Below are 87,700 nucleotides of genomic sequence, written 5' to 3'. Positions count from 1 at the left end.
AGATCCGAGGCGGGGGGCTCCCCCGCAGCCGGGGGGCCGGCCGGCGGGGCCGGCGGGGATGAGGGCGGGGTGGTCCGGGGCCGGTTGCCGGGGTCCGCGCCGGCGCAGGGGTCGGCGGGGTCGTCGGGCGGGGTCGCGGGGGCGTTCGGGATGCCGTCGGCCGGGTCGTAGGGGGGAACCGTCCTCGGGGACTTGTCCTGGGCGCCGTCGTCGCCCGCCTTGCGCTCGATCCAGGTGTTGTCGGCGATGTTGACGATGACCAGCCTCTTGATCACCTGGACGGTCGGCTCGATCACGATGACCTGGGTGGGCTGGTAGCCGTTCCACTGGTCGCCCTTGAGCACCGGGTTGCCCTTGGCGGAGCGCGGCGCGGCGAGGGGGTTGCCGCAGCCGCAGCGCACCCGGGGCATGCCGTGGTCGTCGACGAGTACGGCCGTCCCCGCCTGGAGCACCGACTGGTATCCCTCGGCCCGGCCGTCCCGGAAGCCGTGGTTGGTCACCCGGGTGTCGGCCCGCAGCACCACCGGCGTGAGGGCCCGCAGGAAGTCGGGGATCTTCTCCTGTTCGATCCCGGCTGCCTGGGCGAAGGAGCGGGACTTGGCGTCGTCGGAGGTGAGGGAGGCGACCTGGCGTTCCACGTCGCAGCTGCCGAGCCGGTTGGTCCCCCCGTACAGGCCGGGGGTGGCGGCGCCGACCGTACGGATGCCGCGGCCGCTCGCGTTGGGCAGCGGGGGCTGGACGGGGGCCGACTCGGCGGTGGCGGAGGAGGGGGTGAACGGGTCGGGTCCGGCTGCTCCGACGGGCTGGAGGGTGAGCTCCAGGCTCTCGGGGACCGGGCCCTTGGTCTGTTCGGGGGCGGCACCGGAGCAGCCCGCGGCGATCAGACCGAGGAGCGCCAAGAGGGCCGTACGGACGGGTACGTGACGGCGCGGTGTCTGACGGGGCGGTTCCTGACGGGATGTCGGTGCGGGCACGTCGTTCAGGTCGTTCACACTGCTCTCCCTTTTCGCCCCGGTTGCTCCCTCTTGTCTGACGCATGTCCCGCGGCACCGCAACCGGAGCGCCTCCACCTCGGTATTGAACATGTTCAACAGAACCCTTAGGGTCGGGACCGTTGGTTGAACACGTTCAAAGGAGCGGTCGTGACGGTACTCGTGAACCTGATCGTCACCCTCGGGATGGGCTGGGTCGTCCCCGTGGGCCTGCGCCTGATCGACCCGGCCGGTCTGCGGACCGCCGCCCGGCTGTGGCCCCTGGCCGCCGCTCCGGGGGCCCTGTGCCTGTGGCTGCCGCGCGGCCCGGCGGCCACCGTGCTCGCCGGGCTCTATGCCGCGGCCGCACTGGCCCTGGCCTGCCGGGGCGCCGCCCGGCTGCCGCGCACCCGCCCGCCGGCGCCCGCCGAGGCCGCCGCGTTCACCGCGCTGGCCTCGCCCTCGGTGGCGGCCTGCGCCCTGGTCGCCGAGCGCGCCGGGTACCGGCTGTTCGGCTTCGACCTGGACGTCCTGGCCCTGACCGTCCCGCACTTCCACTTCGCCGGGTTCACGGCCGCCCTGGTCGCCGGTCTGGTCTGCCGGGCGGCGACGGCCGGGCGCTGGGCGCGCTGGGCGGCGTACAGCGTCCCGGCGGGGACCCTGCTCGTCCTGCTCGGCTACTTCGTCGACGACTGGGCCGAGCTGCTGGGCGCGGTGGTGCTGACCGCCGGGATGTGGGCCGTGGCCCTGGTGACCTGGAGGGACGTCCGGCCCCGCGCACGCGACCGGGGCACGGGGGCACTGCTCGCCACCTCGGCCGCGGTGCTGGTGGCGACCATGCTGCTGGCCCTGTGGTGGGCGGCCGGCGAGGCCACCGGGATCGTCCACCCCACCCTGACCTGGATGGCCGCCACCCACGGCCTCGGCAACGCGCTCGGCTTCGCCCTGTGCTCGCTGCTGGCCTGGCGCCGTCTCACCCGGGACCGCACCGCCGCGCCCGCCCCGGACCGCCGGGGCCCGGCTCACGCCGGCCGCCCCCTGACCGCCACCCCGCGCGGCACGGATGACCGCCGCCCGCACCAGCCCGATCGGAGATCCCGCCATGACCCGTCTCATCAACGCCGCCCGGCCCGTCCTCAACTACCCCGACCGCGGCGCGACGCTGCGGCGGCCGCTGCCCGACGGCTACCACCACCTCCACTACCGCACCCGGATCGGGCACGGCCGCGCGGTGTTCGAGGCGGCCGGCGCGGCCGTCACCGCCTTCGGCGCGCACCGGGCGACCGGGGCGAGCGTCCGGGCGGACGGGCCGGCCGTCCCGGGCGCCCGGGTGGAGATCGGCCTCGGCGTCGGCCCGCTGCGGATCACCGTGCCGTGCGAGGTGATCTGGACCCCGGAGGGTCCCGACCGGGCCGGCTTCGCGTACGGGACCCTCACCGGGCATCCCGAATGCGGGGAGGAGTCCTTCCTGGTGGAACTCGCCGCCGACGGGACCGTGTGGTTCGAGGTCACCGCCTTCAGCCGCCCCACCGCCTGGTACACCCGCCTCGCGGGGCCGCTCGTCCCCGTGCTCCAGCGGGGCTACGCCCGGCTGCTCGGCCGCCACCTGCGCGCCCTGGCCGCCCGCGGCTGATACTGGAGGGGATGGACTGGTTCACAGCGCCCGGCTACTGGCTGGGCCGGCTGGTCTTCCAGCGGGCCCTGGCCGGTGTCTACGTCTTCGCCTTCGTCGGGGCCGCCCTGCAGTTCCGGGCCCTGATCGGGGCGCACGGCATGCTGCCCGTCCCGCGCTACGTGCGGTACGTGCCCTTCCGCCGCGCCCCGAGCCTGTTCCAGCTGCGCTACTCCGACCGGCTCTTCGCCTCCTGCGCCTGGGCCGGGGCGGCCGTGGCCGCGGCGCTGGCCGCCGGGGCGGGGGACCTGGTGCCGCTGGGTGCCGCCATGGGGATGTGGGCGCTGCTGTGGCTGCTGTACCTGTCCATCGTCAACGTCGGCCAGACCTGGTACTCCTTCGGCTGGGAGTCCCTGCTGCTGGAGGTCGGTTTCCTCGCCGTCTTCCTCGGCAACGCCCGGGCCGGGCCGCCCGTGCTGGTGCTGTGGCTGCTGCGGTGGGTGCTGTTCCGGGTGGAGTTCGGCGCCGGGCTGATCAAGATGCGGGGCGACGTCTGCTGGCGCCGGCTGACCTGCCTCTACCACCACCACGAGACGCAGCCGATGCCGAACCCGCTGAGCTGGTTCTTCCACCACCTGCCGAAGCGGCTGCACCGGGTGGAGTGCGCGGCGAACCACTTCACCCAACTGGTGGTGCCGGTACTGCTGTTCACCCCGCAGCCGGTGGCCTCGTACGCGGCCGGGATCATGGTGGCCACCCAGCTGTGGCTGGTGCTGTCCGGGAACTTCGCCTGGCTGAACTGGCTGACGATCACGCTCGCCCTCTCGGCGGTGGACTTCACGGGGATCGCCGGCCCGCCGCCCGCCGCCGCCTCGCGCGGGGCGCCCGTCTGGTACGCGGTCCTGGTGTGCGCGGTGACCGCGCTGGTGCTGGCGCTGAGCCGGCACCCGGTGGCCAACATGGTCTCGCGCCGCCAGGTGATGAACCGCTCCTTCGACTCCCTGCACCTGGTCAACACCTACGGGGCCTTCGGCACCGTCGGCCGGATCCGCGACGAGGTGGTGGTCGAGGGCACCGCCGACCGCGTCCCCCGCGAGGACGGGGACTGGCGCGAGTACGGCTTCAAGGGCAAGCCGGGCGAACTCCGCCGCATCCCCCGCCAGTTCGCCCCGTACCACCTCAGGCTCGACTGGCTGATGTGGTTCGCGGCCCTCTCCCCCGGCTACGCCCGGGACTGGTTCGGGCCGTTCGTGGAGCGGCTGCTGGCGGGCGACCGGGACACGCTGCGGCTGATCCGCCACAATCCGTTCCCGGACGCCCCGCCGCGCTTCGTACGGGCCAGGCTGTACCGCTACCGGTTCACCACGTGGCGGGAGTTGCGCGAGACGGGCGCCTGGTGGCACCGCCGGCTGCTGCGCGAGTACCTGCCGCCGACCCGCCTCACGGAGGCCGCCTCGTCAGAGCCCGAGTAGGGCCGCCTCCCGTTCCGCGGAGATCCCCTTCCGCGGGCGGTCGGGGCGCTGCGGGGCGACCCCGCCGATCGAGCGGAGCCAGGCCCAGGTGTCGGCGACGGTCTCCTCGACCGGCCGGCAGGTCAGGCCGGCCTCCAGGGCCTTGGTGACGTCACCGCCGAACATGTAGTCGTGCAGTTCGCCCTCGGGGAGCCAGACCGGCAGTTCCGTCCAGGGCTCGATCCCGGCCTCCTGGATCGCGGCCGCGCCGGTCCAGTGCAGCTCGGGCGTGCCGCCGGTGGCGGTGGCGCAGGCGTCCAGGAGGCTGCCCATGGTGGCGTGGCCGGTCGGGGAGACCAGGTTGTAGGCCCCGCCGAGCCCGGCCCCGGCGGCGTCCAGGGTCCAGTCCGCGAGGTCGCGCACGTCGATGTACTGGAGCGGCAGGTCGCGCGGGCCGGGGGCGAGCATCGGGCCGCCGCGGGCGGTGCGGTCCAGCCACCAGGGCAGCCGGCCGACGTTCTCGTAGGGGCCGAGGATCAGCCCGGCGCGCACGAGCAGGGCGCGGTCGCCGAAGGCGTCGAGGGCGGCGAGCTCGGCGCCCCGCTTGTCCTCGGCGTAGGCGGTCTCACCGGCGTCGGGCGAGCCCTCGACCACCGGGGCGTCCTCGGCGTGGCCGGCGGGCGCGGGGTAGGTGTACACCGAACAGCTGGAGATGTACGCGTAGTGCGGGGCCCGGCCCGCGAGCAGGCGGGCGGTGTCGCGCACGGCCGTGGGGGCGCCGCCCCAGGTGTCGACGACGAGGTCCCACTCCCCCTCGGCGAGGGCGGCGAGCCCGCCGGGGGCGGTGCGGTCCCCGTGCAGCGCGGCGGTTCCCGGCGGGGGCGCGTGGTGCCCCCGGTGGAAGACGGTCACTTCCCAGCCCCGGTCCAGGGCGTCCTCGGTGATCGCGCGCCCGACGAATTCGGTCCCACCCAGCATCAGGAGTCTCATGCCCCCGACCCTGCCGGGCACGGTCCGGCTGCGGAAGACGTGATCGCCCACAGCGATGACGCTGACGGCGTAGGTCCTTCGGGAACCGCGGCGGTGCGGTGCGCACGCGCCGCGCCCCCGTCGCCGTGGGGCGCGGGGGCGCGTTCTCGCCGTGGAGCCGGGGCCGGAGCCGGGGGCCGGTGTACGGCCGTCAGTCGATGCCGGGCAGGATGTGCGGCTCCGCCAGGTCATCCTCGTAGCCGGCCAGCCGGATGGGTGCGGAGCGCGCCCAGACCTCAAGGCTGCCGAGTTCGTCGGACCGCGTGGTCGCCCCCCGTCCCGGGAGCTCCAGAGTCGGGTCGGTCTTCTTGGTCTCAGTCACCGCGCACTCCCTTGTGTGGCGTAACCCGGCGGGCGGGACCGCGCGCCGGATAGGGGAATTCAGAGGTTCGTCCGGACGCGGTGGCGCCTTGGTGGAGCGGTGCCCGGGTGGGGCTCCTTGCGCCTTAGGGTACACATATGAGCGGGGGTCCGCTCGATGGAACGGTAAAATCCGCGCTGGACCGCTTGTTTTCGCCCCGAGTTCAGGAAGTCGTACGTCGGCGTGTCCGCCGGGGCTGATCTGCTCGTCGGCGGTGGCGCGTGCGCGCGGACGACGGAGGGAGCCGTTGTGGCTATGTCGGGGTTGCCCACGATCGACAGTGTCGACCAGCTGATGGAACTCCTGCACGCGCACCGGGGCGGCCCGGGGCTCCAGACGGCCGCCCTGCTCCGCCGCTCGCACCCCTTCGACAAGGAGCTCCAAGTGGCCGGGCTGGTCCACTTCCTGGGCCCGCTGCTGTCGGCCCAGGGGGGCGACGCGGCCGAGGCGGTCCGCCCCCTGCTGGGCGACCGGGTGGCCCGCCTGACGAGGCCCGACGGGCCGGACGCGGCCGGGGACGGGGCGGCAGAGGCGCTGCGCCAGGCGGTGCGGTCGGGCGGCACGTCGGGCCTGGACGCCGGGGTGGTGGAGGACTGGCGGCCGCTGCTGGAACTGGTCGCGGCGGGGGCCTGCGGAATCCACGGGACGGTTCGCCCGTACGAGTGAGGGGCCGGCCGTCCCGGCGGGACGGCCGGCCCCTCGTGGGCCGTTTACCAGTTGGCGGGGGCGTAGTCCTTCAGGAAGACCCCGTAGAGGTCCTCGCCCGCCTCGCCCCGGACGACCGGGTCGTAGACGCGGGCGGCGCCGTCGACCAGGTCGAGGGGGGCGTGGAAGCCCTCCTCGGCGAGGCGCAGCTTGTCGAAGTGCGGGCGCTCGTCGGTGATCCAGCCGGTGTCGACGGAGGTCATCAGGATGCGGTCGGTCTGGAACATCTCCTGGCCGCTGGTCCGCGTCACCATGTTCATCGCGGCCTTGGCCGCGTTGGTGTTCGGGTGCCCGGCGCCCTTGTAGCCGCGGCTGAAGACGCCCTCCATCGCCGAGACGTTGACGACGTACGCGCGCCCGCTGGCCGCCTTGCGGGCGGCGTCGGCCATGGCCGGCCGGAGCGCGCTGATCAGGATGAACGGCGACGTGTAGTTGCACAGCTGGGTTTCCAGCAGCTCGACCGGGGAGATCTGGTCGATGGTCTGCACCCAGGTGTTGCTGTCGACGACGTCGGGCAGCAGGCCGCCCGCGTCGATGGCGGTGCCGGCGAGGTGCCGCTCCAGGCTGGCGTTGCCCGCGACCAGGGCGAGGTCCGCGACCTTCTGGGCCTCCAGCCCGCTGACGCCGACGGGCAGCGCCGCCAGACCGTCGACCGCACCCGAGTTGAAGGCGCCGATGACGTGGTGGGCGGGGAGCTCGCCGGCCGGCAGCGGGGCGCTCTCCCCCTCGACGAGCGCGGCGTACGCGGTGGGGAGACGGCGCACGGTCTGCGTCGCGTTGTTGATCAGGATGTCGAGCGGACCGGCCGCGGCCACCTGGTCGGCGAGCGCCACGGACTGGGCCGGGTCGCGCAGGTCGATGCCGACGACCTCCAGGCGGTGCATCCAGTCCGCCGAGTCCTCCATCGCCTTGAAGCGGCGGATGGCGTCCTTGGGGAAGCGGGTGGTGATCGTGGTGTGCGCGCCGTCGCGCAGCAGCCGCAGCGCGATGTACATGCCGATCTTGGCCCGGCCGCCGGTGAGCAGCGCGCGCTTGCCGGAGAGGTCCGCGCGGGCCTCCCGCTTGGCTCGGTTCTCGGCGGCGCAGCCCGGGCAGAGCTGGTGGTAGAAGTAGTCGACCTCGACGTACCGCGTCTTGCAGACGTAGCAGGAGCGCGGGCGCTGGAGTATCCCGGCGATCCGGCCGGCCTCGGTGACGGAGGAGGGCAGGATGCCCTCGGTCTCGTCGTCGATGCGCTCGGCGGAGCCGGTCGCGGTCGCCTCGGTGACGGCCTTGTCGTTGGCGGTCTTGGCGGCGCGGCGCTCCTGGCGGCGGCGCTGCTTCACCGTGCGGTAGATGCCGGCGGTGGCGCGGCGTACGGTGATGGCGTCGGGGTGGTCGACGTCGATCTTGTCGAGCTCGTCGAGCACGCTGAGGCAGACGGCGAGGCGCTCGGGGTCGATGCCCGGCCCGTATGCGTGGTTGTCTTCGGTCACCGTCATGGCCGCTGCCGTTCCTTGTTCGCTCGTCCGCGTCCGCCTGCTGCGGAAGTCCCCAAAACGGAAACTGTACGGATCCGACACGCCCGGGACCAAACCCGTTGCCGCCCGATGCACGGACCGCGAGGGACCTGTCACGGTATGCAGGGGATCAAGGCCCTTCGTCCCCCTCGGGCGGCTTGCGCGTACTCCCGCTGGTGTATGCCAGGAGGATGACTCGGCCCGCGATCAAGGGGCCTGCGGGCGGATGAACGGCGCGCCCCTTTGGGGCATGGTGGATCTCATGAGTGCCCTGGCCCTGTCGGTTCTGCTCTGCCTGGTCTCCGCCGTCGCGTACGCGGGCGGCGCGATCGTCCAGGAACACGTGGCGGCGAGTTCGCCGGACCGCCCCTACGCGCCGCTGCGCCGCGCCGGCTGGTGGGCGGCGGTCGCGCTGAACGGCCTCGGGGCGCTGCTGCACGTGGTGGCGCTGGCGTTCGGGCCGCTGAGCCTGGTGCAGCCGCTGGGTGCGCTGACCATCGTCTTCGCGCTCCCGATGGCGGCCGTGTGCGTGGGGCGCCGGGCGGGCGCGGCCGCGTGGCGCGGGGCGCTGCTGGCGACGGCGGGCCTGGCCGGGCTGCTGGCCCTGACCGGCGGGGAAGGGGCGGGGCGGCAGGCCCTGGCGGGCGGTGAGCGGAGCCTGCTGCTGGCGGTGACGGCGGCCGGGGCGGCGGTGCTGGTCCTGGCGGCGGGGCGGATGCGCCGGGCGGTGCTGCGCAGCGTGCTGCTGGCCGCGGCGGCCGGTACGGCCTTCGGGATGGGCTCGGTGTTCACCAAGTCGGTGGCCGAGGGCTTCTCGCCGGGGGCGCTCGGCGCCCTGTGGCCGGACCTGGTGGCGATCGCCGTACTGGCGGCCGGCGGGCTGCTGCTGTCGCAGGCGGCCTACCGGGGCGCGGGCCTGACCGCGCCGCTGGCCACGGTGACCGTGGTCAACCCGGTGGTCGCGGCCGCGGTCGGGATCTCGCTGTTCGACGAGGGCTTCCGGTACGGGACCGCCGGGGCGGTGGCGGCGCTGGCGAGCGGCGCGCTGGCGGCGGCCGGCCTGGTCCTGCTCACGGCCGTGCCGCCGCACGTGCGGGGGTCAGATTCCGACGCCCTTGTTCCGGAGGTACTTCAGGGGGTCGATGTCGGAGCCGTAGCCGGGGGCGCTGCGCATCTCGAAGTGCAGGTGCGGGCCGCTGGAGTTGCCGGTCGAGCCGGAGCGGCCGATCCGCTGGCCGCCGGAGACCTGCTGGCCGGCCTTGACGCCGAGCGCGGACAGGTGGGCGTACTGGGAGTAGCGGCCGTCGGCGTGCTTGATGACGACCTGGTAGCCGTAGGCCCCGGCCCAGCCGGCCGACTCGATCGTGCCGGGTCCGACGGCCTTGACGCTGGTTCCGGTGGGCACCGGGAAGTCGACGCCGGTGTGGTAGCCGCTGGACCAGGAGGATCCCGCGACGCGGTAGGCGGTGCCGATGCCGGCGTCGACGGGGGCGGTGAAGGCACCGCCGCCCGAGGCGGGCTTCTGCTCCGCTGAGACGGGCTTGCCGGCGGGCTTGGCGGCCGGCTCGGGCTTGGGCTTCTCGGCGGGCTTGGACTGCTCGGGCTGGGGCTTCGGCTTCTCGGCCGGCTTGGACTGCTCCGGCTTGGGAGCGGCCGGTTCCACGGGCTTGACCGGCTCGGCGGTGCGCGGCGGCTTCTCGGGGTTCTGCGCGGGCGGTGCGGTGGTGATCCTGAGGGTGAGCCGCTGGCCCGGGAAGATCAGGTTCGGGTTGCCGCCGACGGTGGACCGGTTCGTCTCGTACAGGGCCTGCCAGCCGCCCTCCACGTGCTGCTCGGAGGCGATCGTCGAGAGGGAGTCCCCGGGGGCGACCACGTACGGGCTGGGCAGGACGGAGGTGCCGGTCGGGCGGGGCATGGTGACGGGCGTCGGGGTGGTGGCCTTGGTCGGCTGGATCAGGTCCTGGTGCGCCTGCCCCGAGGGCTTCGCGGCCGGTGCGGCCGACGGTTTGGCCGAGGGCTTGGCCGAGGGCTTGGCGGCGGGCGCGGCCGCCGGCTTCGCGGGGGCCTTGGCGTCGATGACGGGCGCCGGCCCGCTGCGGCTGAGTCCGGCCTGCGGGCCGCACGCGGGCCAGGCCCGGGGGCCCTGCCCCTTGAGCACCTTCTCGGCGACCGCGATCTGCTGGGCCTTGGTGGCGAGGTCGGCGCGCGGGGCGTAGGCGGTGCCGCCGAATTCGCGCCAGGTGCTCTGGCTGAACTGGAGGCCGCCGTAGTAGCCGTTGCCGTTGTTGATCTGCCAGTTGTTGGTGGATTCGCAGGCGGCGACCTTGTTCCAGGTGTCCACGGAGGCGGCCTGCGCGTCCGTGGCGCCGATGAGGGGGAGCGCGATCCCGGCGCCACCTGCGGTGACGACGAGCGAGGCCCGGTTGATGCTGCTCGGCTGGTACCGGCGGTGCCGGCCCCGTACACCCATGGGAGCCCCCTAAAAGACATCAGGAACCGCACAACCTAACGGCGGCCCGATGAGCTGACAAGGGCGACAACCAGCCGTAGGGCGGCGTGAGTTGACGATCGCACAGTCCTGCGTCCGGGGTCCGGCGAATCCGTGGATCCATGACGGTTTCCCCGTCCGTCACGTCCCCGCGCGCAGCGCCCACGGCACCGACGGGGCCTCGGGGTCACCGGGCGGTACGACGGCTCCCGCCGGTTCTCCGGCCTGCTGCGCACGATCGCCGGCCGGACCAAACACCCGGTCGCGGTGCCCGGCGCGGCCTACGGCGAGGGCATCGTGCTGCACGTCCGCGGCCGGCTGCCGAGGCGCTCGCCGACCTGGAGGCGGCGGTGGGGGCCGCGGACCGCTTCGCACACGAGGGCCACTCCCCGGCCCGGACCGTCCAGCACGACCCGCGCGTCTCGTGCCGTTCGTACGACGCCTCCCCTGGCTCGCCGGCGACGGGGCGACCGTCACCGAGCGGCGCCGGCAGCTGCTCCACCTGACCGCGTACGACAGCCGGCCCTCCGACCGCGCCTTCGCCCTCTACGTGGACGCGGTCCTGGTCGCCCGGGAGGGCGAGGTCGGCACCGCCCTGGCCTGCGGCGGCGAGGGCGCGCGGCCCGCTGCGCCTCCCGGAGGGCCGGGCCCTGACGCACTCGGGCCGCGAGGCGGAGGCATCGCCTGATGCGGTCCGCCCCGGCCCCCCTGCGCCCGCCCCGGACCCGTCTCCGGCTCCCGCCGCACCCGGGGGTGCCGAAGCAGGCCCAGCACCACGCGGGTCTGCGGGAGGAGGCCCGGAGCACGCTGCGCGAGATGCCGGCCGTCGTCGAGCACCGCCGCGAGAGCACGCCTGTCTGAGCCCGGCGCTGCCGTCGGCGCGGCTGCTGCGCGAGCTGCTGGACCGAGGCGCGGCGGCGGTCAGCTCAGCGGCCCCGGCTGCGGGATCGGCGCGGGCCCGGGCGGCGGGGGCACCGGGTCGGGCTCGGGGAAGGGCCCCGGCACCGGGGGCACCGGGCGCGGCACGGGGCCGGGTTCCGGCAGCGGCGGGAACGGATCGGGAGCCGGCCCGGGGTCGGGTACGGGCGGCTGAGTCTGCTCAAGGTTTCGCACCATACCGCCCACCTTCCCCCGATCTCAGCCGGTACGCCCCCCGGCGAGCGCGGCGGCCAGCCCCAGGGCCGGGCTGGCCAGCACGGGCACCCGGGTCCGCGCGAGCCCGACGGCCCCGGCCATGGAGACCTGGGCCAGGACGATGACGTCGGCGTCCGTGACGGCGTCCACCGCCTCGGCCACCACGGCCGAATGGCCGTCGAGGTCACCGGCCGCGAAGCGGTCCCAGGCCCCGGGCACGAGGTGCGCACGGACGGACAGGGGCCGCTCGCCGGCCTCCTCGGCCAGCAGCGCCCCGGTCGGGCCGAAGGTCGACTCCACGGTCGCCAGTACGGCGACCCGCGGACCCGTACGGACGGCCTCGGCCGCCATCGGCCGGTCCACCCGGAGCACCGGGAACGGGAGCTCCGGGGCCAGGTCCTCCGCGACCGCCCCGATGCTGGAGCAGGTGACCAGCACGGGGCCGCCGGCCTCCCGAAGCAGCCCGAGCAGCTCCGGCACCACGGCCTCCGGCCCCAGGGCCCGGGCCCGCTCCAGCAGCTCCGGGACCACCAGGTGGCGCAGTACGACCCCCGGATGCCCCGCGTCCCTCAGGGCGTCGAAGACCGGCACGTGCGCCGCGGAGGTGTGCAGCAGCGTCAGCCCGCTCACCACAGCTCGGCGTCCTGCTCCAGCTGCGCCCGCGCGGCCGCGACCACGTCGCCCGGCGCCTCGGGCGCCAGCTCGGGATGCCTCGTCGCCCAGGCGGCGGCATAAGGACAGAGCGGCACCACGGCCACCCCCTCGTCCCCGGCCATCGCGTAGAACCGTTTCACGAGCTCCCCGCCGATCCCCCGCCCCTCTTGCCCGGGCTCGACGACGGTGTGCACCGCCACCAGGGCGTGGGGCTCCGCGGCGAGCACGAAGTACGCGATGAACCCGACCACCCTGCGGTCCTCGACGGCCAGCAGCCGTCCGGCCTTCCGCTCGTCCACCAGCTCGATCGCCACGGCCACTCCCTCAGCTCAGACAGCCACCGAATGCGGGCTGCGCTCCTGGTCCGTACCCGGCACCGGCGCGGAAGGATCCGCCCCCAGCTCCACGATCCGGTTGTCCCCGTCCACGTGAACCACCCGCGGCTTCAGCGCGCGCGCCTCGGCATCCTCGACCTGCGCGTAGCTGATGAGAATGACCAGGTCCCCGGGATGCACGAGGTGCGCGGCGGCACCGTTGATCCCGATCACCCCGGACCCGCGCTCCCCCTCGATGACGTACGTCTCGAGCCGGGCCCCGTTGGTGATGTCCACGATGTGGACGAGCTCCCCGGGCAGCAGATCGGCGGCGTCGAGCAGGTCGGCATCGATGGTCACGGACCCGACGTAGTGGAGGTCGGCCTGCGTCACGGTGGCCCGGTGGATCTTGGACTTGAACATGGTGCGAAGCATGGAATAACTCCCGGAATGTCTGCTCCCTGCCTGCATTCCGCAGGTCAAGGGCGGTCCCAGTAGCCTACAACGATTCGCATCTTCGGTCAGCTGTCCCCAGGTCTTCCAGGACTCATGCTGACCCGTTGCTGACTTCCCTGAGGCGCCGTCAGGTTGGATCGGAGGGGCCTCACGGTCTCCGAGGCACCGTCGTTACCCGCTGTACCAGGTGAGAACGACTCCGTATGGCTTGAGCAGCCGGTGAGCTCCACCGCCTACGAAGGTCGCGGGCCGTGCTCTGCCGCTTCTGCTGCTGTCGTGGCCTGTGCATCCTGCCGGGAAGTGAGCAGAGCCAGTACCCCGAGCACGATCAGCCCGGGCGCGCCGGATACGGGGTAGAGGATCTGCAGCGGTACGCCAGTGGCGAGCAGGTACCAGCCCAGTTGTGCCGGGAGTCTGCCGGTGTCGCGGACGATGCGCCGGCTCAGGGTGCCTAGGGCAAGCAGGCCGAACCCGGCGAGAAAGAACCACATCTCGTATTCGCGCTGCGGCTTGCCGGGAACGGCGTTCCAGAATCCGTCGGCGGCCAGGTCGTCGAAGGTGCTCGATGCGATCAGGGCGACCGCGAAGTGCGCCGCGGCCAGGCCCATGACGAGCCGGGGAATCAACCGGGTCACTGCTGACCTCGTCTCTTTGTGGATGGTGATGGCGATGGTGGCAGCGGCGGCGGGCAGGCGGCATGGGCCGCGGTCGAGCAGGCGGCCGCCGGCCCTGCGCGCTCTAACCGCCTACGATTCGCTGAACTTCGTGGATTCGATCAGCTAGCGGACCGCCAGACGGTGCCGCGTCGTTCGTACTCGAGCACGGTCTCGGCGAACACCGCACTCTGCGGGCCGAAGAAGCGCTCGACGAGCCAGAGCCCCAGGTCGATTCCTGAGGTGACTCCGCCGCAGGTGACCAGATCACCGTCGTCGACGACCCGGCCGTCGACCACCTTCCCGCCCTACGCCAGCAGGTCCTGCTGGGCGACGTGGCGGGTCGTGCAGGGCCGTCCTGCGGTGATCCCGGCGGCGGACAGCAGCATGGTCCCGGAGCAGACTCCCGCCAGGGTCAGGCCGGGCCTACGGGCGGCGGCCAGTGCCTTGGGCAGGACGCCCCGCCGGATCTGTTCGTCGAGTCCCGAGCCCTCGCCGTAGCCGCCGCCGGGTACGACGAGCAGGTCGGCCGAGCGCGGGGACCAAGGGGCGCGTATCACGATCTCCATGCCGGCCGAGGTGGTCACGGTGCGCGGGCCCTGGGCGGTGACGAAGGTCTGCTCGATCCGGCCGTCGTGGCCGAGGATGCCGAAGACCTCGACCGGGCCGGCGAAGTCCTGCTCCTCCACGCCGTCGTAGAGGACGGTGTGGACCCGCAGCGGTTTGCGGCTGGGTGCGGCGGGCATATCGCCGTACCCCCCCCATCAGAGTCTACGGGCGTGCCCCAGGTAGGTGACGGCCGGTCGGCTGTCAGGCGCGAGGACGAAGTCGACGAGCGGTGCGATCTCCTCGTCGGTGATCTGACCGCGCCGGCGGGCGAGGACAGCCTTGACGAGGTTGCGCGGGTCCTTGGGTCTGAAGTCGCAGATGTCTTCGTTGATCAGGCCATTGCGCTCCAGCATCTCGGCAAGTGCGCGCGGGGTCCGCAGCCGTGCCGCCGCATACCGTCCCGGAGGCATGATCCGGGTCATGGGCAGCGCCTGGAACGCGCCGAGGTAGACCAGCCGGGACAGCAAGGTGCGGTTGACGGTGTCATAGACGAGGATGCCACCAGGCTTGAGCACCCGGGCGGCCTCTCCCAGCACCCACCGAAGGCGCGGAGTGATCTCGAAGGTATCGGCGTAGTATGCGAGGTCGAACTCCGCGTCCTCGAAGCCCAGTTCCTCGGCCGCCGCGGTCTTGTACGTGATGCCGGGCCCCTCGCACCTGTCCGCCTCTTGAGCCATCGCAGTCGCGCTGGGGGACGGATCGACGGCGACGACGTCGAACCCCAGGCGCCCCAGGCCCCGCGCCAGCAGCCCGCGGCCGCTCCCCACAACCAGAGCCCGCCTGCCGCCCGCAGCGGTCAGGCTGTGTCTCTCCAGAGCACCCGTCAGATATTCCATACGTACGCCTTGGAAGGCAACGGCCCTGATCTGGCGGCCATCGACCGCCTCGGGGGACGGTGAGTCGAGCGCGATATGCTGAGCAACCACCAGTTTCTCCCTCCTCCGCTCACCAGAACTGCGACTCGATTTCCCTCAAGGAACGTACCGGGTACAAGTTCCCTTGAGGCGTGGGGCTACGGAGCAGGCCGCGACGCTGCTCCCTTGCGGTGGATCTTGCGCGGCCGCCATGGTTCGTCGGTGTACATGCCGGGGGCGAAGCGCTGGACCGCGGCGACGATGAGGTCGTGGTGCTCACGCCGCCGCCGGGGCCGGAGACCGTTCCCCAGGGCGTAGTAGGGCACGGGCATGGGCCGGTTCAACACGCGGCCCTTCCCCGGAAGAGCGGCACCTGCACGCATGCGTAGCACCAGGACACCCCGGTTCGGCGTGAACTGGACCGCGTCGAGGTCCGCCCAGGAAGTGGTCTCGACGCCGTACCGGTGCACCGTGCTGATGCCTGCCGCGTCAATCCTCAGTGCGGGCTGTCGCCACGCGCCGATGAACACCGGCTACCCCCAGCCGCGTCGCAAGCGCACAGGCAAAGAGCCGGGCTCAGTCACGAACTCCTTCAGCGCGACAGGAAGGTGAAGCCGCAGAGGTGCGACGTGGCACTGCTGTACGTGTCCCGCAACGCCACGGTCCTCGACGTCGACCCGGACCGGCCGGTGCTCCACGGCGGCAGCGCCGGTGGCGGACTGGCCGCCGGGACGGCGCCGCTCGCCCGCGACCGCGGCGGCTCACACCTCGCGCTCCATGCTCCCTACGCGATGCTCGACGACCGGAACACGACCGCGTCCAGCCATGAGATCACCGATACCGGCATCTGGGACTGTGCCGCCAACCTCCGTGACAGGCGGCCCCTGTCGGGCGAGGGCGTCGGCACGGGCCGTCCTGATGTGATCTGCGGCCTCGGCGGGCGGCGACACCGTCAGCGCGCGGCGGCGATGACGCCGTGTACGCGAGTTCCGACGACGACAGGGTCGACGGCCGACCCGGGAAGGACGCATTGAACGGCGGCAGCGGTTCGGACACGCTGAACGGCGGACCCGGCACCGACACCTGCACCACCGTCCGGGGCCACCCCATCCGCAATTGCCCGTGGGGGAGGGTCCGAGGGCCGTGCCACTTCCCGGGCGGGGGCTGCCTGCCGACTCCCGGTGGGCAGCCCCCGAGACATTTCACGCTATGCGGTCACCACTTGTAGGTCCAGACGATGTCGTTGTACGCGTCGGAGCTGTTCACGTGGATCCGGATGCGGGCGGTGTCGTCTTGGAATGTCTGGCCGGGTTTCCAGGTCTGCATGTCCAGCGCGGTGCAGTTCCCGGTGGGTGCGGAGGCTTTCGGGTTGCTCACCACGCGGACCGGCCCGCTGCCGCTGGCAGCCGAGGTGTCGACCTTGTAGATCAGTACGCCGGTGGTGCAGGCGTTGGAGTCGTTGTTGGCGGCCTTGCGGGACTCGGCGACGTAGGCCGTGGTGGCGCTGGTCTTGATCACCGCCAGCTTGTAGCCGCTGCCCCCGTATTCCACCCCGTTCAGGTTGGTGGAGTACGTGCCGTTCGTGGACAGGCAGGAGACCTGGCTGTCGGTGATCCATCCGAGCTTCCACGCGTGCCAGCCGAGGAACTGCGGGGCCGAGCCGCTCACCTTGCCCATGACGTCCCAGCCGCCGACGTACTGGTGCTGTTCGCCGTTGAAGGCGTAGAGGTCGGGCAGACCGAAGGTGTGACCGGTCTCGTGGTCGGCGACCTTGTAGCCCCAGTGCCACATGTCCTGTCCGAAGGTCACCGCCCACTTGATCATCACCCAGGCGTTCGTCGCCTTGTTCCAGACCCAGGTCGGGTTGGCGGGGTCCTGGACCCAGGTGGGGGTGTGGGTGATCGCGGCCGCGGTGCTGGTCGGCACGATGTAGAACATGTCGTAGTTGGCGAGGTTGACGCCTGCGGCGGCGGCACCGGCGAGCGCGTCCTTCAGATATACCCGGTGTGTGTCCCAGGAGAACCCGCGCGCCCAGTTGTAGTCGGTGGAGTTCTTCGGCATGCGCACCCAGTTGCCGTATGGGGCTCGCATGTCCAGCCAGACCTTGCCGTTGGATGCCTTCCACATCCAGTCGGCGGCGCCGGATATTTGGTTGTAGTAACGATCGAGAGGCGTGGTGGTCCCGACGGCGTCGGGGAAGTCCACGTAGATCACGCCCACGCGCTTGGTGCCCTCCGGTTTCTGGAACCGGTTGTAGTCGGTTTGCTGGCCCTCGTCGGTGTAGCCGGTCGTCCCCTGGAGCGCACACGCCGAGGTGCTTCCGTTGGCGGTGCCGGCGGGCACGATGACCAGGGCGAGCAGGGTGAGCAGGGCGGACAGGACGAGTACGGGCGCCGCGACGCGCCGGCGTCGCGACGTGAGTGAGGATCTCATGGTGTGCCTCTGTGCGGAGAGGTACGCCTCGTGGGGAGAGGCGAGCCTCTGTGGGGGAAGCCCGCTTTGGGTGACGCGGACATGACATTCTGTTGCCTGCCGATGAATATGGTTGGGGACAGGATGCGGATGCGGCGGCGGCACCAAAAGCTACTGGATCCCCCGAGCATCCGGCGACCAGGTCCGGGCATCCCCACCAGCTCACTCACACACCGTCAATGACCCTGAACCCAAAGCGTTTGGGATCAATAGTGGCGTGCCGTCAGGTTCTGTCCGGCGGATCTTGTAACTGCCTTCTTGCCTGGTCGTTGGGTCCGGCGTGGGGCGGGGCGATCTGACGAATGCGGAGTGGGTACGGCTGGAACCGCGCCTGCCTGCGGCCAGGCTGCGCGGTGGACGCTGGAGCGATCACCTGCAGGTGGTCAACGGGATCCCGTTCCGGGTGCGGACCGGGATTCCATGGCGAGACCTGCCGGATCGGTACGGCAGCTGGAAGACCGTCTACGAGCGTCACCGGCGCTGGTCGGCCGACGGCACCTGGGATCGGATCTTGCATGCGGTACAGGCCGAAGCCGACCTGGCGGGCAAGCTCGACTGGACCACGGTCGGCGTCGACTCCACCACTTGCCGCGCCCACCAGCACGCCGCCGACGCCCGCAAGACCACTCCGCGAGTCCCGAAAAAAGGACCACGCCTCGGAACCACCGTCCCGACGAGGGGCTCGGCCGGTCCCGGGGCGGCCTGACCTGCAAGATCCACCTCGGCGGCGAGGGCGGCTGCCGCCCCCTGGCCCTGCTGGTCACGCCGGGCCAGTGGGGCGACGCACCCCAGTTCACCGAAGTCCTCGCACGGATCCGCGTCGCCCGGGCCGGCGGCGGGCGCCCCCGCACCCGCCCGGACCACGTCAGCGGCGACAAGACATACAGCTCACGCCGCAACCGCGAACACCTGAGAAGACGGCAGATCAAGCACACGATCCCCGAACCGAAGGATCAGCGAGCCAACCGCAGGCGCCGTGGCAGCAAGGGCGGCCGTCCCACCGGCTTCGACAGCGATCTCTGCAAGCGCCGCAACGAGGTCGAGCGGACGATCGACCGGCTCAAACACCACCGGGCCGTCGCTACCCGTCACGACAAGCGCGCCTATGTCTTCCACGGCACCGTCACACCGCCGCCATCCGACTCTGGCTCCGTGAATGATCCGCCGGGCGAGGGGGGGTTGCCACCCGCCGACGGAGAACGTAGTGCGGAGCGGGTGCGGACGCTGTGCGTGTGCCCTCTCCATCCACAGACAGGGGGGCACACGTCACAGGCATGAAGCCTCAGCTGCTGCTGCAGGTGGCAGCGGGAGCCAGTACCCCAGCCAAACCGGTGCAGAGGTTGCCGTTGTTGGCGAGGTTGAGGAGGCCGTTCTGATTCTGCATGTTGCTCTTCCAACTCCAACTCCATTCGCCCGGAGCGGGACTTTCGTCGGCCATGGCTGGCGTGGCGAGTGAGACGGCGGCTCCGACGAGGAGGACGGCAGTGAAAGCGCGCTTCGCGATGTTCATGTTGTGAGCAACGACGCCGACTCTACGAAGACACCTTGATCCGTCGGACAGGCCCTAACCGGAGCTTGCTGCAGGCATCCGTCCCCGCAGCCTGGAGACCTGCAGGTGATCCAATCACGCGGCGTCGCGACACGCTGCGGATCCTCGACCAGTCTCCGTTCAACCGGCTTCAGCGCAGGCTCGGTCGACACCCCGCCAGGAGAGACGGGAGGCACGATCAGGCGTGGGGGCGGCGGTGGCTCGTCAGGACCTTGCGCCGTCTGAAACGGCAGAATGGTCTCGCAGTTCGGTCACTGCGAAGCCGGGGCCGCCCACGGCAAGGCTGCCGTCGGGTGCGGCCGTCGGGTCCGATGCTGACCGTTTGCTGACCTAATCCCGGCCACCATGCCGCTGAACTGCGGAAATGCCCAGATGCTAGTGCCGGATCAGGCAACGTTTGCCCTGTTGATCGTGTGCCGTGACGCCTGAGCGGGGGTGACAGCGCTCAGGCGTCGGCGGTGTGGAAGGCTGGGCCGGTGACTGCGACCCTCCGTCCTCTGGACGCCGAACACTTCCCTGCCTGGCTCGAACGTAGTCGAGCCGAGTACGCCAAGGAGCTCGTTGCTCTGGGGCAGACGTCCGAGGACGCCTACCGGCAGGCGGACGAGACCATGGCGCTCTCCTTTCCGTCCGGGCCACCGACCCCGGATCACGCGGTCTTCGATGTGGTCGACGATGCCGGGGTAGCCGTCGGCTACCTCTGGATCGGACCGGACAGGAGTGACGACGCCGGTGCCTGGTGGGTCTGGGACATTGTGATCGACGCCGACAAGCGTGGTCAGGGCCTGGGCCGAATGGCCATGCTCCTCGGCGAGGAATACGCCCGGGCGCGGGGCGCTCATACTCTGGGTCTCAGCGTCGCCGGGTTCAACACCGGCGCACATGGCCTTTACGAGTCGCTCGGCTACGAGACGACCTCGGTGAAGATGCGCAAGAAAATCGGCTGAGCCTCAGGCGACGTTTGCCCTGCCGACGACGGCGCGTAGGCGCCAGTCGTCGGCGTGACGGTTCCGCCAGATGATGTAGCGGCGGATCATGCTGCCCTGTTCCTTGTGGTCGGCGTGGTCGGTGCCGTCGAGGGTGAAGTAGCGCAGGGCCGTGAACTGGGCCTCGATGCGGTTAAGCCAGGAGCTGTTGGTCGGGGTGCAGGCCATCTCGACGTTGTTCGCCTCCGCCCAGGTGCCGACGCGCTGGCACTTCTTCGTGGTCAGGTGCGGGGAGAAGTTGTCACTGACGATCGCGATCCGGACCTCGGGCGTTAGAGGCTGCGCAGGTAGCGGCAGAACTCCAGGAACTGGGTCCGCCTCTTGATCGGCTTGATGTGGCCGTAGAGCTTGTCCTTGGCCAGGTCCAGGGCGGCGAACAGGTGCCGCACTCCGCCGTAGCGGTTGTAGGTCGCCCGGCGCCGTCGGCGGGGTTCACGGTCGGGGTCCCTGTGCTTGCCGCCGCGTTCGGCCCACTGGCGGCCCGGGTGGGGCACCAGGTTGAGGGGACCGAACTCGTCCATGCAGAAGATGACTTCGGGCTCGCCGTCCTCGGGTATTGACCTCGCCGTCGGCGATCGCGTAGAGGTGCTCGACGCGGGCCTTCTTGGCCGCGTAGTCCGGATCACGGGAGGTCTTCCAGGTGTTCAGCCGTTGAAAGGAGACGCCTTCCTCGCGGAGCAGGATGCGCAGGCCCTCGTGGCTGATGTCGTCGACCACCCCCTCGGCGACCAGGAAGTCCGCCAGCTTGGTCAGACTCCAGGTCGAGAACGGCAGGTCATGCTCGGTGGGCTTGGACTTTGCGATCTTCTTGATCTCGCGGCGTTCGGGCAGCGTGAAGGTCCTGGGCCGGCCGCCCTTGTACTTCGGATACAGCGAGTCGAAGCCGCCGGTGTTGAAGTTGTGGATCACATCCCGGACCCGGTCGCCGCTGGTGAACGACACCTCGGCGATCCTGGCCACGGGCATGCCCTGCGCGGACAGCAGCACCATCTGGGCCCGCCTCCAGGTCACCACCGACCCGGTGCCCCGACGGATGATCCGCAGCAGCAGCCGCCCCTCGGCGTCATCGATCTCACGGACCTGCACTCGTATCGCCACCCGGACAGGGTGACCGTCGCCCGCCGCCCGGCACAGCACCCGGACGGCGCGTCACATCACGACAGGGCAAACGTTGCCTGACGCGGCACTAGGTATCGGACTTGAACATGGTGCGAAGCATGAAATAACTCCCGGTTTGTCTGCTCCCTGCCTGCTTACCGCAGGTCAAGGGCGTGCTCCGGAGCCTACAACGATTCGCATCTTCGGTCAGCTCTCCCCAGGTCTTTCAGGACTCATGCTGACCGTTTGCCGACTTTTCCGACGCGCCGTCAGGCCGGTAGGGTAGCTCTCCAGCACCCTCCGACCCGCTGCCGAACGACGACCAGTCGAGACACTCGCGGCTGCGCGCCGAGTCCGAGATCCTCTCCTTCCTCGACGCCCTCCTCGGACGCCTGCACGAGACCTTCGCCATGGACTCCGCGACGCTCCTGGAACGCAGCACATATCCTCGTCGGCGCCCAGGCGGCAATCGTGCGCGCCAACCTGGACCGGGCCGACTGGCGGGATGCCGGATCGGTGGGGGCGGGGGTCGCGATCACAGCGGCCGCCGCGCTCACGGCCAGCAAGCTCGGCCGGTTGACAGAGCGGTGCACGGCCGACGCTCCGGGGCCGACCGGGGCCCGGCCTGCCATGGGCATACCCGACGGGGAACGCCTCGCCTGACTCGAACCACTGGCTCGACCTGACCGCCGCACTCGCCGGCCTGATCGCCGCAGCCGCCGCACTGGCAGCGGCGGTCGGCCTCACCGGCGCGCAATGGGCACACTGATCGCCCCCTTCGCGCTCCTCTCCGTCCTGACCATGGGCCGCTCCGCCGGGCTCGAGGCGGCACGCACCTTGCCGACGGCAGCGCTCGACTAAGGCGATCCGCGCGGCAGCGCCGTACCGCGCAATGTCGTGGTCGGATATCTGCGGCGGGTGCGCGCCGCCGCCGCGGATCCGGAACGGATCGTGATCTACTCCGGCTACGCGAAGGGCCTCGGCCGCAGCCTCGACGGGCCTGTCCGCGATCCCCGTGCCCGTAGACGTGCCACCAGGACCGCAGCTGCAAGGCTCCTTGGCGTGGCGAAATGTGAATTGCCTGTACGTGGCAGGGGTGACTCGGCGCCATTCGCGAAGGAGGTTTTCCCGACAGCGAATGGCGGGCCAGAGGATCACGGATCCCCCCTCGCCACCCGACAGGCAGGTGACGTACGACGACGCCAATGCCGTGCCTGCGGAGGCGTCCTTGCTCCATGGCACGCACGGGCCTCGAGGTGGCGGAGGCCGGATCTGGGAGCCATGAGCAGCAAGCTGCTGGATGCAGTCGATTCCATCCATTTTCAGTGCGTGTCACGGCGGTGATCGATCAACTATGGGTCCAGATCGATCAACGGAGCTTTTCGCTCCAGTCAAGGCCACCTGGCGTACCCGAACTGACTATGCTCGCCCCGCGTGTTGCGCTGCACTCACCGCGAGTCGAACGTCGCATTGCGCGCAGACTAAGCCTGGCCGCAGAGAGGCGTGACCACCGATGCGATCTCGAACCGGCCCGTCGGGCACACCCATTGGAACATCTTTGCCCGGCCGAGCGAAGTCCCGACCGTTCTTGTCGTCGCACCGCATCACGCCCAGTCCACTAATTCCAGACTGTTTAGGGACCCTTCGATGGTTCGTGCAGGTTCAACCCCTAGAGCGCTGCCACGTGCAACTGCTCCAGCATGGCTAATCCCCCCTGGTGTCCTGGCTGGGGCCTGCGTCGTGGTGCTGATCTGTGTTTCCGCGCAGATACGCACGCCGGTTGCCTGGTGCGGCCTCGTCGCGGTCGTCCTGACGGCCATCACTTCAACTGAGACGACGCGCCGGACGCGCTCGGCAGAGGCGGCCCGCTACGCGCGGGCGAATGCCGAGGTACAGCGGTACTACGCGCAACGCGAGACCGTGCTGCTCGCGCGCTTGTCCGATCAGCGGGCCACCACTGTATGGCTCGCCGAAGAGCTCCTCCCCGCGGCTGTCGCCCGCCTGCAGCAGGGTGAGCCCGTTTCGGAGATCCTTCAGTCCGTCCCGTTCGGGGAACATCTCGACAGCGAGTTCGCCGAAGCGCTCCGGGCAGCTCTGCGGACGCTCCTGGAAGCCGTGGATGCCGAGGAACGCACACGGGACTCGTCGCAGCGGGCACTGGTGGCGATCGCCCGGCGGGTCCAGGCGATCGTGCATCAGCTCGCCAAGGACCTGCGCGACATGCAGATCCTGCATGGTACGGATGTAGTGGTCTCCCATGGCCTGCAGGACATCGACCATCGCAATGCCCTGATCGGGCGCCTTGCGGCCAGCATCGCGGTACTGGGTGACGCCCGGCCCGGTCGTCAGTGGTCGAAGGCGATCCCGCTGTACGACGTCGTGCGAGGAGCCATGTCCCGCATCGTGGACTACCCCCGCGTGAAGCTGCAGTCGGTGACAGAGGTGGCTGTGATCGGCCCGGGAGCCGAGCCGCTGATCCACCTGCTCGCCGAGTTGCTCGACAACGCCACGACCTTCTCACCGCCGCACGCCCCGGTCGAGGTGACCGCGAGCGAGGTGCCCTCCGGTGTCGCGATCGAGATCGAGGACCGTGGGGTCGGGCTCACCGAAGAGGCCCGCCAGCGCATCGACCGCGTGATGGCTCAGGCATCCTCCGGCATGGATCTGGCCGACCTGGGCGAGGCGACGCAGCTCGGCCTGCCCGTCGTCAGCAGGCTGGCCCGCGAGCACGGCCTCGACGTCGACTTGCGCACCTCCGCGTACGGAGGCGTGCGGGCCGTCGTGCTCGTTCCGCGGCGCCTGATCACCACAGTTCAGCAGCCTGCCCCGAAAGTCCAACAGGTCACGCCGAGGCCCACGGGCGCACCGGCCGTGCCGAGGCCGACGATGACGCGCGATGCCGCAGCAGATTCCGTCGAGGCCGAAAAGACGGTGAACGGACTGCCGCAGCGGCGACGCGAGTCACCCGTCCTGACACCGGTCGTCCGCACGTCCCCCCATCCCCCGGCCGCTCCGGCCGCCACCCCGGGAACGGCCGGCGCACCTCGGCAGCCAGGCCTGATGTGGGAGGCGTTCAGCGGCGAAAAGAGACCGAGTACGGGCCCTTCCATTCGAACCATCGAGCCATCAGACGAGGGTGAGTAACCGTGCCGCCACTGCCCAACATGGACTGGATGCTCAAGGAGCTCGCAGCCAGCGTCCCGTACGTGCGACACGTGGTCGTGTTGTCGTCGGACGGTCTGTGCATCGGTCAAGCGAACACGGAGCCCGACACCGCTGACGCGATCGCCGCTGCCTGCTCGGGCATCCAAAGCCTGGCGAAGGCCATCGCACAGAAGTTCCCGCACGGAGACGGCTCGACCCACATGGTCGGGATCGAAGTCGACGGCGGATACTTCTCCCTCATGGCGGCCGGACCCGGGGCCTATCTCGCGGTGCTGGCCGATGCGGAGGTGGACGCGGGGTTGCTGGGCGACCGCATGCGTACGCTGGTGGTCCGGATCGGCCAGCACATGACCAGCCCGCCTCGTGAGGACGTCGGGCAGGCGATGTGACGTCACAGAACCAGGACGCATGGGACGAAGGCAGTCCCGTGCCGCTTTATGTCATCTCCGGTGGCCCAGGTTCCTCAGCCAAAGCCTTCAACCTGGTCACCCTCGTCGCATCGAGGTCCGCACCCGAACCTGGTATGCAGCCCGAGCAGGCAGCCATCCTCACCATGTGCCAATACCCGCTGTCGGTGGCCGAGATTTCCGCGTATCTCAGCCTGCCGTTCAGCGTCATCACGGTGCTGCTCTCCAAGCTCGTGGACAACGAGCGAGTTCAGGCTACTGCTCCCGTACCTGTCGCGGCGGTCCCCGAACTTGGCCTTCTGGAGGCGGTGATCCATGGACTACGTAGGCTCTGATGCACCCGCCGCCCGCCCCCGCCGCTCGGACGTGCTGCTGCCGCACGGCGCCAGGGGAGTCAAGGTCGTGATTGTTGGCGGCTTCGGGGTGGGCAAGACGACCATGGTCGGGGCGGTGAGCGAGATCCCGCCCCTGACCACCGAAGAAACCATGACTCAGGCCGGCGTCGGGATCGACCACAATCCCGGTGCGGAAGGTAAGAACACCACGACCGTTGCTATGGACTTCGGCCGCATCAGCATCAACGAGGAGCTGATCCTCTATCTCTTCGGGACGCCGGGACAGGAGCGCTTCTGGTTCTTGTGGAACGGCATCTTCGAAGGCGCGCTCGGTGCCGTGGTCCTCGTCGACACCCGGAGGATCGAAGTCTGTTTCGAGATCATCACCCGTCTGGAAGACCGCCGCGTCCCCTTCGTCGTGGCTGTCAACACCTTCCCCGAGGCGCCGCAGCACCCGGTACCAGCCCTGCGTACTGCTCTGGCGCTCAACGAATCGGTGCCCATCATCACCTGTGACGCACGCGACCGGTCGTCCAGCCGCGACGCCCTGCTCTCGCTGATGGGCTACCTGTGCACCCTCGCCGCCGCTCAGGAGACCGTATGACCGTCCCACCCACTGACCACACCACCACGGAACCAGGGCTCACCCCGCCCCCGGGTTGCCCGGCCCACACCGCCACGGGACTCGACGCAGCGACCCCGCTCTGGGGCGCCGCTGCCGAGACCGACCCCATGGGCCTGTACGAAAAGTTGCGTGCCGCCCATGGTCCGGTGGCGCCCGTCCTGCTCGACGGAGATGTACGGGCCTGGCTCGTCCTGGGATACCTCGAGAACCGTGATGTGGCCAGCCGCTCCACCCAGTTCTCCCGCGACCCCCGCACCTGGCACGGCTGGAAGAGCGGCGAGATCGACGCCACCACCTCGCCGCTGGTGCCGATGATCGGCTGGCGACCCGACTGCGTATGTGCGGACGGCGAAGAGCACCAGCGCCTGCGCGGCGCGGTCACGGCCGGCCTCAACCAGTTCGACCAACGCGGAATCCGCCGCCACATCACCCGCTTCGCGCACCAGCTGGTCGATGAGTTCTGCGAAACGGGCAACGCGGAGCTGGTCGGTCAGTTCACCGAGCACCTGCCCATGCTCGTTCTCACCCACCTGCTCGGAATGCCGGACGAGTACGGCCCCAAGCTCGTGCACGCCGCCCGGGACCTCTTCAAGGGCACCGAAACGTCGCTCGCGAGCAACGCCTACGTGCTGGAGACCCTCGAGCAGCTTGTCGTCGCCAAGCGCGCCCTGCCCGGGCAGGACATCGCATCCGTACTGATGGCCCACCCGGCCGGCCTCACGGACGAGGAGGTTCAGCACCACCTGCGCCTCATCCTGCTCGCGGGCTATGAGACGACCGCCAATCTCATGTCCAACGTGCTCCGAATGGTGGTCACCGACCCGCGGTTCCGCGGGTCGTTGGCCGGCGGCCAGATGACCTTGCCGGAAGCAGTGGAGCAAGTGCTCTGGGACGAGCCACCGCTGATGGTGTGCCCGGGCCGCTGGGCCACCGGTGACACCTCTCTCGGAGGACAGGAGATCAAGGCGGGAGACATGCTCCTGCTGGGCCTGGCCGCCGGAAACGTCGATCAGGTGGTCCGCCCGGACCCCTCGACCCGCGTGCACCACAACCGCGCGCACCTGTCCTTCAGCGCCGGCGCCCATGAGTGCCCGGGCCAGGACATCGGCCGTGTCATCGCCGATACCGGCATCGACATCCTGCTCACCCGGCTTCCCGACATCAGCCTGGCGGTGCCCGAGGAAGAGCTCACCTGGCGCTCCTCCACCTGGTCCCGGCATCTGACGGCGCTGCCCGTGAAGTTCGCGTCCCGCAGTCGGGAAGCCCATGATGTACTGACACCGCTGCCGGCCGCGCCCCCGCCGAGCAGCAGTATTCCGACGGCGTCCCAATGGCCGGTATCCGAGCCCGAGTTGTCGCGCCCAACCGAACCCCGCACCTCGTGGGGGGCGCGGCTGAGGCGGTTTCTGCGGAGGCTGTAGGCCTCGCAGCTCGCATCAGAGCCGAGCACCACAGCCTAGGAGACTGCCCGACGGCGTGGGTCGGCAGCCTCCTCCGAGCTGGGCGAGCACCAACCAAATGCTCGTACCGTCGGGCGCGGCTCCTGAGTCGAAAGCGGCTGTGCGGGAACAGCAGGTCGTCCACAGCTCCCCGGCCCAGGCGTTCGGCGTCTGCGGCCGGGCGGGACTCTCTCCGCGGTGCAGCGCCCGGTGGGCAGCGCTCGCCCGGTCGTAGTTGCCGCGTATCCAGTGCGGACAGGTGGACCACGATGAACCACTCGGCGCCCACGTCGCGCTCGTCGTACGGCGCCCTTCACGCGTGCGTCGACGTTGTGAGGCCTGATGACGCTGAGACATACCGCTCGCCGGTGGGCGCAGCGGCGGTGGAAGTCCGTTGCTCTTGGAACGGACCGTCTGCCGGAACGTAGCGAGGCGCCCCGGTGTACCACGCATGGAGGCCGGACAGGAAACTGCAGGCTCCCCGGAGCCACGCCTCCAGCTCGATCCGTTCGCCGTGGTTCAACCCGGCTCGCTGGACGACCGGGGGCAGTTCGCTCCGTATGAGGTGCTCGAAGTGGCGTAGTCGGGCGGTCACCAGATCGGCGGCCGCACGCATCGCCTCCTGGACGGTGATGCGCAGGGATGTTTGGAGGACTATGACGAGGTTGTTGACGTCGTGTTCGTCATGGACTTCCCGCTGATAGGAGGCAATGTCGTTCGCCATTCCCATGTAGTCCATGAAGGCGTCGAGCAATGCGCAGAAGGCTCGGCTGTGCCGGATCTGCTCAGGGATCCGTGCGCCAGTGGAGAGTTCGACGGAGTAGGGGGCGGTATAGGCGGCAAAGCTTTCACGGCGGAACTGGGCATACTCGATGAGGTCCGGGACACGGCCGGCGCGGCTGTTGGCCAGTTCCTGAACTCCCGCGTCGATGTACCGTGCCAGGGCACGGTTGAGCCCCTGCTGCCAGTGCGCCATTCTCGGGGGGAACAGCCGTTGCTGGAGGTAGGCCATGCCCCTTTCGACGGCATTGGTCGGCTCCGGCAACCGGGCGCCCGGCTCCGGCGACAGGAAGGCATGGAGGCGGGCGGTGAAGGCTTGTGCGCCTGTGAGGTCGCCCGTCCGTTTGAAGGCGGAGGCGAAGTAGTCGTCCCAGGCCAGAGCCCAGAGGTTGAGCCGGTGATTGAGCCGGAGGTCGGTGAGTGAGGCGTCAGGAAGAGCCCAGGCGGTCAGCTGGTCAACGGTCATGGCGTGGAACTGGTTCAGGGTCCAGATTGCCCGGCGGGCCGACGGTGCTTCGCCGCTGTCCAGCATGCCCATCTCTCGCGCCCACGTCTCGGTCTCCTCGCGCAGGGCCAGCAGGTACGGATTCACCCGCACCGGGTACGGCATCCGCAGTATGGGCAGCTTGATGGCCTGCACTGTCATGAGATCCCTGCTTCCCTTCCGGCGCGCATGTCCTGGTCACGCGGCGGCGTCTGCGTGACCAGGACATGCAGGTGCTGCGCGAGCACGACGAGCAGACCGCCGGAGTCCCGGCACCGCAGCGATACGAACCGGTGACGCCCCGTCACGAGCTCGAGATCATCCCGTGGCGGGTCTCTGGCGCGTCCGGGTCATGCCCCTTGATCGGGGACTGGACGAGGATCGCGAATGTCAGTTCCTGGGACATGGTTTCTCCCTCCGAGACGGCCCATAGGCTCACGATTCACTGCTGCCACGGGGACGGACGCCGAACCGTTCCCACCCTTTGGTGCTCCAAAACGTGCGCCCACCCCGGCCAATCCGCAACCCCGCGTAGCCGTCCTCGGCCCGCAATTAAGGCCGGTTTGCGGGGAATGAAACGATCCTTCTGGGTCAACTTGGCTCAAATTCGATCCCGAAGCTAGCCATGATCAACCAATGATCGTCAGTCGGCATGCGCGCGCGGTCCCGATATGGTCCGCGCGAGATGGAAGCAGCTCCGGGTCGACTCTGCGTTCCCATCGGACAGCAAGTCGTTTATCGCGTACGCATGCGGGCGGCGCATCAGCTTGGCACACTCGCAGAGCTTGAAGAACCAGCCCATGCCACGGCGAGCTGGCGGGCCATGTGGGGGTATTCCGGTACGGGCTGGAGAGGCCGCGCTGTCACGCTTGTAGGTCAGCATCGGCGCAACACAGTCCGGTCTCGTCCTGAGTGATTGCTGACCTGGGACCCCGCAACACCCCTGCAACCTGCACGTATGTCCAGATACTAGGTGTTGGACTTGAACATTGTACGCATCATCGAGGTACTCCTGGGCATAGGCTCCCTGCCTGCGTTTTTGCAGGTCAAGGGCGGTTTCCCTACCTTACAACGAGTCGCATGTCCGGTCAGCTTTCACCAGGTTTTCGAGGACTGATGCTGACCAATTGCCGACTTTTCTGACGCACCGTCAGGCAGGTTTCGAGGGGCTCAGCCGGCTCACTCGCACCCCCACCGCGACGACGACGCCAGCCTACGCAACGACCGTCGGCAGTCGTCCAGGACCACCTTCACTGTGAGCGGATCCACGGCGGCGAGCCGACGGTCGGCACGCGCCAGCGCCTGCACACGGATCAACCCGCCCAGGCTGCGGCACCTACTCCGACGCCCTCGGCGGCGCCGCTCGCGGCTCGCCACGGGCAACGGCACATCGAGGCGGGCGCGGAACATAGCGGCAAAAGCCCGGTCAGCGAAACCGGGGATTCTCGTGACCATTGGGGTTGTCCGCGCGACAGCACCTGGCGGTGCCACTCGGCGGGCACGCACCGATGCCTCGACTTCCTGCCAGACCGCGTGCCGCCCGCCTTCGGGATCGGCACGGCCAGCCCCAAAGGAGCACCATTGACCACAGGCCCGCAAACGCCCCCCGAAAGGACGAGCTCTGGAACCGGCTCGCCCCACGGGAGCCGCCCGGTCGAACCCGTGCTCATGGACTCGACCGAGGTTGCGACGATGCTCAATATGTCCAGGAGCCGGGTCTACAAGGAAGCCTCGAAGCTCGGCCTGAAGGGGTACAAACTCGGCCGAGGCAGGAATGCCAAGGTCCTCTACAAGAAGACCGAGGTCTTCAAGTGGCTGGAGCAGCAGAAGATCCATCAGTGGCGATCGCCAACGACGCCGGGCATCGCCGCGAAACCGCTGCACGCCGGTGCACGGAATGACACCATTCAGGAAATGATGACGCACCCGTTCCAGGACGTGACGCACACCCCGGAGATCGAGCCTCTGCTGGACCGACTGGGCACGGTGTTCCAGAGGTTCGACGATCAAGACTCCGGCTGCACCTCGTACGGGTTGCTGGCGTCGGGACAGCGCTGGTTCGTTAAGACCGCATCGACGCCCGAAACCGTCGCCTCGCTGCACCGGGCAATCTCGGTCCACCGCGCCGTCGCGCATTCGGCGATCGTGCCCCTGGTGCATTCCTTCGCCACGGCCGTCAGTCCTGTGCTTGTCTACCCGTGGATGGGCGGCGAGGTTCTCTACCATCCGACCCGGTCACGGCATGGCGGACGGGCCGCTCCCGGCAGCCCTATGGCACGGTTCAGGGCCCAGCCGCTCGCTCAAATCAATGACGCCTTGGAATCGCTTATCGGCGCCCACCTGGCTGTAGAAGATGCTGGGTACGTGGCCGTCGACCTCTACGACGGCTGCATGCTCTACGACTTCGACCAGCAGCGAATGAGGCTCTGCGATCTGGACGAGTACCGCCCCGGACCGTTCACGCTGGAAGCCGACCGTCTCCCCGGCTCCAGCCGCTATATGGCACCCGAGGAGTTCGTCCGCGGCTCGCTCATCGACATCCGCACCACGGTCTTCAACCTCGGCCGGGCGCTGCGCCTCCTCCTCGACGCCGGTGACGAGGAGACGCAGTGGCGCGGAACCCCTGCACAGCTGACTGTCATCACAAAGGCGACCGCAGTGGAGCCTGATAAGCGCCTGCCTAACGTGAGCGCCCTCGCCGACGCCTGGCATGCAGCAAGGAATCCGCGAACCAGCTGACAGCACGGACGGGAGGCCCACCAAAGACACGGTTGTCACCAGTGCCGTTGGACATCGAGATGTCAGTGGGGTTGGACACCGGAGGTCACAGGGTTGGTCATCGGGGGTGTCAGTACCGCAGTGGCGGCGCGGAGGGGGATCCGGTGCCTTCCGGTAGCGGTTCGGAGAGCATCCACAGGCTGTACGCGACGTTGTCGTGGAGCTGGTCGACGATGTCGCCGCGGGTGACCACGTCGGCGGCGGCGAGGTCCCGGTGGGCGACCGGGACGGGGTCGGCGAGCGCGGTGGTGATCGCGGCGACCAGCGGTACGGGGGTGCCGGTGGAGGCGGTGGCGTACCAGCGGGGGCCCTTGGGGCCGCCTTCCATGCACCAGCGGGCCGAAGTGTGGTGAGTTCGTCCTGCGGGTCGAGGCGGCCGGTGGTGTACTCCAGGGCAGCCATGCTGTCGGGGGCCAGGAGGGCGAGTGCGGAGCCGTAGCCGGTGTACTGCCTCCAGCCTTCGTTCAAGAGCGGAGCAATGGCGTCGTACCGGTCCTGGTCTGCGCCGTTGTGGAGGTAGGCGTTGAGACCCGACTCATACGCGGCGGCGAGCGCGGTGGTGAGGGCGGTGACCAGTTCGGTGGGCGCTGAGTCGTTGAAGCAGACGCCCCAGGCGGGGGCGTCGAAGGGGTCCTGGTAGGCGGTGATGCGCCACATTCCGTCGTCGTCGCCTTCGGGGAGGAAGCCGAGTCGGAGCTTGCGGTCCGGGGCGGTGCGGTAGACGTTGCCGTACTCGTCGTGGTGGCGGTCGAAGCCGAGGTCGAACAGCGGCTTCAAGGCGGGTGTGGAGGTCTGGGGCGCTGCCGGCGAGGTAGCGGGGGGGTTACCCAGACGTCGCCGTCGATGTCGGGGGTGTCGGTCAAGGTGCTCCAGGTCAGGTAGCGGGGGCGACGACCAGGACGACGGAGCGGCTGGCCGGCTGGCGTAGCGGGTGGGGGTCGTTCACGAGGCGGGGTCCTTGGCTGCGGGGGTGGCGCGGTGGGTGGCTTCGAGGAGGACGTGCATGTCGGTGGCGAGGCCGCCGGGCGCCCTGGCGCCCGAGGTCGTCAAGGTGTGGTGAGAGGGCAATGGAATTTCGGTGGCGTTACTATTTCTCGGACCGGTCCAAGCATCTCGATAATGCTTCAAATTTCAGCGGCAAATTACAAGAAAGCAGTATCTATTGCGGGGCTACATGCCGTAAAGCAGCCAGGCCACGAGCCAGTCGAAGGAGTCATCGTATGGCCGCGAGGTGGCCGGATAGGCCACCGCAAGAGGGGCCGCCGCGGGCTGTTGATGCCACTGTTCCGTGGTGTCTGCGGCGCGCCTGACTCGTACGGGTATTCGTACCGGGCGTCTGGCAGCCTGTGGCTTCAGACTCCGTTCGGCGTCGTAGGCGGAGCGCCGCAGGGGATCGTGCAGCGTCTGGTAGGCGTCGATGACTTCGGCGAGGTCCGCCTCGGCCCGCGGCTCGCTAGGGCGGGTATCAGGGTGGAGGGTGCGGATCCGCGTGCGGTAGGCGCTGGTGATCTGCTCCGGCGACGCCTCCGCCCGGAGTCCGAGCACGGCGTAGTGGTCGCGCGAGGGGCCCGAGCCGCTCATTTGTCCCACCTCCGGAAAGACCGAGGCACTCTCCCCTTTCAATCCGTCATAAAACCTGACGGAGGCGTTGTCAAGGCGCCGTGGTGGGTATATCGATGGTGCAGGACCAGGCGGCCGTCGAAGGGAGGCGACGGACATGATCACCGAGATTGCATTGGAAAGGGCGGAATTCACCTGCGGGCAGTGCTGGTACGACTGGAGCGTCGACTACGACGTGCAGCAGTACAGCGATGAGGGGGGCACCTGGGAGTACTTCTCCCGCGACGGCATTCCCGTGCCCTCCCCGTACACACCTTCCGGCGCCTCGCCGTGCCCGCTGTGCGGCCGACACTGGGTGGGCCGCCTTCTGGCGCGCAGGCTGATTCCAGCGGCACCCGGAGCAGCCGGCACCCCGCGGGAGAAAGTCGCCGACGCGGCTGGTCACCGGCCGGAACGGCGCGGTGCGCCCCTGCTGGGCTCCACCACCCACACCCAGCCTGAGCGGCGTGGTCCGCGGATCTCCTGACGCGGCTCATTCCTGTTCGGTGGTGGTCTCGGTGCCGGCCGGCTGTGAGGGGCCGGGAGGTTCACTCACCGTGACCTGGGCCGGGCGCAGAAGGTGTTGTCCGACGCGGTAGCCGGGTCTGAGCACGGTGGTGCAGGTGGGTTGGTCGACGTCATCGGACCGCTGGTAGGAGATCGCTTCGTGGCGGGTGGGGTCGAAGGGCTCTCCCGGGGTGCCGACTTCCTGGAGGCCGAGCGTGGCGAGCTGGGTTTCCAGCGCGGTCGCGACTGCTTGCAGGCCTGGGTCGGTGTCGCCGTACGTGCGGGCCTGGTCGATCGCGTCCAGGACGGGCAGGAGCCCGCTCAGGACGTTGGCGACGGCGATTTCCCGTATCGCGAGGCGGTCACGCTGGACCCGCTTGCGGTAGTTGTCGTATTCCGCCTTCAGGCGCTGCAAGTCGGCTGTTCGTTCGGCGAGCCGGCTCTGCTCGGCTGACTTGTCGGCAACAGCAGGGGCGGTGACGCGGGTTCCGCGTCCGGCGCCGCTGTGCTCGGTGTTCTCGGGACTGGTGCTGTCGGCTGCTCTGAGCTCCAGGGTGACGGGGTCGATGCGTCGTTTGTCCCTGATCACGACGGGGGGTGGCTGCTTTCGCGGCCCGTTGGAAGACTCCGGCGGGGTCATCGCACGTCTCCCTTCGGGCTCTCGTCGTCGACGATCTCCGCGTCGACGACTTCTTCATCCGTGCGGGACGATCCGGCGTCCGAATCCGGCCCTCCACCGTCTGCGGCAGCTCCTTGGGCGGCCTCGTAGAGGGCGGTGCCGATCTTCTGGGCGGCCGCGCCGGCGTGCTCGGTCGCGGTGCGGATGGCGGCCGTGTCCTGGCCCTTGAGCTTCTCCTTCAGGTCTGCGATCGCGGTTTCGGTCTCGGTCTTGAGGTCGGCCGGGATCTTGGACTCGTTGTCCCGCAGCAGTTTCCCGGTCTGGTAGACGAGCTGTTCGGCGCTGTTGCGGATTTCTGCCTCCTCCTTGCGGCGGCGGTCCTCCTCGGCGTGCTGCTCGGCTTCGCGGATCATGCGGTCGATGTCCTGGCGGGGCAGGGAGGAGCCGCCGGTGACGGTCATCTTCTGCTCCTTGCCCGTGCCGAGGTCCTTGGCGGTGACGTGCATGATGCCGTTCGCGTCGATGTCGAAGGAGACCTCGATCTGCGGGATACCACGGGGTGCCGGGGGCAGGCCGGTCAGCTCGAACATGCCGAGCTTCTTGTTGTACGCCGCGATCTCGCGCTCGCCCTGATAGACCTGGATCTGCACGGACGGCTGGTTGTCCTCGGCCGTCGTGAAGATCTCCGACCGCTTGGTCGGGATCGTGGTGTTGCGCTCGATGAGCTTGGTCATGATGCCGCCCTTGGTCTCGATACCCAGGGACAGCGGGGTCACGTCGAGGAGCAGGACGTCCTTGACCTCACCCTTGAGAACGCCCGCCTGGAGGGTCGCGCCGATGGCGACGACCTCGTCCGGGTTGACGCCCTTGTGCGGATCCTTACCGGTCAGCTCCCGCACCAGCTCCGTCACGGCCGGCATGCGAGTGGAGCCACCGACCAGGATGACGTGGTCGATGTCCGAGACCTTGATCTTCGCGTCCTTGACCGCGTTGTGGAACGGCGCCTTGCAGCGCTCCAGGAGGTCGGAGGTCAGCTGCTCGAACTGCGAGCGCGTGAGCTTCTCGTCCAAGTGCAACGGGCCCTCGGCGGATGCGGAGATGTAGGGCAGGTTGATCGCCGTCTCCGTCGTGGCGGACAGCTCGATCTTCGCCTTCTCGGCGGCCTCGCGCAGCCGCTGCAGTGCCATCTTGTCCTGGGACAGGTCGATGCCGTAGGCGTGCCGGAACTGCTTCACGAGGTGATCGACGATCTTCTGGTCCCAGTCGTCGCCGCCGAGGTGGGTGTCGCCGTTCGTGGACTTGACCTCCACCAGTCCCTCGCCGATCTCCAGGAGCGACACGTCGAAGGTGCCGCCACCGAGGTCGAAGACGAGGATCGTCTGGTCGTTCTCCTTGTCCAGTCCGTAGGCGAGGGCGGCGGACGTCGGCTCGTTGATGATCCGCAGGACCTTCAGCCCCGCGATCTCGCCCGCCTCCTTCGTGGCGGTGCGCTGCGAGTCGTTGAAGTACGCCGGAACGGTGATCACGGCGTCCGTGACGTCCTCGCCGAGATAGGCCTCGGCGTCGCGCTTGAGTTTCTGCAGGACACGTGCCGAGATCTCCTGGGCCGTGTACCGCTTGCCGTCGATGTCGCCGGCATCCGGGAAGTGCCAGTCCGCCTCGCCGATGTGGCGCTTGACCGAGCGTGCGGTGCGGTCGACGTTCGTCACGGCCTGCCGCTTGGCGATCTCTCCGACCAGGACCTCTCCGCCCTTGGCGAAGGCCACCACGGAAGGCGTGGTCCTGTTTCCTTCGGTGTTGGTGATGACCGTGGGCTCCCCGCCCTCCAGAACGGCAACGACGGAGTTGGTCGTGCCCAGGTCGATCCCGACTGCGCGTGCCATCATCCGCTCCTCTCGGATCCCTGAACTTCTCGACTGCGGACCTCGCCGGGCGGCCCGAGCAGGGCCTCCGCGGTACCGGTCCGGTGCAGGAGACGCCACACCAGGGGTGACGTGACGCTTACCAGGCGAAGAGCGGCGCCTTGTGCGGTGGCCCGGCGGCGGGCTGCCAGCAGGCTGCCGAGTCCGCAGCAGTCGCAGAACTCGACTCCGCGGAGCTGCGGCGCGCTCAGGACGTCGATCTCTCCCGAAACGGCGATCTTGCGGTGCCCATCGGCACGCTGTTGGATCGCGGCCGCGAGAGGCGCTGTTCCGGCCATGACCGTAACCTCGCTTTCGTCCCGGCTGATTTCGACAGCTGCGGACCGGGCCGGAAGGGCCCGGGGAGAAGCCCGTGTCCCTCCGCGCTCCTGCCGTGCGTCCGTCAGGCGTTGATCTCCTTGCGTGAGCCGTCCGCAGACCTGATTTCGACCTTCCGGGGCTTCGCCTCCTCTGCGACCGGAATGCTCAGACGCAGCACGCCGCCCTCATAAGAGGCTTCGACGCTGTCGGTGTCCAGCGTTTCACCAAGGAACAGCTGGCGGCTGAAGGTGCCGGAAGGGCGCTCCGCGATCAGCACCTGGCCGTCGTCTCCGGAGGCGGTGGTCCGCCGCTCCGCCCTGATGGTGAGGACGTTCTGTTCAACAGACAGGTCGATGGAACCTGGGTCGATGCCGGGCAGGTCCAGCTCGACGACGAAGGCATCGCCCTCGCGGAAGGCGTCCATGGGCATGGCCGCCGGCCGGGCCGGAGTTCCCAGAACCTGTCGGGTCAGCACGTCCAGTTCACGGAAAGGATCAGTCCTCATGAGCATCATCGTTCACTCCTCTCTCAAATCGTCACAGATGCACATGGCGACACCTCCTATATAACTCGCCGCAATAAACTTGACAAGGGTTGACTCAAGATGACCTGGCCGGCTGTCCACTCGTGGCATCGCTGGGCAGGCGGACGGCGAGTCGAGGACGGCGATTCCTCGATGAGCTCCTGGCCGGCCCTGCCCGGAGGGTGGGGACGTCCTCGCGGGCAAGTGCGGCGGCGTGCCGGCGCAGCCGTTCGAGTCCTGCGTCCAGGTGCTCACCCGGTCGCTCGACGAGGCCGTCGGTGTACAGCACGTGCGGTTCGACGCCGAGCAGGAGGCCGTGGCCGCCGGTCAGGTACCGGGCGTCGCCGTCGGGAGTGATCAGCAGGGGCAGCTCGAATACGCCGACGCCGGGGCACCCCCCGGCCATGCGCCGTCTGGGCCGGCGGCGAGACGGGCGTAGACGGCGGTGGCCGTCCGGCCGCCGTAGAGGGTGTCGGCGGCGAGGTCCAGCCGGCGCAGGATGTCACCGGGCGGGTCCCGGCGATCACAGGCCCGGTGACATCGCCGATGATCAGCGCCGTGGAACCACAGTCCCTGGACGCGCTGGAGGGCTTGGACGAGGAGTCCAGCGCCTGGAAGGACCTGCTGTTCTTCCGCCCGAGCCGGACCACGCGCTACGAGCACATCGACGCGCTGCTCGGCGAGGTGGGCCGCAACGTCATCGACTGGAGCCTGATCGAGACCCACTGCAAGGACCTCATGCGGGTCACGGTCTCGGTCATCGAGGGCACCATCTCTGGTGATCTTCCACAACACCCTGGACATCGCGCACGTGGTCCGCGAGCTGCAGGCTGAGGGCGAGGTCATCGACCCGCTCGACCTGGCCCAGATCGCCCCGTACCCGACCGAGCACATCATGCGTTTCGGCGAGTACTCCACCCACGAACTCGGCATCGCCCCGGACGACTACGACGCCCACCTCGACGTCGACTTCAGTGCGCTCGGCAAAGACGTGGCGGAGGCCGCCCGCTGAGCCGGGCTCAGACATCCCGTCGCCGCACGACCGTCACAGCAACGGCCACCGAGACGAGCGCCCATGCCGCGAGCGCGGTCCAGGAGCCCGCGATCGTGGCCGGATATTCGCCCAGGCTGGTGTAGCCGTCGGGGTTCAGCGACAGCCGGGCTTGCGCGGCCAGCGGCAGGTGGTTGCCGATCTCCTTCAAGAGCCGGTACCTCTCGCCACCGAAGAGCATGGGCAGGATGAAGAGCATCCCCACGACGGCGACGATCGAGGCCGTGGCGTGTCTCAGGACGGCGCCGAGCGCCATGCCGATGAGCGCGCAGACCGGGATGACCAGCGCGTATGCCGTGACGGCCCGCAGGCAGCCGGGGTCATGGATGGAGAGTCCGACGTGGCGGGAGGCGAGCATCGCGTTGGTGGTGAAGAACGACGTCACGGAGACGATCACACCAAGGACGAGAGTGATCGCCGTGACGAGGGCCACCTTGGCCGTGATCACCGCGCGCCGGTCGGGGGTGGCGGCGAGCGTGGTGCGGATCATTCCGGTGGCGTACTCGCCGAAGACCGTGATGGCGCCGAAGCTGGCCGCGGCCAGTGCCATGACGTCGGCGGCGATGCTGCCCAGGCCGTGGAACAGCGGGTCGTACTTGTAGGGCGGGAGGCCGGGTAGTGGGGGATGCGGCTGGTCGATGTACGTCAGGTCGGAGTGGACAGCGTTCACGTTGATCGCGACGGCGACGACGGCGCTGAGGGCGAGCACCCAATAGGTCGACCGCAGGGACCGCATCTTGATCCACTCAGCGGAGAGCAGGTCGACGAACCTGGCCACCGGTTCGGCGGCGCTCTCGGACGGCCGGGTGCCGGAGAACATCGTGGTGCTCATCGGGCTTCTCCTGCGAGGTATTCGATGCTGTCGGCGGTGAGGGACATGAATGCCGACTCCAGGGACGAGGTGTGGGTGGCGAGCTCGTGCAGCACGATGCGGTGCCGGTGGGCGAGGTCGCCGATCCGGGCTGCGGTCAGGCCGGTGACCTGGCCCGACTGGTCGCTCTCGCGGCGGACCGACGCGCCCTCGGCGATCAGCAGGGCCTCCAGGGCCGCCAGGTCGGGCGTGTGCACGGTCACGCCCAGGGAGGCGTTGTGGGCTGAGAAGTCCTCCAGGCTCTCGTCGGCGATCAGCCGGCCCTGGCCGATGACGATGAGCCGGTCGGCTGTGTGCTCCATCTCGGCCATCATGTGGCTTGAGACGAACACGGTGCGGCCCTCGGACGCCAGACGGCGGAACAGGCCGCGCACCCACAGCACTCCCTCGGGGTCCAGACCGTTCAGGGGCTCGTCGAACAGCAGCACCGGCGGATCGCCGAGCAGGGCGCCCGCGATGCCGAGACGCTGCTTCATCCCGAGGGAGAACCCTCCGATCCGGCGCCGCGCCGCCTTGGCCAGCCCGACCTCCTGGAGGACCTCGTCCACGCGAGCCAGCGGGATGCGGTTGCTGCGGGCCAGAGCGGACAGGTGCGCCTGTGCGCTGCGTCCGCCGTGGACATCCTGGGCGTCCAACAGCGCGCCGACGTGACGCAGTCCGCGCGGGCGGTGCGAGAAGGGAACCCCGTCCACGGTGACGGCCCCGCTGGTGGGGGCGTTCAGGCCCAGGATCATCCGCAGTGTGGTGGACTTGCCGGCGCCGTTCGGGCCGAGGAAGCCGGTGACCTTGCCCGGTTCCACAGTGAAGGTCAGGTTGTCGACGGCGACGGTTTCGCCGTACTGCTTGGTCAGCCGGGTGGATTCGATCATGGGTCAAAGCTGCCGGGGAGGGCAAAGAGCCGGCATCGGCTGGTGGTTCACACTTGTGAGCCCTGCTGGTAGCCCGGGGGATTAAGCCCGTGGGCCAATGCCCCGGTGGGAGCGCGTCGATAGGATCGACCGATGATCGCCACTCCCCATCCACCCCTGCTCAAACGCGTGCCACCGGGTGTGTGGGTGGCGGCCTTCTGGTCGACCCTCATCCTGGTACGCACGTTCCAGCGGCCGGACGAACTGCAGCATCTGCTCCGGTACAACGGCAACACCGAGGACGCACCGCTCCTGGTCACCGCCGTCGTCACAACCCTGGGCGCGCTGCTCCTGCTCCGCGCGCCGCTGGCGGCCGTGGCCATCGCGCTCGCGGGCGCCGTGTTCTCGCTCGGGATGCCGGTGCGGGCGACGCCGGTCGTGCTCTTCCTGCTGGCCGACGCGGCCGTGGGCTACACCGCGGCGACCCGCTCACGGCGGGTCTCGGTCCTCGCCGCCGTGCTCCCGGTCGGAATGCTGGCCGCGTACACGGTCTGGCGTCTGGGACGCGGGTACTTCTTCAACCTCTCGGTGCCGGCCGCCCTCGCGTCGACCGTCGTCATCGCCTGGCTGATCGGCAACACGATCCATCAGAACCGGGTACACGCGGACACAGTACGCGCCCAAGCCACGCAGCAGGCGGTCACGGCCGAGCGGCTGCGGATCGCCCGGGAGCTGCACGACATGGTCGCCCACAACATCGGCATCATCGCCATCCAGGCCGGCGTGGGTAGTCTGGTCATGGACACCCAGCCCACCGAGACGCGCAACGCGCTGGATGCCATCGAGGCCACCAGCAGAGAGACCCTCGCCGGCCTGCGGCGGATGCTCGGCGCCCTGCGCCGGAATGACCCGGAGTCCGCGCCGCTGGATCCGCTCCCTGGTCTGGCCGCCATCGATCAGCTAGTCGGGAAGACCGCGGCCGCCGGGGTCCGGGTCGACGTCCTGTGGCGGGGGGAACGTCGCGACCTGCCCTCCGACGTCGACCTGGCAGCCTTCCGCATCGTCCAGGAGGCGGTCACCAACGTCGTGCGGCATTCCGGCACCCGGGACTGCAGCGTCACGGTCGACTACCGCCCCGACGAACTGGCCGTCGATATCGTCGACCTCGGCTCGGGCGGTACCCTCGCAGAATCTGGATACGGCATCGCCGGGATGCGCGAACGCGTCAGTCTGCTGCACGGCGAGTTCAGCGCCGGGCCGCGTCCGGAAGGCGGCTTCCGCGTGGCAGCTCGGCTTCCGGTGCCTGTGGAGGCAGGCCGATGATCCGTGTCGTTCTGGTCGACGACCAGCCCCTGATCCGTTCCGGCCTGCGCGTCCTCATCGCCGACACCCCCGACCTGGAGGTAGCAGGGGAGGCCGGGAACGGTGCCGAGGCGGTGGAACTGGTCCAACGGCTACGGCCGGACGTCGCCATCATGGACATCCGCATGCCCGGCATGGACGGCATCGAGGCCACCCGCCGGATCAACGCGGATCCGGAGTCGAAGACCCGCGTCCTCGTCCTCACCACTTTCGACGACGACGAGTACGTCTATGGCGCGCTTCGTGCCGGAGCGAGCGGCTTCCTCGTCAAGGACATGCCGCTGAAGACCATCCTCGACGGGATCAGGGTCGTCGCCGCCGGAGATGCCCTCATAGCTCCGAGCGTCACCCGCCGTCTCATCGAGGAGTTCGCGGCACGGCCCGAACCCGCCGCCACTACCCGCCGGGCCGTGGTCGACGGCATCACCGACCGGGAACGCGAGGTCCTGACCCTCGTCGGCCGCGGCCTGTCCAACACCGAGATCGCCGAAGAGCTCACCATCAGTGTGGCCACCGCCAAAGCCCACCTCGCACGGCTCTTCACCAAACTCGACGCACGCGACCGGGTCCACCTCGTCATCCTCGCCTACGAAATCGGCCTGGTCGCACCCCCACGGTGAGGTGCACCGGCGGATGACCAGGCCGCCGACGGACCACCCCACAGCAGCAATGAAGATCGCGATAGCAGCTGGCTTCGCTCTCCACGCTGCAGAAAACCATCGTTTACTGAAGATTGCCGGGCGGGCCACCAAGATGCCTCCAGAGCCTTCAAAAACGAACGCCGCGCTCGCGGATCCGGGCCACCGCGTCATCGGCGTCGTCGACCGCGAAGTACGGCGTCCACGCGACCGGAACGGCGAACCGGCCGGCCACGGCGGCGACCCCCGCCAGCGGGTACCCGCCCGCTTCCGCTACGGAGTACGCCCGGCCCTCCGGGGCGAACCCGAACTCCGTGGCGGGCGGTCCTTGCAGGAGGCCCGACCGTCTTGTCCGGGGCACGTCGGGCGCGGAGACTCGGTCCTGACGGATCGTCTGCTGTAGGGGGACAGGATGAAACCGTTAGAAGGCGCCGACCCGGTGGCGGTCGGCAAGTACCGGACGATCGCGGAACTTGGCCGGGGTGGGATGGGCCGAGTCCTGCTGAGCAGCGCCCCGGACGGCCGGTTGGTCGCGCTGAAGCAGGTGCGCTCGCAGTTCGTCGAAGACGACGGGTTCCGGGCCCGGTTCCGCCGGGAGGTGGAAGCCTCCCGTAAGGTCTCCGGAGCGTATACGTCCGCGATCATCGACGCGGACGCCGATGCCCCCGAACCATGGCTGACTTCGGAGTTCGTCCCCGGACCGTCGCTCCAGCACGCCGTGGCGACCGTCGGGGCGCTGCCCGAGGAGTCGGTACTGCGCATGACCGCGGGACTGGCCTCGGCCCTGAGCGACATCCACCGGGTCGGCCTGGTGCACCGGGACCTGAAACCGTCCAACGTGCTCCTCGCCGACGACGGGCCCCGCGTGATCGACTTCGGCATCGCCCGAGCCGCCGACAGCGAGGAGGGCAGCGAGCTGACGACCACGGGCTGGCTGGTCGGCTCACCCGGGTTCATGTCCCCGGAGCAGGCCCAGGGCGCGCCGCTCGACTCGGCCAGCGACATCTTCTCCCTCGGGACGGTGCTGGTCATGGCGTGCACCGGCGCGTGCCCGTTCACCGGGCCCTCCCTGCCGCAGACCCTGTACAACGTCGTGCACACCGAACCCGACCTCAGCGGGCTGCCGGCGAAGATCCGCCCGATCGTGGCCCGCTGCCTCGCCAAGGACCCCGCCGCCCGGCCGAGCGCGGCCCAACTGCGGGAGTCCCTCGGGAGCCTGGCGCCCTCGCCGCGTCCCTGGCCGCAGGAGATTCACGAGTTGATCGCGGAGCAGCAGGCCGAGATCGAGCGGCTCCGGGTCGAGCTGAGGAAACGGCCTGCCGTCCCGGAGTCCGTGGCGCCGGTCCTCGACAAGCCCGCACCGCCGTACCCAGGGTCCCCGCCCGCTTCGGCCCGGCGCGGCTTCGCCGTCGGCGCGGGCATCGCCGCCGGCCTCGCGATCGCCGCGACCGTGCTCGCCCTGGTGCCCGGCCGCGACGGCGGCACCGGCACCGTCGCCGACCCCGAGGCGACCGTCACGGCGTCCGGACAGCCGACCGGAGACCCGACCCCTCCGGGGTCCGCGCAGCCGACCCCCGACCCCACCACCGAGGCGCCCCGCACGCCGACCGTGGAGCCGACCCCGCCCGCGGCCGAGCCCTCAGCCGCACCGGAGCCCTCGGAGCAGGCGCCGACGACGGTCACCACACGGTCGAGCACGCGGCCCGCCTCGATCGTGAGCTGCTTCGGGGAGTACCTGGAGGAACCCGAATCGGTCCTGCTCCACTGCGGAGACGGGAATGGCATGCTCAGGGGCCTGACCTGGTCGGACTGGGGTCTGTCCACCGCCCACGCCAGTGGGCAGGAGTGGATGGTGATTTGCCGCCCCAGCTGCGCGAATGGCAGCGAGGTCCACTACCCGGCCACCGTGACCCTCACGGGCCTGGTCGGCGGGCGTTACACGACGATGCAGATCAGAACCCCGCAGTCGCCCTACGGCCCCGTCTCCCGCTACAGGCTCGACTCGAACGGGCCGACGCAAACGGACTGACGGGGCCCGGAGCCGGGCGGGCGCTCACACTCCCCACGCGGTGAACGCGGCCCAGTGGACCGGCGAGGCGAAGGGACGCTCGCCGGTCGTCGCCCGGGAGGTGTATCGCTCGGTCAGGGCCGCCAAGTGGGGCCGGGAGGCGGTATACCGGGCGAGCTCCTCCCAGGTGAGCCGGCGCAACCAGATACGGGCCCGGCGCAGGGCGGCCACCGGGGGCAACCCGCCGGGCCCGTGAGCGGGAGCGAGCAGCTCGTAGAACCGCGCCATCAGCACCGCGGTCACCATGTCGTCCACCAGCCACAGCCCGGCCACCGCGCACGCCGCCCCAGCCTGGAGGAATCCCGCCGCGAGCCCGCGGAACTCGTCCGGAGCCCGGACGACCTCGTAGTGGCCGGACTGGCAGGCGCTGACCACCGCGAGCCGGCAGGCGGGGAGCCGGTGTTGGACCAGGGTGTCCATGTCGAGGCGGCCGTCGGCCAGGGCCAGGGAGCCGCCCTGACCGTTGAACTCGCCGCTGCCGTGGCAGATGATGTGGAGGTACGAGGTTTCGGCGAGCTGGCCGAGCAGCCAGTCCACGGTGGCTTCGGGCCCCACCGCGCAGCGGGCCTCACCGTGCGACTCGAACAGCTGCCGGATGTGGGCGAGTTCACCGCGTCCACCGGGGAGCGAACCGTCAGGGTCGGTGACCCCCACCAGGCGTGGCACAGGCTCCGGCGGCCGGGCGGCCGCGACGCGGGAGGCCGCGTACACGGCCGCGGAGGGGGAGACGATCACGGTGCCGATGTCGTCGAGCACTTCTCCCGCCCCCGGCCCGAGCGGCACGGCGTGCAGGGGGACCAGGCCCAGCAGACCGGTCGGGACGACGACGGCCTCCTGCTCCGGGTCCTCCGCGAGGACTCTCGCGACCGGGCGCAGAAGCGGTCCAAGGGCGGCGAGCCGGTCCAGGGCCTGCGGGAGCAGACGCCTGCGCCGGAGCGCTCCGGCCTCCTGGGCGAGGAGCAGGCCCAGGGCGCCGTCGGCCGGGTCCAGCACCAAGAGGTCTGTGACGGTCTCGCTGCTCACCCCCGGAACGGGAACGGCCCGTACAGCGGGCGACTCGCCCGAGCTGCGGGGGAGCACGAGGGCGTAGCTGCCCCAGGGCGCGTTCACCAGGTAGACGAGCGGACGCCCGCCCGCCGCGCGGACGATGTCCGCCAGCCCGTCGGTGCGGAGGAAGCGCTCGAAGCCCGGGATCGCGCGGATCTCCGCGATCGCCGCACGCACGCCGCGTTCGGCGGCGGCCTCCCCGCTCGCCGTAGAGCCAGCGACGGTGGGGCCGCCGGACGCCGCCGCGAACGCCTCGCCGACCGAGGACCGGTACCGGGCCTGTGCCAGCCGGTAGCCGTGGGCGGCGGCGGGGTCGATCCGTCCCAGTGCCTCCAGGTCGGCCGCCCCTCGCCCGGCCACCACCGAGAGCTCACAGGCCACTCCGCCCTCGATCGCCTCGACTGCCCGCTCCGGACACCCTGCCCGGGCCAGCAGGAACGCGGCCCAGCGGGCGATCCGGTTCACCTGGGCGAGGACGCTCTGGCGGCCGGTCCCGGTGACCTGGGCGTCGTAGAGCACGGTCACAGCGGTCAGCATGCCGGACGCGACATCGGCCGCCTCGCTCCAGCGTTCCGCCGAGGCGTGCGCGCTGAGCAGTTCCCGGCCGATGTTGAGGTGCAGGGATGGCGACACCGTGGCCGGCGTGGCCCCCAGGGCCGCCTGGCGCAGCCGGAGGCCGTCTGCGCTGCCCGGGCCGTCGATGTGGTCCATGGCCCGGGCCAGCAGCCAGGCGATGCGGCCCGTGTCCAGGAGGCCGGGGCGCGCGGTGGACAAGGCGAGCGCTGCCTTCGCCGCCTCCCGGGCGCCGCGCGCGTCGACGGGATCCCGGGACAGCAGCAGGTCGCCCAGATTGCACTGGATCCGGGACCACAGAGCCGGGTCGTCACCGGCGCCGAGGTGGCTCAGGGCGTCCCGGTAGCACTGCTCCGCCTCCCTGAGGTCTTCCGCCCCGGCGCGCCGGTACAGCAGCAGGCCGAGGTTGACCATCGAGTAGGCCCAGGCGACCCTGTCCCGCTCGGGGGCCCGCTCCTCCAGCCCCGCCCTGATGTGCTCGATGCCGAGGGTGAGGTCCTCGGGGCCACCGCCGGGCCGCTCCGAGAGGAGCAGGCCGTAGTTGGTCTGGACCCGCGCCCAGTACTCGGGATGCTCGCCCCGGTCCAGCGCGGTCGCGCGCGCCAGCAGGTCGCGGGCGGCTTCCCAGATCTCCAACCGGTCGCCGTCGTCCCGCAGGTGGTGGGCGCTGGCCAGGTTGTTCGCCACCTCCACCCACTGGAGAGTCCCCTCGCGCAGCCTGCTCAGGGCGCGTTCGAGGACCCGGACGGCCTCGGACGGATCGGCGCCGAGCCCGGCGTGCACAGCGAGCACCAGGCGTTCGCCGAGCCGCGCGGCCAGCTCGGTCTCCATGCCCTCCTCGCCCAGGCCGGCGGCGAGCTCCAGCGCCTCGCGGGCGAGCGGGATGCCTTCGGGCCCGTCGGTGTCGCGGGCCTCCAGGTACATCGCGTGCAGCCGGGCCCGCAGACCGGCGTCGAAGCGCCCCAGGGACTCGAAGTAGCGGCGCATGGCGGTGTCCGGAGTGGTCCGGCCGTCGCACAGTTCGTCCAGGAGCCGCTGCCGTATGCGCAGCACCTCTTTGAGGGGGGTCTCGGCCGCCCTGCGCAGCTCCTCGCGGCCCGCGTCGCGCACCCGGGTGCCGTCCGTCAGCTCCGGGTGTCTACGGACGAGTTCCGCGAGGGCGTCCGGCAGGCCGAGCAGCATCGCGGTGAGCAGCTCCCCGACCAGGGAGCTGGCGCGCGCCTCCCCCAGGTACTCCAGGAAGATCCGGTAGTTCGCGACCGTCGGCGCCCCCTCGGGCTCCAGCTCCCGGCATGCCGACTCGGGATCCGCCAGGTCCCGTTCGAGGTCGCGGGCCAGGACGTGGGGGAGCAGCCTGCGCGGCAGCGGGATCGCCTCCCCGGGGAAGACGCCGCCGAGGAAGGCCCCGGCCCGCGCGGCCTCCGCCAGAAGGGGCTCCCCGGAGGGCGGCGGACCGCCCCCGAGCTCCGCGACGGAGACCGCTAGCAGCAGGGGCGCTGCCGCGCCCGGGCGCAGGACCAGCAGCGGCGCCTCGATGTGCGTCCTGTGTCCCGCAGACGGGGCAGTCCACCCAGGAGACGCCCGGGACGCCGGGGACGGGTGCCGCCAGCACGTCGGCCCGCTCCCGCGCGTCGATGACGCGCCAGACCGGAGCCCCCCGCTCCTGGACACATTGCTCGCAGTGCCACGCGTAGGGCGCCCTCACCGAGACCGTCATCGCGAACCCCTCCCGGTCCGCCGGCTACTTGCCGCTGGTGATCTGCGAGAGCAGGGCCGTCAGGACCCGGCCGAGGGAGGAGTCCCGCAGGGCCCGCTTGTGGATGGTCAGGCTCCACCTCCCGCGCGGATCCCGCTTCAGGACCACCTCGGTCTGCAGGAGCGTGACGGCGAGCGCCGCGACCGGCAGCGTGACGGGGTCGAGCCGTTCCATGGGCGAGCGTGCGTAGGCGACGGCCTCGCCGACCGTGTCCGCCAGGTCCTCGCGCAGCGCCGCCGCGTACTCCAGTAAGCGGCGCGCCAACTCACCGTCGGAAAACTCAGGTTGGTCCGCCCCCACGTACCGCTCCAGCTCCACGGCGGCCACCTCCGCCCGCAGCTCAGCGCCGCCCTCGGACAGCTGCCGCGCGGCGGGGAGCAGCCCGTGCTCCTCCGCCAGCGCCGTCAGCGCGCGGACGGCCTCGTCGTCGGCGAGGGTGCGGATGCCCTGTTCCAGATCACCTTGGTTCAACATGCTCGCAATTCTGTCTCTCGCGGCGCATGTTCGTGCCTGAATGAGGGAGTTGGGCGTGTGACGGGCGTCGATCGCGGTGCGGCGATATCGGGGTCGGAGAACGACGCCCTCCGAGCGGTGCGAAGCCCTTCGAGGTTGGCTCCGCCGACGCCGAGTACCGGCTGAGGACCTCCGTCGAGCGCTCGGTGAAGGTCGCAGGGCCAGCCCGATGGCGTCCCTCGCACCTTACGAACGTTCACAAGAGGCCGGTGTCGACGTGGGGGGCGAAGTGGCGCACCGCAGTGACGAGGCGCTGCCGCTCCAAGGAGCCTCGAACGCCGCCGCCGGGTACAGTCAGGTCGACCCGGGTCGCGGTGTGCTGTGCCAGGCCGCGTTGCCGCCGTGGTAAGGGCCGCCCCTGCTTGAGGTGCACACGGATGGTCCAGGTCCCGGGGCCCACGGAGCTCAGGGCGGAGACGTCGCCCCAGGGAACGACCTGGGTCCCTGCTGTGAACGAGGCACCCGTACCGAGGCTGTGGACGGTGATGCCGTCCGCGTCGAAGGCGGCGGTCTGGGCGAAGAACAGCGCCTGTACCAGCCGCATCAGGCATGTGATCGCGCCGAGCCCGGGCGCGATGACGAGGATGGCGTCCCAGCCGTCCTGTGGCCCGTCACCCTGCGTTTGGAGGTGGATCCACCACGCACAGCCCGCAGCCACTGCCAGCCAGGCGATGGCTGCGGTCTTGCGGTGGGAGAGCGGTACGGCGAGTTCGAGGCGTGCGGGCAGGTCTCTCCTGGCAGTCGGCCAGTTCCGTCGGCGGCGGGACAGGGTCCGGGGGGCGAAGTGCCGTACGGCTTCCAGGGTTGTCTCTGTGAGGGCATCGGGGTCGGGGCGCTGCGGCGGGCCGAGACCGCCGGCGGGGTCCGTCCAGGTCACCTTCCTGGGGAGCGGCACGTCGAGTGCAGTGGCCTGCCAGGCATCGGGGTCGAGATCGAAGGGCAGCGGGGCGTCGTCGGCGAAGGTGAGGCGCAGAAGGGGCATGCGCCGAGGCCCAAAGGGGATGACGTCAACACCTGCGAGGTGCTGCCAGGCGATCTGGGCCCCCCGTCTGCCCTGCAGGGTCTGTTTGCCGACGGTCAGCCCAGAGCCGTCCATCCGCAGGGCGGCCGGCTGCCAGGCCATGACGGCCGCGAAGAGGGGGGCACACAGCCAGGGAAGGAGAACGAGCACTGTCGCGGTGGTGTCGTACATATGGAGGAGCAAGGCGGGAGTGGAGCAGGCGCCGGTCATGGCGACCCATGCCAGGGCGACGGCAACGCGGTTCCTGTGAGGCGTGGTGAACGTGACCGATCGCGATCCGGAGCCGTCGGGAAGGGCCTCAGGCCGCCGGCGGTCGATCGAGGTTACGGGGAGCGTGACCGGAGGCGGGACGGGGCGGGCCGTGGTGGCATCCTCTTCACGCCCATCTGCGACGACCCCCGCGCCGGTCGCCGTCGGCGGTTTCTCCGCCGGCACGTGTGCCGCCGGGGCGAGGATCTCCAGCAGCCCCGCAGGAACGGGCCGGCCGGCCGGATCCTTCGCAAGGCATGCCGCAACCAGTGGGCGCAGCGGTTCGGGCACGGCCGAGAGGTCCGGCTCGTCGTGCACGGCCCGGTACATCAAGCCCAGTTGGCTACCCTCCCCGAACACCCGCCCACCCGCGGCGTGCACCAGCACGGCCCCGAGCGCGAACACGTCACAGGCCGGCCCGATCACGCCCCCGCTGATCTGCTCAGGAGCAAGGAATCCCGCAGTACCCACCACGACGCTCGTCTGCGTCAGCCGCGTCGCGTCCCATGCGCGCGCGATACCGAAATCCACCACACGCGGCCCGTCGGCCGACATGATGATGTTCGACGGCTTCAGGTCCCTGTGCACGAGACCGCAGGCGTGAATCGCGCCCAACGCCTCCGCCAGCGCGGCTGCCAGCGCCCGCAGCCCTTCCTCGTCCATGGGCCCGTCCTGGGCGATCACCGCATCGAGTGTTCGACCCTGGACGAACGCCGTGACCATCCACGGCGGGTCCGCGTCGGGGTCGGCATCGATGACCTGTGCCGTGTGGAATCCGCCCACGCGGCGCGCCGCTTCGACCTCACTGCGGAAACGTAATCGGAAGGCCGCATCGGCGCCGAGATCACGCCTGGCCACCTTCACGGCAACCAAGCGTCCCCCCGGAGAACGGCCCTGGTAGACCCTGCCCATTCCCCCCTCGCCCAGGCGACCCGTCAGCACGTACGGGCCGACCGCGGCCGGATCGTCCGGATCCAACCCCCGCATGACATGTGCCCCCTCTGAAACAGCACAGCACTGCCCGCCCTCGCCCGACGGCCTCGGCAGTCCACACAGTAGAACTGTCCCCCGGGTCCGCAAAGACCAGCTGTCTCGCTGCCGGGCCCGTTCGGAGGCTGCGCCGGCGTGCCGGTCGCGCCGGCCGAGCCGGGCACATACTCGGCTGAAGCACACCCCACCAGTTCAACGACTGGCCGTCCGGTGCGCGGGGTGGGCACCTACTGGTAGCCCCAACCGCTGGAAGCATCCAGACGGCCGCCCGGCTGCTGGGCACGGCCGCCGCGACGCGCGACGCGGTCGGCACACCGCTGCCCGCCGCCGTACGCGGTGACGTCGACCGCATCACCAGGGCAGTCCGCCGGGCGCCGAATCCGGCCTCCTTCGACGAGGCCTTCGAGCAGGGCCGGCGCCGGACAAGCCGGCCCACCGAACTGACGTTCCTCGTACTCCAGTTCAGCCCGCCGGATGTTTCTACTTAGGTAGACGCCCCGCCTTCTACCTAAGTAGATTGCCGCCATGCCGGACGTGAAGCTGACGTTGCATACCCAGACCCTGCTGCGCACCCTCCTCGGCCAGGGCGTGGACACCGGGCAGCGCTCGGTGGTCCTCGCCGACGGGTTGTACGGGCTGGAACTGTCCCGGCGTACCGACCTGCCCAACGGCACGCTGTTCCCCATCCTCGAACGGCTGCGCCAGGCGGGCTGGGTGGAGCGGTACTGGGAACAGGACGCCATCGCCGAGGCCGAGGGCCGCCCCCGCCGCCGCTTCTACCGCATCAGCCCCAAGGGCGCCGCCCTCGCCCCGCAGGCCCTCGCCCAGGCGAGCGCCGCGGCGCCGGCGACGTCGCGGCCGGGCCACGCCCGCCCCGGACTGGCCGGAGGCACCGGTGAATGACCGCATCGGCGCCGCGAGCGCCGCACGGCCCGGCGGGCGGGTGGCGCCGGTCTTCCTCTCGGCCGCCTGCGCCGGCTACGCGGCGGGTTCCGCCTGGGGCTGGGGCCCTCGGCAACTCGCCCTCGTCATGGGTGATTTCACGCTGAGCGCCGTCGCCGCGACCGCTGCCGCCGCCTGCCTCCGCCAGGGACTGGGCCGTGCCGGCCGTTCCCGGTCCGCCTGGCTGCTGTTCGCGCTGTCGTTCACGATGGCGGCCCTCGGCCACCTGGTCTCGGGCTGGTACGCGACCGCGCCGGGCGGCGGCACGCCGGAGCCGGGCCCGGCCGGCCCGTTCTTCCTGTGCTTCGTACCGCCCGCCGCCGCGGGGCTCCTCCTGCTGGCCAAACGGCCCTTGAGCAGGGCCGGCCGCATCTGCCTGGCACTCGACGTGGGGCTGATCGGCGGCTCCCTGTTCACGCTGTACCGGAGCCTGTCCCCGGACGGCGCCGTCCAGCACGCCGTGCTCTTCCCCGCCCGTCCGCTGCTGGATGTCGCCCTCGTGGTGATGGCGCTGGTCCTGCACCTGCGCCCTGGCGGGGCCGGCCGCCCGGCCGTCGGCACGGTCGCTGCCGCACTGGCGTCCGTCGGGGTGGGTGATCTGCTCATCGCGTCGCACGTCCACGAAGCCGCCTGGTTCGGCGGTCCGCTCTTCCTCGCCTACGCACTCCGGGGCTCCCGGCGGACGGACGCGTCCGAGGTTCCTCCCACGCTGCCCGGTGTCCGTGCGGACAGCCGCCCGCTCGGGGCATCCCTGCCCGCGCTCGCGCCGTACCTCGCCGCGGCCGCCTGCGTCCTCGCGATCCTCTACGCCGCCCTCGACAGCGGCCGCCTCGACGGCGCGGTCCTCCTCACCGGCGGCACCGTCGTCTTCGGCTTCGTGGCCCGGCAGGGGATCATGCTCCTCGACAACATGGCCCTCACACGGGAACTGGCCCAGAAGGAGCAGCATTTCCGTGCCCTGATCCAGGGCTCCAGCGACGTCATCATGATCGCCGCGCCGAGTGGCGTGCTCCAGTACGTCAGCCCGGCCTCCAGCGGGGTCTACGGCCGTGCCGCCGAGGAGCTCGTGGGGCAGGAACTGGCCACGCTCGTCCACCCCGAGGACCTCGGCCTCCTGGTGCACGAGGTCCGCCGGATCCTCGGCGCCGGCCCATCGGAGGAGCCCACCACGCGCGTGGAGTACCGCTTCCTGTCCGGTGACGGCAGCTGGCTCGACGTGGAATCGACCCTCAGACGCCACCACGGCGGACTGATCCTCAACAGCCGGACCCCCCGCGTCCGGTTCCCGGCTCGCCTCGGCCGGCAGGCCGAGGCGGATCTCCCGCCCCCCGCGCCCGGGTTCGCGGCCGCCGACCCCCCGAGCAGGGAAGGCGACGGCAGCGAGCCGTCGGACGCCGACGCCCCCCAGGACGACCTGGTGCCCGCGGGGGCCGGGAGGCGTGCGAACGGCCCGGGACAGCCGGGCGGCCGGGTGCTCCAGCTCGGAGCCCTGCTGCTGCCCACGGAGGAGCGGGCCGAATGGCTGGAGGAACAGTCCGGCTACCTGGCCGACCTCCCGGGGCGCGGCGAGCGGTGGAGATGGATCGTCGAGCAGCTCTTCGCCATGCCCAGATACGCCTATACCGTCCGCAGCGGCCGCGAAAAGGAATCGGTATGACCACTCCGCCCCCGCCCCCGCCTCCTCCCCTTCCGCCTCCCCCGCTCCCCCGTCCGGAGCCGGTCGCGCAGCCCGCCCCCGCCCCGCCCGCGCCGCCTCCCGACACCGAGCCCCTGGTGAGCCAGCGGACGGCGCTGGTGCTGCTGACGGCGGCCTTCATCGGCACGGTCGTCGGCGCTCTCACCGCCCTGTCCACGGGCAATGCCGCCGGGGGCCTGCTCGCCGCCCTGACCGGCTTCGGGGCGGCCACCCTGGGTCTGCACAAGCTGATCGGCCGCTGACGGCGCTCACCGCCCCTCCGGTTCGTGGCGGTCCACGACGAGGAGGGCCACGTCGTCGCCCAGGCGGCTGTGCGTGTGGCGCAGGAGCGCTTGGCGCACGGCGTCCAGGAAGGCGTGGCGGGGGTGGTGGCGCAGGGCCGACATGGTCGCGGCCAGGTCGAAGAAGGCGCTGTCGCGGTCGCGGGCCTCGATGGCGCCGTCGGTGTGCAGCAGGAGGCGGTCCCCCGGGCTGAAGGGGTAGCTCTCCGTGCCCGCCGGGGGCCCGGTGATGAACTCCTCCAGGCCGAGCGGCGGCAGGGGGGTGGCGGGCGCCAGGGGGTGGACCGTGCCGTCGTGGAGCAGCAGCGGCGGGGGGTGTCCGCGGTTGACCATCTCGATGCGGGGGCCGTCGGGGATCTGGGCGACGAGTGCCGTGACGAAGCCCTCCAGGACGGCGTCCGCGCCGTCGGCCGGATCCGTCTCGGCGTTGGCGCTCGTGCTCGCGAGGGCGGCGTCGCGCCGCAGGGCCGCCGCGCAGTGGTTGACGACCTCGACCAGGTCGTCCTCGTAGTGCACGGACTCCCGGAAGGCGCCCAGGACCACCGCCGCGGCCCTTACCGCAGGGAGGCCTTTGCCCCGGACGTCCCCGACGATCATGCGGACCCCGTACCGGGTCTGGACGGCGTCGTACAGGTCGCCGCCGATCTGCGCGCCCGTCTCGGCGGCCATGTACATGCTGGCGGCGCGTACGGGGCCCAGCCGGTCCGGCACCGGCCGCAGCAGCACTTCCTGGGCGGCCGCGGCGATCCGGCGGACCTGGTTGAGCTGGCTCTCCCGGCGCGTGCGGGCGGCGCGGCTCGTCGTGAAGCTCGCGGCCGTGACCAGGGACAGCGCGAGGAAGTTGGTGTAGACCTGTTGACCGCCCCAGGCATGGTTGTGGGTGGCGGTGATCACGCTGACGACGACGGCCAGACCCGCGGCCGCGAGCGTGCCCCTGGGGCCCGTCGTCACCGCCGCCAGGGCGGGTGTGGCGACCAGCAGGGGCCCCGTGTAGACGACGTGCGCGGGCGTGAGCTCGATCAGGAGCACCAGCAGGGCGATCGCGAAGGGAATGCCCTGCGCGAGGACGAAAAGGACCTGGTGATGACCGCCGGCTCCCGGTCCCGGGGGCGAGCGCACGGGCGCTCTCATGAGTACAGCCTGCCCCTCCCGGACGCGCGGACGCCACCCCGTGGCCCCCGGTGCGCCGACGGGTGGCACCGCGGCCACCCGAAGGGGCCACGCCGGGAACCCGTCTGCCCCGCTCCGCACGACACCGCCGCCCGCGTAGGGAAACGTCGTGGGGAGCGTACGGAAGCCCCCGGAAGCCCCCCTTCGTGAAGAGGCACGCATGGACGAGGTCGAGCGGTACGAGCGATACGTCGGCGGCAGCCCGGAGACCGAGCGGCTGGCCTTCGAGCGGCTGGCGAAGGAGCTCCTGCGGGTACAGCTCAAGGTGAAGCGGCGCAGCGGCGCGGCCGCCCTGGAGCGGACCTTCCACGCCAAGGCGGTCCTCGGCGTGGAGAACGGGCGCCTGCGGTTCCGCGACGACCTCCCCGAGCCCCTGCGGACCGGGTTCGCCCGGCCCGGCGCCGAGTACCCGGTGACGGTCCGGCTGTCCAACGCCAGCGGGGTCCGGCGGCCCGATTCCGCGCCCGATCTGCGCGGGGCGGCGCTGCGCGTCGAGGTGGGGCCCGAGGAGACCCACGATCTGCTGATGACCAGCTTCCCGGTCTCCCACGCCCGCGACGCGCGCGAGTTCGTGGCCTTCGCCAAGGCCATGGCGGGCGCCGAGTCGCGGCTCGCCCAGGGGTTCGCCCTGTTCGTGAAGCTGCCCCTGGCGGTCGGCTGGTCCACGGCGGGCCGGATGCGGCGCAACGTGATCGCGGGAACCAGGCGCACCGTGTCCAGCCTGGCGCTGGAGACGTACTGGAGCCGGGGCGCGATCCTGTGGGGCGGCGCGGGGCCGGTGCGCTACCAGCTGCGGCCCGCTCCGGGCACCGCCCCGGCCCCGGCGGGGCCGCCGGCCGGTCCCGACGGCCTGCGGCACGAGCTCGCGCGGAGGCTGGGTGCGGGGGACGTCGTCTTCGAGCTGTGCGTGCAGCGCTACGTGGACCCGCGGCGCACCCCGGTCGAGGACGGCGCGGCCGAGTGGAGCGAGCGGGACGCGCCCGTCGTGCCCGTGGCCACGCTGACCGTTCCGCGCCAGGACGTCCACACGGCCGAGGCGCGCGCCGCCGAGGCCCGGGTCGACCTGCTGGCCTTCAACCCCTGGCACACCGCGGAGGCCTTCCGGCCGCTGGGGAACCTGAACCGTGCCCGCAAGCTCGCCTACGAGGCGAGCAGCGCGCACCGCCTGGGCCGCCGCTTCGTGACCGTGGAGCCGCGCCGCAACGCCCTCCTCGGGATCCCGCTGCGGGCCGCCTTCCGCTCCGTGAACCGGGTCGTCCCGTGGCACCGGCTGCCCACCCCGGTCGCGCTGCTGAACCTGATGGCGTTCCGGCAGACGCTGCGCCGGCACAACCTGATCGACACCGAGGTGCATGAGGCCCCGCCGAAGGCGGGCCCGGTGGGGCCGCCCGTGGACGAGGAGCTGCTGATCAGGCGCAGTTACGACGGCAGCCACAACGACCTGTCCGCGCCGCGGATGGGCGCCGTCGGCGCGGCCTTCGGGCGCTCCATGCCGCCGGACTACCGGCCGGACCGGTTCGACACCCCGAACCCGGTCGTCGTCAGCAGGGAGCTGCTGCGGCGCGAGGCCTTCATCCCGGCGAAGTCGCTGAACGTGATCGCGGCCGCCTGGATCCAGTTCCAGGTGCACGACTGGGTCAACCACAAGCGGTTCCCGGTGGGCACCAGGAGCGTCGAGGTGCCGATGCCGCCCGGCACGGACTGGCAGAACACCCCGGGCGGGCCGCGCGAGACGGTGATGCGCTTCGGTGACGACGAGCCGCTGGACGCGGACGGGAGCGGGCGGCCGCCGATCGTGTTCGCCGGCGGGGTGTCGCACTGGTGGGACGGTTCGGAGGTGTACGGCGGCGACCAGGCCGTCGCCACGTCCCTGCGCGAGCCGGGCGGCGGCGCCGGGCTGCGGCTGGAGCAGGGGCACCTGCCGACGAGCGCGGACGGGCTGCCGGTCACCGGGTTCAGCGACAACTGGTGGCTGGGCCTGAGCGCCGTGCACACCCTCTTCGCCCGCGAGCACAACGCGGTGTGCACGGCCCTGCGGAGCGAGTACCCGCACCTGGACGAGGACCGGATCTACCACACGGCGCGGCTGGTCGTCTCCGCCCTCATCGCCAAGATCCACACGGTGGAGTGGACCCCCGCGATCCTGGCCACCAAGACGCTCGACATCGGGATGCGGACGAACTGGGAGGGGCCGCCGAAGAACTGGCTCGACCAGCTGGGCGTCTGGCTGCTGGAGGCGAACGGCAAGGGCGGCATCCCCAGGACCCTGCCCGACCACCACGGGGCGCCGTACGCCCTCACGGAGGAGTTCGTCACCGTCTACCGGATGCACCCGCTGATCCCCGACGACTACGAGTTCGTCGACCACCGCTTCGGCCGCCGGCTCGACACCCTGGGCTTCGCGGACCTGCAGGGCGCCGCGGCGGAGCCGCTCATCCGCAAGACCGGCCTGGTGAACTCCCTGTACTCGCTGGGCATCGCCAACCCGGGAGCCATCACCCTGCACAACTTCCCGCGTTCCCTGCAGGCGTTCCGGCGCGACGGGGAGGTGATCGACCTGTCCGTGGTGGACCTGGTGCGCACCCGGCGCCGCGGCGTCCCCCGCTACAACGACTTCCGGGCCGGGCTGCACAAGCCGCGGATCCGGCGGTTCGAGGACCTCTCCCGGGATCCGGAGACGGTCGCGCGGCTGCGGGACGTCTACCGTTCGGTGGACGACGTCGACACGGTGGTGGGGCTCTTCGCCGAGAACCCGCCCGCGGGGTTCGGCTTCAGCGACACCGCCTTCCGCGTCTTCATCCTGATGGCGAGCCGGCGGCTGCAGAGCGACCGCTTCCTCACCGTCGACTTCCGGCCCGAGATCTACACGCCGCTCGGCATGGACTGGATCGCCCGCAACGGCATGACGAGCGTCATCCTGCGGCACTGCCCCGAGCTGGCGGGCGTCCTGCCCCGGGGGGCGAGCGCCTTCGCGCCCTGGCGCCCGGTCCAGCCGGTCCGCAACCACGACGGCCGCGGCTGAACGGGGAGGGGTCATGTCCACGACCGAAGGCCCCGGCCGCCGCCACCCCGGTCTGGAGGAGCTGCTCGCCCGGCCGCTGCTGCAGACGGTCTTCGGCCGGCGCACCCACCGGGTCAGCCGGGGCGCCTCCGTACCCGCCGGGTCGATGAGCTACAGCTCCCCCCACCGGCCGCGGCCGCTGGACGAGCTGGAGGAGGCGGTGCTGATCGCCCTCACCGGCTCCTCGGGGCTCACCATGCCCGACCGGCCCTTCGAGGACCCGCGCGACCACAAACCGATCATGGCGAAGCCGAACCTGAACATGACCGGGCGTACCGCCGGCAGCCCCGACAACGCGCAGGCCACCCACTTCTTCATGATCAACGACAGTGGCACGTACTACCTGCGCAAACTGCCGCCCGCCCCGGAGTCCGCCTTCGACCCGGACACCCTGGTGGAGCGGGCCCGCCGGGCCAAGGTACGGGTACTGGACCACCGGCTGGACGTCGCCGAGGGGATGCGCGACTTCCCCGCCTACCTCGACTCCAACCGGTTCCTGTCCAACCTGCCGGGCACCACCCTGTTCCTGCCGGTGGTCGACCTCTCCCACCAGTACGTCAACGCCCTGATGTACCTGCTCACCCAGCCCGACGGAGCCCGGCCCACCCTCGTCGACGACCGCAACTTCTACCGCCCGGCCGGGGTGCGCAAGTGGGTCGCGAACGGCTTCCTCAATCCCGGCATCAAGATGCCGCTCGGCGCCCTGGGGCCGATGCGCACCCAGATCGAGGCCGATCTGCTGCTGCAGAACATGATGCTGGTCGCGGACGCGATGGGGCTCGGCGCCTGGATCCACGCCACGATCAGCCCGCAGATCATGCTCGGCGACCCCAAGTTCTCCCGCACCTACGGCCGGATGCTGGGCTTCGACTTCGTCACCCCGAGGTTCCGCCCCCTCGACGTCCTGCGCTGGCAGGTGCCGCTGCCGAAGTACGCGGCCCTGCGCGCCCACCCGGTGGGACTGCGGGCCGGCGGCGAGCACCTCATCAAGGCGGCCTGCCCGCCCCACTACCCGTCGATGGCGGAAGCCGTCGACTCCGTCGTCCGGTCCAAGTTCGGCAAGGACGGCATCTACGCGGACAAGGAGCTCTTCGGCCGCGTCTACAAGGACGACTACGCGCAGCGCTACCTCGCGGAGGCGAGCGAGTACGACCGGCAGGTCATCGAGTGCGCACGGGACATCTGCGTGTACATCCACGAGACCCACGGCCGCTTCCCCGCGCACACCGACGCCATCCACGTGCCCGGCGTCTGGCTGCAGGCGCACCACGTCGAATCCGAGTACTACGACCGGTTCTTCCGGGGCGGCCTGACCGACGCGCACCGCCGGCACGCCGCGCACTGGGACGCGTAGGGAACGGGGAAGGGCGATGAGGACATGAGGGTCTACGAGGCCATCGTCAAGGGGCTGGAGGGCATCGGGGTGCGGGCCGCCTTCGGCGGAGCCGGGGAGAACGCGGCCGGCCTGATGCTGGCGCTGAAGCACTCGCGGCTGATCCGGCCCGTCATCACGCGTCACGAGCAGGCCGCCTCGTTCATGGCCTGCGGCTACGCCATGTACACCAACAGGCTCGGCTTCTGCTTCGCGACGGCCGGTCCGGGCGCGTTCAACCTGTTCTCGGGGCTGGCCGTGGCCATGTCGGACTCCTATCCCGTCCTCGCCGTCTCGGGGTACGCCTCGATGGAATGGCGCGGCTGGGGCTCGCTCAACGAGACCTCGGGGCTGAGCCGCACGCCCGATTCCCAGGCCATGTTCGCCGCCACGACCAAGAAGTCCTTCCTGCTCACCGACGCCGCCGACACCTGCGACGTCCTGGAGGAGGCGGTGAACACCGCCTTCGAGGGCAGGCCCGGGCCCGTGCACATCCACGTGCCCGAGAACCTCACCCACCGGGGGGTGGAGGTACGGAACTTCCGGCCGGTCGAACTCGACGTGGCGCCGGTGCTGCCCGATCCCGCGCGGGTCGAGGAGATCGCGGACGTACTGGCGGACGCCCTCGCACGGGGCCGGCGGATCGTCGCGCTCGTCGGCTTCGGCGCGGTGCGCAGCGGGGCGGGGCCCGAGGTCAAGCGGCTGATCGAACGCTTCCGGATCCCGCTGCTCACCACCCTGGACGGCAAGGGCATCGTCTCCGAGGGGCATCCGCTCGCGGTCGGCGTCTTCGCCGACAGCGGCCACTCCAGTGCGTGGAAGGCCTTCCGCGAGGCGGACGTGGTGCTGTGCGTCGGCAACTCCCTCAACCAGCACGCGACGTTCAACTACCGCCCGGACCTGTTCGAGGGCAAGGTGCTCATCCACGTGAACATCTCCGAGGGCGAGTTCCACAAGGCCTACCCGCCCGACCACGCGCTGCTGTCCGACGCGCGGCCGGCGGTGGCCGCGCTGACCGACGCGCTGGAGCGGAGGGTCGGCGAGGTCCCGCCGGTGGAGGTCGACGGGCGGGACTACGAGGCCCGGCACATCACCCACCTGACGGGAGGGATCCACCCGGGGCAGCTCGCGCAGTCGATCGGCCGGATGCTGCCGCCGCGGGGGGTGCTGCTCGCCGACGCGGGGGCCCATCTGGCGTGGCTCGGGTACTACGTGGAGCTGGAGGAGGGGCAGAACTTCCGCAAGGCCGGCTCCTTCGGGCCGATGGCCGGACACGTCAACGGGGCCATCGGCCTGAAGGTCGCCCATCCGGACCGGACGGTGGTCGTCGGCTGCGGCGACGGGTGCTACTCGCTGTCCGGCTTCGAGCTGATGACGGCCGTGGAGAACGAGATCCCGGTCATCTGGGTCATCTTCAACGACGGGCAGTTCAAGCTGATCAAGCTGTTCCAGCTGGTCACGTACGGGGAGTCCGCGCTGGTGGAGTTCCGGAACCCGGACTTCGCCGCGTACGCGCGGGCGTGCGGGGCGGAGGGCTACCGGGTGGAGACGCTGGCCGAGTTCGAGGAGGCCTTCCGCGCGGCCCTGGCCTCAGGCCGGCCCGCGCTGATCGACGCCCGGATCACGCGGTGGGCGGTGCCGCACTACAGCCCGTCGCCGGACGGGGTGATCGCAGGGCTGGTGGAGACGGTGGAGGAGCGGTTGCGGGACGCGTTGGACTGAGCGGCCGGGCCTACTTCGGCCGGGAGTCGCTGCCGGCCAGGCTGCGCCACACGCCCACGACGATCGCCAGCTGTGCGGCGAGGTAGGCGACCTGAGTGGACAGGCCGCGCAGCTGGTAGACGGACAGGAGCAACGCGACGCGGCTGGGCCAGAACTTCATCTCCTCGCTGAAGGTCGCCATGTCCATCCAGATGCTGGTGAGCGTCAGGACCAGCAGCATGAGCGCGACGTGCAGGAAGACGTACCCGAGTTCCGTGTCGGTGATCTGGACGATCACGGCACCGACGCAGATGGGGATGGCGTAGGCGGCGGTCAGGCTCAGTGCGCGCACCGGACTGCGGCGCCCCGGCAACTGGCGCCACAGGGCCCCCAGGACGAGGCCCGCGCCGGCCCATGCGACCTGCCACGCGCCGAACTTCGCCGCGATCTCCATCAACCCGTTGGGACTCTGGAACGTCGCCATCCGGATCCGGGCGTCCCCCAGGTAGGCCACCCAGACCAGGGCGGCACTGGCCGGGAGTCCGAAGCAGAAGGCCAGCCGCGCGGCATGCCGGGCGTTGTCCCACCAGTCCTGACCGGGTCCCCAGCTGAGAGCCGCGTCCAGTACCGAGATCTGGGCCGGCGGACGGCCCTTGCCCCAACCGTCGAACAGCCATTGGTGGAGCCCGTCCAGTTTCGCCTCCAGCTCCTCCCGTTTCAGACCGCTTTCCCCGCGGCCGCGGTCCAAGGAGTAGATCTGGTGGTGCAGATTGCGGAATTCATGGGCCTTCACGAGCAACTGGTTCCGGCGCCGCCTCGTACCCAGCCTGCGCATGCAGAACTGCTCCCCCGTCCGCCCCAGCACGGACACCCGCCGGCCCGCCGCCACCACGGCGTGGAGAGAGGCGATCATCATCAGGATCCAGAGACCGAACAGCACGTTGGAGCCGGCGAACTCGACCTGCCTCAGCCCCACCGCCAGGGCGAAGATCGCAACCGTCAGGAAGAGATCGACGCCGGCCGGCCCGAGGGAGACCCCCTGGTTCGCGTCGTCGGACCGGGCCCTGCGGGCCTTGACACGCAGATGCAGCAGCGCGACGAGCGCGATGCCCGCCAGCAGCCAGGCGTAGGCGTAGACCCATACGAGCCCGACGTAGGCGAACTCCTGCATGAACCGGAGCCGCTGTTCGGCGCGATCGGTCCCGGACGGATCGATGAGCCAGTAGGCGCGCCGCCACTGGCGCTCGCGCGTCCACCAGCTGGAGGCGAAGAGGGCCACCACGGCCGCCGCCAGCAGGCTCCCCACCACGGCGGTGCAGCGAACCGGAGCCTTGTCCCACGCGGCGTTCCAGGACCGCGGGACCAACTCCCCCTCCCGCGCGAAGCGCCACGCCCATGCCGCCATGGCGGCGAACCACAGCCACAGCGTCGCCAGCGACAGCAGCGCGTACCCGACGAGGTGGGGAGTAGTGGCCGTGGACGGTCGCAGGACCACGACCAGCAGGAAGCAGAACAGCGCCGTGATCGACGCGGCGACGGTCACGGCACAGACCTGACGGCGTTCGCCGCCACCGCCCCCGGGGCTCCGGTCGGCTCCGGGCTGCCGCACGGCGGGGACGGACTCGATGTGGCACCAGGGCTGGGCCACGAGGACCAGGACCAGACCCAGTGCGATGGTGACGGCGTAGCGCCAGGACGTACCGGGCGCGGCCGGGTGCGACATCGCCAGGTGCAGCCCCACGGCCACCGCCGCGCTCAGTGCGACCCAGAGCACGACCACCCGTGCGAGGACGCTCCGTCCCCTCGGCCCGGACGCGACGGACGGTTCCGTCCTCACGGTGTGGTGGACGGCCAGCACGATCAACGCCCAGGTGAACACCCACCAGGAGGCGACGCCCGCCCATCCCAGCGACCACCACCTCTCACCCACGTTGAAGGAACGCTGCCAGGGCGGATCCACGAAGACCTGCACCCTGACGGGATCCGGATCGAACCACACGAGGCGGTCCGAATCGGCGGACGCCACCTTGGGAACGATGTCGTGGGCCTCGAGACCGTTCAGCTTGACCTCGACCTGCCCCCACTTGGCATTGCCCAAGGCCCTGGGCGGCTTGAGACGAACGGACCATTCCTCACCCGCCGGATCGACGCCGATGATCCAGGGGCCCAGCCGGAACCCATGATTCTGTTCGATCCACGCGGTCGCCTCGTAGTCCACGGTGACCACGTCACCCCGTACCGTCACCCGCGGCTCACGGTAGCGCCATTCGCGGTTCCGCGGTCCGTCCTCGTCGTCACGCAGCAGGCAGCGCATGACCGTCTGATATTCATCGGATCCCTCACTGCTCGCCAGAAACAGCGCAGGGGGCCATTCGTCCGCCGAGACACTGACGGTCAGGTTCGAGGTCACCTGGGCGTAGATGCGGTCGTGGTACTCGAAGTCGACACTGGCGGACACGTTGCGGGCCTTCAGGCGCTCTCCTTCGCAGGGGTCGGCGACCGCTCCGTGCGCCTGCGCCGCTCCTCCCCCACCCATTAGCACGGCCGTCAACAATAGAAAAAGCAACCACCACCGGGTTTTCACGATCGCGCCCCGTCCGCACCACCTCGTCCAGCACCCCGTCCTCGGAGCCTTAACACGGGGCACGACCGGCCGCACCGGGACACGCGGCCGCAGGTCCCGGCACTCACCCCGGCGGCCGCCGCCAACCGGATTGCACGGGCCCGGCGGGCGATCGATGATGGCATCGGGGATCCTCCGACACCCCATGGGACATGTCATGATCCATTCCAAGGAATCCACCATCGCGAGGAAGCCGCTCCCCCGCTTCGAGGAAGCGGAAGGGCTGGGACCCTCGGACGCGGCTTTCGTACAGGACCTGGTCGACGTGCTCGAAAAGCACGGGAACCTGGACCGCTTCGGGCTGTGCCTGCTCCATGACCACTTCCCGCTCGCCGCGGACGAGGTCATGGTGGAGACGAACGACTCCGCGACGCGCACCCTGCACGCCCATGTGGAGAAGACGGGCCGGACCCGGCACGTCAAGCCCTCCCAGTGGCGGTTCGCACCCCACGGCACGGATCGCGCGCAGGGCCCCTACCAGGTCGTCATGCTGTGCGACCCGCTCGACCTGTGCCCTGGCCGTGAGGGCCGTAACGGTTGACCGGTGCCGCCGACCGGATGGCCTTTCCGGGCCGTCCGGTCGGCGTACCGCGCCGCGGGGTAGGACCGGTACGTGCTGCTTCTGCCTGCCGACCACCGCGGCCTGCGCGAGCGCTTCGCCGCCCAGGGCTACGTACCGCTCCCCGGGCTCGTCCCGCCCGACCGGCTCGTGCCGCTGCGGCGCGAGATCCGGCGCCTCGAATCGATGGCGGCCCACCTGGAACGGGGGGCGCCGCGCCCCATGACCACCCTCGGCGGGCACCTGATCGCCGAGGAGTCGGAGCTGATCCCGCGCGTCTACCACGACCCCGCGCTGATCGAGCTGGTGCGCGCGGTCTCCGAGCTGGATGCCGTCACCGTCGCCGATCCGCGGGAACGGCACGTGATCGACATCCTGCACCCGCAGGACGACACCCACGGCGAGCACACCCACGGCCATCCGCTGGCCCTCGTGGTCTTCTCCGAGGCACCCGGCTCCGCCCGGGACGGCGGGCTGCTCCAGTACGGGCCCAGGGGCACGGCCCTGCCCGCAGCGGCGGACGAGGTCGCGCGCCGGGCCCACCACCGGCCCGGCGACGGCTATCTGCTGCGCGCCGACACCACCGCCCACCAGGTGACCGCGCTGCGCCGGCCCGGGCTGCGGCGGGTCGCGCTGAACTTCGCGTACACCACGCCCGACCGGCAGACCGCGGCAAGATAGCAGCCCTCCGAGGGCTCGCCCGGATGTTTATCCGATGGTGATGGTCCTTCCGCAGCGGCCCCGCACGGGGCACTAGCGTCCCGTGGCACCCCAGGAGTTCGGGTGCGCACCGCAGGGCGCCTGCCGCCGCTGCCGCCCCGCTCCTGCCGGCCCACGGAGCGAGGAGGCACTGTGCTGTCATTGCGACGGCGATCCGTCAGCGGCTTGTCGGTGGCCACGAGATACACGATCGGGAGCGGCCTGGTCATCACCGCCCTGGCCGTCACGCTCATAGCGCTGCTGATCCCCGTGTCGAAGTTCGGCGACCGCGCCTCGGCCGCCGCGGCGGGAACGGCCGCGAAACCGGGTACCGAGGACGACGGCGCAGGGACCATGAGCACGGCCTACGGCCCCCTGTCCGCCGCCGACCGGGACTTCGTCCGCAAGGTACGGCTGGCCGGGCTGTGGGAGCTGCCCGCGGGACGGCAGGCGCAGCAGCGCGGGACCCGGCCCTCGGTGCGCACCGCCGGGACGCACCTGGTGGAGGGGCACACCGAGCTGGACCGGCAGGTGCTCCAGGTCGGCCAGGCCCTCGGCGTGGACCTGCCCGAACGGCCGAGCGCCCAGCAGCAGGACTGGCTGAACCAGCTGACGAACGCCTCCGACGCCGAGTACGAGCGGCTGTTCATCCAGCTGCTGCGGCGCGCGCACGGCAAGGTGTTCGCCCTGCTGGCGCAGATCCGGGCGCAGACCCGCAACTCGATGGTGCGCTCCCTCGCCACCTCGGCCAACGCCACCGTGCTGGACCACATCACGGTCCTGGAGGAGAGCGGGCTGGTCGACTTCGACTCCGTCTCCGACGCGAGCCCGGCGCCCGCCTCCCCCGCCCCGGTCCACCACCAGGGGGCCGCGCCCCCTCAGATGTCCGACCGACGAAACGAAGTGAAGTGATCGCATGAGTCACAAGGGCCACAGGCGCCCCCGGTTCAAGCTCCTCGCGGTGGTCTCCGCCCTGGTGCTGGGCGGTGGCGGGGTCGCCGTCGTCGCCGGCAACGCGAGTGCCGGGCAGGACGGCCGTACGGGGCAGGTGACGGCCACCATCGACTGCCCGGACGTGGGCGACCGGCTCACCTCGGTCCCCGACCAGGCCAGGGGCGAGGTCGACGAGAACCTCGCCCAGCTGGACGTCCAGGTGGCCGACGCCTACCGTCAGCTCGCCTCCGGACAGGTGGAGGGCAAGACGCAGAAGGACGCCCTCCTCGGCCGGCTCCGGGACCAGCGCGCGACGACCATCACGCGGGTGTCCGACGCGATAGGCCGCTCCTCCGGGCGGCCGGAGGGGCTGGACAAGCTCAGCGGATGCGAGATGAAGGAGGCGCCGGCGGCGCAGGACGAGGCCGCTCCCGACGCCGCCGCGGCCGCGGCCTCGGGTCCGGACGCCGCCGCCCGGAGCATCGGGCAGAAGGGCGGGCCGGCGAGGAGCGACTTCGTCGACATCACCAAGGTGAAACCGAACGTACGCACCCCCGCGCCCTCGGGGGGCGCGTCCAAGGGCTCCTTCAGCTCCGAGTGCGGCCGCAACGAGAACGGCCACTTCAACCCCGACAACGTCATCGTCGCGCCGGGCGTCTCCAACGGCGCGCACCACATGCACGACTACGTGGGCAACAAGACCACCGACGCCTTCTCCACCAACGACAGCCTCGCCGCCTCCGGGACCACCTGCGGCAACGGCGACCAGTCGACGTACTACTGGCCGGTGCTGCGGCTGCGCGACGGCAGGGCGGAGAAGGACGCCAAGGCCCCGGGCGGCGGGCAGGACGCCAACGTGGGCACGATCCTGCGGCCCAAGCAGGTGACGATCAGCTTCAAGGGCAGTCCCGTGGGCCAGGTCAAGGCGATGCCCCGGTTCCTGCGGATCATCACGGGTGACGCCAAGGCCTTCAGCAACGGCACGGCCAACGCCAACGCCTCCTGGAGCTGCACCGGCTTCGAGGACCGCCAGCTGAAGGACAAGTACCCCGTCTGCCCGAAGGGCAGCGACGTGGTGCGCACCTTCACCTTCCAGAGCTGCTGGGACGGCCGCAACACGGACAGCGCCAACCACCGTACGCACGTGGCCTTCGCGGACAAGAACGGCCGTTGCAAGAAGGGCTTCACCGCCATCCCGCAGCTGGTGCAGCGGATCACGTACGGCGTGGCGCCGGGGGCGCGCATCGCCGTGGACAGCTTCCCCGAGCAGCTGCACAAGCCGGTCACCGACCACGGCGACTTCATCAACGTCATGTCGAACGCTCTGATGGCCAAGGCCGTGGGCTGCATCAACGGCGGGCGCACCTGCCGCTGAGCCGGCCCGGTGCCCGTCGGGGCGGACAGGGCGGTGGCCCGGAGCCGAAAGGGCTCCGGGCCACCGCCCTTCGCGTGCTCGCGGGGGAGGGAGCGCGCGGCTCACAGTCCGTTGACGCGGGCCATCCGTCCGACGACCAGGGGGGTGAAGTCGGCGGTGACCACCCGTCCGTTCCTGCGGCCGGTGCGCGAGTGCTGGCGCCGCACCTGGGCCATCAGCCGGCGGCTGCGCAGGGCCATCTCCAGTTCGAAGCGGGTCCGGGGGTCGCGCAGTCCCGGCCCGAAGAGCTTCTCCAGCTGGCGCATCCGGTAGCGCACCGTCTGCGGGTGCACGCTCAGGGCCTTGGCCGCCTCCGGGGCGCCGCCGCCCTCCAGCCAGGCGAGCAACGTGACCTCCAGCCGCTCGCTCTGACGGGGTGTGAGGTCGGCGAGGGGCTTGAGCCAGCGGGCGGCCAGGGCGTGGGCGAGGGGTTCGTCCTGGAGCAGCATGAGGGTCGAGAGGTGGTCGTCGACGAAGACGGCCCGGGTGTCCAGGCCGCCGCGGTTGGGCGTCAGGGTCAGCAGGCGCAGCGCCCAGCGCAGCGAGGAGGCCGTGTCGCGCGGGGCGACGGCGTGGCCGACGGCCGCGAACCTGCCGCGGAGGGGGAGTTCGAGGGCGGTGCGGGCGTCGGGGTCCGGGCTGGGGAGCAGCAGGCAGGGCCGGCCGGCGAACATGCCGGCGAGGGCGTCGTCGAGTACGGCCGCCAGCTGCTGCGTTTCGCCGGGGGTGGCCAGGGCGACGGCCCGTACGGCGGGCGGGAGGGGCCAGTGGGCGGCCTCGGCGAGTTCGGCGAGGGAGCCCTCGCACGCGGTCCGGTCGTCGGTGAGGGCCCTGAAGAGCTCCTGCCGGGCCCGGTCCGGCGGGGCGGCGGGGACCTGGCCGAGCGGGTGGCCCGCGCCGTGGCCGCCGTCGGTGCGCTCGTGTTCGCGCGCGGGTTCGCGTACGCATTCCCTTACGTCGCCCCGCGGTTCCTCGACGCGCCCGTCGTGCCGGTCCTCGTCCTGCGCGGGCCCGGTGCGGCGGGCCCGGGCTTCCGGGGCGGTGCCGGTCATGTCCTCGGCGGGGTCCTCCACAGGTTCCCCGCATCGCGGGTCGCGGTCGCCGCCGTCGTGGTAGCCGAGAGCGGAGAGAAGGGCCTCTTCCACCCTCAGCCTGAGCAGATCGTCATCGATGGCATCGTTGTCATCGACAAGGGCGGAAAATTCCGGAATTCCATGCAGAAGCTCCTCCACTATCTCCGCGGCCAGCGCGGGGAGTTCCCTGCGCAGTACGCGGGTCCACTCTCCGCGCGGGCGGGACCAGATGCGGTTCAGAAGTTCGCACATCGTTTCCTCGTTCTTGCCGGGGTGAGGCCTGTCCGGTGCAGGGGTGACAGGCCCGCCAGGGTTGTCTGTTTCACCAACAGCCCTGTCTGCCAAGAGAGTTGCAGCCATCGCGTCCCCTTCTGGAGGGTTCCGGCCACTTTCGGCCCCGCGGGTTTGCCTTGTTTTTGCCGCCGGGGGCGCATGGATGGCCGACGAGGCGGTGGCCTGTCGCAACCTCCACTGGAGGGGAATCTTCCGGGGTTGTTCGATGCGCTGTAGACGCGGTGCGAGAAATTATCACGTTTCGATAAATCCTGTGGAGATGCTGCGTAGCTCCACGATGCTGCTGCACTCCGGCCCCCGACCCCCTCGGCCGGCGCGGGAATTCGCAGCGCTGCCGACCGTCACCGTCCCCCAACCCCCGGGTGCCGAGCGCGAGGTGGACCGCTCGGAGCCCGGGTGCACAGGAGAACCGCATGCCCCTGCCCCAGCCGCACATACCCCGCTCCCACAGGGCACGACGCAGGAGTCGCCACGCGGCGGAGGCCGCCGCGGCTCCGGCCGCCGGGCGGCGGGCCGTCCGGCGGCCCTCACTGCTGCCCGCCGCCGGAAGACTCCGCCCCAGCGCGCTGTGCGCCGCCGGCGCGGCCCTCGTCTCGCTCCTCGTGGCGGCCCGCGCGGGCGCCCTGACCCGTCTGTGGGAGTTCCTCGACTTCGGCGCGGGCGTGCTCTCGCTCGTCTGTCTGACCTCCACCGTCCTGTGGGGGCTGGTGGCCACCGACCGGGTGCTGCTCGGGTCGGGCCACCGGCTGCTGGCCCAGGGCGTGCACCGGGGCCTCGCCGTGGCGGGGCTGGGCTTCCTCGGCCTGCACATCTGGGTCAAGGTGGCCGGGAAGCAGGCCGACGCCGCTGCCGCCGCGGTGCCGTTCGCGGACACGGACCGACCCGTCGTCATCGGCCTGGGCACCCTGGCCGGATATCTCTTCGTGGCCGTGGCGGTCTCCGGCGCCCTGCGTAGTGTGTTCGCCACCAAGAGCCGCTCCCTGTGGTGGCGGGCCCTGCACATCGGCGCGTACCCGGCGTGGGGCGCGTCGCTGCTGCACGGGCTGAAGGCCGGCCGCGCCGCCGACACCTGGGTGACGGCGGCCTACGGGCTGTGCCTGGCCGGCGTCATCGGCCTGCTCGCCTTCCGGGTCAGGGCCCGCGGGCTCGGCGCCGCCTGGCAGCCGTCCGTCCCGCAGAACACCGGCGCCGGGGACGCGCCCGCCCAACCCCCGCGCGTACGCCCGTTTTTCATCCAGGACGTGCCGCTGGCCGACCTGCTCGTACGGCCGCGCAGGAGCACGCCTTCCGGACCTGCGGCGGGGCCGCCGCGGCCCGACCGCGCCCCCTACGCGGCCGCCGCGGCGGGCCGGGGCGCCGACCGGCGGTCCGGGGGCCGCGGCGACGGGGAGCGGTGGTCGTGAGCGGACCCGCGCGCCCCGGCCTCGGCTGCGTGGGCACCCCCCGGCTGCTGGCCGGGCTCGACCGGGACCCGCGGCTCGACCGCGAGGCCCATCTGACGGCGCACGGCCCGCTGCCGCGCTACGCCGCGGACGAACTCGTCGGCCTGGCCGCCGACATCGACCTGCGGGGGCGCGGCGGGGCCGGCTTCCCCTTCGCCCGGAAGCTGCGCGCCGTCATCGGCTCCGCCCGGGAGCGGGAGGGTCCGACGGCCGTGGTGGTCAACGGCAGTGAGGGGGAGCCCAGTTGCCTCAAGGACACCGCCCTGCTGCTGCACTCCCCGCACCTGGTGCTCGACGGCGCCCTGCTGGCCGCCGCCGCGGTCGCCGCGGAGGAGGTGGTCGTGGCCGTCACCCGGGCGGACGTGGAGCGCTCGGTCCGGGACGCCGTGGCGGAACGCGGGCCGGGCGGGCGCCGGGTGCGCGTCTCGCGGCTGCCCGAGCGCTTCGTGACGGGTGAGGGAACGGCCCTGGTGGGCGGGCTGAACGGGGGCGCGGCGCTGCCGTCCGGCCGGCGGGTGCGGACCAGCGAGCGGGGGCTGGGCGGGGTGCCGACGCTGCTGTCGAACACCGAGACCTACGCGCAGCTCGCCGTCGCCGCCCGGATGGGCGCCCCCGACTACCGGGCGGCCGGTCTGCCCTCCGAGCCCGGCACCGTGCTGCTGACCGTCGCCGGCCACACGGTGGTCGAGACCCCGACGGGGACCTCGCTGGCCTACATCCTCGACCTGTGCGGCACCCGTACCGGGCAGGGCGTGCTGGTCGGCGGGTACCACGGCCGCTGGCTGGATCCCGGGGCGGCCCGCTCGGCGGACGTGTCGCGGGGGTCGCTGTCCGCCTTCGGCGCGGTGCTGGGGGCGGGGGCGGTACTGCCGCTGCCCGAGGACACCTGTCCGGCGGGCGAGGTCGCGCGGGTGACGCGCTGGATGGCGAAGGAGTCGGCCGGGCAGTGCGGGCCCTGCGTACGGGGCCTGCCCGCGCTGGCCGACGTACTGGAGGACGCCGTGCGGGGCGGGGGCCGCGGCGCCCTCGACGCGGTGGAGGCACGGCTGAGGGCCGTCCGGGGCCGGGGTGCGTGCAGCCATCCCGACGGCACCTCGCACTTCGTGGCCTCGGCGCTCGCCGCGTTCCCCGACGAGTTCCGCGACCACGCCCTCGGCAGCGGCTGCGGGCGGCGGATCGTGGGGGCGCTGCCGCTGCCGCAGGACGAGAGCCCGCCGGAGCGGCTGGTGGTGGACTGGACCCTGTGCAAGGGGCACGGACTGTGCGTGGACGTCCTGCCCGATGTCGTACGGCTCGACGCGGACGGCTACCCGGCCGAGGCGTCCATGCCGGTGCCGGGCCACCTGCGGCCCAAGGCGCTGCGGGCGGTCCGCCGCTGCCCCGCCCTCGCGCTGCGCATCCAGGAATGAGCGGGTGCACGTGTGCGGGACGCCTTCGAGTTCATTCTTGGCGCGATCTGACAAATTCCCGTGGATATCCGCTCCGGCCGCCGTTCTCCCCGTATCAATGACCGCAGGCAAAGAGCACGACGGCACCGAGTCCCAAGGAGAGATCGTGAAGACAATGCGCCGGGAGATAATCGCCGGGTCGGCGGTCGCGGTATTGCTGCTGACGGCCGGTTGCGGTGCCGCCGAAAAACCTTCCTCGAAGGCGGACGCGGTCCAGCAGGCGGGCTCCGGAAAGCAGCTCGGCGCATATGGCTCCGACGGGGGTTCGGGATACGGGGCGGGCTCCGGATCGGGTTACGGCGAGGGCTCCGGCGCAGCGCCGGCGGGTGGCGCGGGGCAGAGCGGGCCGGCCGGGAAGCTCCAGGTGCGGGAGATGGCGAACGTGGGCTCCGGGGTCGCCGACGGCGACGGGTTCACGCTCTACCGCTTCGACAAGGACACCGCGAAGCCGCCCAAGTCCAACTGTGAGGGCGACTGCGCCAAGGCCTGGCCGGTGGTCCCGGCGGACGAGGCCTCGGCCGGGGCGGGCATCGACGCGGCCCTGCTCGGTTCGGTCACCCGGGCCGACGGCAGCAAGCAGCTGACGGTCGGGGGCTGGCCGGTGTACCGCTACGCCAAGGACACCAAGGCGGGCGACGCCCTCGGCGAGGGCGTCGGCGGCACCTGGCACGTCCTGGGACCCGACGGGAAACCGGCCGGCGCCGGAAAGGGAACGGGCGCCGGAAAGGGAACGGGCGCGGGAACGGGAACGGGAATGCCGGGACACGGAATGGAACAGGAGGGAGGAGCGAAGGAAGGGACGCAGGGAGCCGCTGAGGTCGCGCTTTCGGTACGGCAGAACGCCCAGCTCGGCAATATCGTCCAGAACGCGGAGGGCTGGACCCTCTACCGGTTCGACAAGGACAGTGCCTGGCCGATGAAGATCGGCTGTGTGGATTCCTGCACGGACACCTGGAAGCCTGCCCCGCCCGTCGACAAAACAAAGGTGTCGGGAATCGACGCCACATTGGTCGGGTCGGTGAAAAGGCCCGACGGGACGGAGCAGTTGACGATCGACTGCTGGCCGGTCTACACGTTCACCGGTGACAAGGCGCCCGGCGACGTCAACGGGCAGGGCAAGCAGAACCTCTGGTGGGCCGTCACCGACAAGGGGAAGAAGGCGAAGGCGGCCGGCTGAGCCGGCCGGGACACCCATGAGCCGTGGTGCCCGGCCCCCTCCCCTCCCCGCCGGGCACCACACCCCCCTCCCGCCGATCCCCTCCAGTGAGGCCGCCATGCCCCCGTCCGACCGCCGGACCCGCCGCCTCCTCGCGGCCGGTGCCGCGCTGTGCGGCACCCTGCTGACCGCCGGCTGCGCCACCGAACCGGCCGAACACCCCGGTGCGGCTGCCCACGCGGCACACGCGGGCGGGAGCCCGGCCGGGCGGACCGCCACGGTGGAGGAGCTCGCCTCCGCCCTGGGCTGCACCGCCGAGTTGAGCACCGAGGCCGACGAGCTGCGCCAGGGGGCCTGCGCCACCGGGCAGGGCGCCTACCGCCTGACCACCTTCGCCGCCGAGGAGGGCCTGCGCGCCTGGCTGGCGGAGACCCGGGTGTACGGCGGGGTCTACCTGGTGGGGAACCGCTGGGTGGTCACCGCCCAGTCGCCCGAAGCCCTGACCGCGCTCCGCGAACGCCTCGGCGGCACGCTGGAGACCGGCACCGGGCACACCGGGCACTGAGTCCGGGGCCGCGGCTCCCGTCTCTCCAACAGGGACGGCGCGTCGGCCAGTTGTCCGGAATTTACCTCATTCGCGAGTTGCACGAAGGAGTACGAGAGCCGCCCTGGGGGATGATTCGCCCCACCGCCCGCGTCCTCCAAGGTGAGCACGGAACCGCCCCTCTCCGAAAGGAACGGCACTTCGTGCGCATGAAACGCCTCGCACCCCTGCTCGCCACCGTCGGTCTCCTCGCGACCTCCGTTCCGCTGCTCTCCGCCACGCAGGCGGCGGCCGCCCCCGCAGCCGGCGACTACCAGCCCCAGCAGCCCTCCTGGCACCGCTGCAGCCCGGACCAGCCGGCCGCGTACGAGTGCGCGACCGTCAAGGTGCCGCTCGACTACCAGCGGCCCCGCGGCAGGACCATCGACCTCGCCATATCCCGGATCAAGAGCCAGGACCCGGCCAAACGGCACGGGATCATGCTCCTGAACCCCGGCGGCCCCGGCGGCCCGGGGCTCGACCTGCCTCTGATGATGGAGGAGGTCATGCCGAAGGAGGTCAGGGAGCAGTACGACCTGATCGGCTTCGACCCGCGCGGAGTCGGGAACAGCAGCCCGATCAGCTGCGGACTCGACGAGGCCGAGCAGAACATCGACCGCCCGTACCGCCCCGAGACCTTCCCCTCCGACGTCGCCTGGGCGCGCACCGTCGCGGACAAGTGCCGGGAGAAGGCCGGTTCGGTCCTCCCGTACATCACCACCCGGAACACGGCCCGCGACATGGACGCGATCCGCGCGGCCCTGGGCGAGCGGAAGATCTCCTACGTGGGCTACTCGTACGGGACCTACCTCGGCACGGTCTACACCCAGATGTTCCCTTCCCGCACCGACCGCTTCGTGCTCGACAGCGGGGTCGACCCGCAGCTGCTGTGGCGCGGGATGTTCCAGGCGTGGGCCACCGAGGCCGAGCCGGCCTTCGCCCGGTGGACGCGGTGGACGGCGGAGCGCGACGGCGAGTACCGGCTCGGTGCGACGCCGCAGGCGGTGTCGGCGACGTTCTGGGGGCTGGTGGCCCGGGCCGACCGCGAGCCGATCGAAATCCAGGGGATGAAGCTGACGGGCGATGACATCCGCACCGCACGTCCCCTGTTCTTCTACCCGCAGCAGGCAGCGCCCCTCGTCGCCGCGCTGAAGGCGGCCGCCGAGGGCGCCCCGCAGCCCGCCGGCCCGGGCGTGCCGGACGTGAAGAAGCTGCTGCGCCCCGCGGCTCCGGCCTCCGACAACAGCACGGCCGTGTTGTGGTCCGTGCTGTGCGGGGACACCGATGCCTGGCCGCGCGATCCCGGCCAGTACGCGCGGGACGCGGCGCGGGACAAGGCCAGGTACCCCCTCTACGGGGACTTCGCCTCCAACATCAAGCCCTGCGCCTTCTGGCAGCGGCCCGTCGAGGCGGCCACCCCGGTGAAGACCCGGGCGAACGTGCTGACCGTGCAGAACGAGTGGGACTCGCAGACCCCGCTGGTGAGCGGACAGGGACTGCACCGGTCCCTGAAGGGCTCGCGGATGGTGCTCGCGATGGGCGGGGAGGGCCACGGCGTGTACCTGGTCGACCCCAACTCCTGCGCCAACGCCCCGGTCAGCTCCTACCTGGCCACGGGCCGGCTGCCCGCCCGGGACGTGACCTGCCGGGCGGCTCCGGCACCGGCCCAGCGGCAGGACGTGCTGCCGACGCCGAAGCCGCTGCCGTTCCCGGCCGGTCCCCCGCGGTTCTGACGCCGCCGGGTCAGCCGAGCAGGGCGTAGACCGTGGAGGCCTTCGCCGCCGGCTCCGAGGCCCCTTCGGGGGTCATGGTGACGTCGGCGAAGGCCATGCGCTTGCCCAGCTTGGTGAGGCGTACGTCGATCAGCACGTCGGTGCCGGTCACCGGACGCTGGAAGCTCGTCGACTGCTGGACGGTGGTCATCGGGCCGTACGCCCCGCGCGCGGCGGAGACCGCGATGACGGTGGCGGTGTCGGCTGCGGCCATCAGGGCCTGGCCGGACAGGCCGCCCCCGTCGCGGGCCAGGGAGTCCGACCAGGGCAGCCGCAGGACGGCGTGCCGCTCGCCGGTCTCCTCGACGGTGAGGCCGAGGGCCAGCACCCAGGGGGCGAAGTTGTCGGTGAGGATCTTGTCCGCGTCTGCCGGTGTCAACGTCACCCGGTGATTGTGGCGGCCCGGAGCGGGCCGCCACAACTCCTCAGAGGGAGGACGCCAGTTCCGTGCCCTGGCGGATGGCGCGCTTGGCGTCGAGTTCGGCGGCGACGTCGGCGCCGCCGATCAGGTGCGCCTCGACGCCCTCGGCGCGCAGCGCCTCGTACAGGTCGCGGCGCGGCTCCTGGCCGGTGCACAGGACGACCGTGTCGGCGGGCACGAGGTGCGGTTCGCCGCCCACGGTGATGTGCAGGCCCTCGTCGTCGATCCGCTCGTACGTGGCACCGGCGACCGAGACGACCCCGCGGTGCTTGAGCTCCGCACGGTGGATCCAGCCGGTGGTGGTGCCGAGTCCGGCGCCGACCTTGGTGGTCTTGCGCTGGAGCAGGGTGACCTGCCGGGGGGCCGCCGGCCGCTCGGGGGCGGTGAGGCCGCCGGGGCCGGTGTACGCGGTGTCGACGCCCCAGTGCCGGAAGTAGACCTCGGGGTCCTGGGCGGCGCCCTCGCCGCTGTCGGTGAGGTACTCGGCGACGTCGAAGCCGATGCCGCCGGCGCCGAGGACGGCCACCCGCTGCCCGACGGGGGCGCCGTCGCGCAGTACGTCGAGGTAGCTGACGACGTTGTCCCGGTCCACGCCCTCGATGTCGGGGGTGCGGGGGGTGACGCCGGTGGCGACGACGACCTCGTCGTAGCCGCGCAGGGTGTCCACGTCGGCGCGGGTGCCGAGGCGGACGTCGACGTCGCGGGCGGTGAGCTGGGTGCCGAAGTAGCGGATGGTCTCCTCGAACTCCTCCTTGCCCGGGATGCGCCGGGCCACGTCGAGCTGGCCGCCGATGTGGCCGGAGGCCTCGAAGAGGGTGACGGCGTGGCCGCGTTCGGCGGCGGTGACCGCGCAGGCGAGGCCCGCCGGGCCGGCGCCGACGACGGCGACGCGCTTCTTCGTCCGGGTGGGGGAGAGCACGAGCTCGGTCTCGTGGCAGGCGCGCGGGTTGACCAGGCAGCTGGTGATCTTGCCGCTGAAGGTGTGGTCGAGGCAGGCCTGGTTGCAGCCGATGCAGGTGTTGATGGTCTCGGAGCGCCCGGCGGCGGCCTTGGCGACGAAGTCGGCGTCGGCGAGGAAGGGGCGGGCGAGGGAGACCAGGTCGGCGCGCCCGTCGGCGAGGATCTCCTCGGCCTTCTCGGGGGTGTTGATGCGGTTGCTGGTGACGAGCGGGACGCCGACCGCGCCCATCAGCCGCTTGGTGACCCAGGTGTAGGCGCCGCGCGGGACGGAGGTGGCGATGGTGGGGATGCGGGCCTCGTGCCAGCCGATGCCGGTGTTGATGATGGTGGCGCCGGCCGCCTCGATCTCCTTGGCGAGGTGGACGACCTCGTCGAGGGTGGAGCCGCCGGGGATCAGGTCCAGCATCGAGAGCCGGTAGATCAGGATGAAGTCGTCGCCGACGGCCGCGCGGGTGCGCCGGACGATCTCCAGCGGGAAGCGCACGCGGTTCTCGTACGCGCCGCCCCAGCGGTCGGTGCGCTTGTTGGTGGCGGCGGCGATGAACTCGTTGACCAGGTAGCCCTCGGAGCCCATGATCTCGACGCCGTCGTAGCCGGCGAGCTTGGCGAGGCGGGCCGCGCGGACGAAGTCCTCGATGGTGCCCTCGACCTCGGCGTCGGTGAGCTCGTTCGGGACGAAGGGGCTGATGGGGGCCTGGATCGCGCTGGGGGCGACGAGGTCCTTGTGGTAGGCGTAGCGGCCGAAGTGGAGGATCTGCATCGCGATCTTCCCGCCCTCGGCGTGCACCGCATCGGTGATCACCCGGTGCTCGGCGGCCTCCTCCTCGGTGGTGAGGCGGGAGCCGCCCTCGAAGGGGCGTCCGGCGTCGTTGGGCGATATGCCGCCGGTGACGATCAGGCCGGCGCCGCCGCGGGCGCGCTCGGCGTAGAAGGCGGCCAGGCGCTCGAAGCCGTGCGCGTGCTCTTCGAGGCCGGTGTGCATCGACCCCATGATCACGCGGTTCGGCAACGTGGTGAAGCCGAGGTCCAGGGGGCTCAGCAGGTGCGGGTACCGGCTCTGGGAACTCATGAGGGGGCGCCTCCTCGCGCGGGGGTGATGAACCTGTTCTAGCGAGGAGGGCCGGGTTTTGCAACTAAGTGCATAACCGGCTGCGCGCCCCCGGGGCCGGGAATCCCCGGCCCGGGGGCGCGCGCCCCCGGGGGTGTGGCGCAGTTCACGCCGCTGACGGGTGCCGGCTCCCGCCGGGACCCGTCAGTGGATGACCCTGAAGCTGCGCCAGGGCAGGCTGTGCGGGGCGGTCACGTTCGAGAGCTTGGTGGCCACGTAGACGCCCTCGGCGCCCTCGGCCCCTTCGGCCTCGGCCTTGCCGCAGTTCTCCGTCCGGTACAGGACGATGTCCACGAGGGTGTTGTTCTCGACGTGGGTGGCCCCCTTCGGGATGCGGATCTTGTGGCAGCCCTTGACCGGGGTGTTGGAGTAGCTCAGCTCGGCCGGTGAGTCGTGGCCGCGGAACGTGAGCATGCCCACGGTGCTCCGGCCCAGGCCGGAGCAGGCGGAGGCGGTCAGCAGCAGTGCCGCGACCCCCACGATGGTGCTGATCCGTCGGCTGTGGGACATGGGGCGGTCCTCGTCTGTGTGGTGGCGTTCCTCCCCACAGCCTTGCCCGGCGGAGCCCCGGTGGCCTGCGCTGCTCGGCCGACCGGATGAACGCGGCGGAGCCGGGCCGCCGGGCCGCCGGGCCGGCCCGGCCCGGCCCGGCCCTGATCCGTCAGACACCCCCTAGGGGGCTCACCCGCGCCGGAGGCGGACCGTGACGATCTGGAACGGCCGCAGGGTGAGGGCGACCCCGCCGTCGGGGGCGGGGGCGCCGACCGCCGAGCCCGGCAGCGGGCGCTCCAGGAGGTCGCTCTCGACCGCCTCCGTGACCGCGAACCCGGGCCTCAGCACGGCCCTCGCCCGGCCGCCCCGGGACTCGTACAGCCGGACGACCACGTCCCCGGAGCGGTCCTCCGCGAGCTTGACCGCCTCCACCACCACCGCGTCGTGGTCGACGGCCAGCAGCGGGGCCACCGGCCCCGCGCCCCGCAGGACCCGCTCGGGCAGGTTGAACGCGTGCCCCTCGCGCACCGCGTCCCCGATCCCGGCGCCGGGCGCGAGGGAGAAGCGCAGGCTGTGGCGTCCCTGGTCGGTCTCCGGGTCCGGGTAGCGGGGGGCGCGCAGCAGGGAGAGCCGGACGGTGGTGGTCTGGCCGCCGTCCGCCCGGATGTGCCGGGTGACGTCGTGCCCGTACGTGGAGTCGTTGAGCAGCGCCACGCCCCAGCCGGGCTCCTCCGCGTGGATCCAGCGGTGGGCGCAGATCTCGAACTTGGCGGCCTCCCAGGAGGTGTTGGTGTGGGTGGCCCGGTACACGTGCCCGAACTGCGTCTCGGAGGCGGTCCGTTCGGCCTTGACGTCGAGCGGGAAGGCGGCTTTGAGGAACTTCTCCGTCTCGTGCCAGTCCACGTCCGTGGCGATGTCCACCGTCTTGGCCCCGGCCCGCAGGGTGACGGCCTGGGTGACGGTGGAGGAGCCGAAGGAGCGGGTGACCGTGACGGTGCCGGAGTCCGGCTCCCGCCCGGTGACCTCCAGGGAGTCGAGGGCGGTGAGGTCGGTGACCTTGTTGCGGTAGAAGGCGTCGATGTCCCAGGCGTCCCACATGTTCGGGAAGTCGGGGTGGATCTGGAGCAGGTTCGCGGCACTGCCCGGGGCGAGCGCCTCGCGGCCCTCCTCCAGGTCGTACGCGGAGACGATCAGCCCCCGCCCGTCGATCTCCACCAGCAGCCGCCCGTTGGCCAGGACGTGCCCGCCGCCGTGCCGCTCCTCCACCGTGACCGGCTGCTCGGCCGCGCGCGCCCGGCCCGCGCCGCCGGCCGGGACGCCGCGGCGCTCGTGCGGGGCGCAGTTGAAGACCAGTTCCTCCTCGCCCGCGCCCGCGAGGGCGGTCTGTGCCGCGAGGGTGATCGCTTCCAGCTCCTCGCGCACCTTCTCGTAAGTGGCGCGGGCCTCGCGGTGCACCCAGGCGATGGAGGAGCCGGGCAGGATGTCGTGGAACTGGTGGAGCAGGACGGTCTTCCAGACGCGCTCCAGGTCCTCGTACGGGTAGCGGAAGCCCGGTACGCGGACGGCGGCCGTCGCCGCCCACAGTTCGGCCTCGCGCAGCAGCGACTCGCTGCGCCGGTTGCCCTGCTTGGTCCGGGCCTGCGAGGTGTAGGTGCCGCGGTGGAGCTCCAGGTAGAGCTCGCCGGCCCAGACGGGGGCGTCCTCGTACTCGGCGCGGGCCTTCTCGAAGAAGGCGTCGGGCCGCTCGATCTCCACGCGCGGGGAGCCTTCGAGGTCGCGCTGGCGCCGGGCCCTGGCCAGCATCTCGCGGGTGGGGCCGCCGCCGCCGTCGCCCCAGCCGAAGGGCACCAGGGAGCGCGTGCCCCGGCCCTTCTCCTGGTAGTTGCGGGCGGCGTGGGCCAGCTGGGCGCCGCCGAGGTCGCTGTTGTAGGTGTCGACGGGCGGGAAGTGCGTGAAGACGCGGGTGCCGTCGATGCCCTCCCACCAGAAGGTGTGGTGCGGGAACTTGTTGACCTGGGACCAGCAGATCTTCTGGGTCAGGAACCACTGCGCGCCGGAGAGCCTGACGAGCTGCGGCATCGCCGCGGTGTAGCCGAAGGAGTCGGGCAGCCAGACGTTGCGGGTCTCGATGCCGAACTCGTCCAGGAAGAACTTCTTACCGTAGAGGAACTGGCGGGCCATGGCCTCGCCGCCGACCATGTTGGTGTCGGACTCCACCCACATGCCTCCGACGGGTACGAACTGACCGTCGGCGATCTTCTTCTTGACCCGCTCGAAGAGTTCGGGCCGGTGGGTCTTGACCCAGTCGAGCTGCTGGGCCTGCGACATGGCGAAGACGAACTCCGGGTGCTCGTCCATCAGGGCGACCATGTTGGAGGTGGTGCGCGACACCTTGCGCACGGTCTCGCGCAACGGCCAGAGCCAGGCCGAGTCGATGTGGGAGTGGCCGACCGCGCTGATCCGGTGCGCGGAGGCGTTCGCCGGGGCGGCCAGCACCCCGGTCAGGCGTGCGCGGGCGGCGGCGGCCGTACCGGCGACGTCGCCGAGGTCGACCTCGTCGAGGGCGGAGTCCACGGCGCGCAGGATCTCGTAGCGCCGTGCGTCGTCCCCGCCGAGCTGGGCCATCAGTTCGGCGAGGACGTCGAGGTCCTGTACGAGTTCCCAGACCTCGGCCTCGAAGACGGTGAGGTCCATCCGGGCCAGCCGGTAGAGCGGCCGGTCCCCGCTGGTCAGCCGGTCCCCCTCGGAGGTGGGGGCGTGCTCGACCAGGACGGGGTTGGAGGCGGCCTCGACGTACCACTCGACCCGCTCGCCGCCCGCGGCGGCGTCGGCCACCCGCACCCAGTCGTTGTACGGGTTGAGGGCCTTGACCTCGGTGCCGTCGGCCCGGTGGACCAGTCCCTCGCACTGGAAGCCGGGCATCATCCGGTCGAAGCCGAGGTCGAGGACGGCTTCGACGGTACGGCCCGCCCAGCCGGCGGGCACTTCGCCGGTGACCTTGAACCAGGTGGTGCCCCAGGCCGGCCCCCAGGCGTCGCCGGCCGCGCAGGGCACGTACGGGGCGGCCAGCGCCTCGGCGACCGGGACGGGTTCGCCCGGGGCCTCCCAGCGCTCGACGGTGAGGGGGACGGGGCGGGAGTGGACGGCGGGCCGGATGCGCTCCTTGAGGACCCGGCGGAGGCGGTGTTCGGTGATGCTGCGGTCGTCGTGCACGAGGCGGCTCCAGGAGGTCGTCGGGGGACGTGGACGGGCGGCGGACGGGCGGCGGACGGGCGGCGGACGGGCGGGGGCCGGACGGGGGTGCGGTGGTCAGGTCTTGACTGCCCCCTCGCCCACTCCCTTGAAGAAGAAACGCTGGAGGAGGAGGAAGAGCAGCACCATCGGGACGAGGGCGGTCATCGCGCCCGCCGCGACGATCCGCTGATCGCTGGTCGTGGTGGCCCCGGCCAGGGTCTTCAGGCCGAGCTGGAGGGTGTAGTGGTCGCTGTCGGTGAGGACCAGCAGGGGCCACAGGAAGTCGTCCCAGGCGCCCATGAAGCTGGTGACGCAGACGACGGCCAGGGCGCCCCGGGCACCCGGGAGGAACACCCGGGTGAACCGGGACCACTCCCCCGCACCGTCCAGGACCGCGGCCTCCTCGATCTCCCGGGGGACGGCGAGGAACGCCGCCCGCATGATCATGATGTTGAGGACGGACACGGCGCCGGGCAGCCACACCCCGACGAGGGTGTCGACCAGGCCCATCTCGCGGACCGTGAGGAACATCGAGATCATCACGGACTCGAAGGGGAACATCAGGGTCGCCACGAGGACCGTGAAGACGGCCCTGCGGCCCTTCCAACCGGCCCGGGAGAGGGCGTAGCCGCCCATCGCCGCGAACAGCGTGTTGGAGGCGACCGCGAGCAGCGCCACCACCAGGGTGTTGCCCACGTACTGGGCGAGCGGGAAGGACTCCGCGACGCGCAGGTAGTTGTCGAAGGTGGGCCGCGAGGGCAGCAGCCCGTCGTACACGTTCTCGGTGCGGCCGCGGACCGAGGTCAGGAACTGCCAGACGATGGGCCCGAGCATCAGCACGAGCATGAGCACGAGCACGGCGTAGCGGACGGCCAGGCCGCTGCGGCGGCGCCCGCGGCCGGTCCCGGCGGCGCTCAACTCTCGTCCCCCTTCGACAGGCGGTGGCCCAGCAGGCTGAAGGCCAGGGTCAGCAGGAACAGCAGCAGGGAGATGGCGCAGGCGTAGCCGGTCTCCCCGGCGAAGCCGAGGCCGACCTGCCGGATGAGGAAGGGCAGGGTGCGGGCGCCGCCGCCGGGGCCGCCGCTCTCGCCGCCGAGGATGTAGATCTCGGTGAAGACGCGCAGCGCGGAGACCGCGGAGAGGGTGCCGACGAGCAGCATCATCGGCTTCACCTGGGGGATCGTGATGCTGAAGAAGCAGCGTACGGGGCCGGCGCCGTCGAGGGCGGCCGCCTCGTGGAGGGAGGCGGGGACGTTCCCGAGGGCGGCCAGGTAGAAGACCATGTAGTAGCCGAGGCCCTTCCACACGGTCACGAGCATGGCGGAGAACAGCAGCATGGTGCTGTCGGTGAGGAAGGGGATCGGCTCGGAGACGACGCCGAGCGCCTCGAAGACGGTGTTGACCAGTCCGTCGCTGCGCAGCACCCACTGCCAGATCAGGCCGACGACGACGGCCGAGGCGATCACCGGGGTGTAGAAGGCGCTGCGGAAGAGGCCGATGCCGGGGACCTTCGCCTGGACGAGGACGGCGAGGGCCAGCGGCAGCAGGACCAGGCAGGGGACGACGACCAGCAGGTACAGCACGCTGTTGCGGGTGGCGGTCCAGAAGTCGGGATCGGTGAGGGCGCGGGTGTAGTTGTCGGGGCCGACGAAGGAGCCGCCGCTCAGGATGCGGGCGTCGGTGAAGGACAGCACGACGGTGTTGAGGAACGGCCAGAGGCTGAACAGGGCCACCATCACCAGGCCCGGGGCGAGGAAGAGGTAGGGGGTCCACCATTTGCGGTGGACGAGGCCCGGGTCGGTCCCCATGCCGCGTTCCGCCCGGCGCCGGGCCTTCCCGTCGTGCCGGTCCCGCACCGGAGCGGCGGCCGCCGGGGCGGGAGCGGTCACTTGCGCGTCCCGGCGGCCAGCAGCCGGTTGGCCTCCTCCTGGGCCCTGCGCACCGCCGTCCGGGCGTCCTGCTCGCCCTGGATGGCCCTCTGCACCTCCCGCACCACCGCGTCGCCGACCTGGTTGGTCCACTGGACGGGGGTGTTGGCGTCGAGGCCGGCCGTCTTCAGCTGCTCCGCGCCGACGGCCCGGGCCAGGGTCTCGGCGTCCTTGCCGTCGCCCCGGTCGGCGAAGCGCGGGTCGGCCAGGCCCTTGGCGTTGGAGGGGTAGATGGTGGCGTTCTTCGAGAACTCCACCTGGTTGGGGCCGTTGGTGACCCACTTGGCGAACTCGGCCGCCGCGTCGGGGTGCTTGGTGTCCTTGCGGATGCCGAGGGACTGGGCGTAGATCCCTATGTGGCCGAGCGTGCCGGTGACGGCGCCCGCGACCGCGGTGCGTTCGTAGACCTGCGGGGCGTTCTGTTTGACGTCCCGGACGAAGCCCGGGGAGCCGGGGCCGAAGACGAGCCTGCCGGCGCCGTAGAGCTGGTTGATGTCGTCGGCCTTCAGGAGGGATTCCTTGGGCATGGCGCCCTTGGCGTAGAGGTCCTTCATCCGTTCGACCCAGGCGACGGCCCGGTCGGTGTCGAAGGTGAAGCGGTCCCGCGCGTCGTTGAGCAGGGGGACGCCCATCTTCTGCCAGTCGCCGGGCAGCCGGCCCTTGGGGTCGGCCATGAAGGCGGCGTACCGGCCGTCGGAGCGGGCGGCGATGCGCTCCGCGTAGTCGAAGAACTGCTCGACGGTGGTGGGCGGCCGGTCCGGGTCCAGGCCGGCCTCGACGAAGAGGTCCTTGTTGTAGGTGAGGATCTCGGGGGTCACGTACCAGGGGTAGGCGTACACGCCGTCGCCCTTGCCGGGCAGTTTGAACTGCTCCCAGGCTCCCGGTACGTACTCCGCGGCGACCGCCCCGTCGAGCCGGGCCACGTCGGCGAGCATGCCGCGGTCCCCGAGGAGCTGGAAGGAGTCGGTGGAGAGGTTGACCACGTCGGGCAGGGCCCCGGCCTGGGCGTCGGCGACGAGCTTCTCGTTGTAGCCGTCGCCGGGGACGTCCTCCCACTTCACCTTCACCTTCGGGTGCCCGGCCTCGAAGGAGTCGATGACGCCCTGGACGTAGGCGGTGAACTTCGGTTTGAGCTGGAGGGTGCGGAAGGTGATCTCACCGGACACCTCGCCGGTTCTGCGGGCCTCCTCGGCACCGGCGCCGCCTCCGCTCAGGCCGCATCCGGACGCGGTCAGGAGGCCGGCGGCCACCAGTGTGGCGATGGCCGTGCGGGTCAGGGGGGAACGAGTCATCGTCGCCGCCTTCGGGGGGAGGTTCCGGCTTCGCTGCCGGAGGGCGGTGCCCACGCTGACCGGACGGCGGGGGACCGTCAACGAGGCCCGCGCCCCGATGGCCTGAAGCGGTTTATCTCCCGCGTGCTCCGGGCGGGCGGCGGCCCGCCGTACGGGCCGCCGCAAAAACCTTTGCGCACCCGGCGGGCCGACGCCTAGGTTGACGGCCTACCACGACGTGTAGCTCAGCAGCAGAGCGCCGGGCTTCCTACCCGGAGGGCGCAGGGGCGGAACCTGCCACGTCGGCCATGAACGCGCACGCTGACAAGCAGCCTCCGAACCCGTCCCGGCCCGGCCCCGAGCCGGTGGCCGTGACCGTGTCGCCGTCGTACGCGGCGGAGCAGCTGGCCCGCGCCCTGCGGACCTCGCGGACCCACGCGGACACCGCCACCCGCGAACGCGCCGGATCCCGCGCCCGCAAGTGGCAGAGCGTCCTGTCCGGCATCGCGGACGGGTCCCTGGCCATCGGCTCCCGCACCCCCGTCGCCGCGCTGCCCGCCTGGGTCACCCCCGAGGTGGTCACCGGCGGCTTCGCCACCGGCAGCGCCTCGGCCGGCGGCCCGCTGCTGCCGTACGAGGAGGAGGCCGCCCGGCTGGCCGGCGTACCGGCGGACCGCGCGGAGCTCTTCGCGTACCTCCTCACCGAGGACGGCCTGGCTTACCTGTGGTCGCTGCTCGACAGCGGCCGCTACGAGGTGCACGTGCCCGAGGAGGCGGCCCTCGCGACGGTGGCGTGGCTGGTGCGCGCCGGGGACTTCGACTCCGCCGCGGAACTCGTCACGGTGCTGCGCCCCTTCGCCGGCCGGCTGCGCTTCTCCCCGCGCCCCGCCGACCGCCCCGCGGCCGGGGTGGACTCCGTGCACCGCCGTACCGTCGGCGAGGCCTCGGCGACGCTGGCCCGCCGCGGACCCGACACGGCCGTGGAGACCCAGCGCGAGGCGCTCGCCGTCTGGCGCCCCTTCGAGGACGAGCTGCTCGCGCACCGGCTCCTGGCCCACGGGCGCGTGCCCGGGCCGGACTGGCACGCCCAGGGCGCCGGACTGCTGGCGCGCTACCGGACGCTGGCCGCCGCGCACACCCTCTGCACGAAGCACCTGGACCCGAAGTCGAACGCCGCGATCCTGCGCCGGGCTCTGGAGGAGGAGGTCGCCGGCCGCGCGCCCGCGCCCCGCCTGGCCGGGCTGCTGCGGGTCGCCGTGACCTCGATGCTGGCCAAGCGCGGCGCGCCGGGCTCTCCCGGGCACGCCCGGCTCCGGGCGGTCCAGGCCCGCCAGGCCGCGCTGCCCTCGCACCACGCGCTGGCCGGCCTGGTACTGCGCCGGGTCTCCGGGCTCGACCAGCGCGCCGGGACCCCGGACACGGACACCCCGTTGGCTCCGGTGACCGCCGAGGAGGCCCGCGAGACGGGGCTGCCCGCCGGTGCCGAGGTGCCGGCGGCGGTCGGCGGCGCCCTCCGGGCGGCGCTGAGCGCCCCGCTGGAGGTGCTGGTGGAGCGCGGGGTGGTGCCGTCGGCGGAGGTGCTGGCCGAGCTGGTGCCGCAGCTGGTCGGAGCGGTCACCGCCGAGCGGTACGCGGACGGGCCGCTGCGGAACCTGATGGCGGCGACGTACCGCGCTTTCCGGGGCCGCCGCTCGCTGCTCCTGCTGAACCTGGAGTCGCAGGTACGGGTCGAGGAACTGCCCTGGCTGCGGGCGGTCTCCGGCCACCGGCGCGCCGACGGCGCGGACACCGGGCCGGCCGCGGAAGCGCTGCGCCGGCTCGGCGGGCTGGCGGTGCGCGCCTTCCCCGGCACGGTGCTGCCCAACCCGCTGGTGCGCGAGCTGGGCCAGCTGGCCCGGCAGGCGGAGCTGGGCGCGCCCTTCGTGGAGGAGCTCGCCGCCGACATCTTCATGGGCACCTTCGGCCCGAAGTTCCTCGTCGCCGCCCGGGTCGCCGGGGAGCTGCTGGAGGAGAGCCTGTACGCGCGCTACTACGGCATCGACTACGCGGGGCTGCGCCGGATGGCGGTGTCCCAGGCCGCCGAATCGGCGCGCAGCGGCCGACCGGCGCGCACCGCGCCCGAGTTCGCCGCGCTGTGCGCCGAGCGGGCGGGGAGTGACCGGGCCTGGTCCACGGCGGCGAACGGCAAGGTGATCGAGCAGGCCCAGATCCTCACCACGCACAACCTCGCCACCCTGGTCGGGCGGGCCGGGGTCACCGTGCCGGGCGGCTGGGCGCAGCCCGCCCGGGAATGCTTCGAGACCGTGTGCCGGCTGGTGGCCCGGGTGGAGGGCAACCCGCGCCCGCTGCCCGCGATCAAGGACGCGGCGTACGCGTGGCGGCAGATGCTGTTCCACCTCTCGCTGTGCGATCCGGCCGGGCGGGCGGCCGTACTGGCCTGGATCGACGCGGAGTCGGCGCTGCGCCCGGCGCACGTGCGGGCCCGGCTGGCCCCCGCGCTCGCGGGTCTGCGCCTGGTGGCCCGGGGCGGTTCCTTCGACGCGGACGGTACGGGCGAGGGCGGCCGGGCGCGCCGGCTGCTGGGCTGGAGCACGGACGGGCACTGGATGCGGGTGCCCGCGCCGGGCGGTGCGGGAGGGGGCCGGGGCTCCGCCTCCGCTCCCTGAGGCGGCCCGCCGGGGCCGGGAGCGGCCGCTCCGGCGCGGCTCGGCGCGCGGGGCGCCACTCACAGGGGTGAACTCCCCCTGTCCGTACGGGCAGGGGGCGGCTCGGCGCGCGTACGCCCGCACGGGGTCCCCCTAGGGAGTGTCGTCAAAACCCTGGACGCCGCCCAGGGCTCGCCCGCACTGCGCCGCGCCGCCGGAATCACCCTGGGCGTCCTGGCCTTCTTCGCGGTCAGCAACCTGGTGGCCTGCTTCTTCCTCCAGGGCGTCCACTGGCAGATGCCCGGTGACCCCACGAGCTACCAGTTCATCACCGACCTGTTCTGAGGAAGCCCCGAGCGGGGCGGCCCGGCTGCTGCCGGGCCGCCCCGCTCGTCCGTCGTCAGTGGTGCCGGGCGAGGGGCCCCGGGGGCAGCAGCCGGACCAGGCCGCAGCAGGCGAGGACGGCCGCCGCGACGACGGCCAGGCTGTGGAAGGCGGCGGTAGCGCTGCCGCCGGAGGTGTGGAAGTACACCGTGGTGATGGCGGCGGCGCCGATGCTGTTGGCGAGCTGGGTCACGGCGGACAGCGAACCGCTCGCGCTGCCGGACTCCTTCGGGTCGATGCCGCCGAGCGTGACCTCGTAGACGGTGCCGAAGCAGGTGCCGAGGCCGAGGCCGGTGACGAAGACCGGGAGGGCGAGCGTCCACGCGGTCGGGGCGGTGGCCAGGACCAGCGCGATCAGCGCCAGGGTGCCGGCCAGGGTGAGCAGCAGGCCGACGAGGACGAGGGCGCGGCCGAGGCGCTCCCTGAAGCGGTGCGCGGCGATCGAGGCGACGATGATGCCGCCGGCGATCGGGGCGAGACCGAGGGAGGCCCCGGTCGGGGTGCGGTGCAGCCCGTCCTGGAGGAAGAGGGACAGGACGAAGAGGAGGCCGGCGACCGCCGCGTAGAAGACGAGGCCGAGGAGCAGGCCGGAGGTGAAGGCGCGGCTGCGCAGCAGCGAGGGTTCTATGAGCGGGGCGGCGGCGCTGCGCTGGCGCAGGCAGAAGAGGGCGAAGGAGGCGACTCCGGCGGCGAGGCAGAGCAGGGGGACGGTCGTCCAGCCGTGGGCGGAGCCGTCGATCAGCCCGTAGATCAGTCCCAGCATCGTGGCGGCGAGCAGCGCGGAGCCGGGTCCGTCGACGGTGACCGTGCGGTCGCCGGTGTCGCGGGGCAGCAGGCGCAGGGCGAGGAGGATCGCGAGGCCGCCGAGGGCGATGTTGATCAGGAACATCGAGCGCCAGCCGAAGTGGTCGATCAGGACCCCGGCGAGGACCGGGCCGCTGATCGTCGCCAGGCCGAGGCAGGGGGCGAAGACCCTGAAGGCCTTGCCGATCTCCTCGCGGGGGAAGACGGCGCCGAGGATGCCGAAGCCCTGCGGGATCACCAGGGCGCCGAAGGCCCCCTGGAGGAGCCGGAATCCGATGAGGGAGGCGGGGCCGGTGGCCAGGCCGCAGGCGACGGAGGCGAGGGTGAAGCCGGTGAGGCCGGTCAGGAAGAGCCGGCGGCGTCCGTACTTGTCGCCGAGCCGGCCGCCGACCACCAGCAGGACGCCCATGGACAGGGCGTAGGCGGCGCCGAGCCACTGGACGAGGGCCTCCCCGCCGTTCAGGTCGGCGGCGATGGCCGGGGCGGCGATGTTGGTGATCGTCGCGTCGAGGAGGTCGAGGACCGCGGCGAAGAGGACGACGGCGAGGACGGCCCAGCGGCGGCGGTCGGTGGTGGGGGGCGTGGTGCGGGGAGGGGCGGGGGCTGAGGCCCTGGACATGGGATCCCTTGGGGTCAGTGGCCGGTGAAGGCGGCGGAGTTCTCGTGGGCCCACTGGCGGTAGGTGCGGGCGGGGCGGCCGAGGAGGGTTTCGGTGGTGTCGGCGACGGCGGCGGGGCCGTGGCAGGCGGCCTCCCACAGGTCGAGGAGCGAGGAGACCATGTGGGCGGGCATGTGGGCGCCCATCTGCTGCTCGGCCTCGGCGCGGGTGATCCGCTCGACGGGGATCTCACGGCCGATGGCGTCGGCGA

General features: G+C 71.4%; 75 protein-coding genes, 1 tRNA gene and 7 pseudogenes. 42 read left to right on the top strand and 41 right to left on the bottom strand.

Going from position 1 to position 87,700, the window contains the following annotated elements:
* Window positions 1-992: DUF6777 domain-containing protein (locus ACZ518_RS31885; protein ID WP_469116502.1), on the bottom strand; the 992-nt coding region annotated here is incomplete at its 3' end.
* A 186-nt stretch (window positions 993-1,178) separates the two neighbouring features.
* Here ACZ518_RS31885 and ACZ518_RS31880 point away from each other — a divergent pair.
* From ACZ518_RS31880 to ACZ518_RS31870, 3 genes and pseudogenes are all read left to right on the top strand, one after another.
* A pseudogene (locus tag ACZ518_RS31880) lies at window positions 1,179-1,853 on the top strand (YndJ family protein); the annotation flags it as partial.
* 220 nt (window positions 1,854-2,073) lie between these two features.
* Window positions 2,074-2,604: a DUF1990 family protein gene (locus ACZ518_RS31875; RefSeq protein WP_469116575.1), complete on the top strand. Its 531-nt coding sequence runs from the start codon at window positions 2,074-2,076 to the stop codon at window positions 2,602-2,604.
* Between the two features lie 11 nt (window positions 2,605-2,615).
* Entirely contained in the window at window positions 2,616-4,055 is a 1,440-nt protein-coding gene (locus ACZ518_RS31870) for a lipase maturation factor family protein (protein WP_469116574.1), read from the top strand.
* Here the strand turns inward: ACZ518_RS31870 and ACZ518_RS31865 are convergent.
* The gene (locus tag ACZ518_RS31865; RefSeq protein WP_469116501.1) at window positions 4,041-5,024 is read right to left on the bottom strand and encodes an NAD-dependent epimerase/dehydratase family protein; all 984 of its coding nucleotides are present in this window, start codon (window positions 5,022-5,024) and stop codon (window positions 4,041-4,043) included. The two genes, ACZ518_RS31870 and ACZ518_RS31865, sit on opposite strands and share 15 nt — an antisense overlap.
* Before the next feature lie 190 nt (window positions 5,025-5,214).
* Window positions 5,215-5,385 carry a hypothetical protein gene (locus ACZ518_RS31860; RefSeq protein WP_469116500.1) on the bottom strand — a complete coding sequence of 57 codons (171 nt, stop codon included), beginning with the start codon at window positions 5,383-5,385 and terminating at the stop codon, window positions 5,215-5,217.
* A gap of 294 nt (window positions 5,386-5,679) precedes the next feature.
* Between ACZ518_RS31860 and ACZ518_RS31855 the strand changes: the two genes are divergently transcribed.
* On the top strand, window positions 5,680-6,090 hold the full coding sequence (locus ACZ518_RS31855) for a hypothetical protein (protein WP_469116499.1): 411 nt from the start codon (window positions 5,680-5,682) through the stop codon (window positions 6,088-6,090).
* Window positions 6,091-6,134: 44 nt separating this feature from the next.
* Here the strand turns inward: ACZ518_RS31855 and ACZ518_RS31850 are convergent, their stop codons facing one another.
* Window positions 6,135-7,610, bottom strand: coding sequence for an SDR family NAD(P)-dependent oxidoreductase (locus ACZ518_RS31850; RefSeq protein WP_469116498.1), 1,476 nt, complete (start codon window positions 7,608-7,610; stop codon window positions 6,135-6,137).
* Between ACZ518_RS31850 and ACZ518_RS31845 the strand changes: the two are divergent.
* A pseudogene (locus ACZ518_RS31845) lies at window positions 7,492-8,616 on the top strand (DMT family transporter); the annotation flags it as partial. The gene ACZ518_RS31850 and the pseudogene ACZ518_RS31845 overlap by 119 nt on opposite strands.
* Window positions 8,617-8,727: 111 nt before the next feature.
* On the opposite strand, the gene ACZ518_RS31840 reads toward ACZ518_RS31845, so the two are convergent.
* Window positions 8,728-10,098, bottom strand: coding sequence for a transglycosylase family protein (locus ACZ518_RS31840; RefSeq protein WP_469116497.1), 1,371 nt, complete (start codon window positions 10,096-10,098; stop codon window positions 8,728-8,730).
* Between the two features lie 442 nt (window positions 10,099-10,540).
* Here ACZ518_RS31840 and ACZ518_RS31835 point away from each other — a divergent pair, with 442 nt between their 5' ends.
* A complete protein-coding gene (locus tag ACZ518_RS31835; protein ID WP_469116496.1) occupies window positions 10,541-10,804 on the top strand; it encodes a hypothetical protein in 264 nt (87 codons plus the stop codon).
* Complete coding sequence (locus ACZ518_RS31830; RefSeq protein WP_469116495.1) at window positions 10,804-10,977, top strand: hypothetical protein; 174 nt, start codon at window positions 10,804-10,806, stop codon at window positions 10,975-10,977. The genes ACZ518_RS31835 and ACZ518_RS31830 overlap by 1 nt, the downstream gene beginning before the upstream one ends.
* Window positions 10,978-11,253: 276 nt before the next feature.
* On the opposite strand, the gene ACZ518_RS31825 is transcribed toward ACZ518_RS31830, so the two are convergent.
* From ACZ518_RS31825 to ACZ518_RS31790, 8 genes are all read right to left on the bottom strand, one after another.
* Window positions 11,254-11,883: an aspartate/glutamate racemase family protein gene (locus ACZ518_RS31825; RefSeq protein WP_469116494.1), complete on the bottom strand. Its 630-nt coding sequence runs from the start codon at window positions 11,881-11,883 to the stop codon at window positions 11,254-11,256.
* Complete coding sequence (locus tag ACZ518_RS31820) at window positions 11,877-12,218, bottom strand: GNAT family N-acetyltransferase (RefSeq protein WP_469116493.1); 342 nt, start codon at window positions 12,216-12,218, stop codon at window positions 11,877-11,879. The genes ACZ518_RS31825 and ACZ518_RS31820 overlap by 7 nt, the downstream gene beginning before the upstream one ends.
* 15 nt (window positions 12,219-12,233) lie before the next feature.
* The gene (gene panD / locus ACZ518_RS31815; protein WP_125818283.1) at window positions 12,234-12,653 is read right to left on the bottom strand and encodes an aspartate 1-decarboxylase; all 420 of its coding nucleotides are present in this window, start codon (window positions 12,651-12,653) and stop codon (window positions 12,234-12,236) included.
* A 254-nt stretch (window positions 12,654-12,907) separates the two neighbouring features.
* Window positions 12,908-13,309, bottom strand: coding sequence for a DUF6463 family protein (locus tag ACZ518_RS31810; protein ID WP_469116492.1), 402 nt, complete (start codon window positions 13,307-13,309; stop codon window positions 12,908-12,910).
* Between the two features lie 140 nt (window positions 13,310-13,449).
* Entirely contained in the window at window positions 13,450-13,626 is a 177-nt protein-coding gene (locus tag ACZ518_RS31805) for a hypothetical protein (RefSeq protein WP_469116491.1), read from the bottom strand.
* A 9-nt stretch (window positions 13,627-13,635) separates the two neighbouring features.
* A complete protein-coding gene (locus ACZ518_RS31800) occupies window positions 13,636-14,073 on the bottom strand; it encodes a DJ-1/PfpI family protein (RefSeq protein WP_469116490.1) in 438 nt (145 codons plus the stop codon).
* Window positions 14,074-14,091: 18 nt separating this feature from the next.
* Window positions 14,092-14,862, bottom strand: coding sequence for a methyltransferase domain-containing protein (locus tag ACZ518_RS31795; RefSeq protein ID WP_469116489.1), 771 nt, complete (start codon window positions 14,860-14,862; stop codon window positions 14,092-14,094).
* A gap of 86 nt (window positions 14,863-14,948) precedes the next feature.
* Entirely contained in the window at window positions 14,949-15,320 is a 372-nt protein-coding gene (locus ACZ518_RS31790; RefSeq protein ID WP_469116488.1) for a hypothetical protein, read from the bottom strand.
* 99 nt (window positions 15,321-15,419) lie between these two features.
* On the opposite strand from ACZ518_RS31790, the gene ACZ518_RS31785 reads away from it, so the two are divergent.
* Both ACZ518_RS31785 and ACZ518_RS31780 read left to right on the top strand, forming a co-directional pair.
* Complete coding sequence (locus tag ACZ518_RS31785; protein WP_469116487.1) at window positions 15,420-15,824, top strand: alpha/beta hydrolase fold domain-containing protein; 405 nt, start codon at window positions 15,420-15,422, stop codon at window positions 15,822-15,824.
* On the top strand, window positions 15,767-16,018 hold the full coding sequence (locus tag ACZ518_RS31780; protein WP_469116486.1) for a hypothetical protein: 252 nt from the start codon (window positions 15,767-15,769) through the stop codon (window positions 16,016-16,018). Before ACZ518_RS31785 ends, ACZ518_RS31780 begins: the two co-directional genes overlap by 58 nt.
* Here ACZ518_RS31780 and ACZ518_RS31775 read toward each other — a convergent pair.
* Window positions 16,006-17,223 carry a M6 family metalloprotease domain-containing protein gene (locus ACZ518_RS31775; protein WP_469116485.1) on the bottom strand — a complete coding sequence of 406 codons (1,218 nt, stop codon included), beginning with the start codon at window positions 17,221-17,223 and terminating at the stop codon, window positions 16,006-16,008. The genes ACZ518_RS31780 and ACZ518_RS31775 overlap by 13 nt on opposite strands.
* Before the next feature lie 319 nt (window positions 17,224-17,542).
* Here ACZ518_RS31775 and ACZ518_RS31770 point away from each other — a divergent pair.
* Window positions 17,543-18,422 (top strand): annotated as a pseudogene (locus ACZ518_RS31770) (IS5 family transposase).
* 122 nt (window positions 18,423-18,544) lie between these two features.
* Here ACZ518_RS31770 and ACZ518_RS31765 read toward each other — a convergent pair.
* Window positions 18,545-18,772, bottom strand: coding sequence for a hypothetical protein (locus ACZ518_RS31765; RefSeq protein WP_469116484.1), 228 nt, complete (start codon window positions 18,770-18,772; stop codon window positions 18,545-18,547).
* 515 nt (window positions 18,773-19,287) lie between these two features.
* On the opposite strand from ACZ518_RS31765, the gene ACZ518_RS31760 reads away from it, so the two are divergent.
* A complete protein-coding gene (locus ACZ518_RS31760; RefSeq protein WP_469116483.1) occupies window positions 19,288-19,758 on the top strand; it encodes a GNAT family N-acetyltransferase in 471 nt (156 codons plus the stop codon).
* 3 nt (window positions 19,759-19,761) lie between these two features.
* Here ACZ518_RS31760 and ACZ518_RS31755 read toward each other — a convergent pair.
* Window positions 19,762-20,895 (bottom strand): annotated as a pseudogene (locus ACZ518_RS31755) (IS630 family transposase).
* Between the two features lie 471 nt (window positions 20,896-21,366).
* On the opposite strand from ACZ518_RS31755, the gene ACZ518_RS31750 reads away from it, so the two are divergent.
* From ACZ518_RS31750 to ACZ518_RS31725, 6 genes are all read left to right on the top strand, one after another.
* The gene (locus tag ACZ518_RS31750) at window positions 21,367-21,558 is read left to right on the top strand and encodes a hypothetical protein (protein WP_469116482.1); all 192 of its coding nucleotides are present in this window, start codon (window positions 21,367-21,369) and stop codon (window positions 21,556-21,558) included.
* A 1,077-nt stretch (window positions 21,559-22,635) separates the two neighbouring features.
* A complete protein-coding gene (locus ACZ518_RS31745) occupies window positions 22,636-24,039 on the top strand; it encodes an ATP-binding protein (RefSeq protein WP_469116481.1) in 1,404 nt (467 codons plus the stop codon).
* A gap of 20 nt (window positions 24,040-24,059) precedes the next feature.
* Window positions 24,060-24,449 carry a roadblock/LC7 domain-containing protein gene (locus ACZ518_RS31740; RefSeq protein WP_053788756.1) on the top strand — a complete coding sequence of 130 codons (390 nt, stop codon included), beginning with the start codon at window positions 24,060-24,062 and terminating at the stop codon, window positions 24,447-24,449.
* Window positions 24,446-24,802 carry a DUF742 domain-containing protein gene (locus ACZ518_RS31735; RefSeq protein ID WP_393749686.1) on the top strand — a complete coding sequence of 119 codons (357 nt, stop codon included), beginning with the start codon at window positions 24,446-24,448 and terminating at the stop codon, window positions 24,800-24,802. Before ACZ518_RS31740 ends, ACZ518_RS31735 begins: the two co-directional genes overlap by 4 nt.
* The gene (locus ACZ518_RS31730) at window positions 24,783-25,406 is read left to right on the top strand and encodes a GTP-binding protein (RefSeq protein ID WP_469116480.1); all 624 of its coding nucleotides are present in this window, start codon (window positions 24,783-24,785) and stop codon (window positions 25,404-25,406) included. The genes ACZ518_RS31735 and ACZ518_RS31730 overlap by 20 nt, the downstream gene beginning before the upstream one ends.
* On the top strand, window positions 25,403-26,848 hold the full coding sequence (locus tag ACZ518_RS31725; RefSeq protein WP_469116479.1) for a cytochrome P450: 1,446 nt from the start codon (window positions 25,403-25,405) through the stop codon (window positions 26,846-26,848). Before ACZ518_RS31730 ends, ACZ518_RS31725 begins: the two co-directional genes overlap by 4 nt.
* A 331-nt stretch (window positions 26,849-27,179) precedes the next feature.
* Here ACZ518_RS31725 and ACZ518_RS31720 read toward each other — a convergent pair whose 3' ends face one another.
* Entirely contained in the window at window positions 27,180-28,292 is a 1,113-nt protein-coding gene (locus tag ACZ518_RS31720; protein WP_469116478.1) for a terpene synthase family protein, read from the bottom strand.
* A 1,506-nt stretch (window positions 28,293-29,798) separates the two neighbouring features.
* Between ACZ518_RS31720 and ACZ518_RS31715 the strand changes: the two genes are divergently transcribed.
* Window positions 29,799-30,869 carry a helix-turn-helix domain-containing protein gene (locus tag ACZ518_RS31715; RefSeq protein WP_469116477.1) on the top strand — a complete coding sequence of 357 codons (1,071 nt, stop codon included), beginning with the start codon at window positions 29,799-29,801 and terminating at the stop codon, window positions 30,867-30,869.
* Window positions 30,870-30,978: 109 nt separating this feature from the next.
* On the opposite strand, the gene ACZ518_RS31710 is transcribed toward ACZ518_RS31715, so the two are convergent.
* From ACZ518_RS31710 to ACZ518_RS31700, 3 genes and pseudogenes are all read right to left on the bottom strand, one after another.
* Entirely contained in the window at window positions 30,979-31,365 is a 387-nt protein-coding gene (locus ACZ518_RS31710) for an SPDY domain-containing protein (protein ID WP_469116573.1), read from the bottom strand.
* Window positions 31,366-31,463: 98 nt separating this feature from the next.
* Window positions 31,464-31,685 (bottom strand): annotated as a pseudogene (locus ACZ518_RS31705) (SPDY domain-containing protein); the annotation flags it as partial.
* A gap of 393 nt (window positions 31,686-32,078) precedes the next feature.
* Complete coding sequence (locus ACZ518_RS31700; protein WP_469116476.1) at window positions 32,079-32,489, bottom strand: J domain-containing protein; 411 nt, start codon at window positions 32,487-32,489, stop codon at window positions 32,079-32,081.
* A 136-nt stretch (window positions 32,490-32,625) separates the two neighbouring features.
* Between ACZ518_RS31700 and ACZ518_RS31695 the strand changes: the two genes are divergently transcribed.
* Window positions 32,626-32,994 (top strand): hypothetical protein, encoded by a 369-nt coding sequence (locus ACZ518_RS31695; protein WP_469116475.1) that lies wholly within the window; start codon window positions 32,626-32,628, stop codon window positions 32,992-32,994.
* A gap of 6 nt (window positions 32,995-33,000) precedes the next feature.
* Here ACZ518_RS31695 and grpE read toward each other — a convergent pair whose 3' ends face one another.
* The 3 genes from grpE to ACZ518_RS31680 form a co-directional block, all read right to left on the bottom strand.
* Entirely contained in the window at window positions 33,001-33,654 is a 654-nt protein-coding gene (gene grpE / locus ACZ518_RS31690; RefSeq protein WP_469116474.1) for a nucleotide exchange factor GrpE, read from the bottom strand.
* Window positions 33,651-35,516, bottom strand: a complete 1,866-nt coding sequence (gene dnaK, locus ACZ518_RS31685) for a molecular chaperone DnaK (RefSeq protein WP_469116473.1) — start codon at window positions 35,514-35,516, stop codon at window positions 33,651-33,653. The genes grpE and dnaK overlap by 4 nt, the downstream gene beginning before the upstream one ends.
* Before the next feature lie 421 nt (window positions 35,517-35,937).
* A complete protein-coding gene (locus tag ACZ518_RS31680) occupies window positions 35,938-36,369 on the bottom strand; it encodes an Hsp20/alpha crystallin family protein (protein ID WP_469116472.1) in 432 nt (143 codons plus the stop codon).
* A 223-nt stretch (window positions 36,370-36,592) separates the two neighbouring features.
* Between ACZ518_RS31680 and ACZ518_RS31675 the strand changes: the two genes are divergently transcribed.
* The 3 genes from ACZ518_RS31675 (at window position 36,593) to ACZ518_RS31665 (ending at window position 37,390) form a co-directional block, all read left to right on the top strand.
* Entirely contained in the window at window positions 36,593-36,817 is a 225-nt protein-coding gene (locus tag ACZ518_RS31675; protein ID WP_469116471.1) for a hypothetical protein, read from the top strand.
* Between the two features lie 119 nt (window positions 36,818-36,936).
* On the top strand, window positions 36,937-37,212 hold the full coding sequence (locus ACZ518_RS31670; protein ID WP_469116470.1) for a Tn3 family transposase: 276 nt from the start codon (window positions 36,937-36,939) through the stop codon (window positions 37,210-37,212).
* Window positions 37,157-37,390 (top strand): Tn3 family transposase, encoded by a 234-nt coding sequence (locus tag ACZ518_RS31665; RefSeq protein ID WP_469116469.1) that lies wholly within the window; start codon window positions 37,157-37,159, stop codon window positions 37,388-37,390. The genes ACZ518_RS31670 and ACZ518_RS31665 overlap by 56 nt, the downstream gene beginning before the upstream one ends.
* A 7-nt stretch (window positions 37,391-37,397) precedes the next feature.
* Here ACZ518_RS31665 and ACZ518_RS31660 read toward each other — a convergent pair whose 3' ends face one another.
* Both ACZ518_RS31660 and ACZ518_RS31655 read right to left on the bottom strand, forming a co-directional pair.
* Window positions 37,398-38,261, bottom strand: a complete 864-nt coding sequence (locus ACZ518_RS31660; protein WP_469116468.1) for an ABC transporter permease — start codon at window positions 38,259-38,261, stop codon at window positions 37,398-37,400.
* Complete coding sequence (locus ACZ518_RS31655) at window positions 38,258-39,169, bottom strand: ABC transporter ATP-binding protein (protein WP_469116467.1); 912 nt, start codon at window positions 39,167-39,169, stop codon at window positions 38,258-38,260. The genes ACZ518_RS31660 and ACZ518_RS31655 overlap by 4 nt, the downstream gene beginning before the upstream one ends.
* 132 nt (window positions 39,170-39,301) lie before the next feature.
* Between ACZ518_RS31655 and ACZ518_RS31650 the strand changes: the two genes are divergently transcribed.
* A complete protein-coding gene (locus tag ACZ518_RS31650; RefSeq protein ID WP_469116466.1) occupies window positions 39,302-40,471 on the top strand; it encodes a sensor histidine kinase in 1,170 nt (389 codons plus the stop codon).
* A complete protein-coding gene (locus ACZ518_RS31645) occupies window positions 40,468-41,130 on the top strand; it encodes a response regulator (protein ID WP_390172816.1) in 663 nt (220 codons plus the stop codon). Before ACZ518_RS31650 ends, ACZ518_RS31645 begins: the two co-directional genes overlap by 4 nt.
* A 148-nt stretch (window positions 41,131-41,278) precedes the next feature.
* On the opposite strand, the gene ACZ518_RS31640 is transcribed toward ACZ518_RS31645, so the two are convergent.
* Window positions 41,279-41,509, bottom strand: coding sequence for a hypothetical protein (locus tag ACZ518_RS31640; protein WP_469116465.1), 231 nt, complete (start codon window positions 41,507-41,509; stop codon window positions 41,279-41,281).
* Between the two features lie 51 nt (window positions 41,510-41,560).
* On the opposite strand from ACZ518_RS31640, the gene ACZ518_RS31635 reads away from it, so the two are divergent.
* Window positions 41,561-43,177 carry a protein kinase domain-containing protein gene (locus tag ACZ518_RS31635; protein WP_469116464.1) on the top strand — a complete coding sequence of 539 codons (1,617 nt, stop codon included), beginning with the start codon at window positions 41,561-41,563 and terminating at the stop codon, window positions 43,175-43,177.
* A gap of 24 nt (window positions 43,178-43,201) precedes the next feature.
* Here the strand turns inward: ACZ518_RS31635 and ACZ518_RS31630 are convergent, their stop codons facing one another.
* The 3 genes from ACZ518_RS31630 to ACZ518_RS31620 all read right to left on the bottom strand — a co-directional run bounded on the left by ACZ518_RS31630 (window position 43,202) and on the right by ACZ518_RS31620 (window position 49,353).
* Window positions 43,202-46,507 (bottom strand): CHAT domain-containing protein, encoded by a 3,306-nt coding sequence (locus tag ACZ518_RS31630; RefSeq protein ID WP_469116463.1) that lies wholly within the window; start codon window positions 46,505-46,507, stop codon window positions 43,202-43,204.
* Between the two features lie 70 nt (window positions 46,508-46,577).
* Complete coding sequence (locus ACZ518_RS31625) at window positions 46,578-47,066, bottom strand: hypothetical protein (RefSeq protein WP_469116462.1); 489 nt, start codon at window positions 47,064-47,066, stop codon at window positions 46,578-46,580.
* Window positions 47,067-47,301: 235 nt separating this feature from the next.
* The gene (locus ACZ518_RS31620; RefSeq protein WP_469116461.1) at window positions 47,302-49,353 is read right to left on the bottom strand and encodes a serine/threonine-protein kinase; all 2,052 of its coding nucleotides are present in this window, start codon (window positions 49,351-49,353) and stop codon (window positions 47,302-47,304) included.
* 537 nt (window positions 49,354-49,890) lie between these two features.
* On the opposite strand from ACZ518_RS31620, the gene ACZ518_RS31615 reads away from it, so the two are divergent.
* The 3 genes and pseudogenes from ACZ518_RS31615 to ACZ518_RS31605 all read left to right on the top strand — a co-directional run bounded on the left by ACZ518_RS31615 (window position 49,891) and on the right by ACZ518_RS31605 (window position 52,245).
* Window positions 49,891-50,268, top strand: a complete 378-nt coding sequence (locus ACZ518_RS31615) for a PadR family transcriptional regulator (protein ID WP_469116460.1) — start codon at window positions 49,891-49,893, stop codon at window positions 50,266-50,268.
* A 307-nt stretch (window positions 50,269-50,575) separates the two neighbouring features.
* Window positions 50,576-51,625 (top strand): annotated as a pseudogene (locus ACZ518_RS31610) (PAS domain-containing protein); the annotation flags it as partial.
* 335 nt (window positions 51,626-51,960) lie between these two features.
* Window positions 51,961-52,245, top strand: a complete 285-nt coding sequence (locus ACZ518_RS31605; RefSeq protein WP_469116459.1) for a hypothetical protein — start codon at window positions 51,961-51,963, stop codon at window positions 52,243-52,245.
* 6 nt (window positions 52,246-52,251) lie between these two features.
* On the opposite strand, the gene ACZ518_RS31600 is transcribed toward ACZ518_RS31605, so the two are convergent.
* Entirely contained in the window at window positions 52,252-53,415 is a 1,164-nt protein-coding gene (locus tag ACZ518_RS31600; RefSeq protein WP_469116458.1) for a PP2C family protein-serine/threonine phosphatase, read from the bottom strand.
* A gap of 199 nt (window positions 53,416-53,614) precedes the next feature.
* Here ACZ518_RS31600 and ACZ518_RS31595 point away from each other — a divergent pair, with 199 nt between their 5' ends.
* From ACZ518_RS31595 to ACZ518_RS31585, 3 genes are read left to right on the top strand one after another with little or no spacing between them, the layout of a single operon-like run.
* Entirely contained in the window at window positions 53,615-56,476 is a 2,862-nt protein-coding gene (locus ACZ518_RS31595) for a peroxidase family protein (protein ID WP_469116457.1), read from the top strand.
* 13 nt (window positions 56,477-56,489) lie between these two features.
* Window positions 56,490-57,869 (top strand): hypothetical protein, encoded by a 1,380-nt coding sequence (locus ACZ518_RS31590; RefSeq protein WP_469116456.1) that lies wholly within the window; start codon window positions 56,490-56,492, stop codon window positions 57,867-57,869.
* Between the two features lie 24 nt (window positions 57,870-57,893).
* Window positions 57,894-59,609 carry a thiamine pyrophosphate-binding protein gene (locus tag ACZ518_RS31585; protein ID WP_469116455.1) on the top strand — a complete coding sequence of 572 codons (1,716 nt, stop codon included), beginning with the start codon at window positions 57,894-57,896 and terminating at the stop codon, window positions 59,607-59,609.
* 10 nt (window positions 59,610-59,619) lie between these two features.
* On the opposite strand, the gene ACZ518_RS31580 is transcribed toward ACZ518_RS31585, so the two are convergent.
* Entirely contained in the window at window positions 59,620-62,124 is a 2,505-nt protein-coding gene (locus ACZ518_RS31580; protein WP_469116454.1) for a DUF6185 family protein, read from the bottom strand.
* 244 nt (window positions 62,125-62,368) lie between these two features.
* On the opposite strand from ACZ518_RS31580, the gene ACZ518_RS31575 reads away from it, so the two are divergent.
* The 4 genes from ACZ518_RS31575 to ACZ518_RS31560 all read left to right on the top strand — a co-directional run bounded on the left by ACZ518_RS31575 (window position 62,369) and on the right by ACZ518_RS31560 (window position 65,777).
* Window positions 62,369-62,752 carry a hypothetical protein gene (locus tag ACZ518_RS31575; protein WP_469116453.1) on the top strand — a complete coding sequence of 128 codons (384 nt, stop codon included), beginning with the start codon at window positions 62,369-62,371 and terminating at the stop codon, window positions 62,750-62,752.
* Between the two features lie 72 nt (window positions 62,753-62,824).
* Window positions 62,825-63,451, top strand: coding sequence for a HalD/BesD family halogenase (locus tag ACZ518_RS31570; protein ID WP_469116452.1), 627 nt, complete (start codon window positions 62,825-62,827; stop codon window positions 63,449-63,451).
* 210 nt (window positions 63,452-63,661) lie between these two features.
* Complete coding sequence (locus ACZ518_RS31565; RefSeq protein ID WP_469116451.1) at window positions 63,662-64,381, top strand: DUF4142 domain-containing protein; 720 nt, start codon at window positions 63,662-63,664, stop codon at window positions 64,379-64,381.
* Window positions 64,382-64,385: 4 nt separating this feature from the next.
* Entirely contained in the window at window positions 64,386-65,777 is a 1,392-nt protein-coding gene (locus tag ACZ518_RS31560) for a DUF1996 domain-containing protein (protein WP_469116450.1), read from the top strand.
* A gap of 101 nt (window positions 65,778-65,878) precedes the next feature.
* On the opposite strand, the gene ACZ518_RS31555 is transcribed toward ACZ518_RS31560, so the two are convergent.
* Window positions 65,879-67,141 carry a PucR family transcriptional regulator gene (locus tag ACZ518_RS31555; RefSeq protein WP_469116449.1) on the bottom strand — a complete coding sequence of 421 codons (1,263 nt, stop codon included), beginning with the start codon at window positions 67,139-67,141 and terminating at the stop codon, window positions 65,879-65,881.
* Window positions 67,142-67,596: 455 nt separating this feature from the next.
* On the opposite strand from ACZ518_RS31555, the gene ACZ518_RS31550 reads away from it, so the two are divergent.
* From ACZ518_RS31550 to ACZ518_RS31530, 5 genes are all read left to right on the top strand, one after another.
* On the top strand, window positions 67,597-68,586 hold the full coding sequence (locus ACZ518_RS31550; protein WP_469116448.1) for a hypothetical protein: 990 nt from the start codon (window positions 67,597-67,599) through the stop codon (window positions 68,584-68,586).
* Window positions 68,583-70,034: an NADH-ubiquinone oxidoreductase-F iron-sulfur binding region domain-containing protein gene (locus tag ACZ518_RS31545; protein ID WP_469116447.1), complete on the top strand. Its 1,452-nt coding sequence runs from the start codon at window positions 68,583-68,585 to the stop codon at window positions 70,032-70,034. The genes ACZ518_RS31550 and ACZ518_RS31545 overlap by 4 nt, the downstream gene beginning before the upstream one ends.
* 154 nt (window positions 70,035-70,188) lie before the next feature.
* Entirely contained in the window at window positions 70,189-71,250 is a 1,062-nt protein-coding gene (locus ACZ518_RS31540; protein ID WP_469116572.1) for an SCO0930 family lipoprotein, read from the top strand.
* Window positions 71,251-71,347: 97 nt separating this feature from the next.
* Window positions 71,348-71,794: a hypothetical protein gene (locus tag ACZ518_RS31535; protein WP_469116446.1), complete on the top strand. Its 447-nt coding sequence runs from the start codon at window positions 71,348-71,350 to the stop codon at window positions 71,792-71,794.
* 182 nt (window positions 71,795-71,976) lie between these two features.
* Window positions 71,977-73,545: an alpha/beta hydrolase gene (locus tag ACZ518_RS31530; RefSeq protein WP_469116445.1), complete on the top strand. Its 1,569-nt coding sequence runs from the start codon at window positions 71,977-71,979 to the stop codon at window positions 73,543-73,545.
* 10 nt (window positions 73,546-73,555) lie between these two features.
* On the opposite strand, the gene ACZ518_RS31525 is transcribed toward ACZ518_RS31530, so the two are convergent.
* From ACZ518_RS31525 to ACZ518_RS31495, 7 genes are all read right to left on the bottom strand, one after another.
* Window positions 73,556-73,969 (bottom strand): PaaI family thioesterase, encoded by a 414-nt coding sequence (locus ACZ518_RS31525; protein WP_469116444.1) that lies wholly within the window; start codon window positions 73,967-73,969, stop codon window positions 73,556-73,558.
* Window positions 73,970-74,009: 40 nt separating this feature from the next.
* Complete coding sequence (locus ACZ518_RS31520; RefSeq protein WP_469116443.1) at window positions 74,010-76,034, bottom strand: oxidoreductase; 2,025 nt, start codon at window positions 76,032-76,034, stop codon at window positions 74,010-74,012.
* Window positions 76,035-76,217: 183 nt separating this feature from the next.
* Entirely contained in the window at window positions 76,218-76,583 is a 366-nt protein-coding gene (locus ACZ518_RS31515) for a hypothetical protein (RefSeq protein ID WP_469116442.1), read from the bottom strand.
* A gap of 171 nt (window positions 76,584-76,754) precedes the next feature.
* The gene (locus ACZ518_RS31510) at window positions 76,755-79,778 is read right to left on the bottom strand and encodes an alpha-mannosidase (protein ID WP_469116441.1); all 3,024 of its coding nucleotides are present in this window, start codon (window positions 79,776-79,778) and stop codon (window positions 76,755-76,757) included.
* 96 nt (window positions 79,779-79,874) lie between these two features.
* On the bottom strand, window positions 79,875-80,717 hold the full coding sequence (locus ACZ518_RS31505; protein ID WP_469116440.1) for a carbohydrate ABC transporter permease: 843 nt from the start codon (window positions 80,715-80,717) through the stop codon (window positions 79,875-79,877).
* Window positions 80,714-81,688 carry a carbohydrate ABC transporter permease gene (locus tag ACZ518_RS31500; RefSeq protein WP_469116439.1) on the bottom strand — a complete coding sequence of 325 codons (975 nt, stop codon included), beginning with the start codon at window positions 81,686-81,688 and terminating at the stop codon, window positions 80,714-80,716. The genes ACZ518_RS31505 and ACZ518_RS31500 overlap by 4 nt, the downstream gene beginning before the upstream one ends.
* A complete protein-coding gene (locus ACZ518_RS31495) occupies window positions 81,685-83,019 on the bottom strand; it encodes an ABC transporter substrate-binding protein (protein ID WP_469116438.1) in 1,335 nt (444 codons plus the stop codon). The genes ACZ518_RS31500 and ACZ518_RS31495 overlap by 4 nt, the downstream gene beginning before the upstream one ends.
* 213 nt (window positions 83,020-83,232) lie before the next feature.
* On the opposite strand from ACZ518_RS31495, the gene ACZ518_RS31490 reads away from it, so the two are divergent.
* Window positions 83,233-83,307, top strand: a tRNA-Gly gene (locus tag ACZ518_RS31490).
* Window positions 83,307-85,664, top strand: coding sequence for an ATP-binding protein (locus tag ACZ518_RS31485; RefSeq protein WP_469116437.1), 2,358 nt, complete (start codon window positions 83,307-83,309; stop codon window positions 85,662-85,664). Before ACZ518_RS31490 ends, ACZ518_RS31485 begins: the two co-directional genes overlap by 1 nt.
* A gap of 379 nt (window positions 85,665-86,043) precedes the next feature.
* Here the strand turns inward: ACZ518_RS31485 and ACZ518_RS31480 are convergent, their stop codons facing one another.
* Window positions 86,044-87,450 (bottom strand): MFS transporter, encoded by a 1,407-nt coding sequence (locus ACZ518_RS31480; RefSeq protein ID WP_469116436.1) that lies wholly within the window; start codon window positions 87,448-87,450, stop codon window positions 86,044-86,046.
* A gap of 14 nt (window positions 87,451-87,464) precedes the next feature.
* Window positions 87,465-87,700, bottom strand: a pseudogene (locus ACZ518_RS31475) (NAD(P)H-binding protein); the annotation flags it as partial.

The organism is Streptomyces sp. NPDC033966, from assembly GCF_055575955.1.
This window is presented reverse-complemented; position numbering and strand designations above follow the sequence as displayed.

What these genes read in the sequence shown, in the direction of transcription:
- ACZ518_RS31870 (WP_469116574.1), top strand. Translation starts at nt 2,616, where the DNA reads ATGGACTGGTTCACAGCGCCCGGCTACTGGCTGGGCCGGCTGGTCTTC.
- ACZ518_RS31730 (WP_469116480.1), top strand. Translation starts at nt 24,783, where the DNA reads ATGGACTACGTAGGCTCTGATGCACCCGCCGCCCGCCCCCGCCGCTCG.
- ACZ518_RS31540 (WP_469116572.1), top strand. Translation starts at nt 70,189, where the DNA reads ATGCGCCGGGAGATAATCGCCGGGTCGGCGGTCGCGGTATTGCTGCTG.
- ACZ518_RS31480 (WP_469116436.1), bottom strand. Translation starts at nt 87,450, where the DNA reads ATGTCCAGGGCCTCAGCCCCCGCCCCTCCCCGCACCACGCCCCCCACC.
- ACZ518_RS31855 (WP_469116499.1), top strand. Translation starts at nt 5,680, where the DNA reads ATGTCGGGGTTGCCCACGATCGACAGTGTCGACCAGCTGATGGAACTC.
- ACZ518_RS31605 (WP_469116459.1), top strand. Translation starts at nt 51,961, where the DNA reads ATGACCACTCCGCCCCCGCCCCCGCCTCCTCCCCTTCCGCCTCCCCCG.
- ACZ518_RS31775 (WP_469116485.1), bottom strand. Translation starts at nt 17,223, where the DNA reads ATGAGATCCTCACTCACGTCGCGACGCCGGCGCGTCGCGGCGCCCGTA.
- ACZ518_RS31550 (WP_469116448.1), top strand. Translation starts at nt 67,597, where the DNA reads ATGCCCCTGCCCCAGCCGCACATACCCCGCTCCCACAGGGCACGACGC.
- ACZ518_RS31700 (WP_469116476.1), bottom strand. Translation starts at nt 32,489, where the DNA reads ATGAGCGGCTCGGGCCCCTCGCGCGACCACTACGCCGTGCTCGGACTC.
- ACZ518_RS31725 (WP_469116479.1), top strand. Translation starts at nt 25,403, where the DNA reads ATGACCGTCCCACCCACTGACCACACCACCACGGAACCAGGGCTCACC.
- ACZ518_RS31650 (WP_469116466.1), top strand. Translation starts at nt 39,302, where the DNA reads ATGATCGCCACTCCCCATCCACCCCTGCTCAAACGCGTGCCACCGGGT.
- ACZ518_RS31840 (WP_469116497.1), bottom strand. Translation starts at nt 10,098, where the DNA reads ATGGGTGTACGGGGCCGGCACCGCCGGTACCAGCCGAGCAGCATCAAC.
- ACZ518_RS31585 (WP_469116455.1), top strand. Translation starts at nt 57,894, where the DNA reads ATGAGGGTCTACGAGGCCATCGTCAAGGGGCTGGAGGGCATCGGGGTG.
- ACZ518_RS31695 (WP_469116475.1), top strand. Translation starts at nt 32,626, where the DNA reads ATGATCACCGAGATTGCATTGGAAAGGGCGGAATTCACCTGCGGGCAG.
- ACZ518_RS31520 (WP_469116443.1), bottom strand. Translation starts at nt 76,034, where the DNA reads ATGAGTTCCCAGAGCCGGTACCCGCACCTGCTGAGCCCCCTGGACCTC.
- ACZ518_RS31595 (WP_469116457.1), top strand. Translation starts at nt 53,615, where the DNA reads ATGGACGAGGTCGAGCGGTACGAGCGATACGTCGGCGGCAGCCCGGAG.
- ACZ518_RS31660 (WP_469116468.1), bottom strand. Translation starts at nt 38,261, where the DNA reads ATGAGCACCACGATGTTCTCCGGCACCCGGCCGTCCGAGAGCGCCGCC.
- ACZ518_RS31580 (WP_469116454.1), bottom strand. Translation starts at nt 62,124, where the DNA reads ATGGGTGGGGGAGGAGCGGCGCAGGCGCACGGAGCGGTCGCCGACCCC.
- ACZ518_RS31495 (WP_469116438.1), bottom strand. Translation starts at nt 83,019, where the DNA reads ATGACTCGTTCCCCCCTGACCCGCACGGCCATCGCCACACTGGTGGCC.
- ACZ518_RS31515 (WP_469116442.1), bottom strand. Translation starts at nt 76,583, where the DNA reads ATGTCCCACAGCCGACGGATCAGCACCATCGTGGGGGTCGCGGCACTG.
- ACZ518_RS31555 (WP_469116449.1), bottom strand. Translation starts at nt 67,141, where the DNA reads ATGTGCGAACTTCTGAACCGCATCTGGTCCCGCCCGCGCGGAGAGTGG.
- ACZ518_RS31615 (WP_469116460.1), top strand. Translation starts at nt 49,891, where the DNA reads ATGCCGGACGTGAAGCTGACGTTGCATACCCAGACCCTGCTGCGCACC.
- ACZ518_RS31645 (WP_390172816.1), top strand. Translation starts at nt 40,468, where the DNA reads ATGATCCGTGTCGTTCTGGTCGACGACCAGCCCCTGATCCGTTCCGGC.
- panD (WP_125818283.1), bottom strand. Translation starts at nt 12,653, where the DNA reads ATGCTTCGCACCATGTTCAAGTCCAAGATCCACCGGGCCACCGTGACG.
- ACZ518_RS31875 (WP_469116575.1), top strand. Translation starts at nt 2,074, where the DNA reads ATGACCCGTCTCATCAACGCCGCCCGGCCCGTCCTCAACTACCCCGAC.
- ACZ518_RS31830 (WP_469116495.1), top strand. Translation starts at nt 10,804, where the DNA reads ATGCGGTCCGCCCCGGCCCCCCTGCGCCCGCCCCGGACCCGTCTCCGG.
- ACZ518_RS31560 (WP_469116450.1), top strand. Translation starts at nt 64,386, where the DNA reads ATGAGTCACAAGGGCCACAGGCGCCCCCGGTTCAAGCTCCTCGCGGTG.
- ACZ518_RS31600 (WP_469116458.1), bottom strand. Translation starts at nt 53,415, where the DNA reads ATGAGAGCGCCCGTGCGCTCGCCCCCGGGACCGGGAGCCGGCGGTCAT.
- ACZ518_RS31765 (WP_469116484.1), bottom strand. Translation starts at nt 18,772, where the DNA reads ATGAACATCGCGAAGCGCGCTTTCACTGCCGTCCTCCTCGTCGGAGCC.
- ACZ518_RS31575 (WP_469116453.1), top strand. Translation starts at nt 62,369, where the DNA reads ATGATCCATTCCAAGGAATCCACCATCGCGAGGAAGCCGCTCCCCCGC.
- ACZ518_RS31800 (WP_469116490.1), bottom strand. Translation starts at nt 14,073, where the DNA reads ATGCCCGCCGCACCCAGCCGCAAACCGCTGCGGGTCCACACCGTCCTC.
- ACZ518_RS31720 (WP_469116478.1), bottom strand. Translation starts at nt 28,292, where the DNA reads ATGACAGTGCAGGCCATCAAGCTGCCCATACTGCGGATGCCGTACCCG.
- ACZ518_RS31850 (WP_469116498.1), bottom strand. Translation starts at nt 7,610, where the DNA reads ATGACGGTGACCGAAGACAACCACGCATACGGGCCGGGCATCGACCCC.
- ACZ518_RS31740 (WP_053788756.1), top strand. Translation starts at nt 24,060, where the DNA reads ATGGACTGGATGCTCAAGGAGCTCGCAGCCAGCGTCCCGTACGTGCGA.
- ACZ518_RS31635 (WP_469116464.1), top strand. Translation starts at nt 41,561, where the DNA reads ATGAAACCGTTAGAAGGCGCCGACCCGGTGGCGGTCGGCAAGTACCGG.
- dnaK (WP_469116473.1), bottom strand. Translation starts at nt 35,516, where the DNA reads ATGGCACGCGCAGTCGGGATCGACCTGGGCACGACCAACTCCGTCGTT.
- ACZ518_RS31865 (WP_469116501.1), bottom strand. Translation starts at nt 5,024, where the DNA reads ATGAGACTCCTGATGCTGGGTGGGACCGAATTCGTCGGGCGCGCGATC.
- ACZ518_RS31655 (WP_469116467.1), bottom strand. Translation starts at nt 39,169, where the DNA reads ATGATCGAATCCACCCGGCTGACCAAGCAGTACGGCGAAACCGTCGCC.
- ACZ518_RS31625 (WP_469116462.1), bottom strand. Translation starts at nt 47,066, where the DNA reads ATGTTGAACCAAGGTGATCTGGAACAGGGCATCCGCACCCTCGCCGAC.
- ACZ518_RS31590 (WP_469116456.1), top strand. Translation starts at nt 56,490, where the DNA reads ATGTCCACGACCGAAGGCCCCGGCCGCCGCCACCCCGGTCTGGAGGAG.
- ACZ518_RS31535 (WP_469116446.1), top strand. Translation starts at nt 71,348, where the DNA reads ATGCCCCCGTCCGACCGCCGGACCCGCCGCCTCCTCGCGGCCGGTGCC.
- ACZ518_RS31485 (WP_469116437.1), top strand. Translation starts at nt 83,307, where the DNA reads ATGAACGCGCACGCTGACAAGCAGCCTCCGAACCCGTCCCGGCCCGGC.
- ACZ518_RS31680 (WP_469116472.1), bottom strand. Translation starts at nt 36,369, where the DNA reads ATGATGCTCATGAGGACTGATCCTTTCCGTGAACTGGACGTGCTGACC.
- ACZ518_RS31715 (WP_469116477.1), top strand. Translation starts at nt 29,799, where the DNA reads ATGGACTCGACCGAGGTTGCGACGATGCTCAATATGTCCAGGAGCCGG.
- grpE (WP_469116474.1), bottom strand. Translation starts at nt 33,654, where the DNA reads ATGACCCCGCCGGAGTCTTCCAACGGGCCGCGAAAGCAGCCACCCCCC.